Source organism: Brevibacillus sp. 1238, assembly GCF_029892995.1.
GTDB classification, from domain to species: domain Bacteria; phylum Bacillota; class Bacilli; order Brevibacillales; family Brevibacillaceae; genus Brevibacillus; species Brevibacillus parabrevis.
Genome location: NZ_JARXWC010000012.1, coordinates 56,567 through 153,296, shown reverse-complemented (window position 1 = coordinate 153,296; position 96,730 = coordinate 56,567). Strand labels below are relative to the sequence as shown.

The window sequence follows — 96,730 nt, the reverse complement described above, 5'->3', positions numbered from 1 at the left end:
GTCGCTCCCGTAACCCCAGTTGCTCCCGTAACTCCGGTTGCTCCTGTAGCTCCAGTTGACCCCGTGGCTCCGGTTACTCCCGTGACTCCGGTTGATCCCGTAGCTCCAGTTGACCCCGTGGCTCCGGTTACTCCCGTCTCTCCTGTCGCTCCCGTGACTCCGGTTGACCCCGTAGCTCCGGTTGCTCCCGTGACTCCGGTTGCTCCCGTAGCTCCGGTTACTCCCGTGGCTCCAGATTCTCCCGTGGCTCCGGTTACTCCCGTAGCTCCAGTTGCTCCCGTGGCTCCAGATTCTCCCGTGGCTCCAGTTACTCCCGTAGCTCCAGTTGCTCCCGTGGCTCCAGATTCTCCCGTGGCTCCGGTTACTCCCGTAGCTCCAGTTGCTCCCGTGGCTCCGGTTACTCCCGTCTCTCCGGTTGCTCCCGTGATTCCGGTTGCTCCCGTGACTCCGGTTGACCCCGTGACTCCGGTTGACCCCGTCTCTCCTGTTACTCCCGTGACTCCAGTTGACCCCGTAACTCCAGTTGACCCCGTGGCTCCAATTGACCCCGTGGCTCCGGTTGCTCCCGTAGCTCCAGTTGACCCCGTGGCTCCGGTTACTCCCGTTGCTCCAGTTGACCCCGTGGCTCCGGTTACTCCCGTAGCTCCAGTTTCTCCCGTAGCTCCTGTAACTCCGGTTGACCCCGTGGCTCCAGTTGCTCCCGTAACTCCGGTTGACCCCGTAACTCCAGTTGCTCCCGTAACTCCAGTTGACCCCGTAACTCCAGTTGATCCTGTGTCTCCGGTTGCTCCCGTGGCTCCAGTTGACCCCGTGGCTCCAGTTACTCCCGTGACTCCAGTTGCTCCTGTCTCTCCGGTTGCTCCCGTAGCTCCTGTAGCTCCAGTCGCCCCCCTCCCCGCCCCTGTCGCTCCCGTTGGACCTGTTGCTCCGGTTGGACCAGTCGGCCCCTGCATGGTGGAGGCGCTCAACACCGTCTGCAGCTTCGCCTGGAGGAGCATGTCTTGTTTGATCGTCGCATCGACCATTTCTCTTACGCTCTGGTCAATCGCCAGCAAATCATCTATCGTCGCTCCCGCAGGTCCACTCACACCAGGAAGCGTTCCTAGGACATACTGAATTTTTTCGCCTTCCGCATTCAAGATATGGCTTAGCCCCAATTCCTCCATGGCAAAAGAAGACAGCAACAAGTTAATGGCGTCTTCGCGCGTAATCGTAATTGTCGGGCTGATATTTGGGATATTTGGAAATGACAAAACTCTCCCCCCTTCCCCGTGAAAAGCGCAGCCTCCCATTCCGCTTATTCAAATAGCCAAAAGAACACCATCCAACCTCACGGATTCTTCTTCCACTTCTTGGACTGGACCACAACCTTGTGGCTTTTGGTCACGGCGGGCAGTACCTCCCTGTTTAACCAAGGAGCTTGATAATGGCGATTTGTCTCGATAACGGAACGGACGCTCCCCCCGAGATCGCCGTACTTTTTCAATGGCAGGACAATGTCCTTCAATTTCGCTTTAAAAGCAGAAGAAAGCGCGCTCGAAGGCGAACCATACCTTTCCAACTGCTGCAAAGCCGAACCAAGCATGGAGCGTTTTTCCCGCTGTGCAGCTTCCCCCTCAATCCCTCGATTGGCAAAAGGCACTCCCCAAAAATCCGCTTTCCGCACACAAATGCGAAAAAAATCATCCAACTGTTCGAGCAAATGAATAAGCTGCTGCTCGGACGATCGGTGACAGGGCGACGTTTGCTGGAGAGCAATGACATGCAAAATGATCTGTTCCACTAGGCCAATGGCCGCTAGACCAAACGAGTACACAGCCGTCCATGACCTTTTGCAAACCTCCGCAACCTGCTCCGATTTCTCTGCCATATGATCTTGCCATGCAAAAAAAGAAGCCATCCCCTTTATCCGGCTAAAAGTTATCCAATGCAACATAATCATCGCTTCCAGCCAAAGACTTGACGATTTCAGCGCCTGGAATAAAAGTGGGATCGCTTCTTCCTTTGGATGTGTTTTGGCGGCAAGCAAAAAAGCTTTGGTGTGACACGCTTGGCATTCCGCCAGAGAAGCCATGGCTTTTTCCATGGCGAAGGCAGCGGCCAAAAGCCGCTCATATCCGTCTGTTCCCCCTGTCGTTCCCTGGCGATTCGTCCAATGAACCACACCTGCAAGCATTCGGTCAAACGAGCTATTCCTCATGACAATCCTCGGCAGGATCTCCCGAATCGCCCGGCTTTCGTTCCATTTCCAAAATATTATCCAGCTTGAATTGCAGCAAAATTTGCTTGCTGATGATGCTGCGCAGCATTCTTTCGACGCTTTTGTTAATGCGCAGCATATCTTCCAGGCAAACCTCCTCTTTTTGCAGCAAACGCTGAATTTTTTCCCCCTCCGCATTCATAATATGAGACAGGCTGATTTCCTCCATGGCGACAGAGGTAAGCAACAGATGAAACACTTCCTCGCGCTTCAGCGTGATGCGCGGCGTTATGTCAGGCACATTTGGCAACGACATGTCTCATGACCTCCGTTTCCAGCCGCCGGAAAAAGCAATTCTCTCACACAGACGGCTGCGCTTCTTCCCGGCTGGCAAAGTACCTTTCGTTGTGCAAAACGCTCGGATGCGTAGGATGGTGCAGCTTTGACATCTCGTGGTGAATTTTTGCCCTTCCGTACTCCCCGATCTGATCATAGCAGTAGCACAACTGCAAATGAGGCAGCCACGACCAGGCAGGTTCATCTGTCATCCCCATCATGTTTGGTGGCCGTTCAAGCAAAGTCGCTTGCCGGAACCAGTAAATCGCTTTATGAATATCCTTTTTCTCCAAAAAATAAGCCCCTACCTTGCAGCAAAATTCCGCCCGCGGCGCGTCAAAAGCCAATGTTCTCACCAGGGACTGAATCTGTTTTTCCGGCTGCTGCAAGTTCGCATAACATTCCGCTTGTTTATAGCAAGCCATAATCTGGTCCTCGATCCAGCCCTGTCCGCCATCCAAAAAGGCTTGATATTGCTCGGCCGCTTCTTGATAGCGGCCATGATCGTAAAGTTCGTTGGCGAAGTAGTACTGATCCCTGGGGGAAAACAATTCTTTTCGCTCCTGCCGCCGCAAATAAATTTGCAAATTGCGGTCGGTGTACGCCTTCTCCTTGCGATGCGTGACCGCAATGTCGCTGTGATAAATCTCCCCTCCCACCTCCAAATATTCGTGGACAGCGCCGTGCCAGACAAATTGGCGTTGCCGCTTCACCAGCCGATTTCGCCGCAGGAACTTCACAGGCTGGCCCCGATCGTCAAAGGCAAGGTGATAAGGCATGGAAACACTGTCGTACTCAAAAGGCTCCATTTTCCGCAGCGCCAAAAACCGTTCCCGGTCAGCTTCTTCCAACACATCGTCGGCATCGAGCCAAAAAATATAGTCTTTGCTCGCCTGGCTGAAAGCAAAGTTGCGCGCTGCTGCAAAGTCGTCGATCCACGCAAACTCAAACAGCCTCGCCCCGAATGACCGGGCAATTTCGCGCGTCTGATCTTCAGACCCTGTATCTACAATGATGATCTCATCCACCAAATCGCGCACAGTCGACAAGCATCGACCCAGTGTCTGTTCTTCATTGCGAACGATCATGCACAGGCTGACTGTGAACATGCAGATCGCCCTCCTTAGGCGCAAAATCTTTTTTACATCCTATTTTCCGGCCAAGCCCAATATGTATATCGCTCCTCACATAACTTTGGCTTTCAAAGAATAAGGTTTATCGAAAGCGTGATGAAAGAACAACCCAAAGAAGGTGATAGCGTCCATGACACCTCCGCTCATTTCGCTATGCATGATTGTCAAAGACGAGGCCGATCAGATCGAAGCATGTCTGGGAAGCGTTCATTCTGTTGTAGATGAGATCATTGTCGTCGACACAGGTTCAACAGACGGCACACAGGAGCTTTGCCGCAAATACGGTGCGAAAGTCATCGAAGCTCCGTGGGAAAACAGTTTTTCCAAAGCGCGGAATATCGGATTGAAAGAAGCCCGCGGGGAATGGGTGTTGTGGCTCGATGCGGATGAGCGATTGGAGGAAGCAGATCAGGAGGCGTTGCGTCAGGCGGCCATTGCAAGCAAATCGGACGTTCTGTTTCTCAAGCTCCTTCATTACCAAGGCCCGAAAAAAGAAACGGCCTCTCTGCATCTGGCAAGCCGCAACGCGCAAATCCGCCTTTTTCGCAACAAAAAGGGGTTTCAATTTGCAAGGGATATTCATGAAGTGCTGCAATGGCCCGAAACGGTTCCGCAGGACGGGGCGATCCCGCTGATTCCTGTCCGCCTTCACCATTATGGCTACATAGAAGAAGTTGTTACGAAGAAAAACAAAGCCAGACGCAACCTGAAGCTGCTTTTGGAAGAGAGGGAAAATCCCGATCGCGACCCGTGGTGCGACTACCACCTGGCCAGCGAATTTTATCGCGCGCAAAAATGGGAGCACGCCTTCATTCTCGTCAATCAGGCGCTGGAAGGCTTTTTGGGCAAAAGTCAGTTGCCGCCGTCTCTTTTTTACAAGCTAAAATACGAGATTTTGTTCCGGCACGGCAGCATGCGGGGGGCATGGCCCGGCATCGAATGCGCCATTCGGCTCTATCCGGATTACGTGGACCTGCATTTTTACAAAGGGGTTTTCTTGATGGAGCACGGGCTGTACGCCGAAGCGATCCAATCGTTCGAGCGTTGCCTGGAGATCGGGGAAGAGCATTGGGAGCATCTCAGTCAGCAAGGGATGGGCAGCTTTCATGCCTTGCACTATCTCGGACGTTGCATGGAGCGTCTGGGCAAATCAAAAGAGGCGCACGTATACGACCAGACCTCGGCCAACATGGTGCGTACATGTGCCCACACGCCATCGACCAAGGGGTGATAAAATGACGACGCAAACGCGGATTTTGATTGGAAGCCCGGTTTGCCAACAACCGGACGTGCTGCGCATGTTTTTGTTTTCGCTGGAAAAGCTTTCGACTTCCGATATGGCCGTCCACTACCTGTTTGTTGATGACAATAACGATCCTGCTTCGAGCAGACTCCTCCACCATTTTGCCGAAAAGCACTCCGGCCAAGTGGAGATCATCCGCAGCCAGGAAGCACCCTCCACCTACTCTTGCAACGAGACAACCCATATTTGGACAGATGAACTGGTCTGGCGGGTAGCTTCCTTCAAAAACCAACTGATCGAGCGCGCCAAATCAGGCGGCTACGACGGGCTGTTCCTCCTCGACTCGGACTTGCTGCTCCAGCCAGCTACGCTGGAAACTTTGCTCGCATCGGAAAAAGACATCGTCTCGGAAGTTTTCTGGACGAGTTGGACGCCAGACACGCTGCCAGTTCCCCAGGTTTGGCTTACGGACCAGTACACGCAGTATGAAATCAACCATCGGCTGGAAAGCATCTCTGCCGAGGAACAATACCTCAGAAAGTACGCCTTTTATGGAAAGCTGCGCGTTCCCGGCCTGTATGAAGTGGGCGGCCTCGGCGCTTGCACCTTGATTCGCCGGAAGGCATTGGAATCCGGCGTGAACTATTCGCGTATTCACAATGTCACGTTTTGGGGAGAAGATCGCCATTTTTGCATACGGGCTGTGGCGCTAGGGTTCTCTTTGTTCGTAGACACCCACTACCCCGCGTTCCATCTGTACCGGGAAAGTGACTTTGCGGAAGCGACCGTCTGGATGAAACAAATTTACGGTTCCGCTCCGATTCGCGTCAAAAAATCCCCCTCTCTTGCCGTGCCCGCTGTGCCCACGTCCCGTCCCAAAATTACTTTGTCCATGGTCATCCACAACGAGGCAGACAAACATCTCGCCCACGTGCTCACCAAGCACAGGGAGTACATCGACGAAGCCGTTATTATCGACGACGGCAGCACAGACGACAGCGCCGAAATTTGCCATGAGCTGCTAAAAGGCATTCCCCTCCACCTCGTCCGAAACCCGACGCCGCAATTCACCAACGAAGTCGCCCTGCGCAAACAGCAATGGAAAGAAACCATTTCTCACCAGCCAGAGTGGATCGTCAACATGGATGCCGACGAAGTTTTTGAAGACGGGTTTGCCACAGGTGTACATGCGCTGCTCTCCAGACAGCATGGCGATGTGTGCTGCTTCCGCCTGTATGATATGTGGACTGAATCCCACTACCGTGAAGACCCGTATTGGCGCGCCCATTATGTATACCGCCCATTCATCGTCCGCTACCGCCCCAACCTTCGCTATCTGTGGAAAGAACAGCCCTTGCACTGCGGACGCTTTCCCGGCAATATTTTCGAGCTGCCTTCCTTTCTCAGTTACTACCGGGTGAAGCATCTGGGCTGGTCATCTGAAAAGATTCGCCAGGAAAAATACGCCCGCTACAAGCTGCTGGACCCAACCGCCCTGTATGGCTGGAAAGAACAATACGAATCGATTTTGGACGCCGAGCCAAATCTCGTGCCGTGGAGAGAATAAATGGTTGGTAACATTAACCATTTGTGGTAAAATCGTTTACAACTATTTGGATAGGAAGGTACGGGTGCGACGTATGCCAACAACAACTTTGTAATGGCCTAAAAAACTGGATAGCCTTGCTCCTGGAAAAACAACGCGTTTTTTCGCCCAGGTGCAGTCTGCCCTTTTTTCCCATTACAAAGGAACGTAACGAAATCTGTAGGCTGTCCTTCTTACGGAGATTCGCTATGGGGAATCTCCGTTTTTTGCGTTCAAAAAAGCCAGTCTGCAAGACATCCAAATAGCAGGTACGTTCCTTACCCTTTTTCACGAGGTGAAGGATCATGCTAGTCATGGAACATACGTGGGTATTAACTCAAACGCCATGCAATCTCCCCGTGCTGCGGTATTGCCGGAGCTGCGGACGCACCGTACCCTTTTTCGATACCAGCATTCGCCGGCACAACGCCAACGGCAAAAACATTTATCGTTTCGCCATCTACAAATGCGAGCGGGACCACACATGGAACGAGAAGCTCGCCATATACAAATCGTTTACGGAGCATGTAGAAGTACCGGAGCAGGAGACAATGGCAGAAAATCTCGCCTTGCCCGTCCTCCCTGTTCTCGATTACAAAAAGCAAGGCGTGCAGGAAGTCCGCATCACGATTGAAAGCGCAGATGCGCGGTATCGCCTCGACAAGCTGCTCGCCAGTCGACTGGATGGCTGGAGCCGCAGTCAAATCGTGCAAAAGATCAAGGATGGCCGCATCCGCGTCAACCAGCGGGAAGCGAAGCCGAGTGCGATTTTGTCCGCCAGCGACGTCATCGTCATTGTGATCGGCTGACACTTGCTTGCACCATATTCAATAGCAAAAGGGGCTGTCCCAAAAGTCGAATTTTCGGCTGAGCGACGCCCTTTTTCCTTTCATACGCGTCGATGAATCAATGTTTCCGCTTGCTTGACGTTAGCTAATTCGCCTTTTTGGGCAGCTCCTTTGTGCTCTGTTGGGTCGTGCTGCCAACGCCGCTTATTTTCGCCTTCTGTTACTCAGGCTTATCCTCGCAGCACTACCGTTTTCCTCGCTGCGTCCCAGCTCACTTCCATCCCTAGCAGGGCAGCCACCTCTCTTGCCGGAGCATAAGCGGTTCCATTTTCATGGAGACAATTCAGTTCGTGACCGTTCACCGTTACCGTTTTGGTAGTCGGCTCCCACCCGACCGTTGCTCCCGCTGCCTCCGCGACCAGCCGGACCGGAACATAGGAAGTTCCTGCAATCAGCTTGCCTGTCGTCGCCAGCGTCAGCTCGACAGTGCAGTTATCAACAGGTGCCTGTGGTTTTTGTGGAAAACCTGTTAGCAACCTGTGGACATCCTGTTTAAAACTTTCCCAGGCAGCTTGCGCATTTTTGCCAAAATAAGCTTGCGCCGTGCGCTCATCGACAAAAAAGGCCGGGCAGTTTTTCCCGGTAATGTCGTAATGCCGCCACAACTTATCCACAGCCCAGCCATAACGTTTTAAAAGCTCTGCTGTCAAAGCTACGGTCTGCTCGTACATTTTGGTAAAGCTGCCGTCCGCGTTGACACACATCTCGATGCCAATCGTGCAATCGTTCGGGTACGCGCTCAGCTTTTGCAGCGCCTCTGACTTGTACGATTTTGCCCCCACGTGATAGCCCATTTCCGTCTCAGGCAAGCACCTGATGATTTGCCGGTCATCCACGATGTAGTGAGCGCTGGCTTCTGTCGTCGGCTTGTTGAAGTAGTTCCGGTTTGCCACCGCATCGGCGCCTTTTTTCTCGTTGGCTGTCCAGTGGATGACCAGTCCTTTCGGGACAATCTTTGTACCTGGTCTGGCCGTTGGGTTCGTCAGTAGCATTTCTGTGATTTGCATGTTATTTCCCTTCCCCTCTCCCTTTTAGTACCTCTACTGCTCGCTTAATCAATTCGGGAACGGGCAGGCCAATGCGTCCCGCGTTCTCGATAATGCTTAGCAGCTCATTTGCCAGGTAAAAAAAGATCGTCGCGTCGCGGATGAAATTTTGGTCACCAAGCGACATGTCGATCAGATGCGCAATCGCGACCATGCAAAAAATGAACAACTTCCGCGCAATGCCGATCATACCGACCTTGCTTTTTAACTTTCCTTCCATTCCGGCTGCAATCAGGCCAGTGACAAAATCAAAAATGACGAATGCGAGTAGCACACTGAGCAATGCTGACCAGCCGCCAAAAAGAAACGAGGCTGCTGCGCCTCCGATAGCAATTCCTGTTTTGATAAAGTTGTCCATTCGCTCTTCTTCCTCTCTCCCCTCGGTGCAGTAAAAATTGCCCCGATAGGCTCGGGGCTGGCTCTCGGTCTTGGTGATAAAAAAATACCCTCGGTTTTACCCGAGGGCCGTTGATGGCGTTTTAAAATGGACCACTTAATGGTGTTTCATACGTTATGTTCTCGTGTTTATCCTTTACTGCCCCGGGAACAAACTTTACTTGATAGAAAAACCCGGTATGCCAAGTATCAGGATTATAACGCATGTAAACCTTGAGAATGGGCTTTTCCGGATCGGTTGTATCCCATTCAATACTCTGGTTCCAATTTTGTTTTTTTAAGTTGGCTCCAGTATGACTGTTAATGTGGGTAATGAGCTGATCGATATCAGTAATGGATAAGGTGTCCTCTGATAATTCTTCATTGAAGCTAATCAGCAAAATACTCGCATTCATAACAGTGATTGTGCCAACTGCCGGGCTGGTATCGCTATTCTCGACTTATCCCCTTCTCTCCAAGAGGGGTTTCGTTCGAGCCTACACCGCGCGAGCGACTTTCATCGCACACGGCGTTCCATCAACGGATAAAAAGCAAAAAACCTACAACGGGCAAATGTGATTATAAGCTCATTGCGTATAACTGGTCCTCTAACTAAAGTTATGCATTGAGACAAATTTGAAGCTAACGGAAAGGAGCCATTCAGTAGCTCCCCCATGAAAAACGCCCTCTCCGCTTGGGAAAAGGCGCTATGCTACTGGTGCTCCATCGGCACTCAGCCTGATAGCTTCCAGGTCTTCTTTTACTGCCAGCTTCAAACCAGTTGGCACACTGTCGTATGTGCGGCGGCCAATACGATCAGAGCTACCTAGCCCCGAAAAGATATGAGCCGGATGCCCAGATTAACCAGTGCTGCTTTCAGCATCAAGCATCGCCTGTACTTCCTCTTGAAGATGTGCGGGAACTTGGTCCATCTTCCGCCTGCCAGCCTTGACCAAACTGTAGTAAATTGCTGCCACTAAGATGTCCCTCCCATCTGCTCTTTCAATAGAAGCAACTCCTCATACAGTTGAGCAGTTGCCTCCATGATTGTGAGCTTGTCATTTTTTTCGGCGACCAGTTCCGCCTCCAGCCTGACAATCTTTTGTTCCGGCGTTTCCTGCTGCTTTTTGCGAATTTCCGTGATGGACTCTTGATTGCTGAACTTCATCAGTCAAAAGCACCCCCATATCCATAGACGTGGACGCGTTGTGTGGCAGAACCTTTTGCAAGGGTGACCCATACGCAAATAGCCCAGTCGGCTGCTGTCTTCGTCTTGTTTGTGAAAATGTAGCCGCGGCCACCGATTACGGCATTGCGAGCATCTTCCCAGGTAGGCGTAGCATCGAGATAGTTATTTGTGACCAGCACACTCTCGATCTCAGAGTCGGGCGGCAAGTATCGCTCCAGCGTGAACAGGATTCGCTCCGGCATGCCGTCTACGGTAAAGAAGGCAGCGACATCCGGGTTGTTGTAGTCCAGCATGAACTCCAGATGTGTCTCGGTGCGGGTAAAAGTGTAGACGCGCTCAGCTGAAATGCCTGCGCTGTCCGTAGCAACGATCTTCAACTGGTGCTGTACGTCGAGATCAAGCTTGATCCATGCATCATGTGTCAGCTCGAAGGTGTTCTGCTGACCACCTGTCCCGGCGAATGACCTGACTTGCTGGCCATTTAGGTACTCGGTGAAGGTGAAGGAGTTGCCTTCCGGGTCTGCGGCTGAATATGTGACTGTCGGCCGCTCCGTAAGCGTTCCAAGGTCGCTGTTCTGGCCGCTGATCGTCGGCGGACGGTTCCAGACCACGCGGAACTTGCGCGTGACTTCCGCGCTTTTGCCGCCTTTGTCGTCTTCGGCCCAGACTGCCAGCGTGTGATCGGTGTTCTCCGCCAGATCGACGCCAGCGACATCGACCGCGCCGTCCCACATCCTTTTGCCGCTGTACCTCAGATCGCGAGCAAAAGAAAGAGGCGTGCTGCCGTCAGAGATACCGGATTGCAACGCCCGTGCTGGCCCGCTATTGATTTTGTACCACGTTGTTACCACGTTGCCTGGATCGCCGTCCAGTGTACTTCCCGCGACTGAGAGAGTCGCGTTTTCCGTCAATGTCTGGTTGTCAGGCGTAGTCAGCGTAACGACTGGCTTCTTGTTCAGATTCAGCACGCCGTAGTATTTGACGGCGCCGGATACCTGGTAGAATGTCGGCGGAACCGAGAAGTCCGTGGTAAACGTCGGGTCATAAAACGATGCCGGGACTGTACCCGCGCCAACAACGAACGGACCAGAGTATGAGACAAACTCGTTGCTCGACTCGATCCGCTTGATATACCCGCCGTCCTCGTACGTGATGATCAGCTTGCCGTTTTTGTCGCTGGTGATGCTGGCGTTCTGGCCTTTGACCAGCTTTCTCGGCGTGGCGAGCCAGGTCGTTCCGTCTGTTGAATTGCTGTACCTGATATACGGGTTAACCGTGTCGCTGGAGTCAGTACCGTGCCAGATGACGTGCAGCTTACCGGTTGGTGATTTGCAGGAAATCGGTTGAGACTGGGGGTACTGATAACCAATCGTGTATATCGTCTTATGCTTCCATCCGTCTAAAGCTCCCCAGTATGCATCTGTGAACCCTGCTGACTTTCCAAAGCAAAGCACTCGATTACTCGCGTTATTTTCAGAATATGTCACAGTAATCATGATTTCTGTATCAGTCATAAGTAGACTCGGTGTTGATAGTGACTGGTTTACATGATTGCTTCCGGTTACTCGCTCAATAGCACTCGGTGTACCAAGCGATCCATCCGCCAAAATAGGTATGCTGCCAGCACGAATGTTGAAGCTGTTCGGGTACATGCTGTTTTTCGTGCTGGCTGCCCACCAGAGGCGGGTGCCGTCTGGAGTGATGGCGAGCGAGCGCGATCCTTGATCTTTTTGAGCACTATCTACAGTGACGCCGACAGTATTTCCATCATAGGTCGCTTGAGCAGCCAAGCAATCAAGCGCGAATATCCTTGTTGCACTGTCGGATACCATTCCTATAGCGTATAGGATATATAATTTGGTGCCTTTAGCTTGAATGCTTGCTTCTGCTACGTTGATGCCTGCAATTTTGGTTAGTTGCGTCCAAGTCTTGCCGTTATCCGAAGTCTTGTAGACATATAGAGGATAACCGGAAACGCCTCCCTCTCTTGCTATCCCAACCAACCACCCATTGGTCAACCGAACAGGAGGAGCCATCTGCGACACGAGATAAGCCTGGTTGACGACGTTGACCGGGACATACATCTTGCCGTCTTCCTGCTGCACAGTGAAGTTCCGCGTCACCTTGGTTGAGTCGTCGCTGCCATCGTTGGCCCATATTTGTATTGATGATGCCTCAGCTGGCAGTAAGCCAGAAACATCGGTTGAACCGTCCCAAAAGCGTCCCTGCGCGTATGTCAGTACCTTGCTGAACGATTTCGCTGTTGTGCCGTCTGATGTTCCAAGCGCGATACTCTGCGTCGGCCCGCCGCCGATGGAATACTTGACTGATAGCGCCTGACCAGCGTCTGCATCGGAGACAGTGCCTTCCAACTTGTAGGTGCTACCTTCCGTCAATGAAAGATTATCGGCAGGGTTCGTAAGCGTGAGAGTTGGCGGGTTGTTGGCGATCGGTTCGAGTGCAATTGCTGTGGCCATACCTGCTGATGTCCCGTTAACCTGACTTGACATTTCAGACGTAGGCAGAGAACGGGATTTGTATAGATACCTATAAGATGATTCGATCGCTCCTGCCCCAAGAGCAGCGACATCTAATGCCTCCGTTGTACTCAGCGGGTTTGTGAAATTCACTGTTCCTGATGGTGATTGATTTATTAGAACCATCATTACATTATCTGTCTGTGCCGCGAATCCGCTTGGTGCGAACGACGAGACAGGAGAAGTGTAAGTAGAACCAACATAGGTTTGCACTTGTTTCACGTTTCTATATAAGTGAAACGCCACGCTCCACGCTGTTGGGCCCGAGGTGTTGGAAAATACTTGCCCGCCGTCACCAGATTGAACAAACTTATAAGCCACTGCATACCTAGTGGTTCCAGAAGTGCCGGTTGTCAGCATAGTCCAGCCTGACGGTAGATTAATTGTGCCCGTTGATGATGAATTGATCTCAGCTATTAATAAATCCCCTACCGTTGTACCAGTAGGCAGAGGAACCGTAATGGACGCGACACTCGAACCAGCGCCTGCTGTAGAATTCCCCACATACTCCACCTGTTTTTTGCCTGTTGTCGGGATGGTGTAGTCGATGATTATATGTGGCTTATACAAAGCTTCTGACGAATGTGCACTTCGAGTAGTACCTGCTACAGACTCATCAAAGTCCTTCAACATTAGCCCAAAGTTTTTAGCCCCATTCACCCATTCTTGCACCAGGTTTTTTATGTCAATCGAAACAGTTTGACTTGCGGGATAACTGGAAAAACTACTCTTGATCGTTGGGTCATAGCTTGGCTGCAAGTTCCAAGTTGTATTATTGTCCCACGCATCAGTTACCCGATGAATATTCGTTTGTCTAGTTATTCCATTACTGTTATTAAAAAGATATAGTGTCGCACTGTTGATAATCGCATCATTTGGCACTAACCCTAAGTCAAACTTCAGCAAAGCGCGAAGCTTGTCATTAACCCCGTTGCTCCCGTTTCCCCACTGGATAGTAGGAGCAGTCCCAAAAGGGGTTGTTGATGACGCTTGTGAAACAAAAGTATCGGTTATAATCGTGTTTGTATTATCTAAAGTTATTACCGGCATGTTCCTCCCCCTTTCCAAAAGAAAAAGCCGCTCGGTTGAGCGACTGTTGTACAACTATACCTCCAGCCTGCTTTGCGCCTCGTTGTAGTAACCGCGTATCACTTTAATGCCGCTGATCGTGCTCAGATCATCCTTGAAGTGGTTGTACAAAAAGTTCTCCGGCAGCGTGCTCTCGATCACGTTCATACGTGTCTTCAGGTTCGATACGTCTGCGGTGAGTACGGCGATCTGTGCGTGCGCGTCTGCTATGCCTTGTTCCCAGCGGTTAATATCCACCTCCGTTACTGGATCATCTTGCTTCCAGTCCATCTTGACGTTGTACGGCATCCTACGCCCCTCCTTTCACTTCGATTACAAAGGTCAGATTCACGAACTGCGCACCGTTCATTTCAATAGTAGCGATCTTTTCTGCGACGACCGCCCCGGTTCTGGTGCGCAGCTTTGCGCTGGTGATAACCGGAACGCTGGCAATGTGCTGCGCCGACACCTCAAGAGCAATCGCCTCTTGAATGCCTGCCATCGGATGTTGCGCAATAGAAACTGCGTGGATCGGAACGGAAACAGCATTATTCAGCAAGATGTCCCCACCTGCTACCCGTGCCAACAAGTCATCTCGCATAGTTTGTAGGTAACTTTGCGTGATCATCCGACCACCTCCTCGTATCGTTTGATCGGGGTCATCCCTACACGAAACTCGCTGACCTTGTGGTACTCTTTAATTCCAACAACCAGCACGTCCCGAAGTTCAACTCTCTCCAGCGACACAGGCTCGAACGCAACCCCGTTGCAATGAACAGGCCGGATTTTCTCGACGGCCTGTACCGCATTTTTGGTATCGAAACGGTCCTCGACCGGGTAAACGTACCGAATCACTTTCTTTTCAAAATCCTCGACCATTCGTACCTGCTTGAATGCTGACGAACTGTAGCCAATCGCCCGCAATACACCTGGAGTAAAGCCAAGGTACGCCCAATGCTTCTGCCGTATATTCTTCCGCCGCTCCTCAACACCCAGCAGCTGCTTTTGACCAAAGTAAATCCAATCCCAAACATCCAGCCCCCAGGTCGCTGACCACGGATGGAACTGCCGCAAAACGTCTTCCCGCTCCGCGGCAAAAGCATCGACTGCAGTTGCTGCGCCTTCGAAATGATATTCCGCTACCTTGTTCTCGTACCATTGCGGCGGCAACATTTGCCTGTAGCGTTCTGGAATCATGTCGTCACCGCCAAAGCGAGCGAAGCGACAGAGTCAGCAGGCACGGTTAGATTGGCTTCCTGGCCGTTCAGCGTGTAATCCGCAAAGTCGACGACCCCGTCCACGAAAAAGAGCGCCCCGATCTGCTGGTACACGATCTGCGAACGCCCTTTCAAATACGTTTTCACTTGGGCAGCAATCTGTTCCTCGATCTTCGCCTGCTCGGCATCGGGGCGCAGCGCCAGCTTCACTGCAATCGAAACGGGATAAACCTTGGCTGGCAGCACCCGCAGTTCGTGCAAAGCCCGCCTTTTGTCTTCCAGCTTGGTACGCACAGTATTCGCCAGCTCTTCCGTGGCGGGCTGACCGCTCGCATCCGTGATGTACACATCAATCGACAGATCGTGCCACGCCTTCTCCACAGCAACTGCTCCGCCTACGCCGTCAACGTTTCGCGCCCAGCGCTCATAGTCCTGGCGGCGGCCGTCGCCTTCTTCGGAGCGCGCCCGATCCAGCAAACGTTTGCGATAGGCATCGTCAGTTTCTCCCTCATTGCGAGGGAGGCCAAAAAAGACGCCTGACGCGTCCAAATATTCACCGTCTGCCCAAGGAAGAAAGGCTTGCAAAAAGCCGTACTCCAAAAGCTGCTGCTGCTCGCTAAGCTCTTCGGCAATCGGGTAGGCCAAATCGTAGTGGATTTCCCCCTCCCCCGTAGCCGGCGGCGTCTCCCCGCGCTTCTGCGCGAGCACAGCCATCCGGTTCGCGATCCGCTGGTAAATCTGGTCGGGCGTCTCCCGCAAAATCGGCATTTCAGGTTTGTCTATCGTTGCCATGCATCCACCTCCAATCGCGTTGTGCCTCTTGTCCCTTCTATCTCCAGTTGCAAAATGACCCGGCCGCCCGCAAAGCGAATGTCCTGCACGACAGCGCGCTCAATCTCGCTGTGTGCCTCCAGCGCTTCCTCGGTCTGCGCCTTGATCGTCGGCAATGACAAACCGGAGCGCATCCGGCCTTTTTCCGCCAAAAAGTCCACCCCGTACCGCTCCGAGTAAATCGCGTAGCGAAAGCGGCGGGTGTGGAGAATTTTGTGCACCGTCTCCTGCAAGTATTCTGCATATGTTCTCGTGCGCAAATAGCGGCCATCTGGCCCTTGCTTCAACTGCTTCGTCTCCCAATCGAACTGATACGTCCAGGGAATCGGCTCGTCCGTTTGCGCCGTCAAAATGTCTTCCGTGCCCGTCAACTGGGGAAACATCATTCCACCACCCCGAGCAGGAGGTATTGATCGTTCGTGCAGGAAAGCAGGGCAACCTTTTTCCCTACGTCCTCCTGGCGCAACTCCGCAGAGCGCAAGGCGACAATTTCATCCGGCTCCAAAGGCGTTGGGTCTTCGTCGAGCTTGACGGACAACGGCGTGAGCGACAAAAGCTGTCCGAACTCCCCTCGGGTGTTCACCAGCCCGTCCTGTGTATATCCCCTGAGCTTTGCAATGACGGATTGCATGGTTACGTCCTCCTTTCCAGTTGCAGATCCATTGTGTATTGCCCGCCTTTCCAGTGAGCGTTGCAACTGGTGACGATCCAATCGGTAATGGTCTGATTGTTCTTTTCCATGATCTTGATCAGCCAGCCTGCGCGAAGCCTTGCCGCCTGCTCGTCCTCATGACGGACCGAGATCGACCTTGTCAGCGGGATTTTGGACAGCTCGGCAAGCTGCTTCGCTGCCAAAGCGGCAACATTTTTGTCCTCCCCGGCGTCGATGACCTTTTGCATGCGACCAATTTGCTTGACGAGGCTCTCGTTCGCTTTCGTCGCACTGCTCGCCACCTTGTCGTCCTGATAGCGCTCTGCTGTCACCACCGTGTACACATCCTCGATGCTCTCGCCTGTGGAGCTTGTCGAAAGCAAGCTTGCCTTGAACAGCGGAACGATCGGGTTTGCCCCCTCCGGCAAAACGGTCAGCTTGTCGCGCTGGTACTGCACGAAATAGCGGGCGCCTGTTTTCTCGTACGCTTGCTCGGTCAGCGATGTGAACAGAGCCGTATATGATTGGGGAGCAATGCGCTCTTTGGTCGTGAAGCCAAAAGGCGGGCAGCTTATGTTCACGCCCGCCGCCTTGATGACTCGCGCCAGCTCCGTTCCGGCATCGCCGTCCAGCTTGATGCGGGAGACTTCGTTTTTTTGCAAATACCAGCCAAGCTCGTAAGCTGTCGCGGACAAATCCCCAGTCCGATCGTCGCGATCGAGGCGGACAAGCGGACCGTGGAAGATTTGCTGCGCTTCTTTTAGCTGATCGCCGGAAAAGAGCATCAAAAAGCCCGCCGCTTGCAGGGGCGGGGCTTCCTTGATTTGCACACTCAACTGCCCGGCGATTTGCCCGCGGGACGATGACCAGGACAGCTCTGTGACAGCCGGGGAAAGGTCATATCGAGTCTGTTCCTTCCCATATATGACTTTCATCTCATCATCTCCGTTAAAATCCGTGTGCGTCTTCCAGCTTTTTTTGAATCCGCATGCGCATGTCCTCAGCCCGGCTGCTGCCAGCAGATTGAGTCATCGCCTTCTGCTTCTTCGTCTTTTTCGCTACCTTGCCGCTCGTATTGGGACGAGCCGGCTGCTGCCGCGAGATGACGGCGCCAGGGGAGAGAAGCTGCGTCTGGTTGCTCCAGGTAATAAATTCGTCTTTTACAAACAGCGGCAGCTCAATCGAGCCGTGAAAATCGACGTTTTTCCCCTGAAACTTGCCATCGCACGGCCCGATCAGCACATTCCAGGCGAGATTCAACTCGTCGATCGTCAGCAGCACCTCTGATCCTGTCAACCGCTCCAATCCGGCAAGCCACGGTCTCGGACCTTGGTAGCCTTTGACCTCGATGTAAGGAGCTGTAATGTCTCCCGGCAAAAAGAAATCGAAACTGATCGATTTCGGACGTCTGGCCGAGATGCGATTGGCGGCGAGCAACGTGATCGACGTGGTGCCTTCGACATCGTTACCGTAGCCGCGAAATTGGATTTCGGCTGGAGTGACCGGGAATGTCAGTGTGTATTTGCCTTGCATGCGAATCATGTCACCACTCCTCCTCTTGTCTCCAGCGCGTCCAACAGTGCCCTCTCGATGATCGCTCTGATTCTTTGGCTGACAGTTGGATCATTGAGCATTTTCAGCATCGTCGGAATATCTTGCAGCACACCGTCCGCATGCAAAGAAATTGTCAGTTGTGGGATCGTCAAGGAGACGCTCTGTGTTTTTGCATTCGGATTTCCTGCTGGTGAATAGGCAGGGGCAGTTGACCTTTGCGGCGCTGCTTGAGGTGCGCGTGTCCTGCGCCGCTCCTTTCCGAAAAGCTGCTGCTTTTGTGCTGTATCTCCTTCTTTCGCAAGCGACCTGTTCTGCCACCAATTTTTTGCTGTGTCATAGATCGCGCCTCCCGCCATAGAACCTCCGAAGCCACCAATGATGCCGCCGATCGCTCCTCCGATTGCTGTCCCAAGTCCCGGAACAATGGAGCCTACAGCAGCTCCCATCGCCGCGCCAGCAGCTGCGCCTCCCCATCCACCAAGCGCTTCTGCACCTACTTGTGCTGCCGTATCCACTTTATTTTCCGATCCGGCGATTGTCGCAACACCGAGCAAGGTTCCAACGAGCGGTACCCTTCTCAATCCTGCCTTCGCGATCTTTTTCCAGGAGCCTTTTCCTCCGGCTTTTTCGGTTTTATCCGCTTTCTCTCGGCCGCCACTATCCAGTTCAGTCATGTCCGGCAGTTCAGGCATCATGTCTAGAGGAGAAGCACCTGGCACAGCTGCACTGATGCCAAGAGGAGCTGCGCCTGCGACTGCACCAACTGCGGTTGCATTGCGTTTGCCTCCCGTCTGCTTGTTCGCTTCATTACCAGCAGCAGACTTGTTCGACCCGTTCCTGTTTTTATTGCTGTTATTTTTTTTGTTACCCTTATTGTTGGATTTATTCCCCTTTTTACCACCTGCGCCAGAACCGTCGCAGCAGCAACAGCAGCAGCACTCTCGTTTTCCTCCTGCATCCGGATTGAGCGGTTTTTCTTCCTCCGCTGCTTTTCCTTTTTTGCCTATTCTGGCTATAAGCCCCCCTACCGTAGTGAAAAAAGCTTTCGTTTTCGTCCAGATGTTTGTTGCAAGGGCACCGACTGTCAAAATGACGGTCACAGCCGTTACCATATATACGGCACCTTTCCTTACCGTCTCATCCCAACTGTTGAACCAGCCGGTGAAAAGTGCAGCTGTTTTGGAGACCAGCGCAGTGACACCCGACAAATCGCTAGTTACTTTTCCGATCGCGTCCATCGCCTCATGCTTCGCCTCTGCCTGAGCCTGAAGCGTAGCAAAAAACGGGTCGGCCTGGGATGAAGCTGCATATGCTTTATCTACCTCGTTATTCATCTCTGGCTTCATATCGCCGGAGGCAATCTTGACCGTCTTCTCCACAATATTTCCCGAATCGCCGCCCAGACTGGCCATGGCTTTTTGCTGTTCCGCCGCGTTCGAAGAGGCAGCAATCAGCATCATCATTTTTCCCAATGCGATTCGCTGCTCGTCTTTGTCTGTAGAAGCCAGCCCTATAGCAAGCCTTTTGGAATCTTCCTCGGCTCTTTGTTGTGCCATGGCTTTTTTCTGCTCGTCGGTTAGTTTCTTTTCCGGGTCAGTCTCCTGAATTTGCTTTTCGTATTTGGATGCAAGAAGCTGTACAAGTCCACCATTGGCGTTATATTCCTGACCCTTGATCAACAGGGCGCCAAACTCCTTGCTATTCAGGGACAGCTGGCTGATTTCTCCGACCACGGCAGCCAGTTTCTCTGGGGTATTCAGCATTTTGCCATTCGCTGTGTTGAATTGCGCGAGGGAATCTACCAGCTTGAGGCTAAGATTGCCTGCTCCCGCATTGTTCATATACTGAAGCGCATTCGCCAGTTGTTCAGGTTTGGCATCAGCCTGTGTTGCGGCGCCAATCGCTGTCATCATTCTTACACTTTCTTCCCCGGCAAGACGAGTCGTGACAGCCAGTCTTGCTGCCTCTTCCACCATTTTTGGATCGACGTTCCCGCTTTTTGCAATCAGAGCCATCGCCGCGGGTTCGGTCAGATAAGGATTGAGCCTTGTCAATTTCGCGGCCATCTCTTCGAAAACTCTCATTTCCGCAGCGCTTTTTCCACTGCCTGCATAAATAGCCCGCTCTTGCCCCGCAGCCTTGGCTTCCGTTTTGACTCCATCCATCGATGTGCCAAAAGCAACACCATTCCAGAGTCCCCCTAAGTTGGCCCACTCCTTTTTCATGTCGTCAAACTTGGGGGCAATGTCTACAAATTTGACTTTAGGCTTCACTTTGTTCAGCTCATCCATGCTGGCCCTGACTTTCTGAACGTCGCTCTTCATTCGACTAAGTCCTGCGGAGAGCTTATTGGTCATGCTCTGCATTTCCCGTCCTGCTCGGCCTACTTCCTTGGTCATCGCGCCCATTTCGTGCAGCATGCGCTTCATTTCCGAACGCGTGTCTTTCAATCTAGCAGCATCTGTTGCCATTCATTTCACCTCCTGTCTTAACTGTCATCCAACTTCCTTTTATATCCTAAAGCGGGATCGGAAAAAGCCAAGCCCCTTCACCCGGCCCTTTCCTCATCCTCCAGCTCGACCATCTGGCAAGCCATCACGAACAGCTTTTGCTTGTACGCGTCCACATCGTACTCCAACAGATCCGACGGACGGCCCCGGCCTCTTAAAAAAGCGCGGCACATGTGCCAAGCCTCTCCGTCAGATCGGATCAGTTTTTTGCTTCTTCAATGGCCTCTTCTTCCGACTGGCCTGCGTTTACATCGCGCACTGCCTGGAGCAGCTTGCTGTATCCCTCAGGATTGTCGCGGAAAATTTTCTCCACCAGCTCGTACTTCGTTCCGGCCTTGTACGCCTTTTTCAGCTCTTCCTGGTTCCACGGAAACTCATGCTCGGTCGCCTTGACGATTCGGGCGTCGTTGTAGAGGAACCAGTCCGTTTTTTCTCCCTTGTCTGCCATGCGCTCGCATTCGCGCAGCTCGGACAGGTTCAGTTGGCGCACTTTCCACTCGTCGCCGTCGATGACGACAACCACCTCTTTGCGCGGCGCTTGTTCATTCGCTTTTGCCAAATATTTTTGCAGTTTGCTCATGTCTCTTCCTCCTATTCGATGTAAGCTGGCAATTCATCCAGGTAGTCCGGCTTGTCGATGGACATCCCTTTCAGGTCGTAGGTAGCGTGATCGTTGCCGTCTGCCTTCGCTTCCCACAGCGTGATTTCTTCCGGATTCAACACGATGTTGGAAATGCGGACGCGCTCGGAGTTGCCCGCTTCCTTGTCCAGCGTCTCTCCAATCAAAAACGGCAGCACAGGCGTTTTGCCCTGGGTCAATTGCTCGACGCAGTAGTATTTCAAAGCGGCGTTGGTAGCCGTAATTTTCAGCGTGACTTCTACATGCCAGTCATTGACCGTCTGGATTTTCCCTTTTTGCAGACGGTTGGTGTCGCCGTACTCGACCTTGAGGACCATTTTGCCCTCCAGTGTTCCGTAGATCGGATCTCCATTTTCATCGTAAACTTGGCAATTTTTCAGTTTGATATCGCGTGCAATAGCCAATTACAGCACCTCCCAGTCAATGTCAAAGTATTCGATCGCATCCAATGGCTTGGCCGACAGCAGGAAGCCGCGGCGATCGCCGTTTCCGTTCTTTTTGTCTGTAAACGTCCAGCCTGTCTCAATCGCGCCTTGCTGCTCGCGCACGGTCAAATAAGCGTTGACCGCAGACACAAACACCGCACCGCCCAGGTCGTTGTTGCCCAGCTTGCCTTTGTACTTTTTGCCGACTGCATTGATGTCGTTGACGATCTGGTCGAGCGTCATGCTGACGCGGATTTTGCCGTAATCTTCCCGCTCGTGTGCACCCAAAACAGCCAACGTGTTCACGGCGCTCTCGATGATGTACACCTCGCCGTCACGGGTGGCGACCAAGGTTCCCGAGCTGAGCGCTTGCAAAATGTCGGTGTGGCCCCAGTCTTTCAGCGCTTTTTTCAGCGGCACGACAACCGCCGTCAACGATTCGTGCGCAGGCGTCGCCGCGATCATGCCCGCTACCCATGCCGCCCACTGCAGGCTGCCATATGTGTTTCCATTGTTGTGCTGGCCAGCGATGGCGCAATTGACGACATAACGGGCATTTTGCGCGACAGAGCGCTCCACATGCTTCTCCATGTTTTCATCGTCCGCAGCCTTGCCGCCAATGACCAGCGTGCTCAGCTTTTTGCCCAGCTTGCGGCGATCGCTCATAAACTGCTTGGCCGCTGCCTGCACGGAAGCATCGTCGAACGGCAAGTACATGGCGTCAAAATCCGCACCGGAAACAGCCATGAACAGCTTGCTGGAATCCGCTGCCGAGAGTGCCGCTGTCCCGCTGGTGCCGCCTGTCAAATTCGCTTCGGAAGCTACGGCAATCGCCGCATCGCCCAGCTTTTTCACGCGCACGTAAAGCGACTGGCTTGTTTTCGCCACCAGCTCATCTGCATCCGCAAACGAAAACTTCTCGGTTTGCAGCGGCCCTTTTACTTGCAGCTCCTTTTTGCCCGGCTCGGAAGTAGAAGCGACGATGACGACGCGCAAGTCGTTGCCCAGCAAGCCCGGATAAAGCGCCTCGATCCGCACGGCATTCGCCTGCTCGTAAGCTGCCTTCGCCGCTGTTCCGTTCGTCATGCGATACGCCAGGACGGTTGCCCCGCCTTCTGCCGCCAGTTCGACCGTATCCGCTTTGCCAAACGTTTGCGCCATGCGCTCCTCGTAGCTGCCCAGCTTCACCAGTTCATCCGGCGCTCCCCACTCTGCCTGGTACGGAACCAGAACAACACCGCTCTTTGGTACTACTCGTTCTTTTGCCTTTGCGATCAGTTCGACCGTTACGCCCGGCCGTTCACGTTGAATTGTCATGCTTACACCCCGCCTTTGTATTTGGTCAATCGATTTTTTACTTGCCCTTCCGACAGCTGCTCGTTGTCTGCCGCCATAAAAAGAGCGCCTGCTACCTCGAACCGTTCGGCTTCCAGATAGGCGGCGCTCAAAATCCACTCCTGTTTTGTTTTCACAACATCAGGTTGCTGCTCTTTTTTTGCCACTAGGAACGTCCCTCCTCAATCTCAAATTCGTTGATGGTCGCTTCCGCCGCTTTCGGCACCGTGACGACGTACGTAAACCGAAACGCAATTTCCGTGCGATCCCGCTTATCCCGCCAGATTCGCAATGTCGAGCTGTCGATGTCGATGGACAAATCCGACGCCGTACCGCGATAGCTGTACTGCGACTTGCGCAAAAGCTGGCGCAGCGGCTCGTCCGACAGCCTCTGGTACACGCCAGCTGTTTTCGGATAATGCAGCACGATCCACGCCTCTGACTGCACTTGATAGGAAGCATGGCTCCTGCCCGTCTCCCCGATGCCTTGCGTCAGCAAAAACGCGGCCGGTGCGGAAAAACGCTGAGCCATCCAGTCGTCGACGTTGACGACCGTTGCCAGCTGCGGATAAGCTTCCCCGATCAGTTCGGAAAGAACGGACAACTCGCGATCCTCCATCCTCCCACCTCCCTTGGTTGCACTGCTTGCCTGCTGTTTGTCACATGCCAGCTCCCTCCTTCGTCGGATTAGCGAACAGGAAAAGCCACCCGGCAATTGACCAGATGGCTTCTTGTGTCTCTTACTTGATTCGCTTGAGTCCATTATAACCTTTTGCGCGGATCAAAATGGATTTTTCACGTAAGTGTCAGGGAGTGTCAGCTCTTGTCAGCCTTGTTAGCCAGTGATTCGCCCGCCCTTTTGGAAAAAGCCGCTCGAAGATCGTTCCAGCTCTTTCAACGATTCCAGCTACTTCATTCCAGCTCCAAAAAAAAAGCCCGATCCTGGCATGTCGCGCCAAAATCGAGCTTCTCGCATCTTCTGCGTATTCACTTTTCGCTTTTTCATCCCGTCTGCTGCATTTCATCCCCGTACATCGCCCACGCCATTTTCAGCACAGCACTCCGCTTAATCTCGTAGTAGCGTTGGCGGGACACCCCGATCGCTTTGGCGATCAAATTGTTTTTCTCCCCATCCAGCAGCGCTTCCACAATCAGTCGCTCCTGTTCGCTGCGAATCGTTTCTACCGCTCTGTTGATCCGCTCGATTTTGTCCTGCAAATTTTGCAGCCGCTTCTGTTTCCGTTCCCGGCGAACGACTTCCGCGTGTGTTTTGTCGCTGTGGGAGCCTTGGCCTTTTGGCATGGCCGAATCCAATCCGTACTGGCTGACCATGCCTTCCCCGGCTTCCCGCAAATAGCGCTGAATGCGGACAATCTCGATTTGCATGTAGCTGTAATCGCGAATTTCTTCTTCCGTCTTTTGCAAAACAGAGAGGGCTGGAGCCAACTCGTGCAAATCAAAGCGGACTTCCCGTTGTTTACTCGCCTCTTTCTGAATCGGCCGTGCTGGCTTTGCTTGCTGCTGCTGCAAATATCTGTCCCACTCCGGGCACGATTCAATTTTGCCGATATGCTGGTCATGGACCTGGCAATGCGTCCGCTTCCCCCAGCACGTCGCCGGGCAACCTTCGCACACCGCTTCCATCAACATGTCTTTACTGATCAAAGTTGTCGTCGTCATTCTCTTTCCCCCTCGTTCTCTCGTAAAAGCTGTAGAGATACATCGTTTCGTTTTGCTGCTATCTATCTTTTTCGTACCTTTTCTGCTAAAATGCTCTGCCCGATGATCACTCCGACCAACAGGGCGCAAGCAACGATCAATGCTGCCTGTATCATCTCTGCAAAAATCCCCTTCCCCCATGGAATGATATGGAAACAAAGGACAGCGCCGACTCCTCAACTATTCTTGCGGATGCTGTTTTTCATGGACAGGAGGATCGATTTTTTTCTCACTCGGTTCTGCCTCCTTCTCTTTCTCCTTGTTCGCCTTCAACTGCACATCCAAAATGTTGTTGATGCGAATCTGCAAATCGACATGCTTGAATGTCACTACCAACACGAGAAAACAAACGACCACAGCGAGCACCTGGACATAATCCATCGACATCATCGCTGCCCATCCTTACTTTGAATCAATAGGCGCTCTCTGATCGTGCTTCCTCGGCTGAGCTTCGTGCTTGTCCATTCGCCTGCCAAAACGAGATTCTTCTTCGGGGAGAGCACAGGGAACTGGCTCGTGAGTACCGCTTTGCACTCTCCTGACCGTCCTCTGCGCACTCGGCAATGAGAACTCTCGCCTATGCAGCCGATACGGCCTATCGCTTGTTTTTGCATACTCTCACTCCTTGCCTGATTCCATTTTTGGAAATAAGATAGTTTGCTTCCCCTAAAAGATAGACAGGAACGTTTGTTCTCTTTGTTAGTACAAGTATCTCATACAATTCATTTCAGTTCAAGTTATTTCCAATCATTTTTTTCCTTGACTTTTCTTGATCGAACGGGGTTAAATGCCCCTGTATTTATTGCAAAATTCCGCATAAAAAGAAGCGCGATTCTCTGGAAAAGAACCGTGCTTTGAACGATAGCCACAACTCGAAAAGTATACCACTCTCATACTTCGTTGGTTACGTAATGCTTTCTTGCTGCCTTTCTGCCTGAGCGTTCCCAACTACGCCATCCACCATGTATAGCTGAAAAGCCGTGCGCAAAAAACGCGAAAGAGCCAGCGTCTCCACCCGATGCAGAGAACGCTGGCTCTTTTGCATTATTCCCCCAAGCTTCTTCCGTTCTACTCAATCCCAAATGTTCGGACGTTCGATTCCCATCGTCCTCATGTAATCGAGCAACTGCCCGGTATGAACCGATTCATGGTACGCAATCCGGAGCAGCATGTCGCCCAATGTCCTGACGTACCCGACATCGGAACGGTCGATGCGGATGCTCTCCAGGTCGCTTTTGTCCAACTCTTTGACAAAGGCGAGAAACTCGTCCCGATACGGCTTAGCAAAAGCCAACTCTTCCTCAATCGAGGTGAACGGCTTGGTGTCATACGGATTCGGCAGAGCAGACAGAGCGGAGCTGCCTCTTTGAATCAAAATCTGATGGTACAAAAACTCGCCCTCGATGACGTGCCGGATCATTTCCCCGCAAGTAAACGCTTTGTTGTCGGGCTTCCAATCCAGCTTGTCTTCCGGGATCGCCCTCCACACCTTGATGCTGCGGCGTCTGACTTCCTCGAAATTCAGAATCAAAAGATCAGTCGCATTCATGTCTGCTCCTCCTCTCATTGCCTGTGCTTTAGTCTTTTTGATACAGATCGCACGTCTTCACGTGGTCATTTACCATCCCTACTGCTTGCATGAACGCATAGCAGATCGTCGAACCGACAAACGTAAACCCGCGCTTTTTTAAATCCTTGCTCAGCTTGTCGCTGATCTCGGTGGAGGCAGGCACATCTTTTAGCTCCTGAAAGTGGTTGTGAATCGGCTTGCCGCCAACAAACGACCAGATGTAGCTGGAAAAGGAGCCGAACTCCTCCACGACCTTGAGAAAGGCGTGAGCGTTTTTGACGACGCCCCTGACTTTCAGCTTGTTCCGCACGATGCCCTCATCCTGCAAAAGCTGCTCGATCTTGTCCTCGTCGTACTGCACAATCTTTGCCGCTTCGAAGTTGTCAAAAGCCCGGCGGTAGTTCTCCCGCTTTTTCAGGATCGTGTACCAGCTCAGCCCCGCCTGCGCGCCTTCCAGATTCAAATATTCAAAGAGCAGCCGGTCATCGTAGACAGGCACTCCCCACTCCTGATCGTGATAATCCAAATACAACGGGTCCTGATTCACCCAGCCACATCGATTCATCAAAAGGAACCTCCCAGCAAATACGAACATATATTCTTATGCAAAGAATATACAATCTTTGGCTATTCTGCAAGTTATTCTTGCTCATTCTCGCAATTTTTCTCCCAAAGCAAAACGGTCATGACCGTTTCGTTGACCGTAAGCGCTCACATCCCATTTCATAAAAAACGTCGAGACGTTTTTCACACAAAAAAGACCCTATCAGCGCAATAGGGCCTCCTCTCTTTGTTCACGCTCGCAAAATCACCGCGCGCGGTGCGGAAAAACGCTCAAGCCGTCAAAATAATCGGCTTGCCGCGCGTTATGACGACGGTGTGCTCGTACTGGGCGGTGTAGCTTCTGTCCGGCGTCACCAAAGCCCAGCCGTCCTTCCCGTCCTGCACATACTCGGCTCCTGTGGAAATAAACGTTTCGACAGCGAGCACAAGCCCGTCCGTCAGCAGCCGTTTGTCCCATTTGTCGTAGTAGTTCAGGATGTCCGTCGGCTCCTCGTGCAAGCTTTTGCCGATGCCGTGGCCTGTGAGGTTTTTGACGACCGTAAATCCTTTTGCCTTCGCTTCATTGTGGACGATGCGCCCGATCTGGCTCAACTTGGAGCCAGCCCTGGCCGAATCCAGCGCCTTGTACAGCGACTCCTCTGCGCATTTGCACAGCGCCTGCTTCACAGGTTCTCCCTGTCCCACGACAACCGAAGCGCCTGTATCCGCAAAGTAACCTTCCAGCTCTGCGGAAACGTCGACATTGACGATGTCGCCTTCCTTCAATACCGTTCCATCGGGAATCCCGTGCGCCACGACATGATTCACGCTGATGCACGTCTGCCCGGGGAAGTCGTACGTCACCTGGGGTGCGGAGCGCGCGCCGTACTTCGCCAAAATATCGCCGCCAATCCGGTCCAGCTCTTTTGTCGTGATCCCCGCCCGAACGGCCTGCAGCATCGCTTCTCTCGCTTCTGCCACGATTCTCCCGATCCGTTGCAAAGCGAGCAAATCGTGCTCATTTTGAATCGACATGTCATTTCCCCCTTCATTAAAATATATGGCCAAAATTTATTTCCAGCTCTGCTCCCATTTATTGAAACACACTTCCGCGCAAATCGCAAATGCCAAAGGCTTGAACCAAACGGCAAGCCAGGCGCGCTAGGCCGGACTGACCACGTACTGTCCTCCCCCTGCCTGCTGCCTGATAAATCCGATCGAGACACGATTGAACTCTTCCGGCTGATCCACATTGACGACGTGGCCGCAATTGTCCAGCATGCAAAGCTGGGCGTGCCTTCTGCGGCTTACACACGACTGGACCGAGGGCAAAAACATATAGTCCTCATCTCCCATGATAAAAAGCGCGGGAATCGCAGGCTCTTTCGTCAGCAGCCCCGCGAGAAATGCATTGATTCCGTACGTCAGCCTGAACCAGCGCTTGAACTCCTTTTGACAAAGCTTTTTCGCTTCTCTGACAAATAAAGAGCGGGATTCGTGATGGCGTTCCCGCGGCATGATCACCCAGGCAAACAGCTTGTACAGCCACATGTACGGAACGATATGCTTGACGAGATTGCCCAGCGCAATCAAGATTTGCGAGCGCAAGTTCAGCTTCGTCACGGCTCCCGCCAAAACCATCGAGCGTATTTTTTGCGGCGCAAGCTCGGCGATGATCTGGACGATGATCGTGCCCAGCGACACCGCTACGAAATGAGTGGAAGCAATGTTCTCGTGCTTCAGCACCTCAATGATATCTTTGCTGATGTCTTCAAACGTGTATTTAGCCCTGGGCTTCCCCATATGCTGCTTCGACTTGCCGTGACCGCGCAAATCGACGAGGAGAATATTGAAATGCTCTTTGTAAGCTTTGATCTGTTTATACCAGATGGATGAGCTGCCGCCCGCCCCGTGGACGAAGGTTACCCATTCATAGGCATCTCCGCGTATGTACGTCTTATAATGGATCACTTATATCCCCCCAGAGTATTATAGCGGAGGGATGCTGCATGTGAAACATTTTCCATTTTATTGAAAAGAAAAAGGCAGGATGCCTGCATTCCCGCAGCTCCCTGCCTTGCCTGTACAGCCATGTTTTACGCTTTTCTTTTCCTGCGCAACTGATAGTACGTCACCGCAAGAGCAAGCGCCAGTACCGTTCCTTTAATAATATCGTAGGCGTAATACGGCACGTTCAGCATCGTCATGCCGTTCAGCAACACCCCGATCAAAATCGCGCCGACGAACGTACCAAATACGTTCGGCTTGCCCGCGCCGAAAACGGAGAAGCCGACAAACGCGGCCGCCACTGCATCCATCAGCATCGAGCCGCCGCTGCTCACCTGGCCCGTACCGATCCGCGCTGCCAAAAGCATCCCGCCCAGTCCGGCGAACAGGGCAGACAACACATAAGCGAGCGTGCGATAGCGATTCACGGGAATGCCGGAGAGACGCGCCGCTTCCAGATTGCCGCCCGTCATGTACAGCATCCGCCCTTGGCGAGTATACGCCAAATAGACGTGTGTGACCGCGACCAATAAAAAGGTCAAAATGACGGGAACAGGCAGGGATAAAATTTTGCCTTGTCCGAGCCAGAGGAACCATTCCTGGAATTTCCCCGGAGCCATCGAACCGTCTTCCAACGGCATGTTGGCGTAAATCGAGTAGCCTTTTGAATAAGTCATATGAAGTCCGTTGACGATGTACAGCATCGCCAGTGTCGCCAGCAGATCGGGAATGCGGATTTTGACGACCAGAAAAGCGTTGACCAATCCGACAATCAGACTGAGCGCGATCGGGACGACCAAAGTGGCAAACACGCCCTGCTCGTACCAGACCATCATGGAAGCCGAAACGACTGTGGTCAACGACACCGTCGAACCGACAGACAAGTCGAAGCCTCCGACAATCAGTGAAAACGTAACGCCAATCGCGACGAACGTTACGATCGAGATGGAACGCAAAATGTCCGTGATGTTGTCGTACGTGAAGAAATACGGATTGGTCAGACTGAACAACAGCATGACGATCACAATTACTGCGACTGTACCGTATTTGTAAATAAAATCAAACAAGCTGAATTTTTTACCTTCCACCTTACTCACCCCCGCTGGCATAATACATCATCGTCTCCTGTGTCGCGTCCGCGCGGCTCAGCTCCTTGACGATTTTCCCTTCAAACATGACCAAAATCCGGTCGGCAATGCCCAATACTTCGGCAAACTCGCAAGAAAAGTAGAGAACGCCCTTGCCCTGCTCCGCCAGCTTTCCAATCAGGCGGTAAATATCGCTTTTCGCCCCGATGTCGACGCCTTTGGTCGGCTCGTCGAACATGAACACTTGCGCATCCGTATCCAGCCATTTGCCAATCGCGACTTTTTGCTGGTTTCCTCCGCTGAGGTAGCCAACCAGCTGTGTGATGTCTGCCGTCTTTACGCCCAGACGGCTCACCAGCTCCCTCGCCTGCTTCGCTTCTGCCCCTCTGCGGACAAATCCGAGCCGCGACCACTTCTCCAAAGCGGAGACAGACAAGTTGTTCTGGACAGATTCCTCGACAAAAATGCCTTCTTTGCGCCGCTCTTCCGGTACGAGGACGATTCCCGCATCAACAGCGTCCTTTGGCGACCGCAGCCGCACCTCTTTGCCGTTCAGCCTGACTTGTCCCGCCTCGGCGGTATCCGCTCCGAACAAAAGTCTCGCCAGTTCCGTCTTCCCGGCTCCAACCAGCCCGACAATCCCGACAATCTCGCCTTCGCGAACGCTCAAATCGGCGCGGCGAACCTTACCGCCAGCCACTCCCGCAGCTTCCAGAAGCACCCCGCCTACAGGCACTTCGACTTTCGGGAACTCTTCCTCGAAGCTTTTGCCCAGCATGTTGCCGATGACCTCATCCATCGTCGTGTGGGACGTCTCGCTCGTCACGATCAGTTGACCGTCCCGCATGATCGTGATTCGGTCGCATATCTCAAAAATTTCCGGCAGGCGATGGGAAATGTAAATAATCCCGACACCCGCTTTTTTCAACTGGTCAATGATGAGAAACAGCCGCTCGCTCTCCTTCGTGCTCAACGGAGCTGTCGGTTCGTCAAAAATGACGTACTTCGCTTTTTGCACGGTCGCGCGGGCAATCAGGATCAGTTGCTTTTCGGACAGCGTACATTCCTCGACGAGCATGCGCACAGGGATGGAAAAGCCGAAGCTCTGCAAAATGCTTTCCGCTTCCTTGTGCAAGCTCGGCCAGTTCATGAATCCTTTGCGGCCTGCCGAGACAATCTGATCGAGCAAAATGTTTTCCGTCACGCTCAAGTACGGGATCAGCGCCGTATCCACTTCCTGGTACACGCACTGGATGCCTAAAGCTTTCGCATCCTGGGGCGATTGGATCGACACCTCTTTGCCGTCAATCGTGATGCTCCCCCCGTCAGACTGATACGCGCCCGTCAAAATTTTCATCAAGGTACTTTTCCCCGCTCCATTCGCTCCTAAAAGCGCATGAACCTCGCCAGCCTTGACCTCAAAATCGACCGAACGCAGCGCAGGAACGCCGGAGAACTGCTTCACAATCCCTTTCATCTGCAAGCTGGACACTTTTCGCCCCCCCTTAAATAAGCAAGATTCCCGTTGACTGATCAACGGGAATAGCCAAATCAACCAGCTTTATATGCTTACTTGCCCCACTCTTTCACGTACTGGGACAAGTCGCCCATTGTCACTTTTTTGTCCTTAGGCAAATCTTCTTGTTTCACCAGCACCGGATTCAGCTTCACGCTGTCTGGCACTTGCTCGCCTTTGATTTTTTGGAAAATAGCCGCTGCGTGAGTGCGTCCGATGTTCGATGGATCTACGGCTGCAGTCGCTGCCCATGGCGAATTTGCTTCCTGGATCAGTTGCAGGTCTTCATCACTCAGGTCGATGCCGTATACTTTGATTTCTGTGCGGCCTGCTTGCAAGATCGCACGGGTTGCCCCTTTGGCAAATTCATCCCAAGATGCCCATACAGCCGTGATGTCGCCTTTGTTCGGATATTTTTTCAGGATGGCTTCCATCTGTGCTTGGGTATCCAGCGCCGTGTTGTTTGTCGCGGAACCGAAAGCGGCGACTTCCTTGATATCCGGATATTTTTTCAGGAACGCTTCATAAGTCACCTGACGTTTTTCCATCGGGGCAAAGCCTGCCACCCAAATTTTCACGATGTTGCCTTTGCCGCCGGAATCTGCCGCCAGCTTTTCCAGGCTCAGTTCTGCCAGCTTGTTGTCGTCTTGCTCAACAATCGGCACGCCAGGCAGCTTGATGTCTGTGTCGAACAGAACGACCGGGATTTTTTTGTCGACAGCTTTTTGCGTACCTTGTTGCAACGCTTCCGCTGTACCGTGGTCGATCAGGATGCCGTCGAAGTTTTGGTTGACCGCAGCGTCAAGATTCGACGCCATTTTCGACAAATCCGTATCTGCGTTGAATACTGTCAGCTCTCCGCCGTTTTTCTCGACTTCCTGCTTCACACCGTTAATGTATTGAGCCGAAAACGTTCCTACATTTTGGCGCATGATCAGGGCAATCCGCTTCGCTTTTTCGCCGGAAGCGCCGTTTGCCGCCGTGTTTTTCGTATCGGCTCCGCCGCCGCACGCGGTCAAGGCCACCGATACTGCCAGTACGAGTGATGTGATAAGGCCCAGTTTCTTTTTCATCGAAAAATCCCCCTTTTTCTTTGTTCCTTGTTGTGCTGCAAGCTGAGGAGGCGACGACCTTCCCTTTCCAAAAGGAAAAGCCTCTTTCAACAGATGAAAGAGGCTTGATCGACAAGATTCGCGCCTCTTATCTGTCAGGTATCGCTACCTGTTGGAGTTAGCACCTTGGCTCGCAAGACATTGATCTTGCCAGCTAGGTTGCCGGGCGTCATAGGGCCATTCCCTCAGCCTTCTCTGGATAAGAGTAGTTATTATTTTCGAAACCTTTGTATTAGTATATAGAGACTATAATCCGTGTTTTACCCATCTGTCAACTAGGTTTTTAAAACTTTTCTCCTTTAAATTTATTCCGTCGGCGCGTCCAAATTTTGGAGGAATCGTGTAGGCTCTTGTCGAAATATCGTAGATTGAAGCAGCCATGCAAATTTGCGATGGGGATGTCCGATGATTCTACTAAAAGAAGTAATTTTGCAGATGTTTTTTGCTCTGACGCCATTTGTCCTGTTCAATATTTATTACCGCGACCGAATGCGCAATTACAGCCGCGCTTTCATTCTTGTGACCAGCTCGATTTGCATGTTTCTGGCCATGACCTTCGCGACCAGCGTCTCGGAAGGCGTGATTTTCGATATCAGGCACATCATCGTATTTTTTGCCCTAGTCTATGGGGGAGTGCGGATCGCGCTGGTCTTGCTGATCGAGTCCGCGCTATACCGCTATTATTTGGGTGGTGAAGGCATCTGGCTCGCGCTGCTTGCCCTGGTTGTCACCTTTTCCATCTCCCTCCTGATGTATCGGCGTTACAAAGCCAGTTATCGGAAAACACTGTATATTTTTTTGACGGGCGCGCTCTTTTCCCTGGTAGCTTTGGGGTTGACCTATCTATACTTTCCCACCTATGTATCCCATCATCCTGCCTACTACTTGTTCGTGATCCCCGTTCAAAACTTTGTCGGAATTTGGCTTTTGTTGTCGCTATTTAGCAAGTGCGTATCCGACAAAGAACTGTTTATTCGACACGCCCAAAATGAAAAAATCGAAACGATGAGCCATGTCGCCGCATCGCTTGCTCACGAGGTGAGAAATCCGCTCACAGCGGTCAAAGGATTTTTGCGCCTGATCCAGGAAAATCCTGAAAATATTACGAAAACCGATCAGTACATCCGCATCAGCATGGACGAAATCCAGCGGACGGAAGCGATCCTGACCGAGTATCTCGCTTTGTCCAAGCCGCTCAAGGAGCGCACCGAGCTAATCAACGTATGCGACCAGCTTTACGTCGTGCGGGAAGTCATGCTGCCTTTTGCCAATATGCACAATGTCGAGCTGGAGCTGCAAGCTTATGAAAAGCCTGTCACGATCCTGGCCAATCCCGACGAGTTCAAACAAGTCTTGGTCAACTTCATCAAAAATGCGATCGAAGCTTGTGAGGAGACGGTCAACGGCAAAGTGTCCCTCTCGCTGTTCATTGAGAAAAGCAACGCCATGCTGATCATCAAAGACAACGGCATCGGGATGGACGAAGGCCAGATCAAACGCCTCGGGTCCATTTATTTCTCGACGAAAACAAGCGGAACCGGTCTCGGGCTTACGTACTCCTATCACGTCATCCACGCGTTCGGCGGGTCGGTAAGCGTGTCCAGCAAGCCAAAAGTCGGCACCAAATTCACGATCACGTTTCCGTATCACGCGCAACCCTAGCCGTCAGTCGAGTGATCTGGGCTTAAACGAGCGACCTGGTCATGAATACTTGCTCGGCCATCACGTCAAAACCTGCCCTTTGCAAAATACGGATGGCCATTTCGTTGGAAACTGGCAAATTGACCGTGAGGCGATACAGCTCCTTGTCCCATGGCGAAAACACATGGGCAAGAGCACTTCTGACAATCGCCTCCCGGTCGGCCCGTTCCGGCCTTGCCTCACACTGAAACAGCAAAGCTGTCGTTTGTTTTCCGTTTTCAAAAATCCGTCTGTACAAGGCATAGCCGATTACTTGTTTGTTCTCATCGCGGACGAGTACCGCTTGCTTGTTCTCAATCGTTCTCCACTGAATATCCCAAAGCGGTTTGGTCCAAAAGTCCAATGAATACACGTCATCCGGCATGCCTTCAAGCAATTCGTAGGACGGACTTGCTTCCTTTTGCAAAGCGGAAAGCACGCCTTCTTCTGTGGAAGACGCCTCGACGTTTTTCAGCGAAGTTGGATGTGACCGCTTGTGGTCATGAGCTTTTTGTTCCAGAAAAATCGACTGGTCACAGACGGCGAAGCCTATTTTCTCGTACAAGGCTATCGCCCTGTCGTTCTCCCGAATGGCGACCAGCGCCGCAAGCTGTACACCCTGCTCCCGATATATTTGCAAAGTCGCTTCCATCAAGGCTTGGCCGACTCCGCTCCGCCTATGCTCCGGCGCTACCCCTGTCCCGCCATTCCACCCAACTTTTTGCCCGTCCCGCTCCCAAATTCCATTCAGTACAATTCCGGCAGGCTCGCCGTTTACAAACGCAACCAGCGAATGCGTTGGCGACAACTCTTCTTTCCCCATTTTCCAGATGAGCGTGTCCGCCGTCTTCGACTGATCGAAAAAGTACCCGGAAAACCCTCTGTTGTAAGCTAAAACAGTCTCTGCCACCGTACATTGCTCCATTGATTTCAAAACCAGCACAGCCATTCCTCCTCGGCTTGGATGACATACGCGTTTATTTTATCAAATAATTTTAAATTGATAAAATATTTTTGATTAAAGGATTTGCAAGCGAGTATCTTCGGCCGTAAGAAAACACCAGCGGCCTCTTCCGGCTTTTTTCTTGCTCAGCCAAATAGTCGCAGGCAAAAGGAAATGTTACATAGAAAAGACCGCCTGACCAAACCGTTCTGTCAAGCGATCCGTGACGATCCTTCCGCATGTTTGATTGCTCTGTTCCCTTTTTCTAATGGTGGACGGGCGGCACTTGTTGCTCGTTCTTCGGATGTTTTTCAAAAAACAGCAAATCGTTTTGCCGGTTCAATGTAGCTAAAAATACTTGCTCAACCGCGACGCCGCTTTTATGTAGCTCCTGCAAAAGCCAGTTTTCATCCCGCTCGCGATAGGTCAACACTTCTGCGCATATTTTCCCCTCGATAATCACAGGCAAGGAAATGCCTGTCGAAGCCGTCTTGATTTGCAAATCTTGTCTCGTCACGGTCTGCTGTGCCGATTTTTTCAAGACCGTCAAACGCCCGTTGGCCTCGATAATCGCCATATCAATCTCGGCGAGATCGAAAATATCTTTTTCCCGCAGCATTTGCAGCACGTTGTCGAGGGAATAGCGGATTTTTTTCAGCTGATCGACGAGAAACTCGCCGTTGTAATAAACAACCGTCGGCTCAAACGTGACCATTTTGCCAAAGCGCCTGGAAACGACCGACCATTGCGACACGATTCGTTGCAGCACGCCCAATGTCACAATCGCGACAGCTATGGGGATATGGTGGACGTTCGGTTCGGCGATATCGGCCCCTGCCACCGAGCCTAACGTGATGATCACCATAAAATCAAAAACAGGCAGCTCGCCAATCGAGCGTTTTCCCATGAATAGCGTCACAACCAACAATAGCGGCAAAATCGAGCAAACCCGCCCGATCACGATCAAGCTTTCACTGAACAGCTCCACCCACTTGTGCCCCCTGCTCTATGCCTTTCTTCATTTTACTATGTAAAGTTTTGGAAGCAATTATACAAGTTCGCCGATCAAGAAAGGCCGTTTCCCGATTTCCCGAGCTGACGGCCTTGAAAAAGACGTTGCTATTTTCATATAGCAGAAAATTTTCCATTATATGGACCAAAAAATTATATGCTCCCCAGCCGCTGCGATGTTTTGTGGGCAGCATCCTGCACGCGCTCGATCAAATAGTTCAACCGCTCTTCTTTCAAATCAAAGGTGACGATTCCGATGCTGAGAGCACCGATTACTTTTTGCGTATAATCAAAAATTGGAGAGGCAACAGAAGCTGTATTCTCTGTCCGTTCCGCAAAACTCACCGCGTAACCAGCCTTGCGAATCTGGGCCAGCTTCTCCATAAATGCAGGCGTCTCCTCCTCGCCGACGAGCTGAAGCACGGTCTGCCTCGCTTCCTCCTCTGGCATGTGCGCCAAAACGACCTTGTTCGCTGCACCGATGTGCATCGGGATGCGCAAGCCAAGCTGATCGTAGATGCGAATATTGTGCTGGCTGTCCACTCGATCGACCACGATCGACTCCAAACCGCTCGGCTGGCTGAAATAAACGCTTTCCTCGACTTCTCTGGCCAGCTCCTCAATCATCGGTTTGATCACTTTGCGATAATCGATCCGATCCAGGACGCGAAGTCCAAACTCCATCCATTTGATTCCCAACGTGTACTGCTTCGTCGCCGCATCGTGCTCCACCAAATCGTGATTCATCAAAGTGTACAGGAGGCGATAAGTCGTACTCACCGGAAGCTGGCATTCTTTCGCCAAATCGTTGATGGTCCACCACTTTCTATGCTCGTCCGACGCAAGTGCCGTCGCAATCGCCATCGCCCGATCAAACGATTGAATCACTGTCATTTCCCCTTTTTCTATGTTCTCGTCTATCTCATATCTTAAACTACTCGCTACAATTTTGTGAATCGTAAAAAATTTTACACAAATCCCCACATCTGGCGCGGAATAGCGATTGACAGTGCAAAATCAGAATGTGTACACTTAGAGTGATTTTTCGAAATATGAACAATATTCCATAATACGGAATAAAGGGAGGCAACTATGTTCCAAGGCAGCCAATCCATGGTCAAAAAGATGAAGACAGTCATCATCAAGCATCCCCGTGAAGCTTTTATCAGCCAGGCCCACCTCGAAGAATCGTGGAAAACCTTTAACTATACAGACCGTCCTGATTGGGACAAAGCTTTGCACGAGTACGAGAAGTTCGAAGCCATTTTGCAAGAGCATGTGGAAAACGTCCTGCATCTCCCGCAATCAGACAAAACCGGACTCGATTCCATCTACGCCCATGATCCGGTGAAGTTCACGTCCCAAGGGGCGATCATCCTCAAATCCGGCAAAGAGCTGCGCCAGGGTGAAGCAGAAGTATACAAAGATTTCCTGCAAGCAAACAACATTCCGATTCTCGGACAGTTGACAGGCGATGCCCGCTCCGATGGTGGCGACCTCGTCTGGCTGGACGAAAAAACGCTCGCCATCGGGCTAGGCTTCCGCACCAACCAGGCGGCGATCGCGCAAATTACGGAGATGGTCAAAGATTTCACGGAAGAAATCATCGTCGTTCCGCTGCCATACGACCGCGGCCCGGCGGAGTGCCTGCACCTGATGTCGATTATCAGCATGGTTGACCACGATCTCGCCGTCGTCTATTCCAAACTGATGCCTGTTTTCTTCCGTCAGCTGCTCATCGACAGAGGCATTGAACTGATTGAAGTTCCCGACAACGAATACGATAACCTGGGCAGCAACGTCCTCGCGCTCGCCCCTCGCCTGTGCATGGTCGTAGCGGGCAATCCGATCACAAAAGAGCTGCTGCAAAAAGCGGGCGCTACGGTGTACGAGTACGAGGGTCATGAAATCTCGTATAAAGGCACGGGCGGCCCTACTTGCCTGACTTCTCCGGTTGAGCGGGTGTAGTTTACATGGAATTGGGAAGCGGAGAAATTCGTTCTACCAATGAAAACAAGCCATAATAGAGATTCTATGGCTTGTTTTTTTTGCCTGGTTATGTGTTCTATACAAGGAGTAATTTTTGCAAAGAGTTTTGATAAAAGATATTATTAGATTACGCATTAGTAGTAATTATCTGGAAACTCAGTAAAGTTATGTATTCGCTTTGATCTCATGTCCGGCAACAAGATTGAAAAAAATGGGTTGGACTTGGAAGCATCGTTCACTATTTTGGAAAATCCAAACGATCAATAAGTCAATGGGTTAAGGAGTTAGAAGATGCTAAGCTTATAGAACGTATGCAAAGGAAGCGAGCGAGATATCAAAACTAAGGTAGTAAAAGCCAGCAAAGATTTGTATCATGATCAAAAAAATAAAAGAGAGTGTGAAATATGAAAAAAATATTATTGGTTTGTATCATGGTAATGTTGATACTAGCATCGGCTTGTGGAAATGTTGAAATGACATCAAATCCACCTACTTCTAGTGAGCCTAAACCTGAAACGGATGAGTCTATTATTCAAAAAAACACATCCGATTGTTTTAATGCAGAAAATATAAATTTAGATAGTGAAACTGAAAAATATTTCTATGGAGTTTGGAAAGTTGAGAAGCTTTTAGGATTTGCAAATTCATGGAATGATGCTTCTGAATATCCAACAGGGCAAAAATTTATTGGAGATGAAATTATAATCAAAAAAGACTTTTTTTCATCAAAAGGACTTAAAAACTATAAGAAATATCAATATGAACTAAAAAATCCATTATACGAGATTACAGCGACATGCTATAACTCTACCTCTTTTTATAGATTATATAAAATAGATATCCCAGACTTAAATGAAAATGATGTAGTAAAAGTAATAGATATAAGTGACCCTTCTACAAACATGCACATACCTGTAAGTGTAGGTTTTTTTCTTGTTAATAACGATAGGCTGATCTTGATATCAGAGGCAACTATTTTTGAGCTAAAAAAAATTACTGATTAAATAGGTGACAAAAAAAGAGAGCCTCGACAAAACCGGCTCTCCTAACCTAAATCAAACAATTCCGCGTAACGTAACGCAGCAACTTGTGCCGCCGCGATTACAGAAAATGCTGCATCCAAATATTTGGCTCCACGTACTTGGCCTCGTTTTTCTCCACATCGATCCGCACAGGGACAAGCGCGTCCGGAATGATATACGTGCCGGACTCAGGGAACTTCAAGCCTGTCCATTCCTCCCAGTTGGCAATGCTTCCCACGATCGACATGGATTCCGACGCCACTTTCATGATTTTCGCCCCCATCTTCCAATGCGTGCGAACCCACGGATCAAAAGGAGCGCCCTCTTCCGTCTTCCATTCGATGTAGTTTTCCATCGGGGTCAACGGATACTTGTGCTTAAGCGATGGGCGAACAGGCGCCACCATATATTCCAGCCCGTTTTGCTTCGCAATGTCTTTCATCGCCGCCACCATGTGACGACTCAGTCCAAGACCGCGATGCGCAGGGTCGATTGAAATCGAAAGCGCCGACAACGTGTTTGGCTTCTGGCCTTGGGCGTGTCCTTCAATCCCGCGCAGGAAGACGTCTCCCCAGCCCTTCGGCATTCCTTCCAGCGTGCCGTCCCAGTAAAAAGGAATCGAGTTGCCTACGGCCATTACCTTGTCGTTTTCATCGGTCAACAAATATTGAAAAGAAGCAAACCACTCTTCCAGCCGATCGTAGTGCTGGTCGGCCACTTCGTCATGCAGCATGAAGGTAGACCAGCTGGCGGCGAGCACTTCGGCCATCTGATCGTTCAAATCAGGACGTTCTGCTTGTGTATACACCTTGTATGCCATTCTTTCCATCCTCCCAAAAACATCGCTGTCTCTCTGTTCGCCAAAAGGCTCCTCGCTAGAAAGTCAGGAAATCCTTTCCACGACTCTTTCATTCTATCAAAACTTGTTTGAAGCACAAACTTTTTCGCCGAATCGCCCTTTTCCGAAAAAACTTCTGATTGCTGCGTCACAAAAATTGCCCCCGCCTCGTTATATGGTCAAATCGCAGCGAGGAGCTGATCTCCATGAAAGAAATGACTGTAGTCGTAGTCGGTGGCGGCTATGCCGGAATCAATGCCGTTAAAGCAATCCAGGACACATGCAAAGGACGCCCTGCACGCATCGTCCTGATCGACAAGGAGCCTTACCATCTGCGCAAAGTTTTGCTGTTCAAGCCAGCTGTCTCCCAAACCGATATCGCCATCCCGTTGAAAACCATCTTCCCCGCAGGCGTTGAATTTTTGCAAGGTACGGTCGTTTCTGTCCAGGGAAGCGCCAAGATGATCCATTATGTAGATAAAGGCGGAAAAGAACTGTCGCTTGCGTATGACGTGCTCGTCCTCGCGGTAGGCAGCGTCGCCCGCCGAGCAGAACCGGAGCAGGGCGGAATCGCCTTGTCTGATGTGGCAGCCGCCGAGACGATTCGCAACACCTGGCAGCAAAATATGCGGCTGGCCGTTTTGGAAAAGCGCCCCGAAGAAAGACAGCGGCTTTTGACAATCGCTGTCGCAGGAGCGGGCATCAGCGGCATCGAGACAGCTTCCGAGCTTGCTTTTTCCATGCGGCAGGAAGCGCAACACCTCGGCATCGCTCCCCATGAAGTCACTGTCTACTTGCTCAATGCGCAAAATCGCCTCTTCACGGAAGGACCTGTGAAAATGGCGCGCAAGCTGGAACAAGCTTTGCTGGACGGCGGAGTCACGGTTTTGCACGGGACAAAAGCCATTCGCGAGCAGGACGGCAAGCTGAGTCTGTCCACGGGCCGCACGCTTGCTGTCGGTCTGTGCATCTGGGCGCTCGGTCTGCTGCCGAACCCGGCGCTGCGCCAGATGGGGTTGCCGCTCACCACACACGGCCAGCTTGTCGTGGATGAATCGTATCGGGTCGCTGGCGCCCCTTTCGTCTACAGCATTGGCGATTGCGCCCGCATCGTCGACCCGGCAAGCGGTCAGGCGGACCGGATGACGTGCAAGGAAGCGAGCAGGCAAGCCGCCCGGTTGAGCAAAATTATCCTCGCTGATCTGGATGGAACGCAGTCTCCCGTTCATAAAAGTTGCATGGACTTCTACTGCGTCGGATTGGGGCCGGAGCGGGCGATCGTCTGGACGCGCCAATGGGGCGTGGACATCATTTTGACGGGGAAATTGGGCTGGAAGCTGCGTCAGTTCACGTGGAATATTGCCAGCATGATAAAATAAGGAAAAAACGATGCTGACACTAGACGCCAGAGGAAGTGAACATGCGATGGAGACCCTTTATCAGCAATACAAAGGATTGCTGTTTCGTCTCGCCTACCAGCTCACAGGCTCGGCCACAGATGCGGAAGATATCGTGCAGGATGTCTTTTTGAAAGCGTACGATGTCGAGCTGGAACAAATCGCAGAGCCAAAAGCCTACCTGTGCAAAATGACGACAAACCGCTGCCTCGATCTGTTGAAATCGGCACGCCACAGGCGGGAGCTGTACACGGGGCCATGGCTGCCCGAACCGATCCCTACTCCCGGAGCGGACAGCTACGAATCGGTCATCACCAAAGATTTGTTGTCGTACGCCATGCTCGTGCTGCTCGAACGCTTGTCTCCGGTCGAGCGTGCGGTCTTCGTCCTGCGCGAAGCTTTTGCCTTCGACTACGACGAGATTGCCCAGCTTGTCGGAAAAAGCCAGGCCAATTGCCGGAAAATCATCAGCCGCTGCAAAGCCAAGCTCGGTTTGGATGCAGACGAACAGCTTCACGCGCACGAAAAAGAAATCGGCGAAGAATGGATCGGCCGTTTTCTGCATGCGCTGGAACACGGCAATGTCAACGCTTTGCTCACGCTCTTGTCCGCAGACGCTGAACTGCTCTCGGATGGCGGTGGAAAAGTATTCGCTGCCATACGTCCGGTCGTGTCTGGCAAACGTGTCGCGGAGTTCTTGCTTGGCTTGATGCGCTTCGCCGCACAAGGCTCTCCGTACGAAGTAGGGCTTGCTTCGCTGAACGGCCAAACGGCACTCGTCATCCGGCAAAATGACGCAGTAGATACAGTCGTTTTCCTGCACAGCAAGGCAGAAAAAATTCACCGCCTGTACTTCGTTCGCAACCCGGATAAACTGAAAGCTGTCCTGTAAAAGCAAAGCAATGCCCCCTTCGCTCTCGGTACGAAGGGGGCATGTTCACGCTCATGACTTTGTTCACTTACAGGCGAAAGCGCTGGACGATCTCTTCCATCGAATGCGTCAATTCCGCATTGCGTTCGGAGATGGTCGCGATTTTCTGGTTGTTGTGCGCGATAATTTGCGCCTGCTCGGTGATCGCTTCCACGCTGTATGCGCTTTGGCCCATGGAGCTTGTCACTTGCTCCACGATCGCCACTACACTGGCAATCGACGAGTTCAATTCTTCGAACGAAGCGCTGAAATCCGTCAGCAATGTGTTGAAATGATGTGCGTCGCTGTTGTATTGCTCTGACATGTGAATCAGCTTGCCGTAATCCGGGCGGACTTTGCTGTCGATAAACTCCAGCACGCTGGAAGAGTTTTCTGCGAGATTGTTCACGGATTCGCGCACGATGGCGATAATTCGCTGAATATCGATGACGACCGCAGACGACTGTGTCGCCAGCTTGCGTATTTCATCAGCCACGACGGAGAAGCCTCTTCCGCTTTCCCCGGCACGCGCCGCTTCAATCGCGGCGTTCAAGGCGAGCAAATTCGTCTGCTCGGAAATATGCAAAATCGCTTCTGCCAACAAATTGATTTGTCCCATCGATTCGGTCGACTGCACAATCGCCTGCTCCGTTTGCTGCTTCACGCTTTGATACAACTCGGCTGCCGATACTTGCGCCGCAACGGCATTTTCCTTCAACACATCGGCTCGCTGGCTTACGTCCTGAGAGGTAGCCGCTGCTTCGGTCGTGCGCAAAGTGACTGCGTGAACGACATGCTGAATATCAGTAAGAGTAGCGTTCATTTCTTCCGTCGAAGCCATTGTCTCTTGCATATGCGACAGCAAGACAGCAGTCGCCTCCGCCGTTCCGCTCGATTGCTCGCTGACGGCCACTGTGGATTGCTGCACGCTTTGCGCATTTTCCGCTACCACATGAGAGACGGTCGCAAGCTTGCTCGCCACTTCCCGCAATTGCTCGCGCATGACCAAAATCGACTTCGCCATCAGGCTGATCTCATCCTCCGTCACCTGCTCCTTCGCCACGATCTGCTCGCGCAAGTCGAACTCGGCTGTTTGCGCAATCATCTTGCGCATGTGATCGAGCGGTCCGGTAATCAAGCGGCTGAGCACAAACGACAAGATCAGCGCTCCTGCCACCGCTGCCGCCATTTTCAATAGCGCAGACCGGAGACTGTTGGCGAGCACTTCGTTGCGCTCCGTATTGTTGTAGACGATTTCCACTACACGGGAACGGCTCAGGTCGTTGGCGCTCTCATCCAGCTTGTATGGGATGTAGCGGTATGTTTGGTCGTCCTCTCCCGTACTCTCGTGAAATTCCTTGATCGTCTGCGTGGAGAACGCCGCTTCAAAAGTTGGCGCAAACCGCTGCGCGATGCGCAAAGCTTTGCCGTCCTCCCCTTTTTTGCCGAGCGCGTAGCCATCGTGCGAGTAAACGGTGATTTCTTTCACAATGCTGTATTTGCCTGCGATCTCCTTCGAGACATCGAGAAAGTTGAACGTCTGGAACAAGTCGCTGTCCTGCAAATTCATGCTCGCTTCCAGCAAATATTTGTGATCGCCGGTTGGGAGATAGGCGAACTTTTTGATCTGCCCGCTGTTGACGGACACTTCCATTCCGTCGGCGGAAAACTTGCTTCCGTCGATTCGTTTCTTCAACACCTCCGCGAAAGCTCCCGATTGGCTAAAATCGAGTCCCACGTCAGAGGCGACACTGGACTGCACTACTTTGATGTTTCGATCAATGACGAAAAAATCCATTCCGTACTGCTCGCGCAAAGCCGCATAGTCCCACGCCGAAAGCGCCGAGTTGGCCTGATAGTTTTTCGCCAGCTTTTCCAGTGCGCCCTTCATCCGCTCCTCCATGTCTTGCTCGAACACGCCGTACACGAGATCGACGTTTTTGACGGCATGAATGATCCGATCCTCGACTAGCTGATACTGCACCGCTTTTTCCGAAAGGATCGTGGCCTTGAGCTGCGAATAGTCGATCAGCGACAGCACAATCGCGACCAGCATCGTAAACAGCGAGATCATAACGCTGAGTTTCATTTGAAAAGACACAAAATTTCGTTTCATAAGTATGCTCCAATAGTCTCCGTATTTTTCAACAAAACTCAACATAATTTACCATATCTTAACTTGTCAATATTTCTTCCTGATGACTTTATTTTGCAAAAACTATGTCTTCTTACCTTTTTGCGCTTTTTATGTCCATCCGAACACATGACAATCGAACTAAGGTTAACATCGTGCCAATAGTGTCAATGAACACCGTATGAACTTATGCCCTAAACCACTGCATCAAATCGTTCCTTGTGTTAAAATCACCTGGAATCAATATCCATCACAGGATATCCATTCTATTTTTATAAGGAGGGCACGTACACATGCGTCCACCAAGCAACAACGAAATCATCATTCCTGAAAATCCCGTGTCACAATTTTTGTTCACCAGCACCCGTTCGGCATGGATCTGGCTGATCATCCGCGTGTATGTCGGCTACACTTGGCTGACAGCAGGCTGGAAAAAAATCCATACCGACTCCTGGACAGGAGACAAAGCTGGAGCTGCCATCGAGGGCTTCGTCAAAGGCTCGCTCGCGAAAGCAGCGGAAGGAAAAGACGTCACCTCCTGGTACGGCTGGTTTTTGGAAAGCGCCGTTTTGCCAAATGCCAAGCTGTTCGCTTTCATGGTCGCTTACGGCGAGGTACTGGTTGGTCTCGGACTCATTCTCGGCCTGCTTACCGGAATTGCCGCTTTCTTCGGCGGATTGATGAACGTCAGCTTCCTGTTCGCAGGGACAGTCAGCACCAACCCGATGCTGTTTGTTTTTGCCACATGGCTCGTTCTCGCTTGGAAAGTCGCTGGCTGGTACGGTCTGGACCGTTGGGCTTTGTCGTACCTGGGCACGCCTTGGACACGATCGAAGTCGCGTAACGTGGGCATGCACTAGCCTCTCGTTCCATTCATCATCCTGCATACGGCAGGCAAAAGACGCTGGCTGCACCGGAATCTTCTGGTGTCGGCCAGCGTTTTTTTATTCAGGATCAAATCGCTTGCAACAGCAGCCGCTTTCCGCCTTGCTGCTGATTCAAGGACAAATTGTATGAATTATTCCCGGTTTTAAAAACAGAATATTCATGAATATTTATACAGAATGTTTAATGACAGATACAGGAAACTGAATTATCCTTCTACATATGAATTTTTAAAAATATTCAAACAACTAGGAGGTACTGATGAAAAAATGGTTGCGAGTTGCCTGTAGCACCGCGTTACTAGCAAGCCTCATGATCGGCTGTACGACGAAGCCCGCTGAAAATGCCCAGCCTGCCGCAAGCCAGCAGCCCGCTGGCGCGACCGGAAAACCTGCCTCGGGAGAACCGATGGTCTTGCACTGGAGCATCACGGGCGAGCCTCCGACGATGGACCCCGGCATTGCTACTGACGCCTCCAGCATGGACATGATCAATCTCGCTTTTGAAGGACTGACTATCGTCGATCGGCAAGGTCAGATGATCAACGGAACAGCAGAGAGCTTCACCAACTCCCCTGACTTTACCCACTTCACTTTTACCTTGCGCAAGGATGCCAAATGGAGCAACGGCGATCCGGTTACCGCCCACGATTTTGAATACGCTATCAAGCGCAATCTCGATCCGAAAACCGCCTCCGGCTACGCTTACCAGCTGTTCTACATCAAAGGCGGCGAAGAGTTTTTCAACGGCACAGGCAAAGCAGAAGATGTCGGCGTCAAAGCCAAGGACGATTACACACTCGACTTCACCCTGCGCTCGCCTACGCCATTTTTCCGTGAATTGACCTCATTCACTACTTACTATCCTTTGCATAAAAAGACACTGGAGAGCAATCCGAAATGGGCAAGCGACGCCTCTACCATCGTCGGAAACGGCCCGTTCGTCATCGACCAGTGGGAGCATAAAGCGAAGCTGGCCTTTTCCAAAAGCCCTACTTACTGGGATCAGGCCAACGTCAAGCTGGATCGGATTGAAATCGTCGTAATCGAAGACAACAACACCGCTCTCTCGATGTTTGAAAACGGCGATCTCGATTGGGGCGGCTATCCTTCCTTCGGCCTTTCCCCTGATGCAATCGGGCAAATCAAGGAACAGGGCAAGCTGGTCGTCGCCGATAATCCGGGGACAAAGGCAGTCATTTTCAATACGCAAAAACCGCCTTTTACCAACAAAAAAATTCGCCAGGCTTTCTCTTACTCCATCGAACGCCAACAGTTAATCGACAATATTTTGCAAACCGGGGTACCGCCTGCATACGGTTGGGTGCCGACCTCGATGGGCTTGAACCCGGACGGCTACTTCAAGGAAGACATAGACAAAGCCAGGCAGCTGCTCGCGGAAGGCATGAAGGAGCTGGGGTTGAGCGAGTTCCCGAAAGTGACGTACTACTACGACACGGGAGAAACCGACAAGAAGATCGCCCAGGCGTTGCAGGACGAGTGGAAGAAAACGCTCGGCGTGAACATCGAGATTCGCACAGCCGAGTGGAAAGTGTTCAACGACGACGTCCAGAACGGGAAATACGACTTCGGCATCTGGCTATGGGGCGCCGATTTCAACGACCCGATCAACTTCCTGGAAATGTACAAGGACAAAGAAGGCGGCAACAACGTCGTACGCTTCGACAACAAAGAGTACCGCGACTTGTTGAACAAAAGCTACTATGAAACCGATGCCGCGAAGCGCAAACAGCTGATGTTTGACGCAGAAAAAATTCTCATGGAGGAAATGCCGCTCGCCCCTCTGCACTTCCGCGGCAACGCCTATGTGAAAAACGACAAAGTCAAAGATTTCGTGATCTTCCCGCTCGGAGGCTCGTATTTCAAGTACGCGTATGTAGAAAAGTAGCTCGCTTCGCTTGTCCGAAGTGGCCGAATCGCTCGAATCCCCAAAAGAAAGAGGAGCTTTGCCTGTTTGATCGGCAAGGCTCCTTTACTTTTTGCTGAAAGCGTTCCTAGCCCCAGCCCCGTCTCGTCGGGAAGTCGGACAGTCAGGAAGTCAAGCTATCTCCTATCCCCTCAGTGACCGCAGCAAGCTGGCTGTCTCGTGCGGATGGCTGAGCGGAAAATGATGGGCCAAATCATGGCGGTGTACCGCGATCTGCCTCTCCCCAAGCGCTATCTCCTGCTCGCTTGTCAGGCGATAGGCGCTGTCTTGATTTCCCCATACAAGGTGAACGGGAAAAGCGGCAGCTTGACCCCACTCCATTTGCTGAAAATCGTGCATGAAATAACGCAAAACCTCTGCGTGTGTCTTGCTGATGCGCGGTGATTGCAGAAGGCTTTTTGTCTTGTCCAGATAGCCAGCCGGCACCTCAGCCACGAAGCGAAACATCCCTTGTTCAATCATCGTGCTCTCCAGACGGGGGCGGGTCAGCTGCTTTTGCAAAAAGCGCTGGAGCAAGCTCTCGCTCTTCCCGATTTGCACAAGCAGCGGGTTCTGCTTCGGGGCGTGCAGCGGCGGTTGCAGCAAATACACTCCGGCGATCTTGTCCGGCACTCGCTTGGCCGCTTCCCATGCCAGGAAAGCACCAAACGAATGCCCTGCCAAATGGACGGGAGCAGGCAGCTCTCGGAGCGCGCTGGCGACCGCCTCGATGAAGCCGCCCAGCTTTTGCTCCCGGTGATGATAGGGCGATCTGCCAAAGCCCGGCAAGTCCCACAGCCATACCTTCTCCTCGCCAAGCTGCTCAGCCAGCGGGAACAAATCGCCAAGCTCGCTGAACAAGCCGTGCAACAGTACCCATGGCGCTCCCTCCACGCCTGGCTTCTGATAGGCAGCCAAGCCTGCGACTTTCGCCCGCCGAAAAGCATCGGGAGCGGCATCGCCCCGGGCAGACAAGCGATAATCGAGATCAGCCACAACGCTTGGCAGATGGCTGTCCGCTTGATATTCGCCCACGCCCCTCGTTTGCTTCATTTGCTGAAAAGGCGCGAGCGGGAACTGTTTTTTCACGATAAAGTCCATCGAGTTGGCCGGAACGCCGAGCAAGCGGCTGCCTCCGTTGCGCACGATCGTTTTCAAAACGGACAGCGGGAACGGGACGGACGGCGGCTTCATTCGCAGTTCTTTTGCCATGAGTTGCACCAGTTCCGGGAAAGACGGCGTCGCCCCGCGCTCGTTCAAGGCGTAGTACGTCTGGTGCGCGATGCCTTTTGCCTCGACAATTCCGACGATCACTTCTGCCAGATCGTCCACGGCAAGCAGCGGGAGCCACCATTCTTTTCCGCCGGGCAATACGGGAAATTTCCCCTGCCGCATGGAGTTGACCACAAGTCCCAGGCCATCCGTCTGCTCGGTGCTTCCCGTATGCCGCGGCCCGATGATTGTGCTCGGATTGACGACAACCAGCGGCATTCCTGCTTGATGAGCTTGCTGCCGCACGTACAGGTCAGCCAAAAACTTGTATTTTTCATAGCCTCCCGCATGATCGAACAGCTTGTTCTCGGCGAACACATCTGTGGCAAGCGTCGCGCTCGCATCGTCAAAAGGGCTCATGTAGCCGACAAGGTGAATGAGCTTTTGCAGCCTTTTGCGCTGGTGCAGCTCGCCCGCCAGCTTCAACAGATGATCGGCTCCTTGCAAAATGACTTTTCTGGCCGCTTCCTCACCGAGCGAGATATCCATCGGCACCCCGGCATGAATGATCGTATCTGCGGCAAGCACCCGCTGGTAGTCAAGCTCTGACAGCCCCAGCCTCTCCTCGCGCAAATCCCCCCGTACTGCGCTGCTGTTCGCCTGCTCTTCGGCTGTCATTGCAGCCAGTTGCCTCTCCCACTTTTCCAGGGAGCGCACGAGCGCCAACACCGTATGTCCTGCGCGTGCCAAGCGCCTTGTTACCTCCCGGCCGATAAACCCTGTCGCTCCTGTTATCAATACAACTGCCATAAAATGAACCTCCCTTTAATAGGACTAATTGGTACTAATCAATTGCAAAAAAAGCCTACACTTGAATCAAGTGTAGAAAAGTAGCGCCTGCGTTTATAAAAGCTTCTGTGTTGCCGTAAGACTCGGCAAGCTGCATGGCTCCTTCCAAAATCGTGATGAGAAGCGCCGCTGTCTCGGGAACCGGAATCCCTGCCTTGAACTCTTTTCGCTCAACTCCTTCTCTTAGCACATTTTCCGCTACTCCTTGCAGCTCGCGCATAAACGCGTGGATGCGAACCCGAACCTGCGGGATTTGCGCGGACAGAAGGGACAGGATCGGACAGCCTCCCACACAGTCTCGCCCGTTCAGCTCGTCAGCCAGTGCGGCAAAAATTTGCTCGATCCGCCTCGCAGCGGTCAAGTCCCTGGCCTGGGCAATCTCATCAAGCACCGTGCGCAACAATTGGGCGCGGTAGTCCAACACAGCGACAACAAGCTCCTCCTTGCTCTTGAAATGGTAGTAAATATTTGACTTGGAGACTTTGCTCTGCGCCACGACGTCATCCATGCTCGTATTCATCAGCCCTTTTTGCAAAAACAGAGCGGATGCGCTGGCAATCACATGGTCGCGATTCGAGATTTTTTTCATGATTAGAACTATATAGTCCTAATCAAATAATGTCAAGCGACAAGCTGCTCGGCACATGCAGTTGGCAACAAAAAAACGTGCCCGCGGGAGCCACTTAAAAACATGGCGTCGCCTGGACACGCTTCGCTGGTTGCAATCCGCTTACTTACCGGACACGGGCGCGGGAGCTGGAGCAGGGCCAGCCCCTTCTGTAACAGGAGCATTTTTCAGCTTTTCTCTCGCTTGCTCGATTTCCGTTTGTGTCAGCGGCGCTCCTGTCGAGAAGCCGTCAATGATTTTGCCCAATACGTTAGGCGCAAAATCATCTTGCGCATACAACTCGATCGTATACCCGTCCTTCTCCCAAATGACAATCCCGTTCGCCATGTACACTTTCGTTCCGTTCAGCACTTGCGTTTTGACTTCCTCTGTCGTTCCGATCCCGTTTTCCCCGCCTTTCGAGATCAGGAAGTTCACTGTTTTATCGCCATGCGCATATTGGACTTCCGCCATGCTGTCACCGTGAACGACCGTGTTGACGTACTCGTAATCGGCTACCCAGGATGGCGCGGGAAAGTTCGAACCGAGTACAGCGCGGGCTTCCTGCACCGTCAGATTGGGACGCGGCTGCAAAGTCACGGCACGGGCGCCGTCTGCTCCGGCTTGGACGGCTGCATTTTCGCTTGCAGGTGCAGCAGGCTCTTTGTCATATTGCACAATTTGCAAATTCCCCACTTGAAACCGCGCCAAAATAGAGGACAGCATTTCTTGGGCAAACGAGGTAGTCGAGAAAGCTCCCGTCAGGCAGATAATGGCAGCGACACTGGCCGCAACCGTTTTCCAACTGCTTTTTTTCATCACGATCTCATCCTTTTCCACAGGCTTTGCCTGGATTTTTCCGGCTTTCAGCTTGTTTGCAAGCCGGTTGTAGATTCTGTCCCTCGCTGCCTGGTCATCCAGCTCCACATGAGCGAGATAGTCGGCCAGCTCGCGAAATTCGTCTGTATCCGGCTTATTCCTCATGCCGAAAACCTCCTTTTTCCAGCTCTTTTTGCAGCTTCTTCAAGCATCTGTACAGCACAACCCCGATATTCGAACCGCTGACGCCAAGCAGCTCTGCGATTTCTGCGTTTTTCAAGCCTGCCGCATACTTCATGCCGATGATGTTGCGTTCTTTGTCGCTCAGCTTTGCCAGCGCCCGGAACAAAGCGGCATGGCGGTCATCGCGGATCACGATGTCTTCCGGAGACGACTTGGGCAAGGCCAAATTCAAAATCGAACTGAGCGAGAAGGCGGCCCTTTTTTTCTGTGAGCGGAAGTAATCCGTCACCGCATTTCTGGCAATGGCGAACAGCCATACTTCAAAACTCGCTTTTTCCGGCGAAAAGCGGTTGTATTTGGCAATCACCGCTTCGAATACGTGGCTGCATACTTCCTCTGCCGCATAGTGATTGTCGATCCGGTAGCAAATGTACTTGTAGACGCGTTTGTAGTACGCATCGTAAATCTCGGCGAACTTTTCCGCTGCCATGCACTCATCGTGGCTCTCGTTCAGCTGATTTGAATGGATGCCCGTTTTGGTGCTCATTTGAACAATCTCCAACTACTTCCCCTCCCTTCCCTCCCGACTCAGACATGGTACAGGAACAAATTGCGCAATTTGTTGTGGTTGTCCGTGAGTCTCACGCTAGTTAATACGGGAAAAAGCAGATTGTATTAACAAATCGGTCGAGAAAAGTACCCAACTCTTTTTCGAGCACAACGAAAAAAGCCGACATCGTTCGTGAACGATATCAGCCTGTTGCTGCTTTTTAGCGAACCCTATGTGTCCATCTGCACATGATCCCACTCGTCTTCCATGTGACGCACGAGCCAGTTTAGTGCCCTGTGTCTTTCCATGACGACTCCCGGCTCCAAACCTCCCGCCACGGTCCGGTTGTTGATGCGCGCATCGACGCACGCCCAGTCGTAGCGATAGATCAAATCCGCCTGATCCAAAATCTCCGCCTTGCTCCGCACGACGGCGTTGTCGTAGAAAGTTCGATAGTTTCCCGCGCTGCGCAATACATCGATGGCGTAGCTGACATCGCAAATCTCGCTCGGAAACTCCAATTCTTTTTTATAGCCGAGCGCCCACAACAGCACCCAGTAGCATTCGTACATCCACGCCATCTGCACCATGTCGTTCTGGCTTGGATTCGGGTCGTCGAGGAGCTTTCTTTCGTTTTCCGTAAAGAAGTCTGCCGCGCCGTACTGCTCGATAATTCCTTCGATGAACTCGCGCTCTTCGGCAATCTCCCCGTTCTCTGCGATTCCGGCGGCGTAGACGGCAATCAGGCACAAAGCAATGGCCCGCTGCACGATCTCTTCCTTGGTCCTGATGACAGCATCCTCATCCCCGACGATGACAGGCAAATGGTTAATATACGGGACGCCTTGCTCCTGCAAAAGCTGGATGTTGCGCGCTTTACGCTCTTCCCCGGACTGGGATGGACGCACGTGCCGATCGATAAACTCGGTGCTCACCGTCACCAAATAGTCGTCCACCTCTGATTCGCCCTCGGTGTTCAAAAGCAGGCGGCCCTCTTTATCGAGCATGTGGCCTGTCGGGAGGAAAACGATGCCGGATACTTCCTTGGCAATCGCCAGGACAGCAGCGAACGTTTCCCGGTCGATTTCCTTGCTGGCTACGATGCCTACGGCCACGTTGAGCGCGGTAATCTGGATCAGCAGCTTTTCCTTGACCTTTTCATGCGCCGTCTCAATCTGGGCAAAAAATCCGTACATCCCTTTTTTCATCTGCAAAAAGCGCTCCGGATCGGCTTCCTCGCGCATGAAGTTGAAGGCCAGTGTGCTTTTGCCAAACCATTTCTTGTCTGTGACGGTCACGCTTTGTCCGTCCGCAGCAGCTTGTACTTCTTTGTCTGGAAAAGTCTCCTTGATCGCATCGACTATTTTTTGATAGTCAGCTATGGAGACGTATAGTGTACATTGATTCATCGTTGCTCCCCGCTTTCGTTTCTATCTTTTGTCTAGACGAAATTTTGCCACCAATAGTCAATTATGGTATTCTACCCCTGTTCCGTGCAAGTTTACATCTACCTATTTTGATGAAGAATCTACCATATTCCGTTTGGAAGGTGATCCGATGAAAAACATTTTGTTGGAGGAATTTTCTCCACTTTGCGACATTCAAGCCTTTGTCGAAGAAGATGAATCTGGCGTTTATTTTTATTTGTGGGACTACCCCGGCCAGGAACACGCGAGTATTCGCTCCTGCTGGGTGCGCAATTACGGGCCAGCTCCCGAGACACTCGATTTTTCCGCCATGGAAGACGGAAACGCTCCCATGCTGCCGCGCGACTGCTGCGCCCATCCGCAAGGCGCGGAAAAGCTCGACCCAGATGAGCTGTCAATTGTCTGGCTGACAGAAGGAGACGCCGCAGCTTTGCTTTATCAAGACGAGGTGCTGTGCGTCATTCCCGGCTGGGCGGGGCAGCAGGCAGACGGCTCCAGCTATCCGGCTTATGCGCGAGACTGTATCGCAGAATCTCCTTTCTGCTTTCCGCTGGGCACACCAGACACAAACGCTTTGTTTGCGCGAATCGAAGCTGCCCGGCAATTTTGGGCGAGCTGGGACGAAAATCCTTGGCCAGACTTGCAGCATCAGTATCTCGACGCGATCACGGCAACGCTTGGCCCGGTCAAAAACTATTACGGCATCGACGGCGGTCACTGGCCGCCGAAAGCATTGGTCACGGTGGAAAAGGGCGAAATCACCTACGCCGTCACCTTGGGCGTCTCCATCGTGCCGCAGCCAAAGGTCGAGCTATATACCGAATCACCGGAACAACTGCGCCGCTTCGAGCTGGCTTTTGCCTGCGAAACCAAATGGCTGGCCGAAAATGAAAAGCAACTTTTGGCCTACATCAGCGGGCAAACAACGCTGCCCTGGTCGTACATGACTTTTCTCGCCCAAGGGCACACCATCCCTTGTCAGGAGATCAGCGAGGTAGACGGCCGCTTCACATCCATGCTGCTCGCCAAGCCCCAAAGCGCCCCGGCGCTGGCCTTCCCGACGGTTTACGGCGATCCGGTCAACCTGCTCTGGATGATTCCCATCACGAGTGCCGAACAACGCTTCGCGGAGGAAAACGGGTCGGAAGCATTGATCCGTCTGGCTGTTGGGACGGAAGCGGAATGGATTTTCAATGGGATGGAAAAGTGGATGCGTTGAGTGAATGCGTAGAAAAAGTTCGGATTCGCCATGCCGAAAAGAGTTGCCTAGCATGATAAAAAGCTTCGCTGCATTTTGTGCGCGAAGCTTTTTCGTGCTTGTTTTGCTTGTGTGTTTCTCCTGTTTCCTCCCTCCGCTACAGCTACGATCAACACCATCTTTACAAACTAATCCTTCTCTCCGGCTTCCAATACAACAACGCCGCTTTAAACTGATGCACATACGCAGGCTTGCCATCTACCCAGACCAAATATTGGCGCAAAATCGCCTCCGCTTTCTCCCGATCATAGGACGGCTCCATAATCGCGCTCAAATTTTGGCTGACAAACTGCTCCTCCGACTCGTACACGTACGTTTTTTGCAAAGGAAGAATGTTGCAGTTCACGTCAATGCCCAGCTCATACAGCAAATTGGTCAGATGAATATAGTCTCTGCGCGAAAACTTGATTTTGTACCCGAGCTGCTGATGAATATCCCAGTAGTGCGGCTTTTCCGGCCCGCTAGTCATCCCGATCACCGCCAACCGCCTGGCCGAATTGTTCATATTGACCATCGCCTGATCAATCGCCTGCATCCGATAATAGCAGTTCACACCAAACACGACATCATGGACGGGCGGCTCGTACTCTTCCCACTTGGCATGGACAAAGCTCATGTTGGATAGCCCTTTCGCACGCGCCCCCTGCTCCAGATAGCCCAGCACACTCGCCGAACTGTCTACGCAAGTGAGCGACCGCGCTTTGCTCGCCGCCGCAAACGTGTAATTTCCCCATCCCGGCCCAATCTCCAGCACTTCATCGTCTTCCTGAATAAAGGAAAGCAGCTCCCTGCCAATCTCCCGCACATAGTCATCCGGCTCCGCTTCCGCCGTTTTGCGCTGCAAAAATTGATCCCAAAAGCTTTCTTCCAGTTGGTCGTCAGTCATGCGCTCGGGCAGCTTGCCTTCCCAATTTTTCATCCCTTCCATCCAGGCTTCCCTGGACTTCATCCCTAGCCTTACTCCGTAGTACATGTTCTCCCCCTTGCTTATCGCGACTCTGGCAGCGTGGCCGTCAACTTCAGACCGCTGCTGCCCTGCCCGATCTCGACTTTTACTCCGTACACCTGCTCCATATTCGCAGAGGTAAACACTTCCTCCGGCCGCCCGGAAGCATAAATTTGCCCTTGCTGCAGCAAAAACACGCGATCTGAATATCTGGCCGCCAGCTCCAGATCGTGCATGATCAACACGACCAGCACTTGCTGCTGGAGGGCAAGCTGCCGAACCAGCTCCAGCACCTCCAGTTGATGGCGAATATCGAGAGCGGACGTCGGCTCATCCAGCAGCAGTATTTCCGGCTCTTGGGCAAGCGCTCGCGCAATCAGTACCTTTTGCCGCTCGCCTCCGCTCAGCTCGTCCATATAACGCTGCGCCATTTCCGCAAGTTGCAGCCGCTCCATGATTGCTCCCGCTACTTCCAGATCGTGAGCGGTCACGTTCCACTGCATGTACGGTTTCCTGCCCAGAAGCACTGTCTCCAACACCGTTAACGGATAGCCGAAAGCCGTATGCTGCGGCACGTACCCCAGCGTTTTCGCCAACTCGTTAGCCGAATAGGAGCGAATGTCTCTGTCTTTGATCCAGATCCGCGCTCGTTCCACCGGGATAATCGACGCCATGCTTTTGAGCAAGGTTGTTTTCCCGGCACCGTTTGGCCCGATGATGCTTGCGACCTCGCCTTTTTGCAAGTTCATCTGAATTTGCTTCAGAATCATCTTCGTTCCGTACTTGATCGATAAATCCTTGACCTGCATGTACACCCGACCGTCCTCCTTATGCCCAGTAGTCCTTGCGCTTTTTCAACAGCAAATAGACGAAAAACGGGGCGCCAAACAACGCGGTGATGATGCCTACCGGAATCTCGATCGGAGATAATACCATGCGGGCTGCCGTATCTGACAAGAGCAGCAGCAAAGCGCCCATCAGGCAAGAGCACGGCAGTAAAAATCGATAATCCGTCCCGATGATGATTCTGCTGATATGCGGTGCCACCAGCCCGATGAACCCGATAATCCCGGTGAAGGCAATCGTGACGGAGGCCATCAAGGTAACGAGCAAAAGGCACACCCAGCGGACTTGTTTGACATTGACGCCGAGCGTTCGCGCTACATCTTCGCCAGCGCATAGCGAGTTCAGGTCCCAGGCGTATTTCAGCAAAAGGACAAGCGAGATGATCACGAGCGGCAGCAAAATGTGCAGCACTTGCCATTTCGCTCCCCAAAATCCTCCCATGAGCCAGACAACCAAGTCTTTCAACGCTTCGTTGTTGGAAAAAAACTTCAAACCGGAAACGCCCGCCGAAAACAGTTGCCCAATGGCCACCCCCGCCAAAAGCAGTACGGTCGTCGAGCTGTTTTTGAGCTTGGCGATGCCGTAGACCGCGCCCACAGCGAGACAGCCAAACACAAAGGCATTAAGAGCGATCATCCACTGTCCACTCGAAACGAGGTTGATGCCAAACACACTCGTCCCGGCCACGATCGCCAATGCTGCTCCAAAAGCCGCTCCGCTCGATACGCCGAGCGTAAAAGGGTCTGCCAGCGGATTGCGCAAAATCGCCTGCATAATCGCACCGGCACATGCCAGCGAAACTCCTGTAATGATCGACATGACCATGCGCGGCAGCCGAATCTCGTATACGATGTAGGCGGTCATCTCATCGGAAGCGCGTCCGGACAAAATAGCCAAAAGCTCAGGCAACGCAACTTCTACAGCCCCTTGACTGACTGCGTAAAGCGTCAGCAGCACCAGCAGGAGGAAAAGGCTTGTCAAAATGAGCAGCTTGCTTTTCACGCTCCCGTGATAGATGGCCTGGATCGGTCGCTGCACTGGCTTGCTCAGCGGTTGTCCTTGGCTGTCATTGAACATCTTTGAACGAATAGTGCCAAATGCCTTGGTATGGCACGCCTAACCATTTTTCAAAATACTCTTTGGCATACTGCTCGGGATCGATATCCTGGAATTTATCCGGGTACAAATATTTGGCTAGTTGGAGATTGCCGATATACCGCTTGTCCGATCCGACAAAGTTGGTGTAGAAAAAGTAAATGTCTTTGCTTTGCCCCGCCTTGAGCCGCGAAACAGATGTCGTGCTCATAATATGGCGCAGCGCTTCTTCAAACGGCTTCGTATCCTTCACATTGTAGCCACCCAGCCAGGTGCCGTGCAGGGTAATGACCTCCGGGTTGCGCTTGAGCACATATTCCTCGTCGACCATGATCGTAGTCGACGCCTCCGCCGGATTCCATTGCAAGTCGGCAGCGTCTTTCCCGCCAGCCAGAATCGTCGCGTAGCCTTCCCCTACTCCTGGCTTCCCGTCTAACGACTGGCTGGGGAAAATCCGGTAGCCCCCGTTCGTATTGAGAAATCCGGCTGACAAGGCAAGCACCTGTTTTTTGTCTTCCTCCTTGATGCCCGCCACCCGGTCCGCTAACAGCTTTTCAATCGAATGCTTCCAGGCGAGAAATTCGTCTGCCTTGTCCGATTTATCAAAAATTTTGCCGAGCAGCTTCAGCTCCTCATCCATCTGTTCCGGCAAATAGTTGTTCATTCGCACGACTTTGATTCCGGCTGGCTCCAGCTTTTCCTCCAGCGTCTTGTCGGGGCGATTCGTATAGGCGAAGACGATTTGCGGCTTCAAGCTGATGATTTGCTCCAGATTGATCTGCTTCGTTTCCCCCACATCCGGCTTGCTGTCAAATCCGAGGTACGGGTTATTTTTGACCGTCGTGTCGCCTGTAGCCAGCACGTACTGCTCGGCTCCCAGCAGCTTGATCGCTTCTGCCGTGTTGCGATTGAGCACGACCACCCGCTCTACTGGCAGCTTTACCGTGATCGCAGTCCCTGCGGAATCTTGAAAAGCAAGCTCCTGCTTTTCCTGCGGCACCGCCTGTTCAGTTTTCTGTTCCGCAGGCGTTGACGATGACGGTGAAGCAGCAGAGCAGCCAGTCACGACCAAAAAAATCGTGAGCAGGCCAAACAGCCATGCTTTGCCGATCCAGCTTTTCCGGTTCTTTTGCAGCATCGTTTCCACTCCCTATCTTTTTGTGATCAATAGAAAAGCCCCGTCCCGCCGGACGAGGCAAACGTGTAGAAGTAATCAGTCGACATCATGAATAAATAGACACAAGCTGTCGCAGCTTCTTCCTACACCTCACCTTTTCCGCGAAGGATTACGGGTGTGACAAACTAGGTAGGTCTCCTGGCTTTTGGCTCATCGCGCTCTTTCGTCTTCCCCGATGGTTATGCTCCATACCGAGTGACATGTTGGAAAGAGAACTCACCAATTACAGTGGCGGGACCGCTCGGGATTTTCACCCGATTCCCTGTTACCCCTTGCTCTCGCAAAGGCACCTAGCTGCATGCTATTCTTGGCTGATTATACCATTATTTTCATAGGGAGGGGGGACCGTAAAAACAAATCGGCCGCTTCCTTCCCTCTTTTGCCTTCGCCCGAAAAAAATCCGCCGTTCTCAGGTGGTCGTATGGTTGTCGTATGCGATTATGGCCCGGTGCTTTCAGCAGTTTTAGGCAGTCGGCTCCACTTCATCCGCCACAGGCGTGCCAAACTGCTCTCCCCATTTGATCAAGTATTCAATCACGGGACGCAGTGCTTCTCCCCGCTCTGTCAGCTCGTACTCCACCTTTGGCGGAACGACCGGGTACACATGCCGCAGCACAATCCCCGCCTCTTCCAGCTCCCGCAGCTGTTCCGCGAGCATTTTGTGATTCACGCCCATGATGTTTTTCTTCAGCTCACCGTACCGCTTTTTCCCGTTCATCAGTTGGCAAATAATCGTCGTTTTCCATCTTCCTGCAAGAATGGAAACAGACAGCTCGATCGGACACTGAAACTGTTTGCCGTTTATTTGATAAATCACCTGTTGGTTCCCCATGGTTCTCACTTCCCTTTTGGTAAGTATTCAACGAAAAAGTGCGTACTTACTTTTTTACAGTGTATTCGGTAAGATCACTTTTGTAAAACACGATTTCAAGGAGGCCCTCATGGAAAAATTCGTTCAGGTTGGTCCCATAAACGTCGCATATGCAGTAGAAGGAAGCGGACCTGCCGTGCTGGTGATCCACGGTACAGGAGGCAGTTACGAAGGCACGTGGGGCAATCTCGGCAAGGCGCTGGCACCTGACTTTACCGTCATCACCCCCAATTACAGCGGCTCGGGCAAAACGCAAGACGACCGCGAGCGGCTGGAGCTGGACGATCTGGTCGAGCAAAATGTGCAGGCAGTTATGCAGGAAGGCTTTACGCACTTTCATGTCGTAGGCTACTCGCTCGGCGCTGTCGTAGCAACGGCCATCGCCGCCAAATACCCGGAGCGAGTCCAATCGGTGACAGCGATCGCGGGCTGGGTAGAAAGCGATCTCGCTGTCGCCTATCAGTTCGATCTGTGGCAAAAGCTGTTCCGCCAGGATCGGGAGCTGTTCGCCCAATTCGCCATCCACACTGGCCTCAGCCCGGCGTTTTACAGCTCGTTTCAAACGTTGGAGCAGTTGCATGAGTTTACCGCCAATTTGGCTGCGACACTTGCCGAAGGTACTGGCAAACAGGCCGAACTTGACACTCGCATCAACCTGCGGCCTTTGCTTGGCAAAGTCACTGCCCCAGCACTGGCCATCGGCTTGACTTACGATCGCATGGTGCCTGTGGAGCAGACAAGGGAAATGGCCGCTCTCCTGCCTGACGCGCGCTACCACGAGATCGCTTCAGGGCACCTGGTACTGTGGGAGCAGGAGGCAGAGCTGATCGAAACCGTCCTGTCCTTTGTCCGTTCTACCCGATGACTTCCCCAAAATAACTTACCTTATCTGGAGGATAACATGATCCAAAAAGAACAGATTTTGCAAGCATACGAAACCAGACACGCCACTAAAGAATTTGCCGCAGACAAAACGATTGCACAAGAAGACTTCGCTTTCATTATGGAAACGGCTCGCCTTTCTCCCAGCTCATTCGGTTTTGAGCCTTGGAACTTTCTCGTCGTGCAAAACCGCGCTCTGCGCGACAAGCTGTCTGTCGTTTCCTGGGGAGCGCAAAAGCAACTGGCTACAGCGAGTCATTTTGTCATCATCCTGGCGCGTACCAAGCAAGAGATGGCGGCTGATTCCGACTACGTAATGAACCAGATGAAAAACGTACAGCTTTTGCCGGAAAACGTCATCACCGCGAAAAGCGCCATGTACGACAAATTTTTGAAGCAAGATTTTGAGCTGTTTGCAGACGAGCGCGTCATGTTCGAATGGGCAGCCAGACAAACGTACATCGCCCTTGGCAACATGATGACCTCAGCCGCCATGATCGGCATCGATTCCTGCCCGATCGAAGGCTTCGACAAAAAACAGGCAGAGGAACTCCTGCAAGCTGAAGGACTGCTGGACAAGGAACGCTTCGGCGTAGCCTGCATGGTTGCCTTTGGCTACCGCAAAAACGAGCCGCGCCCGAAAACAAGACAGCCGCGCGAACACATCATTCGCTACGTCGAGTAACGACATCGCTACTGCCACTATTGCCGCCCCGAACAAGAATGGATGTTCGGGGCGGCCCTTTTTCCATATATAGTTGTTTCAAGACGGAAATGACGCCGTCCGCGCCGTTTTCCGTCATGCGAAATGCTTTTCTGGCGATGCACACCGCATCGATATTCGCCTTCAACATCGGCGGCACGCCGTAATTCCACATCGGAGCAACAATAATATAGCCGTCAGCGGAAATAAACTGCTCGGTGATTGATCACCGAATACCACATTTTTCTCAAAAGCAAACCATCCAATTGCTCAGCCATTCACCCATCCATGTTCAATAGATTGGTATTCTTTCGGCCGAAGCTGCTTCCATTCGCGTGGTATGATAAGTTTGTTTCTTGTCAATATCATTGTTAACGAATATGTCCAAGGTTGTGATTATCATGTGGAAACCTGATCGGTCCAGCACGCAAACACTCTATCACCAAATCGCCGATGAGATCGAGCGCAGGATTTCTTATGGAGAATATCCTCCTGGAAGCTTGCTCCCCTCTGAAAGAAAGCTGGCAGAGCAGTTGGGGGTCAATCGAAGCACCGTCATTTTGGCTTACGAAGAGCTGCGTGCACTCGGCATCATCGAAAGCAGGACAGGCAGCGGCACGCGCGTCTGCAAAAACAAATGGGAAGCGACCCCCAAACACACCCCAAACTGGCATCGGTACGTGGAGGGCGGGCAGTTTCTCCCGAATTTGTTTTACTTGCGCCGCATTCGCGAGGCCCTGCAAAAAGACGGCATGATCGACTTTGCCAGCGGTGAGCTGTCCGCGCAATTGTCTCCGGGTCAGGAAATCAGCACCTTGATGAAAGAAAACCCCTTTACGGAATATTTAGGGTACGACAATCCCCAAGGCTTCACGCCACTGCGCGAAGAACTCGTTTCCTATTTGTCGCGGTATCGGCAGATCAACACGACAGACTCGTCCATTCTCATCACATCGGGTTCCCAGCAGTCGCTTTATTTGATCACTCAATGTTTGCTCGCTCCCGGGGATGCCGTCGCCATAGAAGATCCATCGTATTGCTACTCTTTGCCGATGTTTCAGTCGGCCGGCCTGCGCCTGTTCCGGCTCCCGGTCAGTCCGGAGGGCATCGATCCCGAAGATATTCGCTCCTTGTATAAAAAACACCGGATCAAAATGATTTTTCTCAATCCGACTTTTCAAAACCCGACAGGCATTTGCCTCAATCCGGCCCGCCGTACCCAACTGCTGAACGTGGCCAGCGAGCTGGGGCTTCCGATCGTGGAGGACGATCCATTCAGTCTCACGTCCTACGATGGCGATCCGCCTGCCCCGCTCAAATCGCACGACCAGCTCGGCTCCGTCCTGTACATCGGTTCCTTTTCCAAAATCGCGGCCTCCGGCTTGCGCGTCGGCTGGATGGTGGCCCCCCACTCCGTCGTGGAACGACTGGCAGACGCGCGACAGCAGATGGACTTCGGCCTGAGCGTCGTTCCGCAAAAAATTGCCGCCCAATTTTTGCACTCCAACTTCTTCCTGCCCCACCTGGAGCAACTGCGGATGCGCCTGCTCTATCGCCGCGATTTGCTGGTGGAAGCCTTGCAAACGGAACTGCCTGATCTGGTGACGTTCACGCTTCCGCAGGGCGGACTGCATTTGTGGTGCAAAATTGTGCCCGAGATCAACGACAACCAGCTGTTTGAAGAAGCTCTGCGGCGCGGCGTGGTTGTCGCCCCCGGAAGTGTGTACGGATCTGACTCCGGTTATATTCGCTTCACCTTTGCCCGCCCGAAAGAAGCAGAAATCACGCTTGGCGTAGCCAAATTCGCCTCGGCTCTGCGTGCGGTTTTAAGCTGATTCGCGCCACAATGTCCAGAAAAAGAAAACCTCCTGTCGCGAGTTTCTCAGGCTGTCGACTTTCTCGACGGCCTTTCTTTATGGCCTCAGTAATTCAGGGGAAAAACTTTAAAAGAAACCATTGCTATGTACAGCATTGTGCTACTTTCAATTCGTCACTTTTTCTTATCCATAAAGACCCATCTTCTTTGATTATATAATCTATTTTATTACTCTTTAGAGCTTCTATCTGTTCTGAAGATGCTCCATCAGAAAATTTATAGTAATCGGTTCCAGTCCACACATATAAAAATCCAAATACTAGCACCACAACTATTGCTGTTGCAGCCAAAGGCACCATTAATTTATTCTTCATAAATATCACCTTCTTTCAAAAAGGAGAATCAGGAATGATTATTCCTGGTTCTCTTTTTTCTTACTAAATAGGGGGAAGATCTTGATCTGCATAATCCTCTTCTTTACCTGTAAATTTATCTAGTGTCCAGGTACTCTCTTTTTTAGGGTTCGGTTTATTAATTTTTTTAAGCTTTCCGCTTTTGTATAACTCATCAATCGCAATTTTAATGTCTGAACGACTGCTATCACTGTCTATCCCCTCTTGTGCTGCTTTGTATCGTCCTTCTGCATTATTGTGCATATCCATTTTATATGTTAGAGATTTTTTGTTTTGATAGGAAGCACCATCTTCGTGGGCATTCGTCCACTTTTCTGCCCAACTATCATTCACTGCCCATACTATCCACATATTCCATAACACATGTCGAAAAGCATCTGATTCTTCATCAGTACCATTTCTACCGAAAGCTAATTCTGTATAATTCCATGCCCCTTTCCCAGCCATAAGAGTCACCATCAGAGCTTGGAGCCAGATTCATCCGGCATTTATCTCGTTCCGATTGACCAAAATGAAAAAGTGGAAGCCGATTTCTTCCGTAACAACAGGCAAGTAGCTTTTGACAATGCGCCAGAGGAATTTCAAGCTGTTCTCCTAGCGCTGCTGCTGGCAAGATAACAAAACGGGACAGGGCTTTATCGACAAAAAGAGAAACTCGCCAAAGGAGTTTCTCTTTTTGTCTTGCCCTATTTTTGCAGCAGCTTGATGTCCTCCATGATCTCGTCGTAAGGCGGATCGGTCATGCCGTCATAGCGTGCCACCACTTTGCCGTTCTGATCGACCAGATAGAACAGCGTGTCGTGAATGACTTGTTCAGATGCAGCGTCTTTGGCAATCGTAGCCCGGAACGAGCGCAGCAAAAACGTTTTGATTTCGGCAAACTCGTAGCCGGTCAATGCATGCCAGTTGGAAAAATCGGCAGCGAATTTGCCCAAATAAGCCTTCAGTGCCTCCGGGCTGTCTTGCTCTGGATCGACCGAAAAGGAGACCAGCTCGACGTCCACTCCCGCCTCCTTCGCTTTCTTTTGCAACTGCGCCATGTTGGCTGTCATCGTCGGGCAAACCGTCGCGCAGTACGTAAAAATAAAGTTGGCGACCCACACCTTGTTTTCTACATCGGCTGAGGAAAAAGGTTTTCCATCCTGGTCAGTAAACGCGAAAGGTTGCACGGGTATGTTCAGCTTGCTTGCCTTTTCACTGCCGCAGGCGGTCGCCAATACGATTGTGATGACTAAAGTGATGAACCAAACTGCTCTTTTCATCGCATATTCCTCCCGCTCTATTCCTTTTTCGCAGACAACCATTTTGCCAGTTGGGAGATTTCTTCGGTCTTCAGGCTCTTTTCATAGCCCGGCATCCCTCTTGCACCCGCTTTGATGATGTCTCCAATCTGTTCCTCGGTCAGCCTGGAACCTGCTTGCTGCAAGCTCGGGCCGACCCTGCCGGACAAATCGTTGCCATGGCAGCTCATGCAGTTCTTTTTATATAGCTGCATCGCGCTTGTATCTTCAGCGGAAGCCGTCACTTCCGCCTGTTCTTCGGCTGCTGGGCTGCCGCACCCGGAAACTGCGGCGAGCAGAAAAAATACGATCAGATAAGAAGCCACTCTCATAAGAATCCCTGCCCTTCATCTGGTCTACCAAAATGGACGGCCTGGCGTATCGACGACCATGCACACGAAGACAACCAGCAAATAGTTTACGGACAAGATAAAATTCGTTTTCGACCATTTCTCATTATTTGCTGTCACAACCCCACTGATGGTATGTCCCATCCAGATCATGCCGAACAGCAAAGAAACCGCGAAAAACACAACCCCTGCATACCCTAGCAGGTACATCACCGTGACCGTCGGGAGCAGAAACAGTACGTACGGAATCATTTGCAGCTTGGTTCGGGCGATTCCTTTGACGACAGGAAGCAGCGGAAAGCCAGCCGCTTTATACTCGTCCACGCGCCGAATCGACAGCGACCAGAAATGCGCGGGCTGCCAAAAATACAGCAAGGCAAACAACAACCATGCCCCGGCATCAAGCTCGTTCGAAGCGGCACAATACCCCATCACCGGGGGCATTGCGCCGGACACCCCGCCAATCGACGTGCTCCATGTCGACTTTCTTTTCAGCCACATCGTATAGACGCACCCGTACATGAACATCCCGAACAGTCCGAGCCAACCGACCAGCTCGTTTCCTTTCCAGAACAAAACCAGCTCGCCGCAAACACCGAGCACCAGGGCGTACAGCAGCACGCCCCCGGTTTTCAGTCGACCAGCCGCGAGCGGGCGGTCTTTTGTCCGCTGCATTTTGCGATCCAGCTCGTAATCCCAAACATTGTTCCATACGCAGGACGCCGCCATCGTCAGCGCCGTCCCGATCAACAGCCACAAAAGAAGCAGCCAATCCGGCTCCCACTTGCTAGCCACCCAGTAACCGCCAAATGCTGCGATCAAATTCAACTGTAGGATGCGGGGTTTGGTCAGCTGTATCCAGTCTGCGAGCATCCGGGCCCCTCCTTTTGTTTCTTGCTCATATCGCTACCATGTTGTACATCATGATCCAGATGGAGCCGACCACGATCAACAGGACGATAAAAATCCCGAGCAAAAGCGACATCAGATTGTACCTCGGTTTTTCCTCGTCCTTCAAGTGCATGAAGAACACCAGCTGGACGATAAACTGCAACAGCGCCGCCGCCAAAAAGACGATTGTGCTGCCCAGCCCTTCCAGCCAATTGTTTACGAGGACGACAATCGGGATAATCGTCAACACGATCGAGCAAATAAACCCGGTGACGTACGATTTCAAGGAACCGTGTGCCGTTTGGTTGCTCACTTTACTTCACCCCCAGCAAATACACGATGGTGAAGACGAAAATCCAGACGATATCGAGAAAATGCCAGAACAGGCTGACGATGTTGACTTTGCGCTTGGTCACGGGCGTGATGCCGTGCTTGGCGATTTGGATGATCAAAATAATCATCCAGCCCAGGCCGAGAGCAACGTGCAAGCCGTGCGTCCCGACCAATGTGTAAAAGGCCGTCAGAAAAGCGCTCGTGCTGATCGTTGCGCCTTCGTGCACCATGTGCATAAACTCGTTGACCTCCAGGAACAAAAACGACGCTCCCAGAAAAATCGTCACCCACAGCCAGTTCATCAGAGCAAGTCGATTGCCCTTGTGCATCGCCAAAAGGGCAAGGCCGCTCGTAAAGCTGCTCGTCAACAAAATAAACGTACTGGCGTAAATGCCGTTCATCTGAAAAATGTCTTTCGGCCCTGGCCCGCCGTCCGTGTTGCCTTGCAGGACGATGTAAGTCGCAAACAAGGTCGCAAACAAAATGACGTCCGTCATGAGGTAAATCCAAAAAGCAAAGGTGCGCATTTCCTCCTGATCAGGATGTTCATGGCCGTGATGCTCGGCGTTGCTATGCGTCTGAGCCATTACTTGCTCCCCCTCCTTGCCGCAGCCTCAACCCGCTGCACTTCCTCCACCGGGACGTAATAGTCCGGCTTGTAGTTGAACGAATGGACGATCATGCAAGCGAGCACTCCCACAAATCCCGGTACCGCCAGCCAAAGCCAGTCAAATACCAGCCCGAATCCGCTGAAAAACCAAAACATCGACATGATGATCGGGATACCGGAATTTTTCGGCATGTGAATCGGTTCCAGCTCGACTGCCGGAGCACTCCAGCCTCTCTGCTTCTTCTCCCACCAGTCGTCCTGATGAGTCACCTGTGGCAAAGTAGCGAAGTTGTAAAACGGAGCGGGAGACGGAATCGACCATTCCAGCGTCCGCGCATTCCACGGATCTTGGGTTCCTTCCCGATCCATTTTTTTCAGGCTGTGCGCAATATCCCAAACTTGCACGATGAAGGCTGCGCCCATCAGGACGGCCCCGATCGTGGAAACGAGATTCATTTCAAACCAGCCTTTGTCCCAACCGTACGTGTACACCCGACGAGTCATCCCCATCAGCCCGAGCGCGTATTGCGGCATGAAGCACAGGTAAAAACCGATATTCCACAGCCAGAAAGCCAGTCGGCCGAGACGTTCGTTCAGCTTGAAGCCAAACAGCTTCGGCCACCAGTAGTACAATCCGGCGAAAAATCCGAATACGACTCCGGCGATAATGACCTGATGGAAGTGGGCTATCAGGAAATAGCTGTTGTGATACTGGAAATCGGCAGGCGCGACAGACAAGAGCACCCCGGTCATCCCGCCGATGACGAAGTTCGGAATAATCCCGATCATCCACAGCATCGGTGTTTCAAAAGTGACTTTTCCGCGGAACATCGTAAACAGCCAGTTGAACACCTTCACACCTGTCGGAATGGCAATCACCATCGTGGACAGGGCAAAGAACGCGTTGACATCTGCCCCGGAGCCCATCGTAAAAAAGTGATGCGCCCAGGTGAGGAACGACACGACGCTAATAATCATCATGGCGAACACCATGGATTTATACCCGAACAGCTTTTTCTTCGAGAACGTGGCGGCGATCTCGGAGAAGATGCCGAATGCAGGCAGCACGAGAATGTATACTTCCGGGTGGCCCCACATCCAGATCAGGTTGATGTACATCATCGGGTTGCCGCCGCCATCCAGCGTGAAAATATGTCCGCCCAAATAGCGGTCGATGAACAGAAGCGCCAAAGTCACGGTCAAGATCGGAAAAGCAAACACGATGGCGATACAGCTCGACAGCACCGACCACGAGAACATCGGCATTTTCATCAACGTCATGCCGGGCGTGCGCATTTTCAAGATCGTGACGATGAAGTTGATCCCTGTCATCAAGCTGCCGATCCCGGAAATCTGGATGCCCCAAATGTAGAAGTCTTGCCCGTAGCCAGGGTTGAATGTTTTATCCGAGTACGGCGGATAGGCCAGCCACCCGGCATCCGGCGAGCCGCCGATGACAAACGACAAGTTGAACAGCATCGCTCCCGAGAAAAACAGCCAGAAGCTGAGCGAGTTCAGAAACGGAAAGGCTACGTCACGCGCCCCCAGTTGCAGCGGTACGATCACATTGAACAGCCCGAACATAAGCGGCATCGCCATAAACAAAATCATGATGACGCCATGCGTGGTAAAAATCTGGTTGTAGTGCTCGGCGGGCAAAAATTGCAGCTCTGGCATGGCGAGCTGCGCGCGCATCAGCAGCGCGTCGACCCCGCCGCGAAACAGCATGAGCACGGAAGCCAAAATGTACATGATGCCAATCCGTTTGTGGTCGACAGTCGTCAGCCATTCGCGCCAGAGCCAGCCCCATTTTTTATAGTAAGTCAGCACAGAAACGATCGCGATCAGCGTCAAAGCGATACTGACATCCGCACCGTAGATGAGCGGATCGCCTGTCACAAAAAACTCCGAAGCAAATTCTTTCACTTTATCCCACACGTCTTCCTCTCTCCTTCCTTCTGGCTATTCCTCGATGCGCACTTCCTTGCGTGCCTTCACGGACAAACCGTGGTTGTGCGAAGCAGCGTATTTCGTCACTGTCATCTCAAACAATCCTTCAGGGAAAGAGGAGAAATAGCGGACATCCGAGGTACCTTGCTCTGCCAGCTTTTTATAGCCATCCAGAGTCAATGCTGCCGATGTTCCTTTCACTTCGCTCACCCATTGATCAAAAGCTTCCTGCGATGTCGCCTTGGCCGTGAAGTACATGTCCGCGAAGCCCTTCCCCGTGTAGTTGGCGCCGGAACCCATGTACTCGCCCTGCTCGTCCGCTTGCAGGTGCAAAACCATCGCCATTCCCGACATCGCATAAATCTGTCCGCCAAGCTGGGGAATCCAGAAGGAGTTCATCGGGGCATCCGAGGTAATCTCGAAGCGAATCGGCACATCTTCCGGGAACTGCACGTAGTTCACTGTCGCAATCCCCTGCTCGGGATATTGGAACAACCACTTCCAATCCAGATTCGTCACCTGAATCGTGATCGGTTCGACTTTTGACTCCAGCGGTTTGGACGGTTCGAGCGAATACGTATAGCGAACCGTAATAATAGCGATCAACGTAATGATGACAACAGGAATCCCCCACCAGGTCGTCTCCAGCGCCGTGCTGTGCTCCCACTCCGGGGTGTACTTCGCCTTTCTTCCTTTCCTGTCACGGTATCGCCACACAATGACAAAAGTCAGAATCAAAACCGGAACAATCACGATCAAGCATAAAAGCGTAGACAAAATCATCAGGTCCTTTTGCTGTTCACCGATCGGCCCCTTCGGATTGAGCACGAGATATTTATCTGCGCACCCGGTCGTCATGAACAGCAGCAGGAACATGTACAAAACGGACAGACAGCGTGCTGTCTTGGACGTTTTCATGTCCTCATCTCCTATCACCATGCTCGGTACTGGTTGAAACAAGTCCTACTGTAAGGGCGATCCAATCGAGTGTCACCAGCCAATGAGCAAGTCCTTGAACCAGCCATGTTCAAGATTTGGTTGCATTTACGACAAGGTTTGGTCACAGAAAAAGACAGCCCGTAGCAAAGGCTGCCTTTTTTTGCAGATCACATTTACTTGAGTACACGTACAGTCAAAAACGCTGGGTCTTCCGAGCCTTGGACAGGCAGACCTGCCTCCCGGTTTCTTTGCGCGTAAGCCACATTTTCCTTGGAAATGACTTCACCCGGAATAAAAATCGGGATTCCTGGCGGGTACACCATGACAAACTCGGCGATAACTCTCCCCTCCGCTTCTGCGACGGGCACGATTTCGGTCGGCGCGTAAAAAGCGTCACGCGGCGTGACAGCAAGCTGCGGAATTTGTGGCAGAGGCATGTGCTCCTCTGCCAGCGCCTTCGCCTGCTCTCGAAAATGCAGCGACAATTCTTCCAGCGCATACACGAGAATTTGCAAATCCGCTTTGCTGTCGCTCGGTGTGACAATACAAAGGATGTTGTGCAAATCGGACAGCTCCACTTCAATATGGAAGCGCTCCCTCAGCCATTTTTCCACCTCATGCCCGGTCAGCCCCAGCCCTTTTACGGAAATGACCAGCTTCGTCGGATCGTAGGCGACCACCCCGTTTTGTCCAATGATCTCGCTACCCATGCAAGTCAAATACTCGATCCGATTGATTTCCTGACGCGCCTGATTGGCAAGCCGGATTGCCTGATCCAACAGCGTTTTGCCTGCGGTCACCAGCCGTTTGCGCGCTACATCGAGCGAGGCGAGCAGCAAATAAGACGTGGACGTCGTGGAAAGCATGCTGGAAATCGCCTGTACGCGCGATAGCGAAATCCGGTTTCCCTGGATATTCAGCACCGAGCTTTGCGTCATGGAGCCGCCAAGCTTGTGCATGCTGCTCGCCGCCATATCTGCGCCTGCCTGCATCGCGGACAGCGGCAATTTCGGGTGAAAATGCACATGCGAGCCATGAGCTTCATCGACCAGTACAGGCACTCCTCGCGCGTGCGCTACCTTCACAATTTTTTTCAGGTCGCCTGCCGTACCAAAATAGGTCGGGTGAATAACCAAAACAGCCTTGGCGTCCGGGTGCTGCTCCAAAGCTTCTTCGACGGATTTTGGGGTGATGCCATGCGCGATCCCGTAGACCAGGTCCATTTCCGGATGCAGAAAAATCGGATGCGCCCCCGAGAAAATAATTCCGCTCATGATCGACTTGTGCACATTGCGCGGCACAATGATTTTTTCGCCCGGATGGCAAACCGACATGATCATCGTCATAATCGCTGTACTGGTTCCTTGCACGGAAAAAATCGTGTGCTCGGCGCCAAAAGCCTCGGCAGCCAAGTCCTGGGCCTCTTGAATAATCCCGGCAGGCTGGTGCAGATCATCCAGCGGCCGGATGTTGATCAAGTCGATAGACAAGGCATTTTTGCCGATGAACCAGCGAAATTCCGGGTCCATTCCTTTGCCTTTTTTATGGCCGGGTATATGAAATTGAATCGGATTTTTTCGGGCGTGCTTGACCAGTCCAGTAAACAACGGTGTTTGGTCTTGATTTGACATGGCTCCTCCTTCGCTTGTCCAGCCTTTTCTCAAGTGTCAGCCTGTAGTGTGGCAAGCTGATTATAGGACAAGCCGCTGTCTTTCTTCTGATCCAATCACGCTGTTTCTTACCCATCCAATTTGTCTCCATGCCAAAAAGCCGTCCAACGCAAAGAGCCACCTGTGTTCTGGTGGCTTTTTGCCGCTTTTATGCCAAAATCGGTTCACGGGGCGGATCGGTTTTGGTTGCCCGCGCGAGATTGGTCATCATGCAGCCCTACTTTTTCAACAACCCGCCATGATAGAGCAATTCATAGACAATCTCATCCTGGCGGTAAATAAATTCCTTCCCCTGAAAAAGAGTCACATTCCCCTCATTCGTATCGACGTAGCGCAAATCGTCCTGCGTATGCTCGAACGCCCCCAAAAAGCGGCCCTCCGCGTACATCTTCGACAAGCTCGCCTTAATGATCAGTCCCGCAGCATGCGCGTCGATTCGCTCCGGCTTGGTAATGTAGCCAAAATAATTCATCGCCCACACCGGACTTTTTTGGAAGTACACGACCTCTTGCCCGATAAAATCGCTCTCGCCCAAATAGCTGTCGTGATAGGCCCAATCCCCGCTTGCATATTGAATGTCCTTGGACCCCAGCCGATACGGCAACAGGCGCTTGGCTCCTCCAACGTATGTGTGCTGCTTGGCTTGCACGACAAACGCTTCCAGGTCGGCAACAGAAAAAAGCTCACGCATTCCCCAACACCTCTTTTTCGGTTCGTTTCCTCTTACATTTCAAGAAACGCGAGCAATTTCCTGTAAAAATTTTCTTTCAATTCCAAAAAAACAAGCCACCGCATCGGATGGCTTGCTGCTCTTCCTGCCCCTGAAAATTTTGCCCGGTTGGAGATTGCCCGGTTCGCAGGGAGGGGAAAAGCGCTTCGGCGTTCTGCTAACGCAGCAGTCCCACTTTGATCCCTTTGTTCAGGATGTTCTCATAATCGATAAACGCGTACAGATCGTCTCCGATGTACGGGCTGATCTGCTGCAATTCTTCCAGCGTCAGCTCCTCGATCGCCTTCTGGTGGTCCTCGCAGTAAATCACGATCGCCCCGACGATGCTGTGGGCGTCGCGGAAGGCAACCCCTTTGCTGACCAAGTAGTCGGCAACCTCCGTCGCGTTGAGAAAGCCCGCTTTTACTGCCTTTTTCATCTGCTCGTGATTGACCTTCATCGTCGCAATCATGTTGGACATGATCGCCAGGCACGAGAGAACGGTATCCAAAGCGTTGAAAAACGCCTCCTTGTCTTCCTGCATGTCCTTATTGTAGGCCAGCGGCAGCCCTTTCATCGTCGTCAATAGCGAGGTCAACGAGCCATACACGCGTCCCGTCTTCCCTCTGATCAGCTCGGCGGCGTCCGGGTTTTTCTTTTGCGGCATGATGCTGCTTCCCGTCGAGTACGCGTCATCGATTTGCACGAAGCGGAACTCTTGGCTGCTCCACAAAATCAGCTCCTCGCTCAGACGGCTGAGGTGCATCATCAGGATGGAAAAGCCGGACATCAACTCCAGCAAATAGTCGCGATCGCTCACCCCGTCGAGGAAATTGTCGACTGGCTTTGCGAAGCCGAGCGCTTTTGCCGTCATCTCCCTGTCGATCAGATGCGTGGTGCCTGCGAGAGCGCCGCAGCCGAGCGGGCTTTCGTTCATGATTTCGATTGCGTTGGCGATTCGCAGTTTGTCGCGGCGCAGCATCTGGTAGTACGCCATCAGATGGTGCTGGAACGTCACGACCTGGGCGCGCTGCAAGTGGGTATAGCCCGGCATGATCACGTTGTTTTCGCGCGCCTTCGCTTCCAGGCTGGCTTGCAGCTCCTCGATGCTTTGCATGACCTCGTGCGCCTTGTTTTTCGCATAAAGCCGAATGTCTACCGCCACCTGGTCATTTCTGCTTCGCGCCGTGTGCAGCTTTTTCGCTGTGGCGCCAATCCGCTCGGTCAGCTTCGCTTCGACAAAGCTGTGAATATCCTCGTAATTGCCGCCGATCTCCAATGTGCCCGCTTCGATCTCTTCCAAAATGGCAAGCAGCCCTTTGACGATCTCCTCGCCTTCTTGCCGGGTGAGCAGCCCGCTATGCGCCAGCATGTTGACGTGGGCCACGCTTCCTTTGATGTCCTCTGCGTACAGTCGCTGATCGACATGCAGCGAGCTGTTGAAGTCTTCCATCAGCTTGTTTTCTTCTTTTCTAAAACGGCCACCCCAAAGCTTCATAGCTACGTTCTCCTTTACGATCGATAAAAATGTTTGCCGCTCGCTTGCGCCTACTCCTCGGCAAGCTCTGCGACGTTTCCTTTTTTGCGCATGTACCAGACACCGTTGTACACCGCAAAGTAGTAAAAGATGAAGCCTGTCACTGCGGCGACGATCGACATGAACGGCTCAGGCAGGATGCCGATTCCGCCAAAGTTGCCGAGGTAGGACAGCCCGATGAGCACGAGGATGTAGGCGATCAAATACAGTCCGCCGATGATTTCCTCCGCCTTGTACTTGCGGATGAAATGAACGATCAAGTAGCAAGCCAATCCAATCAGCAAGCCCGTAATCCCCAGCTGCACCTTGCTCCATTTCGTCCAGTAAATGAGCAGAGTGGCAAATACGAACGCCAAAGGCGCAATGACACTCATGCCCGGAAGACCTTTGTCTTTGGTCAAACCAACCTTGCGAAACACCATGACGGTTACGCACGCAGAGGCGTACTTGTAAATGCCGATCGCGCCGACGATCGCGACAATTGCCGTCCAGCTTTTCAGCGGGAACAAAAACAACAAGCCGATGACAAAGTTAAAAGCGAGCGCGCGAGTCGGTACGCCAAAGCGCTTGTTGATCACCCCGAAATAACCGGGCAAAAAGCCGCTTTTCGCCATCCCGAATACATGTCTGGAAGTTCCTGCTGTGTAAGCGAGCGCAGAGCCTGTCGGAGACACCATCGCGTCTGCTGTAATGATCCAGGAGAGCCAGACCATGTTGGCAATCATCGCGAGATTGGCAAAAGGAGAATCAAACTTGATGCCGCTCCAGCCGTTCGCAATCATCTCCGGCGGCACAGCCCCGATGAAGACGACTTGCAGCAGCACGTACATGATCGCCGCCAAGACGAGCGACGCGATCAAAGCCAGCGGAATGTTTTTGCGCGGATTGACCACTTCGCCGCTCATCATGATGACGTTTCCAAATCCGGTGTAAGCAAAGAAAATTCCGCTTGTGAGCACCGCGCTCAGACCCGCACTGTAGCCATTCGGCGCAAAGCCCTGGCTTGTGAAGTTTTCCGGGTGAAAGCCTGTCATGAAAAAGGCGATAATCGTCAGCACCGGCACAACAAATTTGATGACGGTAATAATCGTGTTCGTCACAGCAAACAGCTTCACGCCGAAATAATTGAATACAACGAAAAAGACCATGAGTACCGTAGCAGCCAAAATCCCTGTCGTCGTCAACTGTTCGTTGCCCACGTCGTAAAGTCCGGGCCAAAACTGATTCGCGTACTGAATCACGCCAGCCGATTCTACCGGAGCGGTAGCGCAATAGCCAAGCCAGATCGAGTAGCTGGTCACAGTCGCCAGCATGCTTCCGTGCGAGTACAGCGGATAGCGTCCAAGTCCCCCGGACTCGGGTCTGACCCGCCCAAGCTCTGCGTATACGAGAGCGATAAACGTAATAACAATGGCACCGATTAACCAAGAAATAATAGCGGCAGGACCTGCCAGCTTCGCTGTTGCCCAAGGGCCGAACAGCCAGCTGGAACCGATGATTCCCCCGAGAGAAAGTGCCGTAAGAGACCAAAAGCCCATTTTCTTTTTCAGGTATTGTTCTTGATCCATGAATTTCCCTCTCTCTTCACGTCGTCGTTGTGCTCATAGCTTGCCCGCAAAAAATGGATACTCCTTTCTCTTCGGCCTGTTGATCCGCAAAGCTGTCTTCCCTCGCCAGACTGGATATGTTCAAATGAGTGCGATTGTCCAGCGGCTTTTATTTAAGGGTAATAAAAGGGTAATTACCTAAAATGCATTATATTTGAATCATTCTCATTTTTCAACGCATTTTCGCCAAAAAAAATAACCATTCAACCTGCGAATGGTTATTTCAAACGATATCTTTTGCTTGGCCTGCCCCGGGCGGAAGAAGCTTCTTCCCCGACGCATTCCGCCAAATCTGCCTCGCACAGACTGACCATGAAGCGGCGCGCATTGCGCTCGTCCCAATAAAGATGCGTCGCCAAGTCCTTGATCGTAAAGTCGTTCCAGTTCATTCTTTTCATCAACGCCGTGACTTTGTAGTAGTTTTTCGCACTGAGCTTGACTTCCTTCAGCTTCTCGATCAGTTGCTTGTCGTCGCTTCGAAAGGAAAAGCTCAGCTCTTCTTCGTCGCCCGCCGACTGGACAATCGTGCCGTCCTCGCGGATGATCACAATTCCGTGCTCGGCCCGGTCTTTGGATAACTGGAGGGCGCGCTCGGCGTTTATTTCCGCTGTATGCACGGTGACACCGTAGCCGATCCCGACACTTGCGGCATGCTCAACCTCTTTCGCCAGTTGCTGGAGCGTCTCCTGAAGCTCCCTGATTTCCCGCTCGATTGCCCCGCGCGAGCTGATAATCACGTAGCGGCCGTTGCCTTTTTCCAGCAAAGAACCGTCCAGCTTTTCACAGTACCGCAGCAGCGTCTCTTTTACCTTCATCTCGAAGTATTGCAGATGATAGGAGCTTTTCGCCTTCTCGCTGATTTTGGCGAATTGCTCGATTTCCACCAGTTGTACGCCAATCTGTGTGTCCTTGTAGTAAAACGTTCGGATTTTTTCCGCGAGGATGCGCAGAGCCTGACGAATTTCCATATCTGTACTTTCGATCCGATAAGCGGGCACTCCGGCTTCGGTCAACGCAAAATAGACGGCTTCAAAGCACGTCAAAGCCCCTTTCGTTTTCCCGGCCCGGTACAAGTCCAGATGAAAGTCGATCAGCTCTTGCGTACTCGAATGAACGTCAAAGGTCTTCACATACATGTCCTGCGGCGCAATCTCGATCTGTTCCAGCGCCTGCTCCAGGTGGGATGTCGTAATCTCGTCGATGCTCACCTTGCTCAAAAATTCGTGCTGATAGTACCCCATATGCAAAAGACTTTTGTAAATGCCTGATTCCGTATGCTGGATGTAGACCAGCTTTTCGTCCGTGCTTAACGTATTTTTCGCCACCATGTACGAGATTTGGCCAGAGAACAGCCAGGCGTCGACTTGCTGGTCGTATTCGCGGACGATTGTTTTCGTTTCCTGAAAGTCGCTGTATGAATAGCCGATAAATTTCATCGTCTGCTCGTATTCGTTCCCGAGCTGGATAATTCGTTCAACAGATGTATGAGGACCGACAACCCCAACTGTATACATGATTCCCTCCTGTTCCAGAAGACTCCTTATCTACCATTCTATCTGTTCCGGGAGGGAATTGACAGTCGCTACAGCTTGAATACGCGCACGGATGATTGCAGCTCTTCCGCCATCTGGGAGAGAGCGGCGGCAGAGGAGGCGATTTCTTCCATCGATGCCAGCTGTTCTTCGGCCGCAGCCGTAATATTTTGCGTGCCAAGCGCCACTGACTGCGCTACATTCGTAATTTGTGAAATCGTTTGGACGACCTGCTCGGTGCCCGCTGACATATGACCGGAAGCTGCGGAGACTTCCGCGATCCGGGCTGCCACTTCCGTCACGGACTGCTGTATTTCTCCGAAGGTTTGCCCGGCCATCTGAACGACGTTCATTCCTTCCCGCACTTCCTTCGTGCCTGTGTCCATCGTCGCCACAGCCTTCGCCGTCTCTGCCTGAATCGTCTGGATCAGGCAGGCAATCTGTTCGGCAGAAGCGGATGATTGCTCCGCCAGTTTGCGGACTTCCGCCGCGACGACAGCGAAGCCGCGCCCGCCTTCTCCGGCCCGGGATGCTTCAATCGCCGCGTTCAACGCCAGCAAATTGGTCCGCTCCGCAATGCTCGTAATCGCTTCTGTAATATGGCCGATTTCCGATGAGCGCTCGCCCAATCCTCTGACGACTTGCGCCAGCTCGGTCATGGTGGAGTGAATAGCGTCCATTTGCCGCGTGGTCGTATGGACAGCCTGATTGCCTGCCGAAGCCATGTTGGAAGCTTGATTGGAAATGACGGCTACTGCGTTTGCCTTGGTCGCAATCTGCTCGGAGTCGCCGGACATCTCCTCCACGACCCGGAAGCTTGCTTCCACACTTTGCACCTGCTGATCCGAGCCATTCGCCACTTCTTGAATGGAAATCGCAATATGTTCGGTCGCTTGGCTCGTCTGCTCTGCACTGGCTGTCAATTGCTCCGCGGAAGCCGCCACTTGCTGGGCGGTCACGTTCACCTGGGAAACGATTTCGCGCAGCTTTGCCAGCATGTTGTTGAAGTCACGGGTCAGCTCTGCGATTTCGTCCGTGCTTTTTACCGGGAGAGCTTCCATGCGCAAATCGCCTTCTGCAACAGCGTTTACTTGCTGGGCCAGCCTGTTCAGGCGAGAGCGGATACTGCGAGTAATCGCAGCAGCCCATACCACCGCTACCGTGACGGAGACGGCTATCAGCAGCAATGTGACTTTTCTTCCCTCGTCATAGATCGCTGCCGCTTGTTCGCTCTCATTGTTTGCCCCGTCATGATTGATTTTGATCAGGGCATCGAGGTCATTTTTCATGGCCTGAAACAGGGCAGACACTTCGCCAATTACGTCCTTTATGTCGGCGCTGTTGTTCTGTCTGGATGCGTCCATCAGCTTGTCGTGCAGTTGTTCATACGACTCCCATTTGCTCTTGAAGGAACTGAAAATTTTCTGGTCCTCGACGTCGTCCTCCTCCAGGGTGCTTTCGTAAGACGCTATATCCTCCCTGACTTCCTGCAAGGTCAGCGCAAGCTCCTTTTCCAGCGGCTCTTTCTGTTCCTTGCTTTGATAAAAGACATGCGAGAATACGAGCGCATGGACATGCTCGGTCAAGTAGTTCAGATGGTTGATGTCTTCTACGGCCGGCAACCAGCTCGTATTGATTTCCACCGCCTTCTCGTTCAAATTTTTCATTTGATAGATGCCAAGCCACCCAATCGCCGCCATCAGCAACAACGTCACTGCGAATGCTGTGTACAGCTTTTTTCCGACTGTGAGTTTCATACGATTCTTCTCCTACTCTTAACGATTCCTGTTTGTACTATGTACCCTTTACAAAATACGTTAAAACTCATTGAAAGCATAAAATGTCGATTAATCAGATCAACAAATAAATGATTGGATCTGTGCCATAGAAAAAGGAGCCCGGTTGGTTGAATGCCAACGGACTCCACAATTGTCGGTTACGCCCTCTGCTTGACGGTAACCGGGTATGTTATGCTTTTGTCGCCATTTTCGATCGTAATGGTGATCACCGTTCCATCTGGAGCATCCGGACTGACTTCCAGCAAGCCATTTTCGCTGATTTTTGCATATTCCGTATCATCCAACGAATACTTTGTGCCCATGCTCGATTTGGTGATGTCGCTGCTGCTCCGATCCGTATACTTCCCTTTGACCTTCAATTGCAGCGTCTCTCCCGCATAGACAACAGCTTTTGCCGGAGACACGGCGATGCTGTCCAGAAAATACACACTGACCGTCATTTTCACCGTGCTTTGCCCGTTTTGGATGGTGATCGTCGCTTTCGAACCACTCTCCGCCTCCGGCAACACCGTGATCAGACCTTCCTCATCCACCTCAATCAACTCAGGCTTGTTTGAAGAATAAGTCGTGCCGTCTTCGGAAGCAGTCAAATCCACTTTTCGGCCGCTCGTCAAAGCTCCTGTCACCTGCACTTGATACGTCGCTCCCTGCTCAAGTTTCACTGTACGTTGAGCCACAGCGAGAGAGCGCAGCTTTGTTTCCGCCAGCATGTACGTCCCTGGCGCGCTGGTCAGAAAAAGCACCTGCTCCCCATCATGCTTGACGTATCCTTCGCCTTTGCCTGTTGCACCAGCCTTCCAGTTTTTTCGAGCGGCATCATACGTATAAGGAGTGAACTTTTTCGAGGAATAGGCGTACGGTATTCCGATCAATGCCTCTCCTTTGGCAAAGCTCTTGATTTCTTTTTCCCCGGCAAAAACCCGGAAATCGTATGCATCGCTTGTCTTGGAAAACGTAGCAGGGATCGTTGCCTCGTCGTTTTCTTCGACCACCACCGCTATCGCCTCATCGTTGTAGCGGGCAAAAAAGGCTGGCGGCAGCTTCACGCTTGCTCCCGATTGCGCCATAACGGTAACGGCAAACTGTTGATTTGCCAAAGTCTCGACCAACTCTTCCGACAGCAGCACAGTCGGTTCTTGGGATACGGAAGCAGCACGGCTGGAACGCAGCTGATCGCCATTGTCCTCTACATCTGCCGCTTCTTCGTCCACCACTTGAATGAGCAAGTGCCGTTCGAGATCAAACAGGTCGGACTTGCTGCCAAGCTCCTGGCTCCAGTCCTGCACCAGAGCAGCAACCTCGTTCAACTGTTCGCTCGTATCCGCTACTTCTGTATGCTGGGCTACCTGGAGGATGCTTTTGTGTTTGAGCAGCTTGTCCATAGCTTCACGGAAAGGCTGAGCCACTTCTTCCCTGACCTGATCATCTTCCAGCTCGACGATCACGTCCCGAATCACCGTGCCTACGAGCTTTGCCCCTGCTGCAAACACTTCCGAATCATCCAGTTTGCTTTGAGCAAGACCTTCGTTCACTCCCTTTTCTAAAAAGAGGGACAGCGCTTCTCTCAATTGCTTGTCGGAAACTACTCCTTCTTTCCATTTGGCAACGAGCGGAGACAAAACTTCTGTTGAAGTGCTTGCTACGAGTTGAAGCTTCTCGGTATCGCCGAGCTTGCTGCTCATAACTTTATCTGCCAAGTGCGCGAGCGATTTATCCACCTGCTCGGCAATTCTTTTTGCGTCAACTGATTCCTTGATTACCTCTTTCGCCTGTTCATTCAAATGGTTCTGCGATTCCGGAATTGTTTCGGAATGTCCTGGATAGGTCGGTGGGTTCGGCGTCACAGGCGGAGCGCTATCCCTTGTCACACTCAACTGGTATGTCTTGGTCGAGCCGTTCCGCGCCGTCACGATAAACGTAATATCGTTTTGGCCTGGATTCAGGCTCACCTCTTTGCTTATATCGTTCACTTCAGCCGCCCCGTTAATGGTCAAGCTTGCCGTCTGATCCAAAGTTGCCGCCCGAAACCGCAAGCTGCTCACTTCGTTGGGCACTCGCAGCGTGTATTGCGCCACACTTGGCTGAAAAGCAGGTGTCATCGTACCTTCTTGCAGCCATAGACCTTTCAGTTCGTGAGAGACGACAGATACGGTCCGCGTCACGGGCAAAGCTTCAATTCCGTTGTCGTCCTGAACGTTATACACCAGATCGTAGTCTCCCAGTTCACTCGTAACCACCTGACCAGTCACTTGCACCTTGTTCGTAATGTCGTTGTTGTTTGCGTCTCTCGCTGAGTAGCCTGGTTCTTGAAAGCTTTGACCGAACGGCACATACATTGTGTTGCCGCCAACCAGCGAAATAATCGGCTTCGTGATTTGTTCCACGGAAAACTCCGCTTTCGCTCCAGCCGTCAACGAAGCAGGAAGGCCGTTGGTTGTTCCATCGTCTAGTAAGCTGTATTGAAAAGACGCTGTCCCTTGGAAGGTAGGGTCCAATGAAAATTCTACCTCTTGGTCGACAAGTCTGACCGTCCCGCCTACTGCTTGATCAACATCTGCCACTGTCAATGTTTGTCCGTGCTCATTGGCTGGCCCTGCCTGATCATTTGCCGTCAACAGCGAAAACGGAATCATCACTTCAGGCGTTCCTTTTGCCACCGTCGCGAGCTGATCGTTCTGGGCGGTCGGTGCATCGTTCACTTCCTGCACCGTAATGACCGCCGCCGCCGCTCCGCTTAGCCCTGCACCATTGGCATCTTTGGCTGCTTTGACCTTGAAGCCGAACAGATCGCCAGCTGGCGTATTCGCATCCGCATCAGGCACGAATTTCAGCCCTGTAGCACCATCTGCTTTTTGCAAAAAGTTGCCATTCGTTAACTCAGTCACTCCATCGTTCAAGTAAAGCTTGCCGCCCTGAATTTCGCTGACCTGAAAATGGGTCACGCTGCTGGCGTCCGCCGGGTCAGGAGTAATCACCAGTCCACTTGAAGTTGCGGTATCTTCCAGGGTAGTAGCTGGGGTCACTTGCGGTTGTTTGGCTGCATATTCGAGCACGAGACGCGGGTAATTGCCGTCTATGATTTCATTTGATCCAAATCCGAAAGCACCTGTCTGTGTATTGCTCAAAAGCGCAAATGTCACGTTCTGGCTTTGCGCCTCTAGCTGGAGGCGAAGAAAATTGGTTACGTCAAATTCCAGCCAATCGCCTTCTTGCAGATTTTGCCCAAATGAATCAATGACCGGATCATTGGGATTCAGGGGAAAATCGTCGTCCCATGCTCCGTAGGTGGAGCCGTACAGAGTGAAGCTCGGAACCGTTTGAGCGTCCCCGTTCACATTGGTCACGTACAATTTGAGCTTGGCCTTGATAAATGACGTATCAAGCTGAGTCAATGGGAATTGCACGGCTGCTTTTTGCATGCCAAAATTTTCGTCTAATCCTACATAGTTGGAGCTGTCCTCAAAATAGCTCCCATCTTCGACTTCCCCGCCGGAGTACCAATAACCATCCACTGTAGAATTGATTTCTTCCAGTGGTCCCTGAGCGTGGGATTGCGCTGCAAATCCAAACAGGCTCTGTATGGCAAGCAATCCGATTGCTGCTGTCTTGATCATTTTGGCTTTTTTGTGTGTTAGGCTCATGTTTTCCTCACCTTTTGTACGTCTTGTCATCAATAGCTGTCTGTTTACGGATTATGCCGCCCAATGTTCTGGTAATAACCGGCAGGATAGATGTCCCATTCCCCTTCGAGGCTGAAGCTTTGCGAGCCTGTATAGATTCCCGACTTGCGAACAATCGTGCCCGTTTGCGCCAGGATCGGGGAGCGGTTATTCGGATCGGGATTCCCCAAAACATCCACGATTTGACCATCTTTTTTCAGCACGAAAGCCGTGACATATCCTTGGTAACTCATATGAACTTCTTCGTTGTAATAAGTAGCTGGAGTGATATCAAAGAAGTCATAGAAAATCGGGTCGATAATAATATAGGCCATTTTCGGAAACAGCGGCATGATTGGCTTTGTCTCCACTGCTTTTGTCTGCGTACTGGTCATGTACCTGTGAATTTCCAGCTCGTACCCTGTGACCTTTTGACCGTTGTTGTCTCCCTGGAAAAACAGCTGTAGCGCATTGCGGCCATCTGTTCCGTATACATAATCCGAGAAGAACAGTTGCGGCTGTCCTTGCTGCTGAATATCTACCTTGATTAGCGCAACCTGGTCGCTTTGATTGGCAACCCACAGCCCACTTCCAGGCACGCTTGCAGGGATCAGCTGGAGCTTGGTGCCCATCACGGTGCCGCCTGTGCCATTATTGAGGATTTGCAGGGAGTTGGCCGGAGCGCCCGGAAAATATGTGTTCAAGTCCAGTTGCACGATCATGACCCCTGATTTGGTCCTGATCGTGACCTGCCCGCCTGCGACGAACTCATAGGCGTGAGCTGTAAAAGTAACGTCTTGTGTGCCGCCCTTGCCGTCATTGGCCGTGACCGTAATCGTGACCACTCCTTTGCCGACCGGAGCAAGACTGAGCATGTTGCCGCTAATGGTCGGCTGCACGATATTTTGCGCCGTTGCCGTTGCCTGGTACTGCAAGGCGTCGTTATCCGGGTCAGCAAAAATAGTAGACAGATCGATCTGCGGATAAGGCTGGCTTCCTGGCAGCAGCGTCTGGTTGCTGATCGTGCCTACTGCCGTCGGCGGCTGGTTGTTACTTTGCGCCGCTTGCTTGAGCACGGTAAGTACAAACGGTTTGGTGTCCGAGCGGCTTCCGTTCGTGATGGTCGCCGTCAATGTGACGGTAGCGTCTTGCTCGATAGCTTGCGGACGCGTAACCGTGCCGTCCTGCGCAATCACAGCCGGGTTGTCCGAACTCCATGAAATCAGCGAGCCATTTGCCCCTGTCGTCGCCAAGACTACATTTTGCGTAACATGATCCGCGTCATCCCCGCTGGCATAACCGATGGTCAGCGCCTGGCGATCGGTTTCAAGCGGGTCTTCTGTCACGGTTACGGAGACAACCGTAGCAGTTGTTCCCCCTCTTCCGTCATCCGCCACGATGGAAAAGCTGTCCGTTCCTGTAAAAGCATTTTGTGGCGTATACGTCCATGCTCCGCTCGGCAGAACGACCACAGCCCCGTGTGCAGGAGTTGTGGAGCCGAGCAAATACGTGATGGTGTCGCCATCCAGATCGGTCGCAGCAACAGTTCCGCTTGCTAACGTATTTTTGAACGTTTGCGCCGTATAGCTGCTGTTGATAACAGGCGGGTTATTCGCCGCGGGAACGTTCGTAACCGTCTGGGTTGACGTGTAAGTTGCCGACACCCCGCTTCTCGTTCCTGTGCTGGCGATAGGTGTCACTTCAAACGTCACATGCTTCCCTACATCATCCTGCTGCAACACATACGTTTTTTTGTTCGCGCCGGAAATTTGCACCTTATCGGAACCGTCTGACAGTGAACCGCGGTACCATTTGAACAAGGACAAGCGCTCCGGGTTGTTTTCCGCATCGGTGTACACATAGCTGCCCGTCAATGTCTCGCCTGCTTGGAACGTACCGGAAATCGTTACTTGGCTGGCAACAGGCGCCTGGTTTGCAGGCGGTGTAGGTGGAGTCGGCGGTGTTGGCATAGCGGGTTCGTTCGCGTACGCCACTGTCGGTATGTTGACTTCGCTTTTCACATTTACCGAGCTGTCGGCCAGCACGAGCTTGTCTATCGTGCCCGATCCTTCCACACTGGCGCTTGCATTCGCTTCAATTACTTCGATTTTGCTCTCTTTGGTGGTTTCGATCCGCGTTCCTTCAGCGTCTTTGTCTACAACCACCTTTGACACAACAGAGTCGACTACCACCCAGGAAGGAGATGTAATTTGCAGCGTACTGTTAGTAGCTGCTTTGCCTTCGATCACGACAGGGAACTGAGTGGACTGGGCAGATACCTCTACCTCTGGCAGCTCAACCTCATCTTCGAGAACAAGCCGTGCGCCATTCTCATCGGTGATCACCAGTCGGTCGGCTGAGACATTATTTACATGCAAACTGTTGGAAGCAACGTCCTTCACCTTGATCTCCCCTGAGACGTGAACGTTGTCCAAAGTGACAGAACCGCCGTTGTCGATGACGAGATCGCCGTCCAGCTTCGTGTTTTTCAGTAAAACAGTAGTCTCCTTGCCTTTTATCTCGATTGTTCCACTCGTTTTATATACTCCCGATTCCGGGCCAAATTCTCCATCTTTGGAAATCGCCGCCGGAACTTGCTGCTTGCTGACGACATCGATTTGATAAGTCTCCGTCTTCCCAGCGATCGTTGCCGTAATTTCCGCAGTTCCCGCCTTCTTCGCCCACACTTTTCCTAGCGAAGTAACAGAAGCAACTCGCGGATTTTCACTTGCCCAGGTAACTTTATCATAAGCGACAATCGCACCTTCGCTGTCTTTCGCTACTGCCAGCAATTTCGCTTCCCGATCATTGCTGTCGCGCAACTGCAATTCAGAATTTCCCCAAGTGTTCAAAATCTCGATCGATTCTACCTCGGAATCTTTCGGCGCCAAAACAATAGAACGCTCTGTCGGTTCTGAATCTTCATAGCCGATGCGGATCGTTATTTCTTGCTCTGTGTCGGTTGATTGAAAAGGTTTAAAGGGAATAAAAAAGGTTCGCGTAGATTCTTCCCATTTTGCTGGGAGGGGGGATAAGGAGTGTGTCTCAGAATCTTGCGTGTAAGAGAGGGTAAACTGTCTGGTCTTAGGATTTCTTTCTGGGATCGAATAAAATGGAACGGTGATAAGGCCATTAGTCACTTTTATTTCGGAGAAGTTAACATTTTCCGCTGTAGAAGAAGTGGTTGTTTCGCTTTCAAAAGCGAATGAGGGTGAAACGGGACAAGAAAAGGAATAAACAAGCAGGCATAACAGGATCATTCGCATGACCCAATGATTCAGTCTCATCGTGGTTCCCCATTTCATGTTCGGCGTATTTGTCTAGCTGATCATGGTTTCCTTCGAATAAAGAGCAAAGCGCTGTCTTCCACCCCTCCTTTTCTCAAAAAATAGTATAAACGATGAGCTAGGTCTTTGGCATCATTTTTCCTTTCATTTCCCCAACCTTTTCCGCAGTCCGCCCACCACGAGCAGCAGCACAGGCAAAAACAAGCCGTACGTCAATGAGTACGGCATCCAAATCTCCGAAACAAAGTTGTCAAAATACGGCCGATTGGGCATCGTGGCAAGCGCGACGATGACCATGATCATCGCCAGAGGCAGCGTCAGCCTGCGATAGTCGGTCAATCGCAGCGTCTGGGCAATCCCGCAAGCCGTGGCATAATAGCAAACCGTTATTTTGATAAACAGCGTGATGAACCAAATGACAGCCATCAAAACCTCGATGCGTTCAAAAAAGTTGCCGACGCTAATTTTTTGCGCCAGCGTGTAGCTTGGATAGGCAAGCAGTACGGTAATGTTGGGACCGAGCACCAGCACCGCGACGGTTGTAATGATTGTCAGGAAAAAATTAGCAATCAAAATGCCCATAATATACGCCTTCGCTGCATGCCGCGGCTGTTTCACAAGCGGAAACAGAAAGATCAGGACGACCGATTCCAGCAAATAGCCCATATAGCGGAAGTTGCCGCCAAAAACGGGCGCCATCCCATGGGCAAGGACAGGCTTGAGGTTATCGACCTTGATTTGCGGGGCGATGAACGCAATCAGCGTGAAAAACAGCAGCAGAAAATACGGAAACAACAGCTCGGAGACACGCGCAAGCGGCTCCATCCCGCAGCGGGTTCCCATGACAATAATCGCCGCAAACAGAACGAGAATGATTTCGATCGGCGTCTCCTGCATGATCTGTGTGGTGACAAAATCGCCGATTTCCATCAGCATCAGTGACGCATCGATAAAAAAATAGGAAAGGAACAAAAAAGCGACCGCTTTTCCTGCCCACTTGCCCAAGATGTCTTCGCTGTATTGAAGTATCGTCCGATTCGGATGCCGCAAGCTCAATGCCGCATACAAACTGGTCAAAAGAAAGCCCTCTCCCCAACCGATCAAAGCCGAAATCCACGCGTCCTGCCGGGCGGATGTGGCGGTGAGCGAGGGAACGTACAAGACTGCATCGCCAATGACGAACAGGGTTACCAAAATAAAAAACTGCCTCGCACTGATCAGACTGTTGCCAAGCACCCTTGTTTCCCTCCCTTCTCTTGCGCACCGCTTATGTTCACCGTTACTCCACCATGCTTAAAATCAAGTCGCTGAACGGCCGATAGACGAATGTAATCCAGTCCAGCGGGTTCGGAATGTTTGCCTCCACCGCTTCGGCAATGCAAAGCCCTGTCCCGAGCAGCAGCAAGCAGCCAAAAACAAAAAGCTCCTTTTTCAAGCCGTTCCTTTTCAGAAAAGGAGCTTCGATCGCTACGATCACCAGACTAATCAGCAAAATCAACAGGATCATCCACATCGGAACAAGTCGCACCTACTTCTTGCCAGGAATATCCTTACCTTTTCCACAACAGGAAATAGTTATGCTCTAATCCTTTTTGATAAAGGGGATAAAAGAATTGCCGACTTTGCCCGTTCGCCGAAGCTTCACATCTACGTTGATTTTCACCTTCAGGTCGGCAAAAGCCTCGTTCCAGTTGTGCTTGACCTTTTCCCAGCCCTTTGGATCGTTCTGGTAAATGACTTGCCCAAATCCGAACGCATCGGAGTGAAATTGCTTCTGCGCTTTTGTAATCACATTCTGGATTTTTTCCTTGATTCGCTTTTCTACCTCTCGCTCCAATTTGTAGATCGTTTGCGACTTTGCCAGGTCAATCGCGCACGCTACTTCTCCTACATTTCCTTCCGCTTCGATTTTCACCTCGACTTGCGGTTTGCCGTTTACGACACGGCCATCAAGCGTCGATTTGCTGTGAATGATTTCAATGATGAGCTTGCTGTTTTTGTCGCACGGTATGGCTTCAACTGTGCTGTCCAGCCTGTCTGTAATATAGCTGAAGCCGATGCTTTCCTTTTCATTAAACCATCCTTGCAGCTTGTCTTCTTTGAAAACGCCGATATCCTCATACTTGAGCAGGGTAGAGACGCTTTCCTGCTGCGGGTTGTTTCCGTTGCTTCCTGTCTGAACCTTGCCTTTTACAGTAACCCCTACCAACACTGGCTCCGACCCTTCGCTCAGCAGCTGTGTAATAAATTCGTCCAGTTGGATCGAGATCACGGAGCCCCATGCTTTTTCGCCTGTTTCCAGGCTTTTGTACAGCTTGGTGGCAGGGATTTTCTCCAGCGGATCAAGCATGCTCAAAATGTGCAGGGCCGAAGTATCTTTCGCCAAAATGACGTAAAAATCCGGGCGAACTTCGTGATCGCGAAACAACAGGTCGAGCACCTCTTTTGTCCCTTCCCTCGCTACCTGCTCCCCCAACACCAATACTTGAATATGCGAAAAGTACAGCCGGCGCGGAGTCATGGTCGTCAAGCGGCGTATCCCCTCAAAAATGTCCGCAGATCGCATGCTGTACGTGGCTACTGCCGACTGAGTGCCTCCTGCCCCGTCCTTGGAGGCGGCAACTCCACCCGGATTGACGATTTGCGTAGACAACAAATACTCTCCGTCCACCTTGTCGATGCCCACCGCCATGACAATCGCCAAGTCGTTCAATTCCCTGCGGTTCCAACACCCTGTAGTCAACAGCAGCAGAACAGCGGCCAGAACGAACACCGCCTTTCGTTTCATGCTATTCCCACCTCGGCAATCAATTTAATGAACAGACTCTCTCGGAGGATTGGGCTTGTTGTCATGCTCTCTGATACTGTTTTTCGGCCGTAAAAAGTAGGGACGCGTGTGCATCATCCAGATCGGCAGGCGCAGCAGCGTATCTCTCTGGTCGGCCAAATTCAACGGAGCGAGCGGCGACATGTACGGAACCCCGAACGAGCGCAAGGTGCACAAATGCAGGCAAAGCGCGATCAAACCGACAAATACGCCAATCAGGCCAAAGCTGGCAGCAAGTGCAATCAAGCCGAAACGCAGCATGCGAATCGGAATGGACATGGAAAACGACGGAAACACAAAGCTCGTAATCGCCGTGATGGAGACGACGATGACGGTCGCAGGAGATACGAGTCCGGCCTGTACCGCCGCTTCGCCCAAAACGAGCGCCCCGACGATTGAGATGGCAGAACCTACGGCACGCGGCATGCGCACTCCGGCCTCGCGCAGCAGTTCAAAAGTCAGCTCCATCAGCATCGCCTCGACAGCAGCCGGAAACGGTACACCCTCCCGCTGGGCCGCAATACTCATCAGCAAGTTCGTCTGGAGCATTTCCTGGTGAAACGTCGTAATCGCTACGTAGATGGAAGGACCGAGCAGCGCGATAAAAAAGGAAAGCAGCCGCAACATGCGAAGCAGGCCAAAATCCGAACGCTGATAGTAATCCTCCGGCGACTGAAAAAACTGGACGAAAATCGCCGGAACCAGCAGTACAATCGGCGTTCCGTCTACCAGGATCGCGACCCGTCCCTCCAGCAGCCCCGCTGCTACCGAGTCCGGCCGTTCGGTATTGTAAATCGTCGGAAACGGCGTAAAGGCCGCGTCCTGGATCAGCTCTTCTATGTTTCCGCTCTCCAAAATGCCATCGATATCGATCCTGTTTAACCGCCGCTGCACTTCCGCAATGACGTTTTCGTCCGCAACCCCCTTTATGTACATCACGCTCACTTTGGTCTGGGTCATTTTCCCGATCTGTTTCGTTTCCAGCCACAGATGACGGTTGTTGATCCTTCTTCGCACCAGCGCGGTGTTCGTCCGCAAACTTTCCGAGAAAGCCTCCCGGGAACCACGCACTACGGTCTGTACAGAAGTCTCCTGGACACCGCGATCCTCCCACTGCTTCGTATTGACGATAAAGCCCTGCGTACACCCCTCCACGAGCAGAACCGTATCTCCGGTCAATACAGCATTGAAAAGCTCGTCCAAATCATCCAGCAGCTCCACTCCACCCATCGTCAGCATGAAATCCTTGATCAACGACAGCGGCTCGTCTGCCAAAGCGTCGTCGGATGGAATTTCCCTTTTGTGCGCATGAACCATGAGCGACTCCATGAAGTTGCTGATCAGGCTTTTATCGACTAATCCTTCTGTGTACAGAATGCCTACCTCGATTTGCCCAATCGCTTCCATCCGTACAGTTCTGGTCACGAGGTCGGTGCTGTTCCCCAGCTCCCTTTTCACCACTTCCATGTTCTCTTCCAGCGAGCTGCTGAACGACACTTGTTGCTTGGCGTTATGACTCATTCTCCAATCACTCTTTTTCCAAATCAGGATAGCTTTACTATCCCTCAGCGAACATGGCTCTATGCCCATGAAAAAAAGCCCCCTGCACGTACAGGCGACTTCTTCGTTCTCTGGCATGTATATCATCGGGCGAACCTTTTGCTGCCCCGGTTACAGCTCGCTCTCTCGCAGCTTGACCACAGCCTGTGTGCGATTGCGAACTTGCAGCTTGGCGTAAATCTGGTGAACGTACACCTTGACTGTCCCGATCGTCAGGTGCAGCCTGCCCGCAATCTCAGCGTTGGACAACCCTTCTCCGATCAGAGACAGCACTTCTGCCTCCCGCTCGGTCAATTTGTCCAGTTCAGGTGACACGCGAATTTGAATGTCCAGCGCCGGAAACTCTTTTTCCATCGTCTTGAGCAGACTTGCCATATAGTCAAGTTCTTGCCTGGAGCACGCCTTGCTTTTGTAGAGGGCATACAGCATTTTAGCGACCTCTGGCCCCTCGTCCAAAAAGATGCGCACGTAGCCTTCCGGTGCCGCCAACATCACCGCTGTGCGAATACATTCGGCTGCCTCGTGATGCCGCTTTTGGCTGTGATAAGCTTGGCTGAGCAAAATCAGCGTCTCGATCCGGCTCCCCAGCCGATCCTTCACCTCTGTCTCATGCTTTAGCCGGGTCAGCAGCTCACACGCTTCATTTTCCCTTTTGGCAGACAAGTACACACGAGCCAAAGTCAACCGTTCAAACTCGTGCCGGGAATGAATCAAGTCTTTGCTCATTTTTTCAAATTGGCTCGCCCATTGCTCTGCTTCTTCCCGCTGATTTTCGTCCAGCAACAGCCGCACACGAAACGCGTCCAGGAAAGCAATCCAATGAGGCGGGGCTTTTCGCTGGCGACACAGCTCCGCTATTTCCGCAAGCGGCAGCCACATCTCCGCCCCTCGCTTCTCCGCCTTTCGCCAACGGGTCAAAACCAGATAAGCCGGGACCAGTACGCCAAAATTCATCGTATTGCTTCCCAACTGCAATGCTCTTTGCACAAAGTACGTCAATTGCTCGAACTCGTTTTTCTCATAATACAGCTCTGCCATTACAATCGAGCCGTATGCGAGAATCCCCAGGCCGCTGTGCTTCCAAATCGTTCTGATGGCAGGGTAAAACTCGCTTACCTTGGACAAATAGCCGCTTAACGCCACGCGACTGCGAAGCACAAAAGCCTCGTCTCCATTCAGCTCAATCCCGACGATAAAATAGCGGCTGAATTTTGGCTTCATTTTGACCGATTCTTCCAAGTACGAAAGGGAGAGGGCAATATTGCGCAGGATCAACTGCACGTATCCGCGAAGCACCCAGATTTCTACCCGACATTCCTCAAGCCCCTCATTTTTGCCGTGCAGACCATCCTCAGCGAGATGCAACAACGCTTCTGCCTGCTCAAGCTCGTCCGATAATGCGTGCATCCAGGCAAAAGCAATGCACAGCTCGGGATGACTCTTGAGCCACACTGTATCAAAACGCCTCATCCAGCGGCGCAATGTCACATTTTCGTGCTGCTTCAACATCCAGGGAGCGTGCTCGACGATCAGCCTGGTTGCACGCGACCAATCACTGCCCTTGAGCGCGTGGTCGATTGCTTCTGTCATCCATCCGTGGCCCTCAAACCATCGACTGGCAGCCACATGAAGCGTTGGCAGCTGTTCACTGTATGTTTTACGCAAATGCGTGTGCAAAAGATCCGCAAATAAATGATGGTAGCGGTACCACTCGTTGACTCCATCCAGCGGTACGACAAAAGAGTTCGTACGTGCAAGCATCTCCAAAATGGCGTGGGCATCCGGCTCACTCGCTACGGCTGCGCACAGTTCCCCGGACAGGCGCGGCAATATGGAAGTTTTCAGCAAAAATTGCTGTACCGATTCCGGCAATCGCTTCAATACTTCTTCGGTCAAGTAGTCTTCCACGTATTTGTCATTGCCGGAAAAGCTGTGCATGGTAACCGTGGAGCCACCCTTCCCCTGCATGGACAAAGCAGCCAACTGCAACCCGGCAATCCAGCCCTCTGTCCGTTTGCTGAGTACGTGAATGTCCTCGTATGACAAATCTAGCCCGAGCAGTTCGTTAAAAAGCTGACGACATTCCTCTTCATTGAACCGGAGATGCTCCGCGCCCAATTGTCCCAGCTGTTTGCGTACGCGCAAGCGATGGAGAGACAGCGGCGGCTCCTCACGGCTGATGAGAATGACGTGTAAAAAAGGCGAGGCGTGCTGGAGCAATGTTTGCAAACCTTCGTGAATCGAGCGCTCCTTGATCAGATGATAGTCATCCAGCACCAAATAATAGTCGGTAGGCATTGCAGCGATTTCTTCAAGCAGCATGGAGAGCAGATTGTCTGCTGACGCCGCATAGGTCAAATCGAGCATCGCAGAAGCTTCACGACCAGCTTCCCGTTGTGCCATGCTCAATGCTTTTGCGAAGTAGCGCCAAAAACGGGCCGGATCGTTATCCGCCTCATCCAGCGACAGCCATCCCGCCGGCTTGCCGATACTCGTAATCCACTGACTAACGGCTGTTGTTTTCCCGAACCCGGCCGGAGCGCAAATAAGGATCACTCTGGCTGTCCTGACTTCATCAATTTCTTCCACCAATTGATGCCGATGCAACAGGTCCGAACCATATGTAGGAACATGTAATTTCGTTGCGATAAGTGAACTGTACTTTCCTTGATCCATGTGCATCTCCCTGCCTAAAAAGAAAATGACCCCACAAAAGAGCAGCCTTTTTGTCTCGATCCAATATGTGCACAAAGTTATTATGTGGAATCCTTCCGAACAATGCAAGTAAACTGCCTTATAAGAAAAGAACGTTATGTGGACGCAAAAAAGCCCTCCAGCTAGAGGGCCCGTGGACGGCTTGCTTTTTACTTGATTAAATCGTATCTCCCGTAAACCAAAAATACCCTCCGGTCGCGATCGCCAAGACTACTATGATAGCGAAATACCATTTCGTGAATCGAAGGTTTACCCAGGTGCCTTCCCACCACATCGTGAGGTAGGCGACAACCCCCAGCACTAAAACAGCGACAAAAGCAGTCATAGGCGTACTCATCATAATCACCCTGTATATGGTTTTTCTTACATCAGCTCGCTTCCTAATATAATCGTCGCAACTATCGTGTGTCACCTATCTTTAGGTAGGTTTCTTGCAGAAAAGCAAAATTTGACAGAGTGAATTTTGAAGTGTTTAAATGTTATATGTTTACATTTTTGTTGGAGGTGCACAAGTTTGGAGAATCATTCATTGCCGCAAGCAGATTCATCGGTGGCTCCCCCAATTCCACCACCAGACAGACCGATTCTGGAAGGACCGCAATTAATGGGGTCCATTACGCAGACTTACGGAGCGTCGATTTTTTTCCTGCGTTGGGGAGCACATGTGATAGATTACATTTTGCTCATTTTTTTCGTCTTAGGGGTGGTCGCGCTGGCTGGGCGTTCGTCTGACGATCCGGCCATTATCGGGTTGCTTGTTTTCGTACTCGGAATTTTATCTTACTACGTTCTTCTGGAAGGTTTTACTGGCTATACCATCGGGAAATTCGCCCTGCGAATCAAAGTGGTGAATCAGGAAGGTCAACCGCCAGGGCTGTGGAAATCGGTCATTCGTTCCTTGATCCGCATCGTCGAAACCAACCCGATGCTCATCGGCGGATTGCCTGCCGGGATCAGCGTACTGGTGTCGAAAAAGAAGCAACGGTTCGGCGATATGGCAGCGAACACTTTTGTCGTGAAAGTAAAAGATTTGAAAAACGAGAGCAAGCAGCTGACCACCAGCTTTGCCATCGGCTTCTCCTTGTTGGCCCTCGTTATCATTGCTTGCGGTATTTATGGCGTTTCCTTTTATGCCAAGCAAGACTCGTTAACGGGTTCATTTGAGAACAAAGCTTTTTTTAACAAGGCTCTTTTCGCAAATTTTGTTGCTATTGCTGTTGTGGAAACGTGTGTTCTATAATGAAAATCAGGAAGTCTATAGGATTTCCATTTACCGTGAATGCACGCTTCGCTTGGTACTATAAATATCAAGCAACTCACGGCTTTTCTAAAAGCAACAATTTCTTAGAAAAGAGCGTTTAACAAGGACAAAACCATGCAAATCATTGCTCCGACTTCCTGGAGCGAGAATGCTAGTCTTCACCCAGACGCATCCCTTGCCCTTTCCAACAACTTCGCGGACAAGCATCTGCTTATTCTCGCGGACTCTAAAGAAGAATTGAACGGTTCATTTGATTATCCCCAATACGTCGATTTCGTGGAATCAAACTTGTTCAGTGAATTGACAGATGCAAGCGTGAGCAAGCATGTTCAGCTCACGATTGACGGACGTCTTTCCACTCAATTCACGATGCATGGGAAAGTCAATGGTCAAAGTATCTCCTATCTTGTAACCGTCACAGAGTCTCCGACGCACTTTTATCAGATTATGTGCCTGACGCAAACGAGAAAATTTGACAGACTGCATGGCGAGTTCAAGCAAATAACCGCCAGCTTTCACGAAATGCCAGAATCGCCGGAAAAAAGTGCTCGGCTTCGCCAGGCGTGCCTGCAAAGTCGCGCCTCCTTTTTCCATGCCAAAGCTCATAAAAAGTGGCTGCCCACAAGGACAGCCACTTTCTTTTATCTTGCTGTTTTTTCTGCATGGAGAAATTGTGTGAGCAGCTCATTAAACCGTTCGGCATGCTCCCAAAACATCATGTGCCCGCCCAATACTTCCACTGCGGACTCGGGGGCATGCTTTTCCATGAACCGTTTTGCAGTCTCGGCCCAATGCTCAGCCACAATCGTCAGCGTCGGCACCGACTCGCTCGCAACCTTTGCCTCTACCCGGTAGTCAGAGAACATCCCGGACGCGAACAAGTTCGCCGCGATATAAGGAGGCGTTTTGAGCGATTGCTCGATGATCCAGGAAAGCTCATTTTCCGCAAGCTCTCTTTGCACCATGACCCCTGTCGCGTAGCCCGAGATAAACTCCCGCTGCTTCTCGGCATCCCGCGTGTAGTAGTTGTAGGCGGCGGCGATTTCATCGAGCGGCCCTTCCACCCAATCTTGCTCGTGATTGGTGGAGAGCGGCTTCGGCGACAAGTCGACGAACACAAAAGATTTCACGTTTCGCGTGCCGTGCTGCCGAACGTATTCCCACATCGTCAAGCAGCCAAATGACCAGCCGACCAGCGTCACATCCACAAGCCCCAGCGCCTCGATGACTTTTGCCAAGTCAGTACCGTGCGTGGCATAGTCGTTGCCGTGCATCGTCACGGACGATCTGCCATGGCTTCTCGGATCAATCGCGATCACCCTGTTAGTCTTTTGAAAATGCTCGATCTGCTTGTGAAACACTTCGGTTGTAAACGTCCAGCCCGGGATCAGGACGATCGGATCACCTTGTCCCACGTCCTGCACAAAAATCTCGACCCCTGGCTCCACCTTCACGTATTTTCCACCTTGCAACATGGTCGCAGCCGCCTCCCATCGTGAGTGAATACTCAGACTTTTTATCCGTTATTCTCTTCACTTACGGAAAAACCCTTCTTTTCAAAGATCAGGCGAGCACATCCGACTTGCGTAATCGCCGGAAGACAACTGTACTGATTCCCACTCCGAACAATGCATTCATCAGCAGAAAAACCACGTTGCTGCCAAAATCAAGTCCCTCCTGGCTCAATACCCCCATCCCCACTGTTAACAGCGAATGCGGGAAAAACAATCCGAGCTTCAGCACATACATTCCCAGCCCGAAAAAAACGGCACACAGACCGATGCCGACTGGCGTTGCAAAGCTTTTGATCCGCATCGAGAGCGCCAATTGAAAAACCGCGATCGTCATCGCCGCGATCCATCCGCGCAACAACCAGCCGGGCAATTCTGCGGGAAGCGACGCCGGAAGCCCTGCCAAAAGCCCGCCGCATACATACAGCAAGCAAAAGAACGCTTGGACTAGCAACAGAAGAGTTGCCACGACTCCCAGTTTGGCTGCAAACAGGGCCGCAAGCGATACAGGTGCGGTCAACACCAGATGCCAGTTTTTGTTTTGATGCTCCAGCCGGCATTGATACGAGCAGCCGATCGCAATGAGGATAGGAAAGAAAAACTCCCCGTAGAACAAGCCAACCTGCGACCACAAGCTGTACCATTCCTTTTGCAGCGTCCCTTGGTTCATGACGTAATTGGCCCAGCCGATGATGACGCTGACCAAAGGCAGGAGCATGAACACCACCCAAATATGGGAGCGGCGCATTTTCAACCACTCCGCCTGAAAGCATTGCTTGATCATCACTTCTCCCCCTACCCTTCCAGTCTGGATGCATGGCGTCTTCCCATGAGAAAAAGCAGCGCGGCAACCGCCAGCAAAACAGCCGCGGCAGACGAGATCGGGCCTGCCTCCCGGACGACGAATTGCATCTTTTCGCTCGCATACTGCTGCGTAACGGGACTAAGCCCCGTATAGTACGCCCAGACGAATACGCGTCTTGCCGCTTCCGGAAACAAATCGCCTACCATTCCGAGAAAACCGCCGAGCATCCCCAGGCAAAGCGCAAACGCCTGATTTTTCACCACCGTAGAAATCCACTGCTGCAAAGCAAGGACGACCAGCGTCGTGACCAGCGTGCCGAAGAGAAACCGTGCCAACAGCACAAGCGGAACAGACGTCAAGTACCCGGATTGGACGCCAAACACCGCAATCGCCAGCACCTGACACAGGCAAACGCCCAGCATGATCAATCCGGCGCAAGCGTACTTCGCCGCATACAGCTTCCCTGGCTGCACGGCCATAGAGCGAAGCAGCCTCCACGTATTCCCTTTATGCTCCATGTCGCAAATCCGGGAAACGACAATAGCCGAAAGCAATGGCAAAAACAGTCCGTTCATCGTGGACAGCATGGCGACGATCACTTCCCAGCCCGCGCTGTCACGATTGCGCTCAAAAGACATGCTGACGGCGATCAACGCCCAGACAAGCTCCACCGTCAGGAACAAAAGCGCCATCGGCAGCACGTATTTGCGACGCAGCTTGTAAAACTCAAGCGACAGCGCCTTCCTCACAGACTCTCGCCTCCCCCTGTAAGCTTCAGGAACATGTCTTCCAGGCTTCTTTTCTGTTCCTCGATGCGAAGCACATCAATATGTTCAGCCAGCAGAATCCTGTTTGCCTGCGCTACCTGTCCATCGGCAAGCTTTTCAAAAACAAGCGCGCCCTCCTCCACGCCGGGGAAAAAGCCTGCCCGCATCAACACGTCCCTCGCCGCCCTGTTATCTGTCGTTTTGATGATAATGCGCGGCTGGTTTTTTTGGTGCAGCTCGCTCAGCTTGCCCTGGAACAGCATGTGACCATGATTGATAATGCCCACGGAAGTCGCGATCTGGTCAATTTCGGATAAAAGGTGGCTGGAAAGCAAAATCGTCATTCCATATTGTTGCGGAAGCGCTTTGATCAGCTCCCGGATTTCTCCGATTCCCGCAGGGTCCAAACCATTCGTTGGCTCATCCAAAATCAACAGCTTGGGAAACGACAGCAATGCCATCG

The 96,730-nt window shown here is 52.0% G+C and carries 93 protein-coding genes, 1 pseudogene and 2 riboswitches (1 of these 96 only partly in view); of the genes and pseudogenes, 15 read left to right on the top strand and 79 right to left on the bottom strand.

Translation table 11 applies throughout. From position 1 onward, the window contains the following. From M2298_RS22730 to M2298_RS22715, 4 genes are all read right to left on the bottom strand, one after another. Positions 1-1,253: alpha-helical endospore appendage domain-containing protein (locus M2298_RS22730; protein ID WP_481752859.1), on the bottom strand; the 1,253-nt coding region annotated here is incomplete at its 3' end. Positions 1,254-1,330: 77 nt separating this feature from the next. Continuing rightward, positions 1,331-2,029, bottom strand: coding sequence for a hypothetical protein (locus M2298_RS22725; protein WP_173597632.1), 699 nt, complete (start codon positions 2,027-2,029; stop codon positions 1,331-1,333). 160 nt (positions 2,030-2,189) lie between these two features. Next, positions 2,190-2,516: an alpha-helical endospore appendage domain-containing protein gene (locus M2298_RS22720; protein WP_173597633.1), complete on the bottom strand. Its 327-nt coding sequence runs from the start codon at positions 2,514-2,516 to the stop codon at positions 2,190-2,192. A gap of 43 nt (positions 2,517-2,559) precedes the next feature. After that, positions 2,560-3,645 carry a glycosyltransferase family 2 protein gene (locus M2298_RS22715; RefSeq protein WP_173600211.1) on the bottom strand — a complete coding sequence of 362 codons (1,086 nt, stop codon included), beginning with the start codon at positions 3,643-3,645 and terminating at the stop codon, positions 2,560-2,562. 154 nt (positions 3,646-3,799) lie between these two features. On the opposite strand from M2298_RS22715, the gene M2298_RS22710 reads away from it, so the two are divergent. From M2298_RS22710 to M2298_RS22700, 3 genes are all read left to right on the top strand, one after another. Beyond that, on the top strand, positions 3,800-4,900 hold the full coding sequence (locus M2298_RS22710) for a glycosyltransferase family 2 protein (RefSeq protein WP_122963795.1): 1,101 nt from the start codon (positions 3,800-3,802) through the stop codon (positions 4,898-4,900). A 4-nt stretch (positions 4,901-4,904) separates the two neighbouring features. Continuing rightward, entirely contained in the window at positions 4,905-6,479 is a 1,575-nt protein-coding gene (locus tag M2298_RS22705; RefSeq protein WP_173597634.1) for a glycosyltransferase family 2 protein, read from the top strand. Between the two features lie 323 nt (positions 6,480-6,802). Continuing rightward, a complete protein-coding gene (locus tag M2298_RS22700; RefSeq protein WP_280649128.1) occupies positions 6,803-7,306 on the top strand; it encodes a S4 domain-containing protein in 504 nt (167 codons plus the stop codon). 209 nt (positions 7,307-7,515) lie between these two features. Here M2298_RS22700 and M2298_RS22695 read toward each other — a convergent pair whose 3' ends face one another. From M2298_RS22695 to M2298_RS22545, 31 genes are all read right to left on the bottom strand, one after another. Next, positions 7,516-8,352, bottom strand: coding sequence for an N-acetylmuramoyl-L-alanine amidase (locus tag M2298_RS22695; protein ID WP_280649127.1), 837 nt, complete (start codon positions 8,350-8,352; stop codon positions 7,516-7,518). A gap of 1 nt (position 8,353) precedes the next feature. Beyond that, entirely contained in the window at positions 8,354-8,749 is a 396-nt protein-coding gene (locus M2298_RS22690) for a phage holin family protein (protein ID WP_063226740.1), read from the bottom strand. A gap of 121 nt (positions 8,750-8,870) precedes the next feature. Continuing rightward, positions 8,871-9,182: a hypothetical protein gene (locus M2298_RS22685; RefSeq protein WP_122963791.1), complete on the bottom strand. Its 312-nt coding sequence runs from the start codon at positions 9,180-9,182 to the stop codon at positions 8,871-8,873. A 444-nt stretch (positions 9,183-9,626) separates the two neighbouring features. Next, positions 9,627-9,743, bottom strand: a complete 117-nt coding sequence (locus tag M2298_RS22680; protein ID WP_267901895.1) for a CD1375 family protein — start codon at positions 9,741-9,743, stop codon at positions 9,627-9,629. Then, positions 9,743-9,934 carry a hypothetical protein gene (locus M2298_RS22675; protein ID WP_122963790.1) on the bottom strand — a complete coding sequence of 64 codons (192 nt, stop codon included), beginning with the start codon at positions 9,932-9,934 and terminating at the stop codon, positions 9,743-9,745. Before M2298_RS22675 ends, M2298_RS22680 begins: the two co-directional genes overlap by 1 nt. Continuing rightward, on the bottom strand, positions 9,934-13,542 hold the full coding sequence (locus M2298_RS22670) for a DNRLRE domain-containing protein (RefSeq protein WP_280649126.1): 3,609 nt from the start codon (positions 13,540-13,542) through the stop codon (positions 9,934-9,936). The genes M2298_RS22675 and M2298_RS22670 overlap by 1 nt, the downstream gene beginning before the upstream one ends. Before the next feature lie 54 nt (positions 13,543-13,596). Continuing rightward, entirely contained in the window at positions 13,597-13,869 is a 273-nt protein-coding gene (locus M2298_RS22665) for a hypothetical protein (RefSeq protein ID WP_280649125.1), read from the bottom strand. Between the two features lies 1 nt (position 13,870). Further along, complete coding sequence (locus tag M2298_RS22660; protein WP_274874410.1) at positions 13,871-14,188, bottom strand: hypothetical protein; 318 nt, start codon at positions 14,186-14,188, stop codon at positions 13,871-13,873. Then, positions 14,185-14,757, bottom strand: a complete 573-nt coding sequence (locus M2298_RS22655; RefSeq protein WP_280649124.1) for a hypothetical protein — start codon at positions 14,755-14,757, stop codon at positions 14,185-14,187. Before M2298_RS22655 ends, M2298_RS22660 begins: the two co-directional genes overlap by 4 nt. Continuing rightward, a complete protein-coding gene (locus tag M2298_RS22650; protein ID WP_280649123.1) occupies positions 14,754-15,569 on the bottom strand; it encodes a baseplate J/gp47 family protein in 816 nt (271 codons plus the stop codon). Before M2298_RS22650 ends, M2298_RS22655 begins: the two co-directional genes overlap by 4 nt. Further along, positions 15,557-15,991: a DUF2634 domain-containing protein gene (locus tag M2298_RS22645; RefSeq protein ID WP_122963783.1), complete on the bottom strand. Its 435-nt coding sequence runs from the start codon at positions 15,989-15,991 to the stop codon at positions 15,557-15,559. Before M2298_RS22645 ends, M2298_RS22650 begins: the two co-directional genes overlap by 13 nt. Beyond that, positions 15,991-16,239, bottom strand: a complete 249-nt coding sequence (locus M2298_RS22640; RefSeq protein ID WP_173599379.1) for a hypothetical protein — start codon at positions 16,237-16,239, stop codon at positions 15,991-15,993. The genes M2298_RS22645 and M2298_RS22640 overlap by 1 nt, the downstream gene beginning before the upstream one ends. Positions 16,240-16,241: 2 nt before the next feature. Continuing rightward, positions 16,242-17,195 carry an XkdQ/YqbQ family protein gene (locus M2298_RS22635; RefSeq protein ID WP_173597644.1) on the bottom strand — a complete coding sequence of 318 codons (954 nt, stop codon included), beginning with the start codon at positions 17,193-17,195 and terminating at the stop codon, positions 16,242-16,244. Positions 17,196-17,208: 13 nt separating this feature from the next. Continuing rightward, positions 17,209-17,802, bottom strand: coding sequence for a hypothetical protein (locus M2298_RS22630; protein WP_242774209.1), 594 nt, complete (start codon positions 17,800-17,802; stop codon positions 17,209-17,211). After that, complete coding sequence (locus M2298_RS22625) at positions 17,799-20,285, bottom strand: hypothetical protein (protein WP_280649122.1); 2,487 nt, start codon at positions 20,283-20,285, stop codon at positions 17,799-17,801. Before M2298_RS22625 ends, M2298_RS22630 begins: the two co-directional genes overlap by 4 nt. A gap of 77 nt (positions 20,286-20,362) precedes the next feature. Continuing rightward, a complete protein-coding gene (locus M2298_RS22620; RefSeq protein ID WP_255679189.1) occupies positions 20,363-20,497 on the bottom strand; it encodes a hypothetical protein in 135 nt (44 codons plus the stop codon). 26 nt (positions 20,498-20,523) lie between these two features. Next, positions 20,524-20,904 carry a phage tail assembly chaperone gene (locus M2298_RS22615; RefSeq protein WP_122963778.1) on the bottom strand — a complete coding sequence of 127 codons (381 nt, stop codon included), beginning with the start codon at positions 20,902-20,904 and terminating at the stop codon, positions 20,524-20,526. An 11-nt stretch (positions 20,905-20,915) separates the two neighbouring features. After that, the gene (locus tag M2298_RS22610) at positions 20,916-21,368 is read right to left on the bottom strand and encodes a hypothetical protein (protein WP_063231751.1); all 453 of its coding nucleotides are present in this window, start codon (positions 21,366-21,368) and stop codon (positions 20,916-20,918) included. After that, positions 21,369-22,706, bottom strand: a complete 1,338-nt coding sequence (locus M2298_RS22605; protein WP_217023232.1) for a phage tail sheath subtilisin-like domain-containing protein — start codon at positions 22,704-22,706, stop codon at positions 21,369-21,371. It abuts the gene before it with no gap. A gap of 2 nt (positions 22,707-22,708) precedes the next feature. Beyond that, positions 22,709-22,891: a hypothetical protein gene (locus tag M2298_RS22600; RefSeq protein WP_122963776.1), complete on the bottom strand. Its 183-nt coding sequence runs from the start codon at positions 22,889-22,891 to the stop codon at positions 22,709-22,711. Next, on the bottom strand, positions 22,891-23,343 hold the full coding sequence (locus tag M2298_RS22595) for a hypothetical protein (protein WP_122963775.1): 453 nt from the start codon (positions 23,341-23,343) through the stop codon (positions 22,891-22,893). The genes M2298_RS22600 and M2298_RS22595 overlap by 1 nt, the downstream gene beginning before the upstream one ends. 383 nt (positions 23,344-23,726) lie before the next feature. Continuing rightward, positions 23,727-24,404: a hypothetical protein gene (locus M2298_RS22590; protein WP_229049757.1), complete on the bottom strand. Its 678-nt coding sequence runs from the start codon at positions 24,402-24,404 to the stop codon at positions 23,727-23,729. Between the two features lie 219 nt (positions 24,405-24,623). After that, positions 24,624-24,833 carry a hypothetical protein gene (locus M2298_RS22585; protein WP_063231744.1) on the bottom strand — a complete coding sequence of 70 codons (210 nt, stop codon included), beginning with the start codon at positions 24,831-24,833 and terminating at the stop codon, positions 24,624-24,626. 514 nt (positions 24,834-25,347) lie between these two features. Continuing rightward, complete coding sequence (locus tag M2298_RS22580) at positions 25,348-25,488, bottom strand: hypothetical protein (protein ID WP_280649121.1); 141 nt, start codon at positions 25,486-25,488, stop codon at positions 25,348-25,350. A 27-nt stretch (positions 25,489-25,515) separates the two neighbouring features. After that, the gene (locus tag M2298_RS22575) at positions 25,516-25,992 is read right to left on the bottom strand and encodes a DinB family protein (RefSeq protein ID WP_122963770.1); all 477 of its coding nucleotides are present in this window, start codon (positions 25,990-25,992) and stop codon (positions 25,516-25,518) included. A 28-nt stretch (positions 25,993-26,020) separates the two neighbouring features. Beyond that, a complete protein-coding gene (locus tag M2298_RS22570; protein WP_242774201.1) occupies positions 26,021-26,578 on the bottom strand; it encodes a DNA-3-methyladenine glycosylase I in 558 nt (185 codons plus the stop codon). A 269-nt stretch (positions 26,579-26,847) separates the two neighbouring features. Further along, complete coding sequence (gene map, locus M2298_RS22565; RefSeq protein WP_122963768.1) at positions 26,848-27,591, bottom strand: type I methionyl aminopeptidase; 744 nt, start codon at positions 27,589-27,591, stop codon at positions 26,848-26,850. A gap of 126 nt (positions 27,592-27,717) precedes the next feature. Further along, complete coding sequence (locus M2298_RS22560) at positions 27,718-28,527, bottom strand: alpha/beta fold hydrolase (protein WP_280649120.1); 810 nt, start codon at positions 28,525-28,527, stop codon at positions 27,718-27,720. A gap of 125 nt (positions 28,528-28,652) precedes the next feature. Then, positions 28,653-29,651 carry an ABC transporter permease gene (locus M2298_RS22555; protein ID WP_122963766.1) on the bottom strand — a complete coding sequence of 333 codons (999 nt, stop codon included), beginning with the start codon at positions 29,649-29,651 and terminating at the stop codon, positions 28,653-28,655. A gap of 1 nt (position 29,652) precedes the next feature. Next, positions 29,653-31,143 (bottom strand): sugar ABC transporter ATP-binding protein, encoded by a 1,491-nt coding sequence (locus M2298_RS22550; RefSeq protein WP_280649119.1) that lies wholly within the window; start codon positions 31,141-31,143, stop codon positions 29,653-29,655. A 77-nt stretch (positions 31,144-31,220) separates the two neighbouring features. Then, positions 31,221-32,240: a sugar ABC transporter substrate-binding protein gene (locus M2298_RS22545; RefSeq protein WP_063231736.1), complete on the bottom strand. Its 1,020-nt coding sequence runs from the start codon at positions 32,238-32,240 to the stop codon at positions 31,221-31,223. A 124-nt stretch (positions 32,241-32,364) separates the two neighbouring features. Next, a riboswitch (SAM riboswitch) is annotated at positions 32,365-32,485 on the bottom strand. Between the two features lie 199 nt (positions 32,486-32,684). Between M2298_RS22545 and M2298_RS22540 the strand changes: the two genes are divergently transcribed. Next, positions 32,685-33,941: an ATP-binding protein gene (locus M2298_RS22540; protein ID WP_167470266.1), complete on the top strand. Its 1,257-nt coding sequence runs from the start codon at positions 32,685-32,687 to the stop codon at positions 33,939-33,941. A 22-nt stretch (positions 33,942-33,963) separates the two neighbouring features. Here M2298_RS22540 and M2298_RS22535 read toward each other — a convergent pair whose 3' ends face one another. From M2298_RS22535 to M2298_RS22525, 3 genes are all read right to left on the bottom strand, one after another. Further along, entirely contained in the window at positions 33,964-34,902 is a 939-nt protein-coding gene (locus M2298_RS22535; protein WP_217023234.1) for a GNAT family N-acetyltransferase, read from the bottom strand. 265 nt (positions 34,903-35,167) lie between these two features. After that, a complete protein-coding gene (locus M2298_RS22530; protein ID WP_173597654.1) occupies positions 35,168-35,890 on the bottom strand; it encodes a DUF421 domain-containing protein in 723 nt (240 codons plus the stop codon). A 176-nt stretch (positions 35,891-36,066) separates the two neighbouring features. Then, a complete protein-coding gene (locus M2298_RS22525; protein WP_328149313.1) occupies positions 36,067-36,801 on the bottom strand; it encodes an IclR family transcriptional regulator in 735 nt (244 codons plus the stop codon). Positions 36,802-37,005: 204 nt separating this feature from the next. On the opposite strand from M2298_RS22525, the gene M2298_RS22520 reads away from it, so the two are divergent. Then, positions 37,006-37,881: a dimethylarginine dimethylaminohydrolase family protein gene (locus M2298_RS22520; protein WP_173599386.1), complete on the top strand. Its 876-nt coding sequence runs from the start codon at positions 37,006-37,008 to the stop codon at positions 37,879-37,881. 425 nt (positions 37,882-38,306) lie between these two features. Then, positions 38,307-38,906: a hypothetical protein gene (locus tag M2298_RS22515; RefSeq protein ID WP_280649117.1), complete on the top strand. Its 600-nt coding sequence runs from the start codon at positions 38,307-38,309 to the stop codon at positions 38,904-38,906. Positions 38,907-39,003: 97 nt separating this feature from the next. On the opposite strand, the gene M2298_RS22510 is transcribed toward M2298_RS22515, so the two are convergent. Then, positions 39,004-39,744 carry a GNAT family N-acetyltransferase gene (locus M2298_RS22510; RefSeq protein WP_173599388.1) on the bottom strand — a complete coding sequence of 247 codons (741 nt, stop codon included), beginning with the start codon at positions 39,742-39,744 and terminating at the stop codon, positions 39,004-39,006. 224 nt (positions 39,745-39,968) lie between these two features. On the opposite strand from M2298_RS22510, the gene M2298_RS22505 reads away from it, so the two are divergent. Both M2298_RS22505 and M2298_RS22500 read left to right on the top strand, forming a co-directional pair. Further along, complete coding sequence (locus M2298_RS22505; RefSeq protein WP_280649116.1) at positions 39,969-41,141, top strand: NAD(P)/FAD-dependent oxidoreductase; 1,173 nt, start codon at positions 39,969-39,971, stop codon at positions 41,139-41,141. A gap of 46 nt (positions 41,142-41,187) precedes the next feature. After that, on the top strand, positions 41,188-42,051 hold the full coding sequence (locus M2298_RS22500; protein WP_122963753.1) for an RNA polymerase sigma-70 factor: 864 nt from the start codon (positions 41,188-41,190) through the stop codon (positions 42,049-42,051). Positions 42,052-42,118: 67 nt separating this feature from the next. Here the strand turns inward: M2298_RS22500 and M2298_RS22495 are convergent, their stop codons facing one another. After that, positions 42,119-44,185 (bottom strand): methyl-accepting chemotaxis protein, encoded by a 2,067-nt coding sequence (locus M2298_RS22495; RefSeq protein WP_173599390.1) that lies wholly within the window; start codon positions 44,183-44,185, stop codon positions 42,119-42,121. A 311-nt stretch (positions 44,186-44,496) separates the two neighbouring features. On the opposite strand from M2298_RS22495, the gene M2298_RS22490 reads away from it, so the two are divergent. Both M2298_RS22490 and M2298_RS22485 read left to right on the top strand, forming a co-directional pair. Further along, a complete protein-coding gene (locus M2298_RS22490) occupies positions 44,497-45,063 on the top strand; it encodes a DoxX family membrane protein (protein WP_122963751.1) in 567 nt (188 codons plus the stop codon). 286 nt (positions 45,064-45,349) lie between these two features. Then, complete coding sequence (locus M2298_RS22485) at positions 45,350-46,996, top strand: peptide ABC transporter substrate-binding protein (RefSeq protein WP_217023237.1); 1,647 nt, start codon at positions 45,350-45,352, stop codon at positions 46,994-46,996. A gap of 162 nt (positions 46,997-47,158) precedes the next feature. Here the strand turns inward: M2298_RS22485 and M2298_RS22480 are convergent, their stop codons facing one another. The 5 genes from M2298_RS22480 to M2298_RS22460 form a co-directional block, all read right to left on the bottom strand. After that, positions 47,159-49,036, bottom strand: coding sequence for an alpha/beta fold hydrolase (locus M2298_RS22480; RefSeq protein ID WP_173599392.1), 1,878 nt, complete (start codon positions 49,034-49,036; stop codon positions 47,159-47,161). A gap of 55 nt (positions 49,037-49,091) precedes the next feature. Beyond that, entirely contained in the window at positions 49,092-49,664 is a 573-nt protein-coding gene (locus M2298_RS22475) for a TetR/AcrR family transcriptional regulator (RefSeq protein WP_122963748.1), read from the bottom strand. 141 nt (positions 49,665-49,805) lie between these two features. Next, positions 49,806-50,666, bottom strand: a complete 861-nt coding sequence (locus tag M2298_RS22470) for a hypothetical protein (RefSeq protein ID WP_173599393.1) — start codon at positions 50,664-50,666, stop codon at positions 49,806-49,808. Next, positions 50,656-51,231, bottom strand: coding sequence for a sigma-70 family RNA polymerase sigma factor (locus tag M2298_RS22465; protein ID WP_229049758.1), 576 nt, complete (start codon positions 51,229-51,231; stop codon positions 50,656-50,658). Before M2298_RS22465 ends, M2298_RS22470 begins: the two co-directional genes overlap by 11 nt. A 233-nt stretch (positions 51,232-51,464) precedes the next feature. Beyond that, positions 51,465-52,643 (bottom strand): DUF4272 domain-containing protein, encoded by a 1,179-nt coding sequence (locus tag M2298_RS22460; protein WP_173599395.1) that lies wholly within the window; start codon positions 52,641-52,643, stop codon positions 51,465-51,467. Positions 52,644-52,791: 148 nt separating this feature from the next. On the opposite strand from M2298_RS22460, the gene M2298_RS22455 reads away from it, so the two are divergent. Continuing rightward, a complete protein-coding gene (locus M2298_RS22455; protein ID WP_173597664.1) occupies positions 52,792-53,880 on the top strand; it encodes a suppressor of fused domain protein in 1,089 nt (362 codons plus the stop codon). Positions 53,881-54,040: 160 nt separating this feature from the next. Here M2298_RS22455 and M2298_RS22450 read toward each other — a convergent pair whose 3' ends face one another. The 5 genes from M2298_RS22450 to M2298_RS22430 form a co-directional block, all read right to left on the bottom strand. Then, on the bottom strand, positions 54,041-54,892 hold the full coding sequence (locus M2298_RS22450) for a class I SAM-dependent methyltransferase (protein WP_122963743.1): 852 nt from the start codon (positions 54,890-54,892) through the stop codon (positions 54,041-54,043). Between the two features lie 14 nt (positions 54,893-54,906). After that, on the bottom strand, positions 54,907-55,674 hold the full coding sequence (locus M2298_RS22445; protein ID WP_217365748.1) for an ABC transporter ATP-binding protein: 768 nt from the start codon (positions 55,672-55,674) through the stop codon (positions 54,907-54,909). A 19-nt stretch (positions 55,675-55,693) separates the two neighbouring features. Further along, positions 55,694-56,749 (bottom strand): FecCD family ABC transporter permease, encoded by a 1,056-nt coding sequence (locus M2298_RS22440; protein ID WP_229049759.1) that lies wholly within the window; start codon positions 56,747-56,749, stop codon positions 55,694-55,696. Between the two features lie 28 nt (positions 56,750-56,777). Beyond that, the gene (locus tag M2298_RS22435) at positions 56,778-57,944 is read right to left on the bottom strand and encodes an ABC transporter substrate-binding protein (RefSeq protein WP_122963740.1); all 1,167 of its coding nucleotides are present in this window, start codon (positions 57,942-57,944) and stop codon (positions 56,778-56,780) included. 150 nt (positions 57,945-58,094) lie between these two features. Beyond that, positions 58,095-58,292, bottom strand: a riboswitch (cobalamin riboswitch). Between the two features lie 154 nt (positions 58,293-58,446). Continuing rightward, on the bottom strand, positions 58,447-58,815 hold the full coding sequence (locus M2298_RS22430; RefSeq protein WP_173597666.1) for a winged helix-turn-helix transcriptional regulator: 369 nt from the start codon (positions 58,813-58,815) through the stop codon (positions 58,447-58,449). Positions 58,816-58,924: 109 nt separating this feature from the next. Here M2298_RS22430 and M2298_RS22425 point away from each other — a divergent pair, with 109 nt between their 5' ends. Then, positions 58,925-59,719 (top strand): alpha/beta fold hydrolase, encoded by a 795-nt coding sequence (locus tag M2298_RS22425; RefSeq protein ID WP_280649115.1) that lies wholly within the window; start codon positions 58,925-58,927, stop codon positions 59,717-59,719. Positions 59,720-59,758: 39 nt separating this feature from the next. Beyond that, positions 59,759-60,421 carry an NAD(P)H-dependent oxidoreductase gene (locus M2298_RS22420; protein WP_370641112.1) on the top strand — a complete coding sequence of 221 codons (663 nt, stop codon included), beginning with the start codon at positions 59,759-59,761 and terminating at the stop codon, positions 60,419-60,421. Here the strand turns inward: M2298_RS22420 and M2298_RS28300 are convergent. Continuing rightward, a complete protein-coding gene (locus M2298_RS28300; protein WP_173599432.1) occupies positions 60,402-60,662 on the bottom strand; it encodes an NAD(P)H-dependent oxidoreductase in 261 nt (86 codons plus the stop codon). The two genes, M2298_RS22420 and M2298_RS28300, sit on opposite strands and share 20 nt — an antisense overlap. 178 nt (positions 60,663-60,840) lie before the next feature. Here M2298_RS28300 and pdxR point away from each other — a divergent pair, with 178 nt between their 5' ends. Then, positions 60,841-62,274, top strand: a complete 1,434-nt coding sequence (gene pdxR / locus M2298_RS22415; protein WP_173599398.1) for a MocR-like pyridoxine biosynthesis transcription factor PdxR — start codon at positions 60,841-60,843, stop codon at positions 62,272-62,274. A 124-nt stretch (positions 62,275-62,398) separates the two neighbouring features. On the opposite strand, the gene M2298_RS22410 is transcribed toward pdxR, so the two are convergent. From M2298_RS22410 to M2298_RS22300, 23 genes and pseudogenes are all read right to left on the bottom strand, one after another. Beyond that, the gene (locus M2298_RS22410; RefSeq protein WP_122963735.1) at positions 62,399-62,629 is read right to left on the bottom strand and encodes a hypothetical protein; all 231 of its coding nucleotides are present in this window, start codon (positions 62,627-62,629) and stop codon (positions 62,399-62,401) included. A 63-nt stretch (positions 62,630-62,692) separates the two neighbouring features. Beyond that, positions 62,693-63,115 (bottom strand): DUF6973 domain-containing protein, encoded by a 423-nt coding sequence (locus M2298_RS22405; RefSeq protein ID WP_229049760.1) that lies wholly within the window; start codon positions 63,113-63,115, stop codon positions 62,693-62,695. A gap of 239 nt (positions 63,116-63,354) precedes the next feature. Then, positions 63,355-63,930 (bottom strand): SCO family protein, encoded by a 576-nt coding sequence (locus M2298_RS22400; RefSeq protein ID WP_173599399.1) that lies wholly within the window; start codon positions 63,928-63,930, stop codon positions 63,355-63,357. Positions 63,931-63,947: 17 nt separating this feature from the next. After that, positions 63,948-64,280, bottom strand: a complete 333-nt coding sequence (locus M2298_RS22395) for a c-type cytochrome (RefSeq protein WP_173597672.1) — start codon at positions 64,278-64,280, stop codon at positions 63,948-63,950. A gap of 24 nt (positions 64,281-64,304) precedes the next feature. Continuing rightward, positions 64,305-65,177: pseudogene (gene cyoE, locus M2298_RS22390) on the bottom strand (heme o synthase); the annotation flags it as partial. A 19-nt stretch (positions 65,178-65,196) separates the two neighbouring features. Beyond that, positions 65,197-65,502: a cytochrome o ubiquinol oxidase subunit IV gene (cyoD, locus tag M2298_RS22385; protein ID WP_063229517.1), complete on the bottom strand. Its 306-nt coding sequence runs from the start codon at positions 65,500-65,502 to the stop codon at positions 65,197-65,199. Position 65,503: 1 nt separating this feature from the next. Next, a complete protein-coding gene (gene cyoC / locus M2298_RS22380) occupies positions 65,504-66,109 on the bottom strand; it encodes a cytochrome o ubiquinol oxidase subunit III (RefSeq protein ID WP_173599401.1) in 606 nt (201 codons plus the stop codon). Continuing rightward, positions 66,109-68,070, bottom strand: coding sequence for a cbb3-type cytochrome c oxidase subunit I (locus M2298_RS22375; RefSeq protein WP_173599402.1), 1,962 nt, complete (start codon positions 68,068-68,070; stop codon positions 66,109-66,111). Before M2298_RS22375 ends, cyoC begins: the two co-directional genes overlap by 1 nt. Before the next feature lie 24 nt (positions 68,071-68,094). Next, a complete protein-coding gene (cyoA, locus tag M2298_RS22370; protein WP_122963729.1) occupies positions 68,095-69,000 on the bottom strand; it encodes a ubiquinol oxidase subunit II in 906 nt (301 codons plus the stop codon). 194 nt (positions 69,001-69,194) lie between these two features. Then, positions 69,195-70,652: an aminotransferase class I/II-fold pyridoxal phosphate-dependent enzyme gene (locus tag M2298_RS22365; protein WP_173599403.1), complete on the bottom strand. Its 1,458-nt coding sequence runs from the start codon at positions 70,650-70,652 to the stop codon at positions 69,195-69,197. A 256-nt stretch (positions 70,653-70,908) separates the two neighbouring features. Beyond that, entirely contained in the window at positions 70,909-71,382 is a 474-nt protein-coding gene (locus M2298_RS22360; protein WP_280649113.1) for a DUF5680 domain-containing protein, read from the bottom strand. A gap of 196 nt (positions 71,383-71,578) precedes the next feature. Then, complete coding sequence (argH, locus tag M2298_RS22355) at positions 71,579-72,898, bottom strand: argininosuccinate lyase (RefSeq protein WP_280649112.1); 1,320 nt, start codon at positions 72,896-72,898, stop codon at positions 71,579-71,581. Positions 72,899-72,948: 50 nt separating this feature from the next. Beyond that, positions 72,949-74,505, bottom strand: coding sequence for an APC family permease (locus tag M2298_RS22350; protein WP_063229510.1), 1,557 nt, complete (start codon positions 74,503-74,505; stop codon positions 72,949-72,951). 257 nt (positions 74,506-74,762) lie between these two features. Further along, on the bottom strand, positions 74,763-76,058 hold the full coding sequence (locus tag M2298_RS22345; protein ID WP_122963725.1) for a hypothetical protein: 1,296 nt from the start codon (positions 76,056-76,058) through the stop codon (positions 74,763-74,765). A gap of 68 nt (positions 76,059-76,126) precedes the next feature. Next, positions 76,127-77,833, bottom strand: coding sequence for a HAMP domain-containing methyl-accepting chemotaxis protein (locus M2298_RS22340; RefSeq protein ID WP_173599406.1), 1,707 nt, complete (start codon positions 77,831-77,833; stop codon positions 76,127-76,129). A gap of 179 nt (positions 77,834-78,012) precedes the next feature. After that, complete coding sequence (locus M2298_RS22335) at positions 78,013-81,516, bottom strand: immunoglobulin-like domain-containing protein (RefSeq protein WP_280649111.1); 3,504 nt, start codon at positions 81,514-81,516, stop codon at positions 78,013-78,015. Between the two features lie 44 nt (positions 81,517-81,560). Next, complete coding sequence (locus tag M2298_RS22330; RefSeq protein WP_280649110.1) at positions 81,561-84,425, bottom strand: immunoglobulin-like domain-containing protein; 2,865 nt, start codon at positions 84,423-84,425, stop codon at positions 81,561-81,563. 540 nt (positions 84,426-84,965) lie between these two features. Continuing rightward, entirely contained in the window at positions 84,966-86,057 is a 1,092-nt protein-coding gene (locus tag M2298_RS22325) for a GerAB/ArcD/ProY family transporter (protein WP_122963721.1), read from the bottom strand. Between the two features lie 43 nt (positions 86,058-86,100). Then, positions 86,101-86,334: a hypothetical protein gene (locus M2298_RS22320; RefSeq protein ID WP_122963720.1), complete on the bottom strand. Its 234-nt coding sequence runs from the start codon at positions 86,332-86,334 to the stop codon at positions 86,101-86,103. Between the two features lie 69 nt (positions 86,335-86,403). Continuing rightward, entirely contained in the window at positions 86,404-87,609 is a 1,206-nt protein-coding gene (locus M2298_RS22315) for a Ger(x)C family spore germination protein (protein WP_122963719.1), read from the bottom strand. Positions 87,610-87,633: 24 nt separating this feature from the next. Then, complete coding sequence (locus tag M2298_RS22310; RefSeq protein ID WP_122963718.1) at positions 87,634-89,169, bottom strand: spore germination protein; 1,536 nt, start codon at positions 89,167-89,169, stop codon at positions 87,634-87,636. Positions 89,170-89,319: 150 nt separating this feature from the next. Beyond that, entirely contained in the window at positions 89,320-91,884 is a 2,565-nt protein-coding gene (locus tag M2298_RS22305; protein WP_274874431.1) for a winged helix-turn-helix domain-containing protein, read from the bottom strand. Positions 91,885-92,080: 196 nt separating this feature from the next. Next, complete coding sequence (locus M2298_RS22300; RefSeq protein ID WP_122963716.1) at positions 92,081-92,260, bottom strand: hypothetical protein; 180 nt, start codon at positions 92,258-92,260, stop codon at positions 92,081-92,083. A 327-nt stretch (positions 92,261-92,587) separates the two neighbouring features. On the opposite strand from M2298_RS22300, the gene M2298_RS22295 reads away from it, so the two are divergent. After that, on the top strand, positions 92,588-93,163 hold the full coding sequence (locus M2298_RS22295; RefSeq protein WP_173599411.1) for an RDD family protein: 576 nt from the start codon (positions 92,588-92,590) through the stop codon (positions 93,161-93,163). Positions 93,164-93,466: 303 nt separating this feature from the next. Here M2298_RS22295 and M2298_RS22290 read toward each other — a convergent pair whose 3' ends face one another. The 5 genes from M2298_RS22290 to M2298_RS22270 form a co-directional block, all read right to left on the bottom strand. After that, on the bottom strand, positions 93,467-93,757 hold the full coding sequence (locus M2298_RS22290) for a hypothetical protein (RefSeq protein ID WP_280649109.1): 291 nt from the start codon (positions 93,755-93,757) through the stop codon (positions 93,467-93,469). A 68-nt stretch (positions 93,758-93,825) separates the two neighbouring features. Next, the gene (locus tag M2298_RS22285; RefSeq protein WP_122963714.1) at positions 93,826-94,659 is read right to left on the bottom strand and encodes an alpha/beta fold hydrolase; all 834 of its coding nucleotides are present in this window, start codon (positions 94,657-94,659) and stop codon (positions 93,826-93,828) included. Positions 94,660-94,747: 88 nt separating this feature from the next. After that, a complete protein-coding gene (locus M2298_RS22280) occupies positions 94,748-95,479 on the bottom strand; it encodes an ABC transporter permease (RefSeq protein WP_280649108.1) in 732 nt (243 codons plus the stop codon). An 11-nt stretch (positions 95,480-95,490) separates the two neighbouring features. After that, the gene (locus tag M2298_RS22275; protein WP_280649107.1) at positions 95,491-96,249 is read right to left on the bottom strand and encodes an ABC transporter permease; all 759 of its coding nucleotides are present in this window, start codon (positions 96,247-96,249) and stop codon (positions 95,491-95,493) included. After that, positions 96,246-96,730, bottom strand: partial view of an ABC transporter ATP-binding protein gene (locus M2298_RS22270; protein WP_173599413.1) — the 3' portion only. Its footprint extends 427 nt past the window's final position; 485 of the gene's 912 nt are visible here — the last part of the coding sequence; its start codon lies off the right edge, out of view; it ends in the stop codon at positions 96,246-96,248. The genes M2298_RS22275 and M2298_RS22270 overlap by 4 nt, the downstream gene beginning before the upstream one ends.

What these genes read in the sequence shown, in the direction of transcription:
- M2298_RS22540 (WP_167470266.1), top strand. Translation starts at nt 32,685, where the DNA reads ATGATTCTACTAAAAGAAGTAATTTTGCAGATGTTTTTTGCTCTGACG.
- M2298_RS22665 (WP_280649125.1), bottom strand. Translation starts at nt 13,869, where the DNA reads ATGCCGTACAACGTCAAGATGGACTGGAAGCAAGATGATCCAGTAACG.
- M2298_RS22485 (WP_217023237.1), top strand. Translation starts at nt 45,350, where the DNA reads ATGAAAAAATGGTTGCGAGTTGCCTGTAGCACCGCGTTACTAGCAAGC.
- M2298_RS22570 (WP_242774201.1), bottom strand. Translation starts at nt 26,578, where the DNA reads ATGAATCGATGTGGCTGGGTGAATCAGGACCCGTTGTATTTGGATTAT.
- M2298_RS22715 (WP_173600211.1), bottom strand. Translation starts at nt 3,645, where the DNA reads ATGTTCACAGTCAGCCTGTGCATGATCGTTCGCAATGAAGAACAGACA.
- M2298_RS22350 (WP_063229510.1), bottom strand. Translation starts at nt 74,505, where the DNA reads ATGGATCAAGAACAATACCTGAAAAAGAAAATGGGCTTTTGGTCTCTT.
- M2298_RS22360 (WP_280649113.1), bottom strand. Translation starts at nt 71,382, where the DNA reads ATGCGTGAGCTTTTTTCTGTTGCCGACCTGGAAGCGTTTGTCGTGCAA.
- M2298_RS22475 (WP_122963748.1), bottom strand. Translation starts at nt 49,664, where the DNA reads ATGAAAAAAATCTCGAATCGCGACCATGTGATTGCCAGCGCATCCGCT.
- M2298_RS22455 (WP_173597664.1), top strand. Translation starts at nt 52,792, where the DNA reads ATGAAAAACATTTTGTTGGAGGAATTTTCTCCACTTTGCGACATTCAA.
- cyoC (WP_173599401.1), bottom strand. Translation starts at nt 66,109, where the DNA reads ATGGCTCAGACGCATAGCAACGCCGAGCATCACGGCCATGAACATCCT.
- M2298_RS22430 (WP_173597666.1), bottom strand. Translation starts at nt 58,815, where the DNA reads ATGGGGAACCAACAGGTGATTTATCAAATAAACGGCAAACAGTTTCAG.
- M2298_RS22575 (WP_122963770.1), bottom strand. Translation starts at nt 25,992, where the DNA reads ATGAATGCGACTGATCTTTTGATTCTGAATTTCGAGGAAGTCAGACGC.
- M2298_RS22505 (WP_280649116.1), top strand. Translation starts at nt 39,969, where the DNA reads ATGAAAGAAATGACTGTAGTCGTAGTCGGTGGCGGCTATGCCGGAATC.
- M2298_RS22590 (WP_229049757.1), bottom strand. Translation starts at nt 24,404, where the DNA reads ATGACGACGACAACTTTGATCAGTAAAGACATGTTGATGGAAGCGGTG.
- M2298_RS22630 (WP_242774209.1), bottom strand. Translation starts at nt 17,802, where the DNA reads ATGATTCGCATGCAAGGCAAATACACACTGACATTCCCGGTCACTCCA.
- M2298_RS22280 (WP_280649108.1), bottom strand. Translation starts at nt 95,479, where the DNA reads ATGATCAAGCAATGCTTTCAGGCGGAGTGGTTGAAAATGCGCCGCTCC.
- M2298_RS22315 (WP_122963719.1), bottom strand. Translation starts at nt 87,609, where the DNA reads ATGAAACGAAAGGCGGTGTTCGTTCTGGCCGCTGTTCTGCTGCTGTTG.
- M2298_RS22345 (WP_122963725.1), bottom strand. Translation starts at nt 76,058, where the DNA reads ATGTATACAGTTGGGGTTGTCGGTCCTCATACATCTGTTGAACGAATT.
- M2298_RS22470 (WP_173599393.1), bottom strand. Translation starts at nt 50,666, where the DNA reads ATGAGGAATAAGCCGGATACAGACGAATTTCGCGAGCTGGCCGACTAT.
- M2298_RS22520 (WP_173599386.1), top strand. Translation starts at nt 37,006, where the DNA reads ATGTTCCAAGGCAGCCAATCCATGGTCAAAAAGATGAAGACAGTCATC.
- M2298_RS22655 (WP_280649124.1), bottom strand. Translation starts at nt 14,757, where the DNA reads ATGATTCCAGAACGCTACAGGCAAATGTTGCCGCCGCAATGGTACGAG.
- M2298_RS22515 (WP_280649117.1), top strand. Translation starts at nt 38,307, where the DNA reads ATGAAAAAAATATTATTGGTTTGTATCATGGTAATGTTGATACTAGCA.
- M2298_RS22410 (WP_122963735.1), bottom strand. Translation starts at nt 62,629, where the DNA reads ATGAAGAATAAATTAATGGTGCCTTTGGCTGCAACAGCAATAGTTGTG.
- M2298_RS22460 (WP_173599395.1), bottom strand. Translation starts at nt 52,643, where the DNA reads ATGAATCAATGTACACTATACGTCTCCATAGCTGACTATCAAAAAATA.
- M2298_RS22690 (WP_063226740.1), bottom strand. Translation starts at nt 8,749, where the DNA reads ATGGACAACTTTATCAAAACAGGAATTGCTATCGGAGGCGCAGCAGCC.
- pdxR (WP_173599398.1), top strand. Translation starts at nt 60,841, where the DNA reads ATGTGGAAACCTGATCGGTCCAGCACGCAAACACTCTATCACCAAATC.
- M2298_RS22310 (WP_122963718.1), bottom strand. Translation starts at nt 89,169, where the DNA reads ATGAGTCATAACGCCAAGCAACAAGTGTCGTTCAGCAGCTCGCTGGAA.
- M2298_RS22605 (WP_217023232.1), bottom strand. Translation starts at nt 22,706, where the DNA reads ATGACAATTCAACGTGAACGGCCGGGCGTAACGGTCGAACTGATCGCA.
- M2298_RS22660 (WP_274874410.1), bottom strand. Translation starts at nt 14,188, where the DNA reads ATGATCACGCAAAGTTACCTACAAACTATGCGAGATGACTTGTTGGCA.
- M2298_RS22450 (WP_122963743.1), bottom strand. Translation starts at nt 54,892, where the DNA reads ATGTACTACGGAGTAAGGCTAGGGATGAAGTCCAGGGAAGCCTGGATG.
- M2298_RS22645 (WP_122963783.1), bottom strand. Translation starts at nt 15,991, where the DNA reads ATGTTTCCCCAGTTGACGGGCACGGAAGACATTTTGACGGCGCAAACG.
- M2298_RS22705 (WP_173597634.1), top strand. Translation starts at nt 4,905, where the DNA reads ATGACGACGCAAACGCGGATTTTGATTGGAAGCCCGGTTTGCCAACAA.
- M2298_RS22620 (WP_255679189.1), bottom strand. Translation starts at nt 20,497, where the DNA reads ATGTGCCGCGCTTTTTTAAGAGGCCGGGGCCGTCCGTCGGATCTGTTG.
- M2298_RS22615 (WP_122963778.1), bottom strand. Translation starts at nt 20,904, where the DNA reads ATGAGCAAACTGCAAAAATATTTGGCAAAAGCGAATGAACAAGCGCCG.
- M2298_RS22635 (WP_173597644.1), bottom strand. Translation starts at nt 17,195, where the DNA reads ATGAAAGTCATATATGGGAAGGAACAGACTCGATATGACCTTTCCCCG.
- M2298_RS22720 (WP_173597633.1), bottom strand. Translation starts at nt 2,516, where the DNA reads ATGTCGTTGCCAAATGTGCCTGACATAACGCCGCGCATCACGCTGAAG.
- M2298_RS22625 (WP_280649122.1), bottom strand. Translation starts at nt 20,285, where the DNA reads ATGGCAACAGATGCTGCTAGATTGAAAGACACGCGTTCGGAAATGAAG.
- M2298_RS22300 (WP_122963716.1), bottom strand. Translation starts at nt 92,260, where the DNA reads ATGAGTACGCCTATGACTGCTTTTGTCGCTGTTTTAGTGCTGGGGGTT.
- M2298_RS22670 (WP_280649126.1), bottom strand. Translation starts at nt 13,542, where the DNA reads ATGCCGGTAATAACTTTAGATAATACAAACACGATTATAACCGATACT.
- M2298_RS22585 (WP_063231744.1), bottom strand. Translation starts at nt 24,833, where the DNA reads ATGATGTCGATGGATTATGTCCAGGTGCTCGCTGTGGTCGTTTGTTTT.
- M2298_RS22490 (WP_122963751.1), top strand. Translation starts at nt 44,497, where the DNA reads ATGCGTCCACCAAGCAACAACGAAATCATCATTCCTGAAAATCCCGTG.
- M2298_RS22700 (WP_280649128.1), top strand. Translation starts at nt 6,803, where the DNA reads ATGCTAGTCATGGAACATACGTGGGTATTAACTCAAACGCCATGCAAT.
- M2298_RS22320 (WP_122963720.1), bottom strand. Translation starts at nt 86,334, where the DNA reads ATGTGGATGATCCTGTTGATTTTGCTGATTAGTCTGGTGATCGTAGCG.
- M2298_RS22640 (WP_173599379.1), bottom strand. Translation starts at nt 16,239, where the DNA reads ATGCAATCCGTCATTGCAAAGCTCAGGGGATATACACAGGACGGGCTG.
- M2298_RS22495 (WP_173599390.1), bottom strand. Translation starts at nt 44,185, where the DNA reads ATGAAACGAAATTTTGTGTCTTTTCAAATGAAACTCAGCGTTATGATC.
- M2298_RS22685 (WP_122963791.1), bottom strand. Translation starts at nt 9,182, where the DNA reads ATGAATGCGAGTATTTTGCTGATTAGCTTCAATGAAGAATTATCAGAG.
- M2298_RS22595 (WP_122963775.1), bottom strand. Translation starts at nt 23,343, where the DNA reads ATGGAGGATCGCGAGTTGTCCGTTCTTTCCGAACTGATCGGGGAAGCT.
- M2298_RS22580 (WP_280649121.1), bottom strand. Translation starts at nt 25,488, where the DNA reads ATGCAAAAGAGCCAGCGTTCTCTGCATCGGGTGGAGACGCTGGCTCTT.
- cyoA (WP_122963729.1), bottom strand. Translation starts at nt 69,000, where the DNA reads ATGAAAACGTCCAAGACAGCACGCTGTCTGTCCGTTTTGTACATGTTC.
- M2298_RS22340 (WP_173599406.1), bottom strand. Translation starts at nt 77,833, where the DNA reads ATGAAACTCACAGTCGGAAAAAAGCTGTACACAGCATTCGCAGTGACG.
- map (WP_122963768.1), bottom strand. Translation starts at nt 27,591, where the DNA reads ATGTCGATTCAAAATGAGCACGATTTGCTCGCTTTGCAACGGATCGGG.
- M2298_RS22335 (WP_280649111.1), bottom strand. Translation starts at nt 81,516, where the DNA reads ATGAGCCTAACACACAAAAAAGCCAAAATGATCAAGACAGCAGCAATC.
- M2298_RS22305 (WP_274874431.1), bottom strand. Translation starts at nt 91,884, where the DNA reads ATGGATCAAGGAAAGTACAGTTCACTTATCGCAACGAAATTACATGTT.
- M2298_RS22435 (WP_122963740.1), bottom strand. Translation starts at nt 57,944, where the DNA reads ATGCTGCAAAAGAACCGGAAAAGCTGGATCGGCAAAGCATGGCTGTTT.
- M2298_RS22400 (WP_173599399.1), bottom strand. Translation starts at nt 63,930, where the DNA reads ATGAAAAGAGCAGTTTGGTTCATCACTTTAGTCATCACAATCGTATTG.
- M2298_RS22650 (WP_280649123.1), bottom strand. Translation starts at nt 15,569, where the DNA reads ATGGCAACGATAGACAAACCTGAAATGCCGATTTTGCGGGAGACGCCC.
- M2298_RS22285 (WP_122963714.1), bottom strand. Translation starts at nt 94,659, where the DNA reads ATGTTGCAAGGTGGAAAATACGTGAAGGTGGAGCCAGGGGTCGAGATT.
- M2298_RS22425 (WP_280649115.1), top strand. Translation starts at nt 58,925, where the DNA reads ATGGAAAAATTCGTTCAGGTTGGTCCCATAAACGTCGCATATGCAGTA.
- M2298_RS22545 (WP_063231736.1), bottom strand. Translation starts at nt 32,240, where the DNA reads ATGAAAAAGAAACTGGGCCTTATCACATCACTCGTACTGGCAGTATCG.
- M2298_RS22710 (WP_122963795.1), top strand. Translation starts at nt 3,800, where the DNA reads ATGACACCTCCGCTCATTTCGCTATGCATGATTGTCAAAGACGAGGCC.
- M2298_RS22695 (WP_280649127.1), bottom strand. Translation starts at nt 8,352, where the DNA reads ATGCAAATCACAGAAATGCTACTGACGAACCCAACGGCCAGACCAGGT.
- M2298_RS22445 (WP_217365748.1), bottom strand. Translation starts at nt 55,674, where the DNA reads ATGCAGGTCAAGGATTTATCGATCAAGTACGGAACGAAGATGATTCTG.
- argH (WP_280649112.1), bottom strand. Translation starts at nt 72,898, where the DNA reads ATGAAGCTTTGGGGTGGCCGTTTTAGAAAAGAAGAAAACAAGCTGATG.
- M2298_RS22465 (WP_229049758.1), bottom strand. Translation starts at nt 51,231, where the DNA reads ATGAGCACCAAAACGGGCATCCATTCAAATCAGCTGAACGAGAGCCAC.
- M2298_RS22510 (WP_173599388.1), bottom strand. Translation starts at nt 39,744, where the DNA reads ATGGCATACAAGGTGTATACACAAGCAGAACGTCCTGATTTGAACGAT.
- M2298_RS22480 (WP_173599392.1), bottom strand. Translation starts at nt 49,036, where the DNA reads ATGGCAGTTGTATTGATAACAGGAGCGACAGGGTTTATCGGCCGGGAG.
- M2298_RS22405 (WP_229049760.1), bottom strand. Translation starts at nt 63,115, where the DNA reads ATGGCTGGGAAAGGGGCATGGAATTATACAGAATTAGCTTTCGGTAGA.
- M2298_RS22395 (WP_173597672.1), bottom strand. Translation starts at nt 64,280, where the DNA reads ATGAGAGTGGCTTCTTATCTGATCGTATTTTTTCTGCTCGCCGCAGTT.
- M2298_RS22675 (WP_122963790.1), bottom strand. Translation starts at nt 9,934, where the DNA reads ATGAAGTTCAGCAATCAAGAGTCCATCACGGAAATTCGCAAAAAGCAG.
- M2298_RS22500 (WP_122963753.1), top strand. Translation starts at nt 41,188, where the DNA reads ATGGAGACCCTTTATCAGCAATACAAAGGATTGCTGTTTCGTCTCGCC.
- M2298_RS22365 (WP_173599403.1), bottom strand. Translation starts at nt 70,652, where the DNA reads ATGTCAAATCAAGACCAAACACCGTTGTTTACTGGACTGGTCAAGCAC.